Annotated in this window: 86 protein-coding genes and 2 pseudogenes (1 of these 88 cut by a window edge); 66 read left to right on the top strand and 22 right to left on the bottom strand. The window is 48.8% G+C overall.

Going from position 1 to position 115,343, the window contains the following annotated elements:
• Positions 1–132: 132 nt before the first annotated feature.
• Both ACX1C1_RS23845 and ACX1C1_RS23840 read left to right on the top strand, forming a co-directional pair.
• The gene (locus tag ACX1C1_RS23845) at positions 133–5,406 is read left to right on the top strand and encodes a CBM96 family carbohydrate-binding protein (protein ID WP_458954604.1); all 5,274 of its coding nucleotides are present in this window, start codon (positions 133–135) and stop codon (positions 5,404–5,406) included.
• A gap of 77 nt (positions 5,407–5,483) precedes the next feature.
• Positions 5,484–6,476 carry an S-layer homology domain-containing protein gene (locus tag ACX1C1_RS23840; RefSeq protein ID WP_458954603.1) on the top strand — a complete coding sequence of 331 codons (993 nt, stop codon included), beginning with the start codon at positions 5,484–5,486 and terminating at the stop codon, positions 6,474–6,476.
• On the opposite strand, the gene ACX1C1_RS23835 is transcribed toward ACX1C1_RS23840, so the two are convergent.
• A complete protein-coding gene (locus ACX1C1_RS23835; RefSeq protein ID WP_458954602.1) occupies positions 6,388–7,236 on the bottom strand; it encodes a helix-turn-helix domain-containing protein in 849 nt (282 codons plus the stop codon). The two genes, ACX1C1_RS23840 and ACX1C1_RS23835, sit on opposite strands and share 89 nt — an antisense overlap.
• A 106-nt stretch (positions 7,237–7,342) precedes the next feature.
• On the opposite strand from ACX1C1_RS23835, the gene ACX1C1_RS23830 reads away from it, so the two are divergent.
• From ACX1C1_RS23830 to ACX1C1_RS23710, 25 genes are all read left to right on the top strand, one after another.
• Positions 7,343–8,758: a sulfatase family protein gene (locus ACX1C1_RS23830; protein ID WP_458954601.1), complete on the top strand. Its 1,416-nt coding sequence runs from the start codon at positions 7,343–7,345 to the stop codon at positions 8,756–8,758.
• Positions 8,759–8,839: 81 nt separating this feature from the next.
• Entirely contained in the window at positions 8,840–9,178 is a 339-nt protein-coding gene (locus ACX1C1_RS23825) for an alpha-L-fucosidase (RefSeq protein WP_458954600.1), read from the top strand.
• Positions 9,179–9,251: 73 nt separating this feature from the next.
• A complete protein-coding gene (locus tag ACX1C1_RS23820; protein ID WP_458954599.1) occupies positions 9,252–10,220 on the top strand; it encodes an SGNH/GDSL hydrolase family protein in 969 nt (322 codons plus the stop codon).
• Positions 10,221–10,249: 29 nt separating this feature from the next.
• Entirely contained in the window at positions 10,250–11,299 is a 1,050-nt protein-coding gene (locus ACX1C1_RS23815) for a glycoside hydrolase family protein (protein ID WP_458954598.1), read from the top strand.
• A 91-nt stretch (positions 11,300–11,390) separates the two neighbouring features.
• A complete protein-coding gene (locus tag ACX1C1_RS23810; protein WP_458954597.1) occupies positions 11,391–13,187 on the top strand; it encodes a cache domain-containing sensor histidine kinase in 1,797 nt (598 codons plus the stop codon).
• Complete coding sequence (locus tag ACX1C1_RS23805; protein ID WP_458954596.1) at positions 13,159–14,745, top strand: response regulator; 1,587 nt, start codon at positions 13,159–13,161, stop codon at positions 14,743–14,745. The genes ACX1C1_RS23810 and ACX1C1_RS23805 overlap by 29 nt, the downstream gene beginning before the upstream one ends.
• A 163-nt stretch (positions 14,746–14,908) precedes the next feature.
• A complete protein-coding gene (locus ACX1C1_RS23800; RefSeq protein ID WP_458954595.1) occupies positions 14,909–16,267 on the top strand; it encodes an ABC transporter substrate-binding protein in 1,359 nt (452 codons plus the stop codon).
• A gap of 90 nt (positions 16,268–16,357) precedes the next feature.
• On the top strand, positions 16,358–17,257 hold the full coding sequence (locus ACX1C1_RS23795) for a carbohydrate ABC transporter permease (RefSeq protein ID WP_458954594.1): 900 nt from the start codon (positions 16,358–16,360) through the stop codon (positions 17,255–17,257).
• Positions 17,257–18,087: a carbohydrate ABC transporter permease gene (locus tag ACX1C1_RS23790; RefSeq protein WP_458954593.1), complete on the top strand. Its 831-nt coding sequence runs from the start codon at positions 17,257–17,259 to the stop codon at positions 18,085–18,087. Before ACX1C1_RS23795 ends, ACX1C1_RS23790 begins: the two co-directional genes overlap by 1 nt.
• 24 nt (positions 18,088–18,111) lie before the next feature.
• Positions 18,112–19,269 (top strand): glycoside hydrolase family 88 protein, encoded by a 1,158-nt coding sequence (locus tag ACX1C1_RS23785; protein WP_458954592.1) that lies wholly within the window; start codon positions 18,112–18,114, stop codon positions 19,267–19,269.
• A gap of 283 nt (positions 19,270–19,552) precedes the next feature.
• Positions 19,553–19,735 (top strand): tautomerase family protein, encoded by a 183-nt coding sequence (locus tag ACX1C1_RS23780; RefSeq protein WP_458954591.1) that lies wholly within the window; start codon positions 19,553–19,555, stop codon positions 19,733–19,735.
• 5 nt (positions 19,736–19,740) lie between these two features.
• Positions 19,741–20,649 (top strand): ABC transporter permease, encoded by a 909-nt coding sequence (locus ACX1C1_RS23775; protein ID WP_458954590.1) that lies wholly within the window; start codon positions 19,741–19,743, stop codon positions 20,647–20,649.
• Positions 20,650–20,671: 22 nt separating this feature from the next.
• Positions 20,672–21,544, top strand: coding sequence for a carbohydrate ABC transporter permease (locus ACX1C1_RS23770; RefSeq protein ID WP_458954589.1), 873 nt, complete (start codon positions 20,672–20,674; stop codon positions 21,542–21,544).
• 156 nt (positions 21,545–21,700) lie between these two features.
• Complete coding sequence (locus ACX1C1_RS23765) at positions 21,701–23,302, top strand: extracellular solute-binding protein (RefSeq protein WP_458954588.1); 1,602 nt, start codon at positions 21,701–21,703, stop codon at positions 23,300–23,302.
• A 127-nt stretch (positions 23,303–23,429) separates the two neighbouring features.
• Positions 23,430–24,473, top strand: coding sequence for a response regulator transcription factor (locus ACX1C1_RS23760; RefSeq protein ID WP_458954587.1), 1,044 nt, complete (start codon positions 23,430–23,432; stop codon positions 24,471–24,473).
• Positions 24,473–26,347: a sensor histidine kinase gene (locus ACX1C1_RS23755; RefSeq protein WP_458954586.1), complete on the top strand. Its 1,875-nt coding sequence runs from the start codon at positions 24,473–24,475 to the stop codon at positions 26,345–26,347. The genes ACX1C1_RS23760 and ACX1C1_RS23755 overlap by 1 nt, the downstream gene beginning before the upstream one ends.
• On the top strand, positions 26,337–27,104 hold the full coding sequence (locus tag ACX1C1_RS23750) for an SDR family NAD(P)-dependent oxidoreductase (RefSeq protein ID WP_458954585.1): 768 nt from the start codon (positions 26,337–26,339) through the stop codon (positions 27,102–27,104). The genes ACX1C1_RS23755 and ACX1C1_RS23750 overlap by 11 nt, the downstream gene beginning before the upstream one ends.
• Positions 27,101–29,149: a heparinase II/III family protein gene (locus ACX1C1_RS23745; RefSeq protein ID WP_458954584.1), complete on the top strand. Its 2,049-nt coding sequence runs from the start codon at positions 27,101–27,103 to the stop codon at positions 29,147–29,149. The genes ACX1C1_RS23750 and ACX1C1_RS23745 overlap by 4 nt, the downstream gene beginning before the upstream one ends.
• A complete protein-coding gene (locus ACX1C1_RS23740; protein WP_458954583.1) occupies positions 29,146–31,527 on the top strand; it encodes a DUF4962 domain-containing protein in 2,382 nt (793 codons plus the stop codon). The genes ACX1C1_RS23745 and ACX1C1_RS23740 overlap by 4 nt, the downstream gene beginning before the upstream one ends.
• Positions 31,528–31,708: 181 nt before the next feature.
• Positions 31,709–32,911 carry an alanine racemase gene (gene alr / locus ACX1C1_RS23735; RefSeq protein ID WP_458954582.1) on the top strand — a complete coding sequence of 401 codons (1,203 nt, stop codon included), beginning with the start codon at positions 31,709–31,711 and terminating at the stop codon, positions 32,909–32,911.
• A gap of 141 nt (positions 32,912–33,052) precedes the next feature.
• Positions 33,053–33,922 carry a sugar phosphate isomerase/epimerase family protein gene (locus ACX1C1_RS23730; RefSeq protein ID WP_458954581.1) on the top strand — a complete coding sequence of 290 codons (870 nt, stop codon included), beginning with the start codon at positions 33,053–33,055 and terminating at the stop codon, positions 33,920–33,922.
• Positions 33,915–34,946, top strand: a complete 1,032-nt coding sequence (locus ACX1C1_RS23725; RefSeq protein ID WP_458954580.1) for a Gfo/Idh/MocA family protein — start codon at positions 33,915–33,917, stop codon at positions 34,944–34,946. Before ACX1C1_RS23730 ends, ACX1C1_RS23725 begins: the two co-directional genes overlap by 8 nt.
• 58 nt (positions 34,947–35,004) lie before the next feature.
• On the top strand, positions 35,005–35,925 hold the full coding sequence (locus ACX1C1_RS23720) for an AraC family transcriptional regulator (RefSeq protein ID WP_458954579.1): 921 nt from the start codon (positions 35,005–35,007) through the stop codon (positions 35,923–35,925).
• Positions 35,926–35,945: 20 nt separating this feature from the next.
• On the top strand, positions 35,946–37,022 hold the full coding sequence (locus ACX1C1_RS23715; RefSeq protein WP_458954578.1) for a Gfo/Idh/MocA family protein: 1,077 nt from the start codon (positions 35,946–35,948) through the stop codon (positions 37,020–37,022).
• Positions 37,023–37,066: 44 nt separating this feature from the next.
• A complete protein-coding gene (locus ACX1C1_RS23710; RefSeq protein ID WP_458954577.1) occupies positions 37,067–37,993 on the top strand; it encodes a Gfo/Idh/MocA family protein in 927 nt (308 codons plus the stop codon).
• 113 nt (positions 37,994–38,106) lie between these two features.
• On the opposite strand, the gene ACX1C1_RS23705 is transcribed toward ACX1C1_RS23710, so the two are convergent.
• A complete protein-coding gene (locus tag ACX1C1_RS23705; protein ID WP_458954576.1) occupies positions 38,107–38,868 on the bottom strand; it encodes a hypothetical protein in 762 nt (253 codons plus the stop codon).
• Between the two features lie 219 nt (positions 38,869–39,087).
• On the opposite strand from ACX1C1_RS23705, the gene ACX1C1_RS23700 reads away from it, so the two are divergent.
• Together ACX1C1_RS23700 and ACX1C1_RS23695 are read left to right on the top strand one after the other, a co-directional pair.
• Entirely contained in the window at positions 39,088–39,867 is a 780-nt protein-coding gene (locus ACX1C1_RS23700; protein WP_458954575.1) for a glucosamine-6-phosphate deaminase, read from the top strand.
• Between the two features lie 2 nt (positions 39,868–39,869).
• On the top strand, positions 39,870–41,087 hold the full coding sequence (locus tag ACX1C1_RS23695) for an N-acetylglucosamine-6-phosphate deacetylase (protein ID WP_458954574.1): 1,218 nt from the start codon (positions 39,870–39,872) through the stop codon (positions 41,085–41,087).
• On the opposite strand, the gene ACX1C1_RS23690 is transcribed toward ACX1C1_RS23695, so the two are convergent.
• The gene (locus ACX1C1_RS23690) at positions 41,042–42,232 is read right to left on the bottom strand and encodes an ROK family protein (RefSeq protein ID WP_458954573.1); all 1,191 of its coding nucleotides are present in this window, start codon (positions 42,230–42,232) and stop codon (positions 41,042–41,044) included. The two genes, ACX1C1_RS23695 and ACX1C1_RS23690, sit on opposite strands and share 46 nt — an antisense overlap.
• A gap of 198 nt (positions 42,233–42,430) precedes the next feature.
• On the opposite strand from ACX1C1_RS23690, the gene ACX1C1_RS23685 reads away from it, so the two are divergent.
• From ACX1C1_RS23685 to ACX1C1_RS23610, 16 genes and pseudogenes are all read left to right on the top strand, one after another.
• The gene (locus tag ACX1C1_RS23685) at positions 42,431–44,089 is read left to right on the top strand and encodes a response regulator transcription factor (RefSeq protein WP_458954572.1); all 1,659 of its coding nucleotides are present in this window, start codon (positions 42,431–42,433) and stop codon (positions 44,087–44,089) included.
• Positions 44,082–45,860, top strand: coding sequence for a sensor histidine kinase (locus ACX1C1_RS23680; protein WP_458954571.1), 1,779 nt, complete (start codon positions 44,082–44,084; stop codon positions 45,858–45,860). Before ACX1C1_RS23685 ends, ACX1C1_RS23680 begins: the two co-directional genes overlap by 8 nt.
• Before the next feature lie 193 nt (positions 45,861–46,053).
• Entirely contained in the window at positions 46,054–47,151 is a 1,098-nt protein-coding gene (bglB, locus tag ACX1C1_RS23675) for a beta-galactosidase BglB (protein ID WP_458954570.1), read from the top strand.
• Between the two features lie 35 nt (positions 47,152–47,186).
• Positions 47,187–48,134 (top strand): ABC transporter permease, encoded by a 948-nt coding sequence (locus ACX1C1_RS23670; RefSeq protein ID WP_458954569.1) that lies wholly within the window; start codon positions 47,187–47,189, stop codon positions 48,132–48,134.
• Between the two features lie 42 nt (positions 48,135–48,176).
• On the top strand, positions 48,177–49,109 hold the full coding sequence (locus tag ACX1C1_RS23665; RefSeq protein ID WP_458954568.1) for a carbohydrate ABC transporter permease: 933 nt from the start codon (positions 48,177–48,179) through the stop codon (positions 49,107–49,109).
• A gap of 79 nt (positions 49,110–49,188) precedes the next feature.
• Complete coding sequence (locus ACX1C1_RS23660) at positions 49,189–50,820, top strand: extracellular solute-binding protein (RefSeq protein WP_458954567.1); 1,632 nt, start codon at positions 49,189–49,191, stop codon at positions 50,818–50,820.
• Positions 50,821–50,894: 74 nt separating this feature from the next.
• Positions 50,895–52,592, top strand: coding sequence for a hypothetical protein (locus ACX1C1_RS23655; RefSeq protein WP_458954566.1), 1,698 nt, complete (start codon positions 50,895–50,897; stop codon positions 52,590–52,592).
• Positions 52,593–52,596: 4 nt separating this feature from the next.
• On the top strand, positions 52,597–53,238 hold the full coding sequence (locus ACX1C1_RS23650; RefSeq protein ID WP_458954565.1) for a D-sedoheptulose-7-phosphate isomerase: 642 nt from the start codon (positions 52,597–52,599) through the stop codon (positions 53,236–53,238).
• On the top strand, positions 53,216–54,199 hold the full coding sequence (locus tag ACX1C1_RS23645) for an ROK family protein (RefSeq protein WP_458954564.1): 984 nt from the start codon (positions 53,216–53,218) through the stop codon (positions 54,197–54,199). Before ACX1C1_RS23650 ends, ACX1C1_RS23645 begins: the two co-directional genes overlap by 23 nt.
• The gene (locus ACX1C1_RS23640; protein ID WP_458954563.1) at positions 54,196–55,191 is read left to right on the top strand and encodes a Gfo/Idh/MocA family protein; all 996 of its coding nucleotides are present in this window, start codon (positions 54,196–54,198) and stop codon (positions 55,189–55,191) included. The genes ACX1C1_RS23645 and ACX1C1_RS23640 overlap by 4 nt, the downstream gene beginning before the upstream one ends.
• A gap of 33 nt (positions 55,192–55,224) precedes the next feature.
• Positions 55,225–57,975 carry an alpha-L-rhamnosidase gene (locus tag ACX1C1_RS23635; RefSeq protein ID WP_458957787.1) on the top strand — a complete coding sequence of 917 codons (2,751 nt, stop codon included), beginning with the start codon at positions 55,225–55,227 and terminating at the stop codon, positions 57,973–57,975.
• Between the two features lie 166 nt (positions 57,976–58,141).
• Positions 58,142–58,564, top strand: a complete 423-nt coding sequence (locus tag ACX1C1_RS23630; RefSeq protein ID WP_458954562.1) for a hypothetical protein — start codon at positions 58,142–58,144, stop codon at positions 58,562–58,564.
• A 229-nt stretch (positions 58,565–58,793) separates the two neighbouring features.
• Positions 58,794–59,951: pseudogene (locus tag ACX1C1_RS23625) on the top strand (IS110 family RNA-guided transposase).
• Positions 59,952–60,087: 136 nt separating this feature from the next.
• Positions 60,088–61,533, top strand: coding sequence for a DNRLRE domain-containing protein (locus tag ACX1C1_RS23620; protein WP_458954561.1), 1,446 nt, complete (start codon positions 60,088–60,090; stop codon positions 61,531–61,533).
• 15 nt (positions 61,534–61,548) lie between these two features.
• On the top strand, positions 61,549–61,896 hold the full coding sequence (locus ACX1C1_RS23615) for a hypothetical protein (RefSeq protein ID WP_458954560.1): 348 nt from the start codon (positions 61,549–61,551) through the stop codon (positions 61,894–61,896).
• A 65-nt stretch (positions 61,897–61,961) separates the two neighbouring features.
• Positions 61,962–62,261, top strand: a complete 300-nt coding sequence (locus tag ACX1C1_RS23610; protein ID WP_458954559.1) for a DUF7878 domain-containing protein — start codon at positions 61,962–61,964, stop codon at positions 62,259–62,261.
• Positions 62,262–62,681: 420 nt separating this feature from the next.
• Here ACX1C1_RS23610 and ACX1C1_RS23605 read toward each other — a convergent pair.
• From ACX1C1_RS23605 to ACX1C1_RS23575, 7 genes and pseudogenes are all read right to left on the bottom strand, one after another.
• Positions 62,682–62,798, bottom strand: a pseudogene (locus tag ACX1C1_RS23605) (transposase); the annotation flags it as partial.
• Positions 62,799–62,859: 61 nt separating this feature from the next.
• Entirely contained in the window at positions 62,860–63,744 is an 885-nt protein-coding gene (locus ACX1C1_RS23600; RefSeq protein ID WP_458954558.1) for a helix-turn-helix domain-containing protein, read from the bottom strand.
• 149 nt (positions 63,745–63,893) lie between these two features.
• The gene (locus tag ACX1C1_RS23595; protein WP_458954557.1) at positions 63,894–64,670 is read right to left on the bottom strand and encodes a phytanoyl-CoA dioxygenase family protein; all 777 of its coding nucleotides are present in this window, start codon (positions 64,668–64,670) and stop codon (positions 63,894–63,896) included.
• 212 nt (positions 64,671–64,882) lie between these two features.
• Positions 64,883–65,722, bottom strand: a complete 840-nt coding sequence (locus ACX1C1_RS23590) for a sugar phosphate isomerase/epimerase family protein (protein ID WP_458954556.1) — start codon at positions 65,720–65,722, stop codon at positions 64,883–64,885.
• A gap of 41 nt (positions 65,723–65,763) precedes the next feature.
• Entirely contained in the window at positions 65,764–67,107 is a 1,344-nt protein-coding gene (locus ACX1C1_RS23585; protein WP_458954555.1) for a DUF455 family protein, read from the bottom strand.
• Between the two features lie 131 nt (positions 67,108–67,238).
• The gene (locus ACX1C1_RS23580; RefSeq protein ID WP_458954554.1) at positions 67,239–68,123 is read right to left on the bottom strand and encodes a helix-turn-helix domain-containing protein; all 885 of its coding nucleotides are present in this window, start codon (positions 68,121–68,123) and stop codon (positions 67,239–67,241) included.
• Positions 68,124–68,175: 52 nt separating this feature from the next.
• Positions 68,176–69,267 carry a substrate-binding domain-containing protein gene (locus ACX1C1_RS23575; protein ID WP_458954553.1) on the bottom strand — a complete coding sequence of 364 codons (1,092 nt, stop codon included), beginning with the start codon at positions 69,265–69,267 and terminating at the stop codon, positions 68,176–68,178.
• A gap of 277 nt (positions 69,268–69,544) precedes the next feature.
• Here ACX1C1_RS23575 and ACX1C1_RS23570 point away from each other — a divergent pair, with 277 nt between their 5' ends.
• The 11 genes from ACX1C1_RS23570 to ACX1C1_RS23520 all read left to right on the top strand — a co-directional run bounded on the left by ACX1C1_RS23570 (position 69,545) and on the right by ACX1C1_RS23520 (position 89,721).
• Positions 69,545–71,161: a xylulokinase gene (locus tag ACX1C1_RS23570; protein WP_458954552.1), complete on the top strand. Its 1,617-nt coding sequence runs from the start codon at positions 69,545–69,547 to the stop codon at positions 71,159–71,161.
• A gap of 2 nt (positions 71,162–71,163) precedes the next feature.
• A complete protein-coding gene (locus ACX1C1_RS23565) occupies positions 71,164–71,859 on the top strand; it encodes an L-ribulose-5-phosphate 4-epimerase (RefSeq protein ID WP_458957786.1) in 696 nt (231 codons plus the stop codon).
• 49 nt (positions 71,860–71,908) lie between these two features.
• Entirely contained in the window at positions 71,909–73,333 is a 1,425-nt protein-coding gene (gene araA / locus ACX1C1_RS23560; protein ID WP_458954551.1) for an L-arabinose isomerase, read from the top strand.
• A 52-nt stretch (positions 73,334–73,385) separates the two neighbouring features.
• Positions 73,386–73,985 (top strand): AAA family ATPase, encoded by a 600-nt coding sequence (locus ACX1C1_RS23555; RefSeq protein WP_458957785.1) that lies wholly within the window; start codon positions 73,386–73,388, stop codon positions 73,983–73,985.
• Between the two features lie 243 nt (positions 73,986–74,228).
• Positions 74,229–76,001, top strand: coding sequence for a methyl-accepting chemotaxis protein (locus ACX1C1_RS23550; RefSeq protein WP_458954550.1), 1,773 nt, complete (start codon positions 74,229–74,231; stop codon positions 75,999–76,001).
• Between the two features lie 301 nt (positions 76,002–76,302).
• Positions 76,303–78,573, top strand: coding sequence for a helix-turn-helix domain-containing protein (locus ACX1C1_RS23545; protein WP_458954549.1), 2,271 nt, complete (start codon positions 76,303–76,305; stop codon positions 78,571–78,573).
• Positions 78,574–78,823: 250 nt separating this feature from the next.
• Positions 78,824–79,792 carry an ABC transporter permease gene (locus tag ACX1C1_RS23540; RefSeq protein ID WP_458954548.1) on the top strand — a complete coding sequence of 323 codons (969 nt, stop codon included), beginning with the start codon at positions 78,824–78,826 and terminating at the stop codon, positions 79,790–79,792.
• A 14-nt stretch (positions 79,793–79,806) separates the two neighbouring features.
• On the top strand, positions 79,807–80,706 hold the full coding sequence (locus tag ACX1C1_RS23535; protein WP_458954547.1) for a carbohydrate ABC transporter permease: 900 nt from the start codon (positions 79,807–79,809) through the stop codon (positions 80,704–80,706).
• A 53-nt stretch (positions 80,707–80,759) separates the two neighbouring features.
• Complete coding sequence (locus tag ACX1C1_RS23530; protein WP_458954546.1) at positions 80,760–82,415, top strand: type 2 periplasmic-binding domain-containing protein; 1,656 nt, start codon at positions 80,760–80,762, stop codon at positions 82,413–82,415.
• A 238-nt stretch (positions 82,416–82,653) separates the two neighbouring features.
• Positions 82,654–88,602, top strand: coding sequence for a rhamnogalacturonan lyase family protein (locus ACX1C1_RS23525; RefSeq protein WP_458957784.1), 5,949 nt, complete (start codon positions 82,654–82,656; stop codon positions 88,600–88,602).
• A 117-nt stretch (positions 88,603–88,719) separates the two neighbouring features.
• Entirely contained in the window at positions 88,720–89,721 is a 1,002-nt protein-coding gene (locus tag ACX1C1_RS23520) for an S-layer homology domain-containing protein (RefSeq protein WP_458954545.1), read from the top strand.
• 45 nt (positions 89,722–89,766) lie between these two features.
• Here the strand turns inward: ACX1C1_RS23520 and ACX1C1_RS23515 are convergent, their stop codons facing one another.
• A complete protein-coding gene (locus ACX1C1_RS23515) occupies positions 89,767–90,606 on the bottom strand; it encodes a helix-turn-helix transcriptional regulator (RefSeq protein WP_458954544.1) in 840 nt (279 codons plus the stop codon).
• A gap of 118 nt (positions 90,607–90,724) precedes the next feature.
• Between ACX1C1_RS23515 and ACX1C1_RS23510 the strand changes: the two genes are divergently transcribed.
• Both ACX1C1_RS23510 and ACX1C1_RS23505 read left to right on the top strand, forming a co-directional pair.
• Complete coding sequence (locus ACX1C1_RS23510) at positions 90,725–92,779, top strand: beta-galactosidase (protein WP_458954543.1); 2,055 nt, start codon at positions 90,725–90,727, stop codon at positions 92,777–92,779.
• 64 nt (positions 92,780–92,843) lie between these two features.
• On the top strand, positions 92,844–93,872 hold the full coding sequence (locus ACX1C1_RS23505; RefSeq protein ID WP_458954542.1) for a glycoside hydrolase family 88/105 protein: 1,029 nt from the start codon (positions 92,844–92,846) through the stop codon (positions 93,870–93,872).
• Positions 93,873–93,971: 99 nt separating this feature from the next.
• Here the strand turns inward: ACX1C1_RS23505 and ACX1C1_RS23500 are convergent, their stop codons facing one another.
• The 3 genes from ACX1C1_RS23500 to ACX1C1_RS23490 all read right to left on the bottom strand — a co-directional run bounded on the left by ACX1C1_RS23500 (position 93,972) and on the right by ACX1C1_RS23490 (position 97,188).
• A complete protein-coding gene (locus tag ACX1C1_RS23500) occupies positions 93,972–95,351 on the bottom strand; it encodes an ADP-ribosylglycohydrolase family protein (protein ID WP_458954541.1) in 1,380 nt (459 codons plus the stop codon).
• A 41-nt stretch (positions 95,352–95,392) separates the two neighbouring features.
• On the bottom strand, positions 95,393–96,295 hold the full coding sequence (locus ACX1C1_RS23495) for a helix-turn-helix domain-containing protein (RefSeq protein ID WP_458954540.1): 903 nt from the start codon (positions 96,293–96,295) through the stop codon (positions 95,393–95,395).
• Positions 96,296–96,369: 74 nt separating this feature from the next.
• A complete protein-coding gene (locus ACX1C1_RS23490; protein WP_458954539.1) occupies positions 96,370–97,188 on the bottom strand; it encodes a helix-turn-helix domain-containing protein in 819 nt (272 codons plus the stop codon).
• A 127-nt stretch (positions 97,189–97,315) separates the two neighbouring features.
• On the opposite strand from ACX1C1_RS23490, the gene ACX1C1_RS23485 reads away from it, so the two are divergent.
• Positions 97,316–99,565, top strand: a complete 2,250-nt coding sequence (locus tag ACX1C1_RS23485; RefSeq protein ID WP_458957783.1) for an FAD-dependent oxidoreductase — start codon at positions 97,316–97,318, stop codon at positions 99,563–99,565.
• A 70-nt stretch (positions 99,566–99,635) separates the two neighbouring features.
• On the opposite strand, the gene ACX1C1_RS23480 is transcribed toward ACX1C1_RS23485, so the two are convergent.
• From ACX1C1_RS23480 to ACX1C1_RS23460, 5 genes are all read right to left on the bottom strand, one after another.
• Entirely contained in the window at positions 99,636–100,658 is a 1,023-nt protein-coding gene (locus tag ACX1C1_RS23480) for an SGNH/GDSL hydrolase family protein (protein ID WP_458954538.1), read from the bottom strand.
• Positions 100,659–100,677: 19 nt separating this feature from the next.
• A complete protein-coding gene (locus tag ACX1C1_RS23475) occupies positions 100,678–101,691 on the bottom strand; it encodes a hypothetical protein (RefSeq protein ID WP_458954537.1) in 1,014 nt (337 codons plus the stop codon).
• A 103-nt stretch (positions 101,692–101,794) separates the two neighbouring features.
• Positions 101,795–102,094, bottom strand: coding sequence for a hypothetical protein (locus ACX1C1_RS23470; RefSeq protein WP_458954536.1), 300 nt, complete (start codon positions 102,092–102,094; stop codon positions 101,795–101,797).
• A gap of 90 nt (positions 102,095–102,184) precedes the next feature.
• Positions 102,185–103,018, bottom strand: a complete 834-nt coding sequence (locus tag ACX1C1_RS23465; protein WP_458954535.1) for a hypothetical protein — start codon at positions 103,016–103,018, stop codon at positions 102,185–102,187.
• A complete protein-coding gene (locus tag ACX1C1_RS23460) occupies positions 103,005–103,550 on the bottom strand; it encodes an RNA polymerase sigma factor (RefSeq protein WP_458954534.1) in 546 nt (181 codons plus the stop codon). Before ACX1C1_RS23460 ends, ACX1C1_RS23465 begins: the two co-directional genes overlap by 14 nt.
• Before the next feature lie 180 nt (positions 103,551–103,730).
• On the opposite strand from ACX1C1_RS23460, the gene ACX1C1_RS23455 reads away from it, so the two are divergent.
• The 4 genes from ACX1C1_RS23455 (at position 103,731) to ACX1C1_RS23440 (ending at position 109,007) form a co-directional block, all read left to right on the top strand.
• Positions 103,731–105,686 (top strand): ABC transporter substrate-binding protein, encoded by a 1,956-nt coding sequence (locus ACX1C1_RS23455; RefSeq protein WP_458954533.1) that lies wholly within the window; start codon positions 103,731–103,733, stop codon positions 105,684–105,686.
• A 177-nt stretch (positions 105,687–105,863) separates the two neighbouring features.
• Positions 105,864–106,778 (top strand): DMT family transporter, encoded by a 915-nt coding sequence (locus ACX1C1_RS23450; protein WP_458954532.1) that lies wholly within the window; start codon positions 105,864–105,866, stop codon positions 106,776–106,778.
• A gap of 151 nt (positions 106,779–106,929) precedes the next feature.
• A complete protein-coding gene (locus tag ACX1C1_RS23445) occupies positions 106,930–107,805 on the top strand; it encodes a nicotianamine synthase family protein (protein WP_458954531.1) in 876 nt (291 codons plus the stop codon).
• Between the two features lie 167 nt (positions 107,806–107,972).
• On the top strand, positions 107,973–109,007 hold the full coding sequence (locus ACX1C1_RS23440) for a dienelactone hydrolase family protein (RefSeq protein WP_458954530.1): 1,035 nt from the start codon (positions 107,973–107,975) through the stop codon (positions 109,005–109,007).
• A gap of 11 nt (positions 109,008–109,018) precedes the next feature.
• Here ACX1C1_RS23440 and ACX1C1_RS23435 read toward each other — a convergent pair whose 3' ends face one another.
• Positions 109,019–109,927 carry an aldo/keto reductase gene (locus ACX1C1_RS23435; protein WP_458954529.1) on the bottom strand — a complete coding sequence of 303 codons (909 nt, stop codon included), beginning with the start codon at positions 109,925–109,927 and terminating at the stop codon, positions 109,019–109,021.
• A gap of 232 nt (positions 109,928–110,159) precedes the next feature.
• On the opposite strand from ACX1C1_RS23435, the gene ACX1C1_RS23430 reads away from it, so the two are divergent.
• Together ACX1C1_RS23430 and murA are read left to right on the top strand one after the other, a co-directional pair.
• Positions 110,160–110,858, top strand: a complete 699-nt coding sequence (locus ACX1C1_RS23430; RefSeq protein WP_458954528.1) for an FHA domain-containing protein — start codon at positions 110,160–110,162, stop codon at positions 110,856–110,858.
• 17 nt (positions 110,859–110,875) lie between these two features.
• Positions 110,876–112,168 (top strand): UDP-N-acetylglucosamine 1-carboxyvinyltransferase, encoded by a 1,293-nt coding sequence (gene murA / locus ACX1C1_RS23425; protein ID WP_458954527.1) that lies wholly within the window; start codon positions 110,876–110,878, stop codon positions 112,166–112,168.
• Between the two features lie 27 nt (positions 112,169–112,195).
• Here the strand turns inward: murA and ACX1C1_RS23420 are convergent, their stop codons facing one another.
• Entirely contained in the window at positions 112,196–113,065 is an 870-nt protein-coding gene (locus ACX1C1_RS23420) for a helix-turn-helix transcriptional regulator (protein WP_458954526.1), read from the bottom strand.
• 181 nt (positions 113,066–113,246) lie between these two features.
• The gene (locus ACX1C1_RS23415) at positions 113,247–114,335 is read right to left on the bottom strand and encodes an AbrB family transcriptional regulator (protein WP_458954525.1); all 1,089 of its coding nucleotides are present in this window, start codon (positions 114,333–114,335) and stop codon (positions 113,247–113,249) included.
• Positions 114,336–114,540: 205 nt separating this feature from the next.
• Here ACX1C1_RS23415 and ACX1C1_RS23410 point away from each other — a divergent pair, with 205 nt between their 5' ends.
• Positions 114,541–115,343, top strand: the 5' portion of a protein-coding gene (locus ACX1C1_RS23410) for a methyl-accepting chemotaxis protein (protein ID WP_458954524.1). It continues 127 nt past the right edge of the window; the window shows 803 of its 930 coding nt (coding positions 1–803); its start codon is at positions 114,541–114,543; its stop codon lies beyond the right edge, outside the window.

Below are 115,343 nucleotides of genomic sequence, written 5' to 3'. Positions count from 1 at the left end.
TGATCTCGTTTATTCACGAACAAATAGGAGGTGAGGTTGATAAATTCTAATTGAAAGCGCTTGCTATACAATGTTTTGAAAAGAAGTTGTTGTTTGTAAAAAATAATGTTGGTAATCCAGGAGGGATAAAGATTGAAGAAAGTTATGGCAATCGCGCTTGCTGCGCTGTTGGTGGCCTCGACACCAAATCTGGTTACAGGAGTTCCAATAGCGCATGCTGCTGCAGAGGAGTCATTCATTCAAACCTACAAAATCTTTCCAACCGCAGACACTTATGTTCGGGATGGAGCTTACGAGAATGACAGCTATGGAGCCGAAGCCGAGCTGTTGGTCGGCAACGGACGAGAATCTTATTTGCAATTTGACTTGTCAGAGATCGACCCTGAGCAAGTGAACTTGATTTCTGCCAACCTCAATTTGTACAAAACAGATAAAAATACGAACACGATAGGCGTAAATCTGGTTCCGTCTGATAACTGGAATAATTCGATTACGTATGCAACAAAACCGGAGGTTGGCGATTCGTTAACGTCCTTGCCCGTCGGCGGACAGTTCACATTAAAGCAGCTCGACCTCCCGACAGAATCGATCGCAGCCGAAGCGAGCACGGATGGCAAGCTTTCGCTGCGATTGGAGCGAATCGGCGGACAATATCCTAGCGGCTTCGCAACATCGAGAGCCGCTGATGAATCGCAAAGACCGTACCTGGAAGTGACGGCGCTAAGCAACGAAGGGATCGTTGAGGCTGATAAGATGGAGCTCATGCAGCTGAACGGGAAGCAGGCAAAAATTGATCTGCAGCTTCCTCTGCTTGGAACATATGGCTCAACGATTTCCTGGTCTTCGGACAAACCCGACGTGTTGGAGAATTCTGGTGTCGTACATCGACCTGAGGCAGGAACCGGGAATGTTGATGTTACCTTGACGGCGAACGTACAGTATCGGAATGCCGTAAGTCAAGTGCAGCTGATCGTAACGGTGATGCAGCAAGTGTCTGCAGAAACATTGACTCTCTACCCTGAAGTCGATACGTATGTGCGCGACGGTGCAGCTTACGCCAATGTGAGTAACGGAGCATCGGATGAGATTGTCGTCGGAAACGGCAGGGAAATGTATATGAGATTCAACCTTGAGCCGTTGAGAGCTGTGAACGAAGAGATGATCATGGTAGATGCGGTACTGAATCTCTACAAGAAAGACACGAATTCGAATACGCTCGTGGTTACGGAAGTGGAGGATGACAGCTGGGATGGATCAATTACTTGGAATACCAAGCCGTCCTTCGGGGATGAAGTGGCTACCTTTAACGTTAAGGGCTCGAACGTATTTGTAAACGTTAGCTTGATCGACCAGGTTAAGGCGGAATTGAATGATGACAACGGTCAGATGTCCATTCGGTTCGAACGGTTGCCGGCCAAATATCCGAGCGGCTTCCATTCAACAAGAAGCGAGCTTGATAAGCGTCCTTACCTTCAGGTAACGGCGATGACGCACGAAGCCGTTATGGATGCGGCAGCGGAAGAAGTGTTATATAACCGCGCAACGACGGTCTACACGGATTTCGATTTGCCCACAACAGGAAAGTATGGCGCGACAATTTCGTGGAGCTCCAGCCGTCCAGACGTGATCGCCAACGACGGAACGGTAACGCGTCCGACGGACGGCGATGTACAAGTGACTTTGACAGCGACAATTAATTCCGGTTCGGCTAGCAGGGACTATCAAATGGTTTACCTCGTTCCACAAATGAAAGAGATCATACCTGCGCATCCTCAAGCTTATGTACAAGATTCAGAGAAGGGTGCTGTTCAAAACAAGATTGATACTCAGAATTGGGCGGCTCAGTCCTATCAAAAGCTGCTGTCAGAAATTGATTCGTTAGTGAATAAAACGCAAACGGATCCGGATTATGTGACATCAAGAATGTCCATGTACTGGAAGGAAGGAGAGCGTTATACACAAGGCTATCTCAAAAGCCAGATGTTTGATTATGGCGAGGGAAATGCGCCTGTGCCGACCGTTCGTTTGCCGGGTATGCGCATCTGGAACGAGTACGCGAATGTTCCTTTCGCTGATCGTCTCGAATACAGTGAAGACGGATCGATGTTAGGCGTAGAAAAAAATGTGGGAAATGCGGAGCAAGTGCTCATTCCCTACAAGGAAACCGGACATTTGATCTGGCAGAATAATGCGGAAATCCTTCAGTACGCTCAAAAAGCAGCCTTTATCTACTGGCTCACAAATGACGAGAAATACGCTAAGTTTGCAGCAGATATTTATTGGCAATGGCTGCTCGGAACGTACTACATGAATCCGCCGCTTGATCCGGAGAAGTCGCTGGGAGGCCCCGGTGGTTACGAGCCTGGCGGAATTAGCGGTTATTACGATTATGAAGTGATCCATGATTCCTTGGGTCGCGAAGCTGCGCTGACATACGACTTCCTATACGATTATCTAATCGAGCACGTCGATGAATATGTCAATGAGAATATCGCTCATGATGAAGTTGTCCTGGAGAAGGATGTCACGAAGCTGTCGGGCATTGTCTTCAAGCGGTTTATCGACATCGGTTTTGTCCGCGGCGCGAAGTCCTCGAACTGGAATGTAAATGGCTGGAACACTATTCTTCCAATCATCCTGTCGCTGGAAAGCAATGATTATTATTCGGATTTCAAAGGGAAAGAACATTATCTGCAATATTACACGACTTATTCGACCCAATATCACGACGCAGTTCCTGACATTATGAAGGATTACAATCCTGTTACCGGCTTATGGCCTGAGTCTCCGGGGTATGCGTTCGGAACGATCGCCACCATCCTGAATCATTCGCTTCCCGTTTACAAGCAAGGCGTAGATATTGTCGCCATTAATGAGATTGTAGAGAAGGCGGCAACGGCGCCATTGTCATGGCTGGATCCTCGAGGTCTCATCATTCGGCTGGGTGACGGCGGGGGCGGACTGCTGGATTATAACATCTTTGAGCAACTTGCAACCTATTACCAGTGGACTGGAAATCAAGCCAAACAGGATGAAATGACATCCATTATTCAAGCGGGCATTGAAGCGGGTTTCTATACTCGTGATAAAGGAAACTTGTACAACATTATATTCAACGTCGACGAGCTGACGCCAGCGGCAACGCTTCCTTGGAGTCGCACCGCTTATTCGGAATTTCATCGGCATGTATTGATGAAAAATTTGAATGATACGGAGAACGGTCTGATGGCGACCCTATCTGGCGGCGTAAGCGGCGGACACCTCCATGAGAACGGCCTTTCCATGCAGCTTTACGGCAAAGGATGGGCGCTTGGTCCCAATACGCATTCATATGAATCCTATTGGAGCGAAGACTATGCGATTACAAGACGCCCCGCAGGCTCCAATACGATTGTTCCCGGTTATGCCCACGGGCCTGTGACGGTAAATGCGATAGAACCTGCCCCGGCGCCAGGCGAGCTGACGAATGCAAATGCGATCTCGGATTACGTGCAATTCTCGGACTTGAGTGCCAGCGAGAAAAGACGTCAGGTGAGCATCATTCGAACGTCGCCTACGACCGGCTATTATGTGGATGTGTTCCGATCGGATCAGATTGACAACGATTACATCTACCATAATCTAGGTGATGAGATGGTCGTCATGGACGATGCGGGGCAACCGCTGGCATTAACGCCTGACGACAATTTTACGGGCTACGGCCAATATGAGTTTTTTGAAAATCCGGAAAAGATCGACTACACGGGCGATTTCAACGTGGAATGGACGATAAACCGTACCGAGCCGGATCTTAAGATGGCCATGTGGATGAAAGGGCAAGAGAACAGAACGATCTATGCAGTGGACAGCTACAAGTCCTCCAGATCTAGTTACAGCGCGCCGGAAGGTATCGGCTTTGATCCAACGCCGACCGTCATTGTCAGGCAGAATGCCAACAATGCATGGACTGCGCCGTTTGTTGCCGTATTCGAGCCGTTCGAAGGTGATAACAAGTCGATCGAACGTATCTCGGATTTCGGCACATCAGGCAATTTTGCTGGCGTTCAGGTAGAAAGCAAGCCGCTCAGCGAGGAGCTCGAGGGGCGCAAGGAATATATTCTGAGCGCTTCTGATAACGAGACCTATTCGCCGAATGACATGATCGATTTCAAGGCGATGTATGGTGTTGCTTCGATAAACGACACAGGTTTCCAGTACCTTTATCTTGGTCAAGGCCAGTTGATTCGATATGGCGACTTCGCCTTGTCGGCCGATGTGCCTGTAGCGGCAAGTCTGGAGCCGAAGGAAGAAGGTTACGTTTATTCTTCCACAGGAGCGGTTGCTGTAACATTGCCTTACGACGTAGCAGCGGATGCCGCCACTGTTAAGTTGTCTTATGAGGTGAACGGTCAGTGGACAGACGCTTCGCAAATGGTTGTGGATGAAGCAGCTCACACGATATCAGCTCTTGTGCCGGCAGGCTACGATGTGCTGCTGAGAGTGGAAGCTGAGGTAACGGAGCAGCCAGGCGAGCACTGGGCAGCGGCAACCGTAAGCGGACCTGCAACAGCCCATGCCGGTCAATCGGTGACGTTGAATGTCGGCGTCGATCAAGTTGAGCAAGGCTTCAACGCGATGGATGTCATCGTACAATATGATCCGTCCAAGCTCGAATTCGAAATGACGACTGGAGAAAACGGCGTGATGGAGCTGGCGGAAGAGGCTGTTAGCTCTACACGAGACAATTTCCACATTATCGCAACGGCCGTTAGGCCGACCGAGGGTCAAATCCGCATCATCGCAATCGGTGCTGGGGAGAACGGTCTGGTTACGAATAGCGGCGCTCTGTTTGAGCTTAACGGCAGGATTAAGGCCGATGCACCGCTTGGCCATGCATTGACCTCTCTTGCAGGGTTCGAGGTGTCTCGTGATGGAACGGCAGGGATGATCCATATAGCCGGAGCTTATCATTCGACTACAATTGGCCAGACACCGGTTAATACAGATAAGTCAGCCCTGGAGCAAGCGATCGCAACCGCGCAGGCTCTGCTGAGCAAGGCGGTAGAAGGAGACAAGATCGGTCAATACGCGGTTGGCTCCAAAGCGATTCTGCAGACAGCAATTGGGACGGCGAATGCTGTGCTGGGTAATAACTATGCGACTCAGGCGCAGGTCGATGCGGCTACAGGAGCGCTTCATGCGGCGAACCAGCAATTCCGGACGACGTTCATCAGTCTGGTTGAGGGTCAAACGCAGATCACAATTCGCGATTTGTCGATCATTGCCAAGTACTTTGGGGCAACCTCTCAGGATCCGAACTGGAACGATATCGTCAAGGCGGATCTGTTCGGCGAAGGAGAGATCAACATTCGGGTGCTTGCCGCAATTGCTCAGATGATCTTAACGGATTGGGGTATGTCGCAATAATGGAATCAAGTCATACTAAACAGGAGGCAGGAGTGTATGCTCCTTCCTCCTCCCTTATGAATGGAAGGAGTGCAGGCATGATCAAATCTAGAACATTGATATTGCTTCTGTTATCCGCTTTTCTAATCATGTCGCTATGTATACCCATGAAGCTGTTCGCGGCCAATAACCCCGTAATAAGTTTGAGTGCAACAAGCGAGGATACGGAGATTACGCTTGAAGTACAAGGAGAACAATTAAAGGATTTGTACGCTTATGAATTCAAGCTGTCTTTCGATCCGATGGTTTTACGGTTTCTTAAAGCCGATAGTCCTCTGGCTGGCTTTACGGTCGAGCCGATTGTGAAAGATGGAAGCATCTTGTTCGCTCATTCAAAGGTCGGGAAAGTAAAAGGTACCAATGGCGCGGCCATATTGGGAAGATTTACGTTTGAAGTTCTATCAGACGGTCCGCCATTACTTAAAGTGCGAGACATCAGGCTGGTTGATTCCGCACTAGAGATGGTGGAATTGCAAGGTGAGGTTGATCTGAAGTCGGCTGCGAGATTTAGTGATATATCAGGGCATTGGGCGCAAGCAACGATCTTGAAAGCGTCCGAGCAAGGCTGGATCTCAGGGTATACGGATGGTTCATTCCGCCCTCAGCAGCAGGTAACGCGAGCTGAATTTGTTGCGATGCTCGTCCGTGCCCTGCAGGTTCCATCTGCTCCTGAAACAAAGCTGGCTTTCACTGACGCGGGCAGCATTCCCCGTTGGGCGAGCGGCTATATCGCCGCGGCCGTACATGCGGGAATGATTGAAGGCTACGCTGACGGGACGTTCCGAGCGGGTCAGTATATTAATCGGGCCGAGATGACAGCGATCCTTGTTCGCTCGCAAGGTATCGTACCTAAGCCCGGTGATCAACCAACCTTTATGGACACTGTAGATATTCCGTTATGGGCGCAGCCTTATATCGCCGCTGGGGCCGAGCGCGGCTGGATCAAGGGCGTCGGTCATAATCAATTTGCTCCGCTGCGGAATGCGACACGAGCGGAAGCGGCGCATCTGATATTGGCGCTTCTTGTTTAAGTGAACGAAATTCAGATGGAGACATACCGGTTTTTTTGCGGAACATCTTGTAGAACGAAGAGGCGTCATAATAGCCTAGATGGGCTGCCATCGCCGCTATTGTCAGGTCGGTCTGTCGAAGCAGCTCCGAAGCAGCATGAATGCGCAGTTGATGCTGATATTCTGTTGGAGTCATGCCGGTGGACTCTTTAAATAAGGTTAATGCATAGTTGGGAGAACGATTGATGATTGCTGCAAGCTTATCTAGCTGAAGAGGCTCACGGAAATGTTGTACGATGTGCTGCTCTAATACAGACGCATGCTGCTGCTTGCGTCTTTGCATTGGCGGAGCTGTTAGCTCGCGTTGAAGATGACCGAGAATCTCCAATAGGACTCCCGTGCAAATTTGTTCATAATATTCTCTTCTTTCTACAAACTGCTTGTACAACAAGTAGAAGCGATCCCGAAAAAATTCAAAGGCTCGTACGCGCTGCTGGCTAGGCGCTGCATGATCGACGAGCGATAAACCGACATCTGTTGGAGCGTGAAAATATATGGCTATTTTCTGATGCAGCTGCTCCGGTGCGTTGAAGGCTTCTCGATAGGTGCCGGGAGGAATGAGCATGATATCGCCTTTGTGTGCGGTATAGATGTGTCCATCGAGCTTATAGATGAGATGACCCTCTGTTACGAGAACAATGATGTGATTATATACATGAACGCCAGGATTATGCCAATCGGGGATATGATCATCAAAATGAGCGCTAATAAACGATATCAACGAAAATACCTCCAAAAAATTTGTATTTATTAGATACCTATAATCGTAGTTTATTACATGGATAAAGTAAAACCAAATTCATTATAATCGAAGTGAGGTGATGATAATGAACAACAAAACCAAACCGAATATTTTGTTTATCATGTCGGATGATCATGCTGCACATGCTATGAGCTGTTACGGAAGCCGTATCAATAAAACACCGAATATTGACCGAATCGCGGATGAAGGGATGAGATTCGACAATTGCTTCTGTACGAACTCGATCTGCTCGCCCAGCCGTGCGGCTATTCTAACCGGGAAATATAATCATCTGAACGGTGTCAAGACGATCGATGATGCGTTGGATGGGCGCCAGATGACATTTCCCAAGCTGCTGCAGGCCGATGGTTATCAGACGGCTATGATTGGAAAGTGGCATCTCGGACATGGCGGAGATGCAGATCCGACTGGCTTCGACTATTGGACGGTCGTGCCGGGGCAGGGAGAATATCATGACCCCATGTTTATTGATGAGCAAGGAGAAAGGCGCGTTAAAGGATACGCTACGGATATCATAACGGATTTCACTTTGGATTGGCTGGACAAACGGGATAAGGATCGTCCCTTTATGGTGATGTGTCATCATAAGGCACCTCATCGCCCGTGGCAGCCGGATGAAAAGCATGCTCATCTCTATGAAGATGAGGACATCCCGGAGCCTGAAACCTTCTATGATGATTATTCGACCAGAAGCCAAGCCGCTGTCGAGGCGCGGATGCGCATCGATCGTGATCTGGATGACCAAATTGATTTGAAGGGATCGCCGCCAGAAGGCTTGTCTCCAATCGAGCAGAAGAAGTGGCGCTACCAGCGTTACATGAAGGATTATTTGCGGTGCGTAGCATCTATCGACGATAACGTAGGACGTGTATTAGACTATCTGGACCAGGAAGGTCTTGCCGAAGATACCATCGTCATCTATACGTCCGATCAAGGATTTTTCTTAGGCGATCATGGTTGGTATGACAAGCGGTTCATGTATGAAGAGTCGCTACGTATGCCGTTCGTGGTACGATACCCTCGACAAATCTCGCCGGGGTCAGTGACCAGCTTAATGGCACTTAACGTGGATTTCCCTGTTACCTTTCTTGATTATGCGGGAGTTGATATTCCTGAGGACATGCAGGGGCATAGTCTGCGTCCCGTCTTTGCCGGCGAGGAGCCGGCTGGGTGGAGAACTTCGATGTACTATCGATACTGGATGCATCTGGACGAATTCCATAATGTATATTCCCACTATGGCATCAGAACGGAGCGCTACAAGCTGATTTATTATTACGCCGAAGCATTGGGAAGCTCAGGTTCCATCGAGGAGAAGCGTCCGCCGGAGTGGGAGCTCTTCGATCTGGAGCAGGACCCTTATGAGCTGAATAACGTTTATAGCAATCCCGCTTATGCGGAGCGAGTGCCTGCTCTCAAGCAGGAAATGAGAAGGCTTCAGCTGGAGGTTCTCGATGAGCCGGTAGAAGAAGTAGGTTAATGTTCAAGACGTTCCGCTTTATACAGTGAGAGGATTGAGATGAGTGAATACAGGTCAGCATTGGTTTAACGAGGCTCGTTATTGCTTAATGTCGGTCCAAGAGCGGACGGCACGATTCCTGAGCAGTCCTCTGCTATTCTTGTGGAAGTAGGCGAATGGTTGAGCAAAAACGGAGAGTTTCTGTCGCATTCAACCAGGTCGCCGTTTACATGGAGTCTACATGGGCATTACACGACCAAAGGGAATGTCGAAACAGGCGAGAAGGTACTGTGGGAGCAGGCGAATGCCAAGCTCTATCTGCGCAATCTCCCAACTGAGATTCAAGACAAGCTATGCTTAACGATCGCCATTGAAGTAGAAGGTACTCCTAAGCCTATTCGAAAGCAGACAAGCTTCTGGATACCGGGGTACGAAGTGTAGCTGGACGTAAGTCATCGAGCGCCCCATGACCTTTTGGTTGTGGGGCAATGCTTATTTGGCGAGGAGGATAACTATGGAGAAAGTTTGGTTTAACAATTGTTTGAATATCATTGAGACTGATGAGGGCTGGTTGCCGGTTCGTTTTTCACCACATCAACTTGAGATGTTCGCGCAGCATGACATTTTTCGGATCCGATCGTTATGTACGGCTGGCATTACATTGGACTTCTATACGGATGCTTCCTTTGTACAGTTTAATTATGTCGTAAAAGAGTGGATACGAGATTATTTGGCTTTTGATATTTACATAGATGGAATCTACGTGGACCAAGTATATATGGAGCGACTCTCTAAAGGAGAGCATACCTTTCGGTATGAGCTGTCGCAACTAAACGGCAGTAATCGTGAACGCAGGATGACCATTTATTTGCCTCATAATGTACAACTAACACTCCATCCATTCGAGCTGCCACCCGAAGCGATGATTCGTCCTGCTGAGTCCTTTGAGAAGACGCTTCTTTGTCTCGGAGATTCGATCACACAGGGAATGGATGCCGTTAACCCATCCCTCAGTTACCCTTCTCTGCTTGCGCATCAATTGAACATGAGGCTGATCAACCAAGGCGTAGGCGGTCATATCTTTGATGAATCAACTATGGATCCGAATGTGCCCCTAAAGCCAGATTTGATTACGATTGCGTACGGGACCAATGATTGGAATCGCTACCAGCGACTTAATGAGCTGGAGCAGGCATGCGAAGCCTATCTTCTCAAGCTTAATGATATGTTTCCAGGTATACCTAAATTCGTTATCACTCCGATTTGGCGTGTGGATGGGGGCGAAGCGCGCCAGACGGGAACCTTTGAGGAAGTATGTACGTCGATCAGTGAGATTGCTGGCCGGATTCCGGATACAATTGTTATTAACGGTTTGGAGCTAGTGCCACATCTTCCTGCTATGTATGCCGATCTCGTGCATCCGAATAATGAAGGTTTCGCCCATATGGCGATGAACCTTGCTGCAAGAATCCGAAAAGGATGACATCCACAGAAAAGAATGGAGAATGACAAATGAATAATCCTATTTATGAAAGACTGACAGAAGCGCCTGTCAACGGCGGCTTCCGCATGGAAGGTTATTATGTATGGTGCGGCTCCGTCGTCCGGGGAGAAGATGGCAACTATCATATGTTTGCCTCGCGTTGGAGGGAAGAGCTGGGGTTTCATCCTCATTGGTTGTTTAATTCGGAAATTGTTCGCGCGGTTAGCGAGACGCCGGAAGGGCCTTATCAATTCGCAGAGGTTGTGCTGCCTCGTCGTGAACGGCATTTCTTTGATGCGTTGAATCAACATAATCCCCAAATCTACTATTGGAACAATACCTATTATTTGTTTTATATGGGCACAACCTATGGGGGACCGATTCCGGAGGCGAATAATCAGGTTCCTTCCGAGAGGGCCGCAGAGGTGTGGAATCGGAAACGAATCGGACTTGCCACGGCCACATCCGTGTTCGGTCCTTGGACGCGAAGAGAATCGCCGCTGCTAGAGCCCAGAGAGCCCGGCAATTGGGACTGCACGAATACAACTAATCCGTCCGCCGCGATCTTGCCGGATGGCACGACCTACCTTATCTATAAATCCAGGGAGTACTACGGCTCCACATTGCGATTGGGGGTTGCAAGAGCGCCGAGGCCCGAAGGGCCTTATGAACGTTTGCGGGCCGAGCCGATCTTTCAATTCGAGAATGCTGACTATCATGTAGAGGATCCGTTTCTTTGGTATGAGGGGGGCAAATTCCATTTGCTCATAAAGGACGATTTTAAAAACGATTGCGGCGGCTTGACTGGAGAATGGGGAGCGGGGGTTTATGCGACAAGCGAGGATTGTCTGGAATGGGTCATTCATCCAGAGCCAAAAGCCTATAGCCGTACAGTTCGTTGGAATGACGGCAAGGAGACGGTTCAATGCAACATGGAGAGGCCATTCTTGCTGTTTCAAGAGGGACAGCCCACACATCTGTTTACAGCTACCGGCAGCGGGGATGCGCCGTGGCAGTTCACCGCCACATGGAACATGGTTATTCCGCTAAAGAAGGACACGGCGGAATCTGCGGATTAGATCCTTGAGCTTTCTGTAAAAAAGGATTTCCTTGCTCCCATTGGATCGTTTAAGGTATAGGAGAGACTACCACAGATCGTGAGGGATGGGCATGCTCCGTGTGCAGGAATGGTGGAATAGCGTATTTTTTCGATTCTCGGCGGCATTTATTCTAGTGGGACTAATCCCGCTTATTACACTCAGCTTGTTTTCGATGCAATCGTTTACGAACCACACTCAGCAATATACGGTAAAACATTTGTCCCAGCTCATTAAATATACGAGCTACAATGTGGATAATGCGCTTAATCAGTATAGGGAAATATCCAAACTCATGTATTACAACTTTAATAATGATACGTTCGGGGGCTCGGTTGAAGCCGCCTATGGTGAGAATCCGATCGAACGCAGTCAACAGGTCCCGATCCAGGATTTGTTGAAAACGGTATTAAGAAGCGATCCGTATATCAAATCGGCGTATTTCGTTCGGCATTCGGATGGGATGCTGTTCTATGAATCGTTAATCGGAACTGCGTTCTATGAATCTCGTTTGCCTATAGACGCGTGGATGGACATGTTTGTGGAGGACGAGACGAAGCTGGCAATTTCTTTGCCGCATAAGATGGACTATTTCCAGAACGAGGGTCGTATGGTGCTGACCTTCGGAAGAACCTGGTTTGACATTTCAGCGCCAATCTCACCGGAACGCAAAGCGATAGGCGCCTTGTTTTTTGATGTAGATATCCGCGTGTTTGAAGATTTATTGAGCGAGCTTAAGCTCACGCTCCAAGAAGAGGACGAGCTGTATGTGACGGACCGGGAAAGCAACGTCTACTACAGTAATAATCCGGAACGATTGGGCACTCTGTACGAGAAACCGCTGACGACGGACCAGCATTCCATTATGTTCAACGAAACGCTGGCATCGCTGAATGGAAGTATCAATTTGAACATTTCCAAAGTAGGTCTATACGAGCATTTGATGACGATGCGCTCCGCGGTGTTCGTAGCGATGATCGTTTGTATTTGTATTATGCTCGTCATGGGCATATGGTTTTCCAGGCATTTGTCCTCTCCTATCAAAATGGTTATTCGCCAGATGATGATTGTGGAATCGGGCAATCTGGAGGTGCGTATTGACTCCTATGGGAAGGATGAAATCGGCAGATTGGCGCGCGGCTTCAATCGAATGGCCGAACGATTAAATTTGTTCATCAGGGAGGCCTATGTAGCAGAGCTTGGGCGCAAGCAAGCGGAACTGAACGCACTGAAAAGTCAGATCAGACCCCATTATTTGTACAACACGCTGGAAGTCATACGGATGAATGCCGTTCATAATGACGATCCCGAGGTGGCCGACATGATCTACTCATTGTCGAGTCAGCTGAAATATGTCATTAATTATGGAGAAGACTGGGTGCCTTTACAACGAGAGCTGGAGCATCTGCAGCATTACTTCCATATCATCAAAGTGAGCTACGAGGACAGAATTGAGTTGCTAGTGGAAGTGACTGATTTGCAGCAATTCGAGTGCCAGGTGCTGAAGCTCATCCTGCAGCCGGTTGTTGAAAATGCGGTCCAGCATGGACTTCGTCCGAAGGGCGGCAAAGGAAGCATTCAGGTCAAGCTTAACGAATCAGAGGAAGGATTGCAGATTACGATTACTGATGACGGAGTTGGAATGAACGAGCAGCGGCTGCAGGAGCTCAGGAGCATGATTATGTACGGTAAGGATAAGGATTGTGGTGTCGGCATCAAAAATGTTCACGAACGGATTCGAACGGTTTGCGGAGAGCCATATGGCCTTACGATTAATAGCGTTGAGCACATCGGCACCGAAGTTGTGCTGCTGCTTCCGGTAAAGAAGGGAGACGGATCAGATGACCATTACGATCATATTAGCGGATGACGAGCCGATTATTCTGAAAGGGCTGCGAAAGCTGATGCCGTGGGAGCAGCTTGGCATGCGCATAGCCGGAACAGCCTTTGACGGGAAGGAGCTGCTCGACTTAATCGAGACGAATCGCCCGGATATCGTCATTAGCGACATTAGTATGCCGCATATGACCGGAATTGAATTGATTCAAGAGCTGCACAGAAGAGGGGATTCCACCAAAATTATCTTTATTAGCGCCTATCAAGAATTTGCTTATGCCAAAAGCGCGATCGCTTATGGAGCGGTTGATTATTTGGTGAAACCTCTCAATAAGGATGATATGGAGCAAGCCTTACGAAAAGCAGTTGCGAGTATAAAACGTGAGGGTGAGCTGGAAGAGAGGCAAAGCAAGCTGGTTCAATTGGAGGAGCGCAGCAAAAAAGCATCTATCAAGGAATGTTTGGAGGCGCTGACAGACGGAGAGGTGCTTGGCGGAAGCGAAGGTTATGCCGCCGTCTCTCAGCTGTTCGCGGGAAAACAATTTTCACTTGGCATCGTTGCTGCCGAGGTGCCGCGAGGCGGCCGTTGGCAGGAAGGGGAGAAACGGCTTGTGGATTTTGCTGTCCAGAATATTATATCGGAGCTGCTGGATACATGGGGAGAAGGGTATGTATTTGCCAAAGAATCCAGACATGTGTATGTGGCCATCCATGAGCAATCGGCGCAGCCGGAGAAGCTTGCAGAGCAGATGAAGGAAAGTATTGCCTCTTATCTGAAGCTGGAGGTGTCCATTGGGGTTGCTGCGCTTGCAGTCAACATCGACGCCATGCAGGAAGCGTATAAGCAAGCAAAGCATGCGCTTCAGAAAACATATTTCAGGGATGATCATAGGGTCTCCATCTTTAATAACCATGAAGCATCCGCAGCCACGGTAAGCGAAGCTGAGCTGTACGAGCTGCGCGCAGAGGTAATCGACGGACTATTGGCTCATACCTGGGAAGGAGCGAGAAGCTCTATGCAGACAATGCTGGAGCGGGTAGCCAGCTACGCTTCCGGCAACCGAGCTTTAGCTGTATCGGCATGCCTTTCATTTATCCATTCCATCATACAGGAAGTCATCAAAATGGGGATTGTACTGAAGGATGGGGCATTCGAGCTGGATAAGCTCCAGGGGCAGCTAGAGCAATATAGAAGCTTTCAGGAGCTGCAAAGCGGACTTATTCAATTGTTGGAGAGTCTCTATCATCATATTAATCAGAAGGCAAGCAGCAGGGAGAAGCTGCTGATTTATCGTGTCAAAACCTATATTGATGATCATTTCGCCGAGGAGATCACGCTTGAGAGAACGTCTGCGGTTATATTCATGAACGCTTATTACTTCAGCAATTTTTTCAAGAAACATACAGGTCAAAACTTTAAGCAATATGTGACCGATATTCGGATGCGGCATGCCTTGAAGCTGCTGACCACTTCGGATTTGATGGTCTACGAAATTGCGGAGCAATGCGGCTACAATAACGCAAGGCACTTCAGCGATATGTTTAAGAAGCACATGGGCATGCTTCCACAAGAATATCGGCAGTCCAAATGACAGCTAGAGGGATCTGAATAAAGAATGAGCTTAAAAATGACGCATATGCAGCTTTAAAAACTTCATTCAATGTAAAAGCGCGAGATGATAGGATAGTATTCAGGAAGGGTTGTAACCGGTTACAACCACATTCACATTCAATCATTCTTGAGGAGGCACAACCATGTTGAAGAGAAAAACGATTTATCCACTTCTTTCCATGATTTTAGCTTCTACCGTAATGATGACAGCATGTAGCAGTAACGGAAACAATACGGAGACAACGAACACAGGAAACAACGGGGGCAAGCCAAGCAACGCGACAGTAGAAAAAACAGAAGCGCCAAAAGAAGTTAGCTTTACGATTGGTTATGCGCCTGGCGATCCTGCTGGCAGACAAGCGATGTCCGATATGATCAATAAGTTTTCAGAAGCCAATCCGCACATCAAATTGGTCGATATAACAGACACAGGCTCCGGCTCATATCTGGACTGGCTGAAGACCAAGGATGCCGTGGGTGAATATCCGGATTTGGTTGAGCTCCGGAATGTACAGGTGTTCGTTGATGCGGGACGCGTCGCTGAATTGCCTGAGGATCTTCATGACCTGTTCGATTCCTTGCCAGAGTTGGACGGCAAACGTTATGTTGCTCCAATGACCAGTACGACGCCGCTCGGCGTCATCTACAGCAAAAAGGCTTATGCAGATGCAGGGATTACGGACCTTCCCAAAACCTACGACGAGTTCCTTGAGGTTCAGGAAAAGCTGAAGGCCACTGGCATTTCACCATTCGTTGTCGGCGGCAAGGATGTATGGCATATGAATTTCTGGATTAATCGTTTCCTTATCGAATACGTCTACGCTCCTGATGCAGACTGGAATTCCAAGAAAAATGCGAAGGAAGTCAGCTTTACGGATGCTAATGTCGTACAGGCGATGACGGATTACAAGGAGTTATTCTCGAACTATGTCGACAAAGGCTGGTTGAGCACAGCGGATAATCAGACGGTATCCGTCTTGATCTCCGGAAAAGCTGCTCAGTTGTACTCCGGACCTTGGATGTTCGGACAGATTACCGAAGCAGATCCAAGCTTTGAATTTGGTTATTATGCTCTGCCTAATAAAGAGGGCAAGATTGTGACAAATGGAATGCCAAGCCTTGCAGGCTGGTCCTTATCGGCTGAAGCCTCCAAGGACGCGGATAAAGTAGATGCGATTAAGCAATTTATTCGATTCTACTTTGCGCCTGAAAATTATGGCCCTCTGCTTGAAGCTGTCAACGGACTGCCGTCCATAGCGGAGCCTATCGAGCTTGAGGTTTCGGAGCAATTCCAAGAGGTATTAAAGGTTGTGAATGATCCTGCTGTAACGAAATCGATGGGCATGCAGAACTGGTGGGGCAAAAATCAGATTCCAACGCAATTCCGCGATTATTTCTTCAAGCTGATGCAGGAAATGGTGTTGAAGGATGGCGATGTGCTGGAATACATGAAGCTTGCAGACAAGGAATATGATTCTATGGTCGAAGCCAACTCCAAGTAAAGCAGTTATTGTTTCGTGGCGGGGCAGCCTCTTGGACGAACAGAGGCAGCTCCCCGCCATCGGCTAGAGATTTAGGAGGGATGAGGAGCCATGAACGCACCACCTGTGAAAAGAAAAAAATTCAAGATGAGTTATGCGGTGTGGTTCATCTTGCCGACATTTATATTTTATACGCTATTCGTTATCGTACCGACTTCCAACTCGATTTGGCTCAGCTTTACGTCTTGGAATGGTATCAGCAACGACATTCGGTTTATCGGCTTTGATAATTTTGTTGAAATTTGGAACAGTATTCGGGTGCATAATGCGCTTAAGAATACGTTGATCATTACGATTGCACTGCTAATACTGGAGAACATCGTCGCATTAGGACTTGCGATTATTGTAGATAAAGTGAAGTGGTTCCGCAATATGTTCCGCAGTATTTTCTACTTCCCCGTTCTTATGAGCGGAATTGTCATGGGTTTTATTTGGGTCATCATCTTGAATTACAACTTCGGCGCACTTAATCAGATTTTGGATATAGTCGGATTGTCTTCATGGAAGCTGGATTGGCTTGGAGAACCGGAAGTTGCGTTGTATTCCATTATTCTTTCAACTGTATGGAAAGCATCCGGCTTCTATATGGTCATCTATCTTGCAGGCTTACAAGGCATTCCTCAGGAATTGACGGAAGCGGCAAGTATAGACGGCGCCAATGGCTGGCAGCAATTCCGGCATGTTACCTTCCCGCTGCTTGCTTCTGCTATGACCGTATGTATGATGCTTTCGTTGATTGGCTCGCTGAAAATATTTGATCAGATAGCCGTCATGACCGACGGAGGACCAGGATTTGCAACCGAGACACTGACCTACATTATCTACAAGGTAGGCTTCGGAGAATTAAGGCAAGGGTTTGGAACCGCGCTTTCTCTGGTATTGTTTATCATTACGCTTATATTCTCGCTCATTCAGATTGTGTTATTGCGGAAGAGAGAGGTGCAGTACTAATGAGAACTAAACGGCTGATGATCGATATCACTCTTTTTGCAATGGCTTTAGTGCTCGCTGTCATTTTTTTCTTCCCGATTTACTTTAATCTGTTGTCTGCGTTTAAGAGCAACGGCGAAATATTGAAGGATGCGCTCGCATTACCGAAAAAGCTGTACTTGGACAGCTTCAAATATTTGCTGACAGAGACGGGGTACCCGCGCGCCATATGGAATAGTGTGCTCCTTACCTCGGTAACAATTGGTCTGAAAATTCTAATTATTCCGATAGCGGCCTATGCCATTGAACGCTCCAATAAACGATGGACGAACGCCGTGTTTCTCTACTTTTTGTTCGGAATGATGATTCCGTTCCAGGTTTATATGCTTCCGCTCATTAAGGAGCTGAATCTGTTTGGATTGTACGGAAACCTCGGCGGTCCGATTGTGGTGTATATCGCCGGCGGCGTAGGCTTCGGCATTCTGTTGTATACAAGCTTCCTGAAGGGCGTGCCGCGTGAAATCGAAGAAGCTGCCGAGATTGACGGATGCACCAGATGGGGCATTTTCTGGAGAGTTGTATTCCCACTGCTTGGTCCGGTTACAGCAACGATGGTCGTGCTACAGGGATTGAACGTGTGGAACGATTTCCTGCTTCCAATGCTCGTGCTGAAGTCCGGTGAGCCGAAAACGATGATCGTCGAAATCTATAATTATGTTGGCGAATACGTTTCGCGTTGGGACATGATATTTGCGGGAACGACAATGTCTCTTGTTCCAGTGCTGATCGCTTTCGTATTTCTGCAGAAGTACTTCATTAAAGGTGTCGCAACGGGTTCGGTTAAGGGTTAATGTCTGAGGGGAGCTGGAGATTAGATGCTTGTACATGGAACAGATCAGGATTGGGTGCAATCGGTAATAGCAAAGCTAGTAGCCAAAATGGATGTCGTCAGCGAAAGGTCAAAATATAAAATTCCTTATACGACAACGGACGGCATTCATAACAATATGATTGAAGACAATCCTTCCGGCAATATTTCGGATGGTATAAACTTCTGGACCAACGGCTTCTGGGGAGGCATGATGTGGTTGATGCATCATGAAACCGGGCTGGACAAATATAAGGAGATCGCGAATTACTCCGAAGAAAAGCTGGATCTCTGCTTCGAGCAATATTACGGACTCCATCATGATGTAGGATTTATGTGGCTGCCAACAAGTGTAGCCAATTATCGGGTCACCAATAATCCAGAGTCAAGGAAGCGGGGCATGCATGCCGCAAATCTTCTGGCAGGACGGTACAACTTGGCGGGAGGCTTTATTCGAGCCTGGAACGATATGGAGGGGCGCGATGCCCGCGGCTGGGCGATCATCGACTGCATGTTCAATATCCCTCTGCTATACTGGGCGACCGAAGAAACGGGTGATCCAAGGTTCGAACAAATCGCAATTAGCCATGCCAATACGACGATGGAGGCATTCGTCAGACCGGACGGCTCAGTTAACCATATCGTGGAGTTTGACCCATTTCAAGGCGGGGTCGTTCGGACATACGGCGGTCAAGGCTATGAGGAGGGCTCGTCCTGGACGCGTGGTCAAAGCTGGGGGCTGTACGGCTTTATGATGAGCTACAATCATACACGCAAATCCGAATATTTGGATACGGCCAAACGTATCGCTCATTATTTCATGGCGAATATTCCGGATTCCGGTCTTGTCCCGATCGATTTTCGACAGCCGAAGGAGCCTGCCTACGAGGACTCCACCGCAGCGGCGATCGCGGCTTGCGGGATGATCGAGATTGCGAAATCGGTAGGCGAATTGGAACGAGACCTGTATCTGCAAAGCGCTATTAAATTGTTAAGAACGCTGGATCAAACACGCTGCGATTGGACAGAAGCTTCGGATGGTATCGTACGCAACGGCTCTGTCTCTTATCATGGCCCTGCACGTCACCGCGATATCATCTACGCTGATTATTATTTCATGGAAGCGATTTTCAAATTAAAGGGTGATGATTTATATCTGTGGTAAAGCTAAGGACTGATAATCCATGAAAGCTCTACGTTTGCTCGTCAAAACGTAGGGCTTTTTTTGCACCTCAAAAATCTTGTAAGAATATGCAAAGCGCCGTAAATGATGGAGGAAGCCGGTTCGCTTGTATTGGAATGAACGTCTTTGAACTGCTTTCTGTGAGCGTTTTCTTAGAAACCTAAAAAAAGTACAAGGACCTTAAAGCGACTCCATTGTTAGCGTTCTCAAAAATCAATAAGATAAAAATATTCCTTAGGATATCAGATTGAATGGAGGACAGCAAATGCCGCACATTACCATCAAAATGTATGAGGGTCGTACCGACGAGCAAAAAAATGAAATCGTTGAAGTATTTACGAATGAGCTTTCTCGTATTATTGACCGTGAACCGGAGTTTATCACGATTGAATTCAACGAAATTCCAATCGATGACAATGCGCCTGCCAACTTGAAAGCCAAGAGGTGATTAGAATGAGTCAATCTAAACTAGGTTATATGTGGAAATATAAAGCTTTATATTTCTTATCTATTCCAGGCATTATCTATTTTCTAATCTTCAAATACGTGCCGCTCTTCGGCTCCGTAATCGCATTCCAGGATTTTAACTTGTTTACCGGCGTAACGGGAAGCAAGTGGGTAGGTCTTAAGCATTTCGAGCGAATGTTCTCCCATTATGATTTTATCAACATTCTGAAGAATACACTATTGCTCGGCATGTATGATATTTTGTTTGCTTTTACAGCTCCAATTGTGCTGGCGCTCCTTCTGAACGAAGTGAGGCTCGTGCTGTACAAAAAAATTATTCAGACCGTTATGTACGCGCCCCATTTTTTATCCTGGGTAATTGTAAGCGGTATCTTCGTAGGTATTCTATCACCGGAATCTGGCGTGCTGAACGTAATGATAGGCTGGATCGGCTTCGACCCTATTTACTTCCTGGGTGATGAATCCTATATTCGCACCATTCTTGTCGGATCAGGTTTATGGCGCGATGTAGGCTGGGGTACGATCATTTATTTGGCAGCGTTGGCGGGCATTAATCCTGATCTATACGAGGCTGCTGAAATTGACGGAGCGGGCCGCTGGAAGCAGACACTCAGTATTACTATACCAGCGTTGCTGCCCGTTATTACAATATTGTTCCTGCTCAAAATCGGCGATTTCCTCGATTACGGCTTCGAACGCGTATTTGTATTCCAGAATCCGCTCAACATCCGTAACAGCGAGATCTTGGATACTTATATCTATAAGGCAGGCTTGAAGCAGCTGCAATTCAGTTATGCAACCGCGATTGGCGTGTTCAAATCGATTGTAGGATTAAGTTTATTGATGGTTGCTAACACGCTTAGTAAAAAAGCGACAGGCGAATCATTGTACTAACTTGGGAAGAGGTGTGAAGCTAATGAGACATGCCAGCGTCAGCAGGAAAGTTTTCTTGTTCTCCAACTATATCTTTTTGTCACTGCTCGGTTTAACGATGTTTCTCCCATTCATGAACGTTATTGCACAGTCGTTTAGCAGCGGCGGGGCGATCGATCGCGGCGAAGTAATGTTCTGGCCGGTCGAATTTACGACTCACTATTATCAATACGTATTTGAAGATGCTTCGATATGGCGGGCATTTTCGATCTCGGTTTACATCACAATAGTGGGTACAATTATTAATCTTGCCGCTACATCAACGTTGGCATATCCGATATCCAGGCAAGAATATGTAGGTCGGCGTTTGATTATGATTTTGATCCTGTTGACTATGATATTCAGCGCGCCGCTTATCCCGCAGTTTATTCTGATGCGTGAGCTTCATCTGACGAACACCTTGTGGGCGCTCATGCTGCCGACTGCAATCAGCGCATTTAATTTGTTCGTGCTTCGGTCCTTCTTCTCCCAATTGCCCAATGAGATTATCGATGCGGCACGCATTGACGGCTGCGGGGAAACACGGACATTATGGAGCATCGTGCTGCCATTATCCAAGCCGGCGCTGGCAACGGTTGGTATCTTCTATTCGGTTACAAACTGGAATAAGTACATGGATGCGTTGTACTATATTAATGACCGCAGCTTGTACCCGTTGCAAGTCAAGTTAAGGGAGCTGCTGATTACAGATGATCTGTCCGACACGGGCAATCTGGCGTTTGAAGTGACCTCACAGTCGGTCCAAGGCGTTCAAATGGCCGTTATTCTAGTCGCTACGCTGCCGATCATCTTATTGTATCCGTTCTTGCAGCGTTTCTTTATTAGCGGGATGCTCATTGGTTCCATTAAATCATAAGACAATGTATTGACCCTATTGACCTAAAAAAACAACAAGTCGATACAAAATCAGTCCATTGTTGCATCGGATTCGATATGACTATACTTGAGTTGAGTTTGAAAGCGCTTCACGAATACTTTTCAAACATCCAATACATGAAACGAGGGGTTAGGCATGACAAAGTTTGTGACAAGAGCCGGCGTGCTGCTGACATCATTCGCAATGCTGGTCGCATGCTCTGGCAACAACGCGGGGAATGAAGGCGGCAATGCAACACAAGCGCCAGCTGCAACAAACAACGGAGGCGAGACAGTAGATAAGCCGAAGGATCCGGTTAAATTCTCTATATCCATGAGAACGCTGAACGTGGCATATGTAGAGAAACATCCTGACATCAATGATGATAAATACGTAAAGAAGCTTGAAGAAATGACGAACTCGGATTTGGATATCCGGTTGATTCCTCATAATGAATATCAGGACAAAATGGTTCAAATGTTCGCTACTAACGACATTCCTGATGTTGTGCAAGGCAGCGGCGGTCTAAGCGGCGCAGAGCTTGCCGGCGCGGTGGCCAACGGCGTATTCCTGCCTCTGAACGATCTGTTGGAGGAGTATGGTCAAGACCTGCTGAAGTTTATACCGGAAGAAGCTTGGGCTCGTATGACGGATTCGAACACAGGCAACATTTACGGTATTCCGGAAGTATTGTCTAACCCTTCCCGCAGAGCGACTTGGATTCGTACAGATCTGCTTGAGCAGGCAGGCAAAGAAATTCCGACAACGGTAGAAGAAACGTTGGATGTGCTTCGAGCATTCAAAGAGCTGGGCGTTGAGCAGCCATTCGCAGGTCGTCAAAACTTCAAGTATGCCGATACATTCTTCGGCTCCTATGATGTATTTGGTTACTTGAATCAATTCAAGCTGTTCCCGGACGGACAAGTAAAACCCAGCTTCTTCGATACGGAGAATATGAAGAAAGCGATTCAAGTATACAAATCGATGTACGACGAAGGTTTGATCAGCAAGGAATTCGCGACGGTAGAAAGCTCGGACTTCCGCAGCAATATTACAAGCGGCAAAGTTGGCATGTGGTCGATGAATGCGAATGAACTTCCGATCTGGGGCGCACAACTAACAAACAACGTGCCTGAAGCAAAAATTGCTTTGATCCCTTCTCCAGTAGGAACAGACGGACAAGGCGGATACGCGCATTACAACCCGGTAACTCGTTCGTTCTTTATCAATGCGGCTGCGAAGGATAAAGCTGCTGATATCGTCAAATTCTTCAACTGGATGGTTAGCGAGCAAGCAGAGCTGTTCTTCAGCTACGGCATCGAAGGCGAAGATTATCAGGTTGTGAACGGCGAAGCGAAGTTCGAGGTTCCGACAGACACAGAAGGCACGGACAAGATGAGATACCTGAATTACTGGCTGTGGATGGTTCAGGACACAACATATAACAAGATGGTATCCTCCTTATCCGACAGTGGCAAACAAATGATTGATGCATTCGATAATATGCTCTCCAAAGAAGGACGCAGAGGCATCGAATTTGATCCTCGCCTGGAAGCATTAATTCAGAATCCCGACTTGAATCCGAAATCCGATGAGATGCCGCCGCTCATCCTGGAGAAAGTATTGCGCATCGTATACGGCAAGGACTCCCTTGACTCATTTGATGACGTATTAAAGGAGTACCTGTCCAAAGGCGGCAATGATATTATTAATGAAGCAACAGAAAGATACAACAGCAAAGAAAATGCGTTCCAATAATCGAAGTTTCTTTGATAGGTAAAGAATAAACCCTCTCTGGTCAGCGATATATGAACTGCGCTCATCGGAGAGGGCCCCTTTATCCCGGGCGCAGCATGTCTATTGCTGAGAGATGTGAGGTGAAGACATGTATCGTATACTTGTCGTCGAAGATGAACCAATGATTCGAAAAGGGCTGGAGAAGCTGATCTCCCAAGCATGTCAAGGCAGTGCTGAGATCGAGAGCGCTGAAAACGGAGAAGAAGCCTTAGCCCGCATAATGTCGACCCAACCCGATTTTGTATTTACAGATGTGCGAATGCCGAGAATGGACGGCTTGGAGCTATGCAGACGAATCAAAGAATCATACGAGGATATCGGTATCGTGGTCATCTCTGGCTACAGCGATTTTGAATATGCGCAAAAATGTGTGTCGTACGGTGTCAAGGAATATATCCTGAAGCCGGTGACCCGCAACGGGATAACAGAGGTCATTAAAAAGCTGTTTGCTCAAGCAAAACGAAATCAAGCCTCCGCCTTTATTTCATATGAAGAGCAAACGGGCTGGGCTGAGCAGCTGGAGAGCGCGCTTTGGCATTTGAATGTGAAGGAAAGAGACGATTCTTTGCAACGAATGAAATCATATTGCATGGAAAAGGCGGTTCATACGGCTCAGTTAGGCGAAGTGCTTAGAGAGCTGCTGACGCATATCTACAAGCTGCTGAATCAGCGAGATATATATGCCTTTGCGCTACCGCAGCCTGCAAGCGATGACAAGCATGGGAGCTCAGAAGACTGGCACCAATGGTTTGAGCATGAAATAATGACCATCGAGCAGCAAATTCGTTCGAAGCGTCGGGGTTATGTGAAGGATCCTGTCGAAGAGGTCAAACTATATATTGAGCAGAATCTGTCGAAGGAATTGTCGCTTGAGGAAGTCGCAGAGCGCCTTGGACTCAATCCGTCATACTTTAGTCAGCTTTTCAAGCAAATGACCGATGAAACGTTTGTTCAGTATCGTATAAAACGGAGGATGGAACGAGCCAAGAAGCTGCTTGCTTTGCCTCATTACAAAATAACTGATATTTCACATGAGGTGGGGTACTCGGATCATCCGTATTTTACGAAAACGTTCAAAAAGGTAACGGGCCTAACGCCATCCGAATATCGGGATATGCTGGGGATCGATTAATGAAAAAAAGTTTAGCTAATCAAATTTTTGTCTATTTCTTTGTGCTCATATTCGTTTCCATGTCTACCGTTGGCGTTTTTTCTTATATGAAGTCCGCGCAAGCGATTGATACGCAGGTTGAGAAATATTTGACCACCGTCATTAATAATGCGGCGATGCAAACGGATAGACAGCTCAGCATGTTCGAAAGAATATCGATTTCAATCCTTACTCAACAGCAAGTGAAAAAATTTCTGGATATGGATCCGGAGGACAGCTACGCCTATTACGAGTTTTCGACGAGAATTCAAAAGGACATCTTTGAGAAGATTCATATCATGTATCCCAATCAAATCAACATGATTTATATCATGGGAAATCACGGGCGCACCATCTTTGATGCCAATCAAGGATTCTCCGCTCATAGCGTGGATACGACCGAGAGGCTGGATGAGCTTCAATCAGAGACGGATGCCAATGGCCGGATCTCCATTCTGAATAGTAGTTTTCTGGAGCGTGATGAGGGACAGGTCATTACGGTTGCCAGGAAAATCAGAGGCTACTCGACCTACAATGTGAAGGGCGTTCTTGCTATCGAGTTTCACAAGGATCAATTGACCGAGCTTTGGGATCAGATGGATCTCGGCGAAGACGGTTTTTTCTTTATCCTGGATAGCCAGGGCAATGTTGTGTATTCGCCTGCGGATGATCGATTGAATGAAGCCTTGCTCACACATGTTTCCGATAGGCTCGTAGAAGGCGGGGAGCAGAGGTTTGTTGTAGAAGACGGTGTTCAGGAACGATTGATCTTGGCCCGCAAGTCGGATTATTCCGATTGGAGTATGGCAATTGCCATGCCTCTGTCTGAGCTGCGTGAGCCGATCTCTGCCATTCGAACAACGACGATTACCGTAGGCTTGCTAACCTTGGCAGTTGCGCTTGTACTTGCATTACGTTTCGGCAGTACAATTGTGCGTCCGATCAGAGTACTGATGAATGGTATGCGCGAAACAGAGAAGGGCAATTGGCAATATGTCGAGGTCAAGCCTCGAAGAGATGAAGTTGGCGCTTTAGTGCATAGCTATAATCTCATGGTCGGACGATTGGCCGAAATGATTGAACGCGTTTATGAAGCGGAGCTGAATGGGCAGAAGGCGCATCTGGAACTGAGAGAGCTTCACTTCGAACGTCATAAAGCGGAGTTTCAAGCCTTGCAGATGCAGATCAATCCTCACTTTCTCTATAACACATTAGAGACCATTAATTGCTATGCGATCGTACAGGATTCCGATGATATATCGGAGATGGTAGAAGCGCTCGCTTATATGCTTCGTTATTCGGTTCAAACGAATCTGGAAGAGAGCTCCATTGTCAGTGAGCTAAATCATGTCAGAAATTTTCTGATTATCCTGAAGCATCGAATCGGCAGGGAATTCGAGATTGATGTGGCTATTCACCCTGATTGGCTGCTAAAAGGCATGGTCAGACTGACCCTCCAACCAATTGTTGAGAATATATTCCAGCATGCATTCCCGAACGGAATAGAGTCGCATCACTATATTCGAATTGATGCGAGTCTGCAAAATGACAACATAATCGTTACGGTAGAGGACAACGGGGAGGGGATGTCCCAAAAACGATTAAATAAGCTGCGAGAAAAGCTGCAGACAAGTCGATTGTTCGAGGACGAGGATTTGAAAAGCTTGAAGAAACGCGGCGGTATCGGCATCTTGAACGTACATCGCAGACTGCAGATGGTCTATGGCGACGATTATGGCTTATCAATAGAAAGCGAACCAGGATCAGGGACCAAAGTAATGATTACGATGCCGGATTCGGATGCGAAGACGGCCAACAAAGATAGGATATGGGGAGGAAATCAAGATGAACATTGATTTGAGAGGCAAGGTTGCATTGGTAACAGGGGCAAGCGGAGGCATTGGCCGGGGCGTGGCTATCGAGCTAGCTCGTCATGGAGCTAAGGTGGCAGTCAATTATTTGAACAGCGCGCGCGGTGCCGAGGAGACGGTGGAAGCCATACAGGCTATTGGCGGAGAAGCGATTGCGATTCAAGCGGATGTGACGGATCTGAACAAAATCGATGAGCTGGTTGCTGAGGTTGAAGGCGCATTTGGTGATTCGATTAGTATTCTTGTCAATAATGCCGGTCATCTTGTACAGCGGTTATCCAACGCGGAGATGACGGATGAACTTTATACAAAGGTAATGGATGTCAATATGAAAAGCACGGTGTTTGTATCCAAAGCAGTAATCCCCGGCATGAAGAAGCTTGGTGGAGGCCGAATCGTGAATTTGACCTCTGTTGCTGCCCATAATGGCGGCGGACCAGGCGCGTCTATCTATGCAGCGAGCAAAGCTGCCGTATTGTCCTACTCAAAAGGTCTAGCTAAGGAGCTTGCTTCAGACGGTATTCTGGTCAATGCTATTTCTCCAGGCTTCATTGGCGGTACGGCCTTTCATTCGACCTTTACGCCTGATGCAGCCAGACAGGCGACCGTACAGGGTATTCCGCTTCGCCGCGAAGGAACGCCGGAGGATGTGGCAGGCGCAGTTCTATACCTTGTATCAGAGCTCTCCTCCTATGTAACGGGAGAGACGATCGAAATTAATGGCGGCATGTTCATGCGATGAGTATGACGAAGATGCAAGATCACAAGCAGGACTGGCGGCAGCAAGTCATTGATACGCTTCGAGCGGAACTCGATCAAGCATTGGAAGCGGGAGGGAGCATCCCGAAGGAGCCCGGCGGCTGGTGGCATCAATATGTATGTCCGCACCATCATACCGAGCTGCTGTATCACGAGCTGATGGAAGACAATGGCAAGTATCATTGTCCACACGGCTGCGTGATGGAGGGGGAGCCCTATCATGGAGCCTGGCTTGTCTATCGTCATCAGTCGATGGCAAGACACGCTTTGAAGGCGGCGGCAGTGTATGCCGAAACGCAGCAATTCGAATATGGAGCGTTCGGACGCGCTATTATCGTGAACTACGCCAAACAATTCCCGATCTATCCCGTTCATCCGGATGCACAGCCCTGGATGCTCAAGGGACGCGCCTTTCATCAGGCATTAACCGAAGCGATCTGGGCAACGACCTTATTAAAGGCTTACATGCTGCTGCTGGATGCCGGAATGGATTTTGGCGAGTCGGAGGCGGATATCACGTTATTCGTATCGATGCTGGGAAGCAGTATGGAGCAATATCATGAAATATTGACCATCGATCGCGCACAGCCCGAAAACAATTATACAGCTTGGCTGAATGCCGCTTTAAGCTGCATTTATGGGGTCAAGCAGGATGAGGCCAAGCTGATCACTTTGCTGGAGCAAGAGGGCGGCTTCAAGCACCATATGGAAATTGCCATTCAAGGGGATGGCTTGGAATTCGAAGGCAGCGTGTATTATCATGTGTTCGTGCTTCGCGCATATCTGATCACGGCCAGTGTGCTGGAGCGATTCGGCATGGACGGATACGCCATTCGGGCTGAAGGGAATCGGCATATTGAAGGTATGCTGGATGTTCTTGCGCAGCTGGCGGATGAGCAAGGCAGACTGCCTGCCTTCCATGATGGACCTTATGATCGATTGCCATACACGCTCGAGCTGATCGAGGTGTTCGAGCAGGGATATGCGAAATACAAGAAAACAGAATATTGGAATATTTTAGACTATTATTACGGGATGCTCGGCCATTACAAGGCAGGCAATGCCGGATTGGAAGCGCTGCTCTATCGGAAGCATGTTAGTGTTCAGGGGGAGCTTGAGCAAGTGCGCAGGAAACCATCTGTGCTGCTGGCGGACAGCGGATTCGCTGTACTCAGGCAAGCCCATAATCCCATCAGCGCGATAATCGACTTTGGTCCTCATGGGGGGGCGCATGGTCATTATGATAAGCTGAATCTCATGCTGAGCTTGAACGATCGTGCAATCTCCCCAGACAGAGGGACGGTGCCGTATGGATCACCGCTTAAGAAAGGCTGGTATCCGTCAACGGCGAGTCATAATACGGTAAGCGTGAATGGGCGCTCGCAGCAGGAGACGGCCGGGCAATGTATGGCCTTTCACGATTGTGAAGAATTCAGCTCCATCACGACTTGCTCGAACGATGCCTATACCGGCGCAACTCTCGTACGGCATGTGCTGACTAATGAAAGCTGCGTTATCGACTGGTTTCAAATTACGATGGCCGAACAAGGTCAGGTGGATTGGTGGTTTCACTTTCTAGGTCGACCGGAATTGGAAGAATGGTGCATGCTGCCGGAGCCGGAGCTCATCGGACATCAAGATGGGTACGAGCATATCCGTGCTGTGAGCAAGTGGGCTTCGAAGGGTTCTCCCCAAACGTTACGGATCGTGACCGGCGAATGTGATGCCGAAGATATTACGATAAGCGCGGCAATCATCGTCCCGGATCATGGTCAGGCTTACATCGTAGAATCGCCAGGAGTTGCCACCGATCCAAGTCAGCCTATGAAGGGACTGCTTGTTCGAACTTTAGATACACATATGGATCTGATTGCGGTATACCATGCCGGGGAAGAGAAAGTAGAGATTCGGCAAGAGACCTTGATCGGCAAGGATGGGACTGCGAATCGGAAGCTTATCGTTGAAGCAGGCGGAGCAAAGACAGGTTATGCAGTAACAGCAGAAGGAATTAGGGAGATGAGTGAATGAATACGACCAAGCTGTTCGAACCGCAAAGCGGCGTTTTATCCGTTCAGTATGAGCCTAATGACAGCAGCAAGCTGCTGGAGAATCCGCCTCGATTTACTTGGATGCCAGCAATGGCGGAAGGAGACTGTTATGCGTTGCAATATTCGAGCACGCCTGACTTTTATCCTGCCAATACCGTTACCGTTCGCAGAATCCCGTATAACTTATACACGCCATCTGCACCGCTTGAGCCTGGCACTTATTATTGGCGGTATGCGTTGGAGGCTCAGCATATGTCGTACGGCAATAAGCAAGGGGACTTGTTATGCATGGAGTCGCATGCTGCTGGAGGTAGTGACATTGAAAGCTCGGTTGGCAGCAGCTGGAGCGTTGTAAGGAGCTTCCAAGTGCCGGAGCATGTTCCGTCAACGCCTTTGCCGTCGCGAGCAGCCAGGTATGACGGCACAAGCTTGGCGCATCCTCGCTTGTGGTTGAATCCTGCGGGAGTGGAGGAGCTGCGGGCACGAATTGAAGCGGATTCTGAATATAGCGGCTGGCATGAATTTTATGAGCGCTCTGTGAAGCCTTGGATCGACAGAGAGCTTATCTCTGAGCCGGCGAGATATCCGAATAACAAGCGGGTAGCTACTCTCTGGCGGCGGATGTATATGGATTGTCAGGAGATGTTATATGCGATTCGTCATCTCAGTATTGCCGGCATTGTCCTGCAGGATGAGCTCCTGCTAGATAAAGCGAAGAAGTGGCTGTTGCATGCGGCTTCGTGGGATGTGGAAGGGACGACTTCCCGAGACTACAACGACGAATCATCGTTCCGTATTGCAGGAGCGCTTGCTTGGGGATATGACTGGTTATATGAGCAGCTGGATGAGGAAGAACGCAAAACTGTACGCGATGCATTGCTTGCCCGAGCACGACAAGTGGCCTTTCATGTCATCGAACGCTCCAGAATTCATCAAGTGCCGTTCGACAGCCATGCGGTCCGGTCGCTCTCCTCTGTGCTTGTGCCGGCTGCGATTGCACTGCTGCACGAGGAGCCGGAGGCGAGGGAGTGGCTCGATTATACGCTGGAGTATTACTCCTGCTTATATTCGCCTTGGGGCGGAGAAGACGGTGGCTGGGCCGAAGGGCCGATGTATTGGACGACGGGAATGGCTTATCTCATTGATGCGCTTAATCTTGTTCGCAACTACAGCGGCATTGACCTGTACAAGCGGCCGTTCTTTACCAAGACGGGAGACTTTCCTCTCTATTGCAACAGTCCGGATACAATCAGAGCCAGCTTTGGCGACCAGTCCTCCTTGGGCGATCGGCCGATTCTGAAAACAGGCTTCAACATTCGCCAATTTGCCGGCATTACTGGCAACGGGCTCTATCAGTGGTATTATGAGCAAACCAAGGATAATGATCCTGATCCTGACTCCAAGTTCTATAATTACGGCTGGTGGGACTTCCGCTTCGACAGCCTCATGTTCCGTCACGACTTTCCTGCCGTGGAGCCAGTGGTCCCGAGCTATGACAATATTGAGCCTGTCAAGTGGTTCCGTGATATCGGCTGGGTAGCCATGCATCATCGTATGGAAGACCCGTCGGAGCATATGATGCTGCTGGCGAAGAGCAGCCCTTATGGCTCGATCAGCCATAGCCATGGCGATCAGAACGGCTTCCTCCTTCATGCCTTCGGCGAGCCGTTAGCAATTGAAAGCGGCTATTACGTGGCGTTCGGCAGCACCATGCATCGGAATTGGCGCAGGCAGACTCGGTCTACCAATTCCTTGCTAATTGACGGAATCGGTCAATATGCCGGTACGAACAAGGTGCTGGCCAAGGAAGCTGGCGGCGTTATTGAGGAGGTACGCTCGGAGGACGGCTACGTGTATTGCAGAAGCGACGCGACGGCAGCTTATGCGGAGAATGTCGCCTACGTCAAACGCTGTACAAGAGAAATTTATTTCTTTGATCAGACCTATTATGTAATCGTTGACTATGTGGATTTGGAGCAAAAGGGCAAGACCGAATGGCTCATGCATACCTTGAATCAAATGAAGCTTCATAGAAGCGGGTTTCTCGTCAATGGGGAGAAGGCGGATATGGACGTCAGATTCGTCTACTGCTCATCTGGCGATATGTCGCTTCGCCAGCACGACGAGTTCGTCGATGTAGACCCTTCGGAATACGAGGGCTTGCCAAAGCATTGGCATCTGCACGCTGAGACGAAGGAAGCGGCGAGTCACCGGATTGTAACGCTTCTCGTCCCGATGAAGAAAGGCGAATCGAAATTCGTTTCCCACTTCATGGATGACCAAGATCACGGCGTTCATTTGTACTTCACGAATGAAGCTGGGAAAACGCGGAAAATTGAGGTTTCGAAGGCTTATTAAGATAATGACAAAGGCAAGCAGCTCGCAGGTGGAGCAGCTTGCCTTTGTTTCGTTTTATCCATGTGTAATTTTGTATATATGATCACCATATTTTCTGTCAAAGGCTGAGATAAGCCAAATCGGTTAACGACGGTAAACGTTTGTATGGATCGGTTTATTTCGGCCGTAGAGCGAGCGTTCTATGATGGAAGGAAATAAACCGGCAGGGGTAGATGAGATGGGGAAAGACTTGCAATGTGGCATCGTACAGAAGAGCGCTAATCGGTATCGTGATACATGGGCTGAAGTGAATTTGTCAGCGATCAGGCATAATATCAGCAGCGTTCGGAACGCCGTACGCAGAGATTGCCGATTGATGGCTGTAGTCAAAGCAGATGGTTACGGGCATGGCGCAATACGGGTCGCCGAGACAGCTTTGGAGTCAGGAGCAACTGATCTTGGAGTAGCTTTCTTGGAAGAAGCGCTTGTCCTGATTGAAGCGGGCATACAGGCCCCGATCCTGATCTTGGGACATACCAACGATCGTGCAGTGGAACTTGCGATTCGTCATGGAATTGCCATGACGGTTTTTAGCGAGGCGTCCATGCGAGTAATTGCAGCAACCTGCGAGCGTCTTGGCCAGAGAGCGCGCATACATCTGAAAATCGATACCGGGATGACTAGATTAGGTGTTAACTCCGCCACTCAAGCATGGCAGCTTGCCAGGATTGCGCTTGAGAATGGGGAAATCGACCTGGAAGGGATTTTTACACATTTTGCAGATGCAGATAACGAGGATGAGTCCTATACCCAGCTTCAATTCGAACGGTTTATCCATATTGTCGATGAGCTAGAGCAACGAGGGATTCATTTTCTAGTTCGTCATTGCTGTAATAGCGCTGCAACTGTTAAATATCCGGACAAACATCTGGATATGGTGCGATGGGGCATCGGGTTATACGGCTTGCTGCCAGCGGCAATGACAGCACGTTATGGTTTCGATTTCCACCAAGCGATGAGTCTTAAATCTTGTGTGTCCCAGCTCGCGTATGCTGAAAAAGGAACATCCGTCGGTTATGGAAGATCCTATCAGACAGATCGTCAAACTCTGATCGCTACTTTGCCTATCGGATATGCGGACGGCTACTCCAGAAAGTTATCGAACAACGGTGAAGTATTGTTTCAGGGGGCATCTGCTCCGGTAGTCGGACGTATTTGTATGGATCAGATGATGGTTGATGTCAGCGAGATTGAACATATTCAAGTTGGCGATACAGCCACTTTGTTCGGGAGACATGAGGGCATGTTTTTGTCCATTGAAGAGATTGCAAGCCGGGTTGGCACGATCACCTATGAGGTTGTGACCAGTATCGGGAGTAGAGTCCCTCGTTACTATATCGAATAACGATTTTCAGTTGAAATTTGCATGAAATATGTAAATGATCTTCGAAAGAAACGTCAACTTTGCGAGGCTGCCAGTTGCTATAATAATATTCAAGCACGATGGATAAAGGCAGCATGGAGCAAAGGAGTCGGAGGGGAAACGATGTCGATACTAGAAAGGCTTGGCGTTCTCTCGGATGAGGTGTCAGAACATTATGAACAGGCATTGGATTGGGCGGCTGAGCAAGGATTAACTCATATTGAGGCGCGAGTTGTAAATGGCAAGAACGTTGCTTCGCTCAGCGACGAGCAAGCAATCGAAGCAAGACAACAGGCAGAGGATCGCGGGCTATTCATCTCAGCAGTGGCATCTCCATTGTTCAAATGTGCACTTGACCTAAGCAGAACGGTTGCAGGCGGTGATACATTCGGACAAGCAGAGGAGTCGGTGGAGGAACACTTCGTCAAGCTGGAGCGTGTAATCGAAATTGCGAAGCTAATGGGTACAACGAACATTCGTATTTTCTCATTCTGGCGTGAATTGGATCCTGCGCTCCACACGGAGGAAATTGTTAGTCATCTGAAACAAGCTGCGTATATAGCCGAGCTTGCAGGCGTGAGGCTTCTCCTCGAGAATGAACCTTCATGCAACGGAGGTTTCGCCGATGAAGTGGCTGCGATCGTAAGCAAAGTACATTCACCTGCATTAAAAGCATTGTGGGATCCCGGCAACGAAGCTTACGGAGGGCGTGAGGCGTTCCCGGCAGGATATGAGGCCATCAAGGGTGGACTCGGACATGTACATTTGAAGGATGCCTATATCGGAGCGGATGGTCACTCCCGCTGCGTGCCGCTGGGATCGGGAAGTGTTCCTGTCATCGAGCAGCTCGAAGCTTTGTTGAAGGATGGTTACGATGGGCTGTTCACAATCGAAACTCATTTTGCACCTCGAGGCGGTACGGGACGCACAGGTACGAAGATGTCACTCGAAGCGCTTAAGGCGATGCTGAGTGAGGTGCGAAAGTATGCGTAAATGGAGAATAGGAATTATCGGCTGCGGTTCAGTTTCAGATTTTCATATCGAAGCGATTCGCGGCATCGATGATGCGGAGCTTGTATATGTATCGAGCCGTAATGAAGCCAAAGTGAAATCAACAGCAGAGCACGCCGGATGCGCTTGGACAACGGATTACCGGGAGCTGCTTGCGAGCAGCGAAGTGGATATTGTTGCGGTAACGACCTCCAGTGGCAGTCATGCTTCGATCGGGATGGAAGTCATTGCGGCTGGTAAACATCTCATTGTCGAGAAGCCGCTTGCGATGAATGCCCTAGATGCCGCCAATTTAGTTGCTGCTGCAGAGCAGCAAGGCGTGATGATCTCGATCATTTCGCAGAGAAGGTTCGAAGCTCAGCATCAAACCGTAAAGCGTATGCTTGAGGAAGGTAGACTTGGCAAGCTGCTGCTGATTGAAGTTTCGCTGCCTTTCTATCGAACCCAAGATTATTATGATATGGCTGATTGGAGAGGCACGATCGCCGAGGATGGCGGTGCTTTGATGAATCAGGGTATTCATAGTCTGGATTTGTTGCTATGGATGGGCGGGGAAGTACGCACGGTATTCGGCAAAATCGCGACAAAGACGCATAACATTGAAGCGGAGGATCTTGGCGTTGCGATTGTAGAATTTCAAAATGGGGCACTCGGAACCATCATGGCCTCAACAAGCATTCAGCCTGGTTTCCCTGCAAGTCTGAACTTGTATGGCGAGAAGGGGAGCATCAAGCTCGAGGGAGCAACGATTGTTCACTGGTCAGTGCCAGGTGTTGCAGAGCCCAAATGGAACCAGTCTAGCCTATATGGCGGCGTTAACGATCCGCGCAGCATTGTGGCGGATTATCATCAAAGCCAATATCTCGACATTATTACTTCTTTGGAGAATGGGGCGAAGCCGCTCGTGTCGGGCGAGGATGGCCTTCGAGCTGTTCAATTAGTTGAAGCAATCTATCGGAGCTCCAACAAAAATGAACAAGTTCATGTGACGGAAATCAAGGTATAGGCGCAAGTAGCAGCGGTTGACGAACCAAGCGCAATGGAGGAAAAGTAGGTGGATGCAGATGGATAAGAGACACGAGAATCTGGATATGGTCTGCTTTGCAAGCAAAGACCAATTGGATAAGGATTTTCCTTTCAAAATCTTACGTTATTCCAATAGTGGTTTGAAGCAGCCCATGCATTTGCATGAATATATCCAGATTGTATACGTGCTTCGTGGCGTATGTAATCATCGTATACCAGGCAAATCGCTGACGGTGAGCAAAGGGGATATATTTGTTATCGCGCCGAATGCTCCGCATAGTCTGAACGCCATTGTCGATCAGGAATTTGAAGTGGTTATCCTTGACTTCGACTTATCTATCGTAGTCGATTTGGTCAGCCCATTTTCGGAGACGCTGCATCAGTTACTGAAGTACGCGGGCAAGGAATACGCGGACTCTTCCATTTATCAACCGTGGCTGCACATTGGCAATCAGAAGCAGACCTTCGTCGAACAATTGCTGCAGGATATTCAAGATGAATTTGATCACCGCGAGGTCGGGTTTGAGCATTCGACACTATTAAATTTAGCCAAGCTGCTTATTCTCATCGACCGGGAATATCGTAAGGGCATGCGCAAGCCTCCTAAGCAGACGTCACTTATTGAACAGACGCCGATCGAGGAAGTGAAACGATTTATTAATGATAATTACAGCGGGGATATTCCGCTCGAGCAAGGTGCATTTATTGCTAATATGGCGCCTGCTTACTTCAGTCAACAGTTCAAGAAGGAAACGGGGCAGAACTTCGTCGACTTTGTGAATGAGGTGCGGATCGAACGAGCAAAGGAGCTTATTCGCCGCGATGCTCATACGATTACGGCAATCGGGTTTCAGGTAGGCTTTCATCACTTGAGCCATTTCATACGCACGTTCAAGAAACGTAGTGGCATTACCCCTACGGAATACAAAAAAATGTATGCCGGCCAACATAAACATTAACGAGAGCGAGGATGTACAACATGAGTGATCAATGCATTAAAGTCGGAATAATCGGACAAGGAAGAAGCGGTCGGTTAATTCATGGTAATCTGCTAGCTCAAATCCCGGATTACTTCAAGATCGTTGCAATTGCAGATTCAATCGAGGAACGTCAACGGAGCGCGGAACGCGATTTCAATTGTATGGCTTACGATACTTGGGAGCAGATGGTGGATGGTGAAGAACTGGATTTGGTTGTAAATGCTTCCCCGAGCCACTTGCACTTCTCGATATCCTTGGAGCTATTGAATCGCGGCATTCATGTACTATGCGAGAAGCCTCTCGCTGGCTCCGTGCAGGAGGTTGATCAATTGATCGAAGCCTCCGAACGCAGCGGCAAAGTACTTGCTATATTCCAGCAACAGCGTTATCAGCCAGCCTTTGTTCAGCTGCAGGAAGTGATCAAATCCGGTGTGCTTGGTCGCATCATACAGATCGACCTCTCGTTGAATGGTTTCGGTAGACGTTGGGATTGGCAGACACTGCAAAGCAATAATGGCGGATCGCTGATGAATACGGGTCCGCATTGCGTTGACCAGGCGCTTCAGCTGCTCGGCACCGATGAGAATCCACAAGTGCTGTGCATGATGGATCGGGTCAATACCTTTGGCGATGCAGAAGATTATGTGAAGCTGATTATGAAAAAACAAGGGCATCCCACTCTCGATGTGGAGATTTCATCCTGCTCCGCGTACCCGCATGAGCAATTCAATATCCAAGGTTCAAATGGCGGGCTACATGGCAACGCCAGTCATTTGGCGTGGAAATACTTCGTGACGGAAGAAGCGCCTCAGCAGCAGCTTATTACAGAGCCGTTAATTGATAGCAACGGGAATCCTGCCTATTGCGCGGAGAAATTGATCTGGCATGAAGCAAGCTGGGATAATATAACGCCAGAAGGCAGAAACGATATGAATCTATTAACAGAACGTGTTTATATGATGCTTTATGGCGTGATTCGGGAAGGCGCGCCGCTTGAAATTACACCGCAGCAGATTCGTCAGCAAATGTGGGTGATGGAAGAGTGCCGTCGTCAAAATCCCCAAATCTATAACTAATAGAAGAATAAATTATACCTATACAGTCGGTCAGGAGTGATCAAATGGCATCGTTGCCAACGGAGCAGAAGGAATTGAAAATATCCATTATTGGTCTAGATACTTCACACGTTGTAGCTTTCACCGAATTGTTGAATGACGATACGCATGCTCATCATGTACAGGGTGGAAAAATAGTTGCTGCTTACCCAGGCGTAGCATCACCGGATTTCGATATGAGCATCAACCGAATTGATGGATTTACCGAGAAGATTCGCGATGAATTCGGCATACAGCTGGTTTCATCGCTGGAAGAGGCAGCAGAACTAGGTGATGCGATTCTGCTGGAATCTGTTGATGGGCGTGTTCATCTGGAGCAGTTTAAGCGGATTGTGAAGTTCGGCAAGCCTGTCTTTATTGATAAGCCATTGGCCGTTCAATCTAGCGAATCAGAAGAGATCTTCAAGCTGTCAAAGGAGTATCAAGTACCAGTGATGAGCTGCTCCTCCTTACGTTACGCGGAAGCTCTGACGAAGTCGCTAGAGAATAATGGTCGTGAACAAATTATTGGAATGGATTGTTATGGTCCGATGGCTTTGCAAGAGACACAGCCAGGATTGTTCTGGTATGGCATCCACACGGTTGATATGCTGTTCTCAGCGCTCGGCAAGGGATGTGTGGAGGTGAGAAGCGTCAAAACAGAAGACCATGACTTAGTAGTTGGTACATGGGCGGATGGGCGGATCGGTACAATCCGAGGTAATCGGAGCGGCAACAATCAGTTCGGTGCCATGATACACAGAACGCAAGGCAGCGAATGGGTCAACGTAGCGTCGGGTTCCAAGCCATATTACGCGAGTTTGCTCGAAAATGTCATGGATATGTTCCAGGGAGGAGAGCCAGCGATCGATCCTGAAGAAACGCAAGAGATTATCCGCTTTATGGAAGCGGCTAACGAAAGCAGGGAGAGCGGGCTGCCCGTTCGATTGTAAGATGAAATCATAAGAAACCTTTCTTCGGAGGAATGGGCTGCTGATGACCTGTATGCCTAAGAAAGGTTTCTTTTGTTTCTGATCTGTAGGTGAATGGTAGTTGATTTGTGGGTTTAGTAATTTGCAACTGCTTTCTTAAGGAGCTTGATGTCTATGGAGTGTTCATTCACGGTTGCGGCGATTTCGATAAACGATGAGATCATTTCGGAATTACGCACAACCTGCTCAAAGGTGGATTCCAATTTGTCATTCATTTGTGTGAGCTCAGAGGCCATAATGTCAATTTTCATTTGAAGCCTGGCAATGTCGTCCTTGGTCGCCATATTGGCGATGTCGTCCTTGGTCGCCATATTGGCGATGTCGTCCTTGGTCGCCATATTGGCAATGTCGTCCTTGGTCGCCATGTTGGCGATGTCGTCCTTGGTCGCCATGTTGGCGATGTCGTCCTTGGTCGCCATGTTGGCGATGTCGTCCTTGGTCGCCATGTTGGCGATGTCGTCCTTGGTCGCCATGTTGGCGATGTCGTCCTTGGTCGCCATGTTGGCGATGTCGTCCTTGGTCGCCATGTTGGCGATGTCGTCCTTGGTCGCCATGTTGGCAATGTCGTCCTTGGTTGCCATATTGGCGATGTCGTCCTTGGTCGCCATATTGGCGATGTCGTCCTTGGTCGCCATGTTGGCGATGTCGTCCTTGGTCGCCATGTTGGCGATGTCGTCCTTGGTCGCCATGTTGGCGATGTCATCCTTGGTCGCCATGTTGGCGATGTCGTCCTTGGTCGCCATGTTGGCGATGTCATCCTTGGAAGCCGTCTGATCTAGTCTGAGCTCGATGGCATTTAGTTTCTCGAAAATCTGTTGCAGCAGAGCATCGCTCATCGTAACACTCCCTTTTCATTCTAATAAGAATGGTGAAAATTGGCGAACGTTTGTTTGTGTATATTGTACTAGATTTCGAGGGAAATGACAAATATTTGTTTTTTTCGCCAGCGCATATACGAGGTTCTACATACCTATTGCATCACCAAACAATCTCAATCATAATAATTAGTATAATATTTATATCAATTAAAAATGAACAGAAGGAACGGTGCGATTATGACCAATGATACGATACTACAATCGTTTGTTAACGAAAACCTTCAAGTAAACGTGTATGCAAATCGGAAAGCAATGGGCGAGAGAGCGGCCGAGGATGTCGCCAATCGTATGAAAGAATTGCTGCAACAAAAGGATCACATTCGTATGGTGTTCGCGGCGGCTCCGTCACAGAATGAATTCCTGCAAGCTTTAGTTCAAACATCGGGGCTCGACTGGTCGCGGGTTACTGCATTTCATATGGATGAATATATCGGGCTGCCCCATGGGGCGGAGCAAAAATTCAGCCATTTTCTCAATCAACGTTTGTTCCAATTGGTGAACCCAGGTCATGTTCATTTGATTGATGGCAGTAATGAGATAGAAGCAGAATGCGAGCGATATACTCGATTGCTGACCGAAGCTCCGATTGATATTGTTTGTCTTGGTATTGGGGAGAACGGCCATATCGCCTTTAATGATCCTCCGGTTGCCGACTTTGAGGATCCTAAGAAGATGAAATCGGTAGAGTTGGATGAAGCTTGCCGGACGCAACAAGTTAATGACGGTTGTTTCCCCGATATAGCGTCCGTACCTCTCTACGCGCTGACATTAACGATACCTGCTATGATGTCGGGCAGTTACTTGTACTGTATGGTTCCTGGACCTACGAAGAGGAATGCTGTCAGTCAGACCTTGAGAGGGGAGATTTCTACGGCTTGTCCGGCTTCCATCCTTCGAACGCATCACAATTGCACACTGTACCTGGATACGGACTCTTATGAAGGAGGAAGTGAATAGGCATGACGCAAGCGCAAGGCAGTATAACGGGCTTGCATTATAAGACAGGCAAGCCGATTAGAATCCACTTGGCTGATGGTGTCATTCAACAAATCGAGCATCTGGATAACACCGTCTCTAACGATCATTCGGAGCTGCAGACGGAGAAATGGCCTTGGATCGGACCTGGGCTTGTTGATTTGCAAATCAATGGTTACGCGGGAATTGACTTTAATCATCCCTCCATTACACAGGAGGATGTCATTACTGTCACAAGGATGCTGCGCTCTGAAGGAACAACAACTTATTATCCTACGGTGATTACGAATTCGGATTCTCATATCACGAGTATCTTACACACGATTGCATCCGCATGTGCCAGTGATGTGCTGACTTCGCGCAGTATTGCGGGCATTCATCTGGAAGGGCCCTTTATATCCCCTCATGACGGACCGCGGGGAGCGCATGACCGGACATTCGTAAAGGCGCCGGACTGGCATTTGTTCCAGCAATGGCAGCAAGCGGCTAATGGTCTAATTCAAATCATCACCTTATCGCCGGAGTGGGATAATGCACCAGCATTTATTGAACAATGCGTTGGAAGCGGCGTCATCGTATCCATTGGACATACGGCAGCAACACCGGATCAGATCAATCGTGCCGTACAAGCAGGAGCGACGCTTAGCACGCATCTGGGGAACGGGGCGCATTTGACCTTGCCGAGACACCCCAATTATATATGGGAGCAGCTCGCCGAGGATCGACTAGCGACATGTATGATCGCTGATGGCTTCCATTTGCCAGACTCATTAATGAAGGTGATGCTGCGGACAAAAGGGAAAAGGTTGTTCCTGGTCAGCGACGCGGTGTATTTGAGCGGGCTCGAGCCAGGCCATTACGATACGCATATCGGAGGGCAAGTGGTGCTGACGGAAGAGGGCAGACTACATCTTGCAAGTGAGCCGGCATTACTAGCAGGCTCCGCCCAGCTTCTTAGGGCAGGCATCCAACATTTGGCGAATGCCGATTTGTGTACAGCAGCAGACGCATGGGATATGGCGTCGATCCTTCCTGCGACCTATATGAATTTGGAAGCGGGAAGGGGTATAGCAGAGGGAGCGCCTGCCGATCTAGTCACTTTCTACTTTGGAACGGATGGAAAACTTGTCTTGAACACCGTATTCAAAGACGGACATCAAGCGAACGAGTCGAGTGAGGAGAGCTTGTTCTCCCAGTCCTGAATGATGCTGGCAGCGGCTCCGATTCCGCTGGCGAAGGGATAAAGCCCGGAGCGAATTAGTGTAACAGGCTCCGCAGTTGCCGGAATACAATGCTGATGCAGCACTCCTTCTATAACAGGGAACAAATAAGAGGAGGCTTGCATCAGTGGACCATCACAGATGATGAGCTTGGGATTAAAGAGGTTCGTCACATAACTAAGCGCTTGTCCGATGTAGCGGCCGGCTTGCTCCAATTCCATCTCGACATCCGTGTTTCCTGCAAGTAATTCGCTTAAGATCCATTCTAACGAAACATCATGAACCGACTTTCCCATTCGGCTGCTGACGCGTTCAAGCAATGCCGGAACTCCGGCTAAAGCTTCCAAGCAGCCTTGATTGCCGCAGCCGCATGGGGCCCCGCCAGGTTGAACCACGATATGCCCCAACTCGCCCGCTGCATTGGCAATGCCCCGTAAGATCGCACCGTTGACAATACTGCCGCTTTCGATCCCCTGTCCGAAGTAACAATAGACAAAATGGTCTACTCCTTGACCGGAGCCATGCCATAACTCGCCTAATGAGGCTAGTTTAATGCTGTGATCAACCCGAACAGGGACTTGCAGCCTTTCTTTAAGCATCGACAGGAAAGGTACATTTCGCCAACCGAGGTGGCTGGAGTGCATCACGATACCCGTCTCGGCCTCGATCAAACCTGGCACGCCTACAGACATCCCCAAACACCGTTCGAGCGGATAAGCCGTGAGAAATCGTCTGATCCCCTCATCCAGCTGATCTAACATGCGTTCTGGCGACGGAGAATCCAGCGGCGCGGAGAAATTCTCAATGGGCCTCGCATACAGATTGGTTACGGTCCAATGAATATGGGTCGAGGTAAGCTGTGCGCCAACCGCCCATTTGACAGTTGGATCGAAGGCGATTTGGATAGGTTTACGCCCAGCCGTGTTCGTATCCAGCTGCCCGTATTCTCGCACGAAACCAGAGACCATGAATTCATCTACGATGGAGTTAACCGTATTTTTATTGAGACCTAATTGCTTCGCAACCTCGACTCGGGTTGTGCTGCGTTTATTTTTGATTTGCTGATACACCAGCTTGCGGTTCAAATCTTTGGCTTGAGTAGGGCCTCGGCCTCTCGATTGTTCCATAACTTACTCCTTTAGCGAACGATGATCAACGGGTTCTGAATCGTTTGTACCTATGTAAAGTCCATTGTACATCAAGATCTAGAATTCGGAAATTATTGCAGCGGCGATCTAGGAAATGAGTAACCAGTCTAGTTGTCATAGAAAAACGCAATGTGCTAGAGTTTAATAAAAGGAATTCTCAGCCCAGGGGGAATGCACATGAAGAAGTCTGTTGTGGTCATTGACGATAAGCCGCTCATCCTGCAAGCGATTATTCAAACGATGGATTGGGAAGGGCTGGGCTGTACAGTCGTTGGGCAAGCTTCCGATGGAATCGAAGGTAAACAAGTGATTCTCCAGCAGAAGCCGGATATTTTAATTACGGATATCAAAATGCCTGGCTTAAGCGGGCTTGATTTGGCCGAATACATGAATACACTATTGCCAAGATCCAAGACGATTCTGATTACCGGGCATCAGGATTTCGAGTATGCGCAGCGAGCCGTTAAGTTAGGTGTATACGACTTTATCGTAAAACCTATTCATAATGACGAGCTTAACAGTATCATCAGACAAGTCGTCCAATTATTGGATAATGAGCAACGAGATTTGTTGCAGCAGACAAAGCGGGATGCGGCGCTGCATGAACTGGAGGAGCATCATCAAAGCTCCGCGGCTTCGCGCAGAATGCAGCTCATGACAGACTTAATTGGAGGAAGCAAGCAGCAGGATGACATTCTTGCGAAAGCTGCAAGCGAGCTTGCGATGGACAAGAAGTCTAACGTAATTCTGATTGTCCGCTCGAAGAGGAAAATGGCGAATGTGCCACACTTAGAAAACTCAGTGACTGATCGAATGCTCCATGGCGAATGGGGCGGCTTTGCTCAATTATTGGCGGAGCGGCATGATATTGAAATCATAGAATCGTATCGCCATGAGGATCTGGTCTTAGTCTGTTTGTATCCGAATGTTTGGTCAACCCGCGAACTGATGGGGAAGCTGAGAGGTTTCTGTTATGAATTAATAGATATGATTTCATCCAAGCATGGAAGAATATGTTCGATTGCCGTCAGCTCAAGCCGCCGTCAGCTGCAACAGCTGCGCGAAGCTTTTGTTGAAGCATCTATGCTGATGGATTCAAGTTTCTTCCGGACGGAGGAAGCGGTGTTGTTCCCGGATACGTTCGAACCTGCGGACGATGTCGGCAAACATTCGATTATCCGTGACCTCGAAGAATTCACTCGAATGTTGGAGCATGCGTCCAGCGAAGAGGTGATCGGCTATTTGGAGAAAATCCTAGAGCAAATCAAGGCATTCAGCAAAGGCAATATTCTGGTTGTAAAAAGTCTGCTCTCTGAAATATGTCTCGCTGTGGCTCGTTACTATTACCGAGTAACCGGGGACGAGTTCGGGTTTGATCGAAGCATCGATGAAATATTAGAGGATGTGTACCGGCTGCCTGACATGCAAACCGCTGCCGAATATCTGACTTCTTTTATTACGGTAGTCAAAATCAAGCTGGAAAAAGGTGATAAGTCGTATAGTCTTGTTGTGAAAAAATGTATCGATTATATTAACAACCATTATTCGGATCAATTGTCTTTAACCTCGATTGCTGACCATTTTGGACTGAGTGCCAGTTATTTGAGCAGGCTGCTTAGACGCGAGACCGGCATCAACTTTGTTGATTTGGTCGTCAAAGCTAGAATCGAAGCGGCCAAACGGTTGCTGCGCGATCCACGATACAAGGTAAATGAAGTTGGAGAGATGGTTGGCTACAAGGAGTACACTTATTTCTATCAGGTTTTCAAAAAAACGGAGGGTATTTCACCTAAGGAATACAAGAATCAGAGTAAAGAGTATTATCACAATGCGTAACATTAGAGGTTTATTCGTTGATGCTAAGATCAGGACTAAATTTCTGTTCTCTTTTGCAGTTATGATTCTGATCACCGTCCTCGTCATAAGCGGTATTAATTATTGGGTATCCGTTGGTGTGATTAAACGTAATTCGAACGAGTTTTCGCAATATTTGATCGGACAAATTGGCATAAACATAGCGAAGACCACAACAGATATCGAGGGTATGACGTTTCAACAATTTCGTAATTCCTCACTCAGCACCGTGTTAGGGCAGATCTCCGAGTCAGAGGTGAGCAACTATGCAAAAGATAAGTATATCAATGACTTTTTGACCGACTTGTTATTTCTGAAGGATTATTATCTCTCTGTCTTAATCATCGACGTAAACGACAAAGAGTATTCGATTGAACGCAAGCCCATGACGGGCTATAACGATAAAATCCTTGAGAAATCGAGTATCGCAACGATTCAAGAGAATCGGGGCAGAGCGACATGGTTCCGCGGCGACGATGATATGTTGTTCATGACGAAGGCCTTATACGATATCGAGACAAGCAAGTACGTCGGCATACTTGCGCTCAGCGTTGAAAGCAGTTACATCAGCGATATCTTAACGGATGTCCATAACCTGATGGACGGCGATATTATGATTCTGAATGAGAATAACGAACTATTCGTCAAAGGAAATCATTGGAGCGAGGCGGCACAGCACTATTTGGATCAGGACATGTATATGGTTGACTCAACGCAGCGTGATTTCGAATATGCCGGGAAGCACTTTATATCTAATATGTTGTCTACCGACTATGACAAATGGAAAATCGTCCAAATCATTGATGTCGATCACCTGACGCGCGGAACGGAGAGCATACAATATTGGACGATCAGTACGCTGATCGTGGCGCTATTATTCGCTTTCTTGATGGCTGCTCGCATATCCAAAAATATGACGGAAAATATCCGGCTGCTGCATAGAGGGATGTCCAGCTTTTCGCTTGATATGAACCATCAAGCCATCATACCGAGAAGTCGGGATGAGGTTGGTCTGCTTACCATCAAATTTAATTCAATGGCGGAGAAGATTAACGAACTCTTTAGCTCTGTTTATCGCGAGAAGCTGTTGAAGCAGAAGGCGGAGTATCGAACGCTTCAATTCGAATACAAAGCCTTACAGGCGCAAATGAATCCACATTTTCTATACAATACGCTCGAAACGATTCACAGTCTGGCGAAAATCAAAGGAGAAAACGAAATCGGAGATTTGATTTATCTCCTTGGCAAGCTGCTGCGTGAGAGTATACGCAAAAAAGGCGATCATATTACGATACAAGAGGAAATCGAGTTCATTAACGACTATTTGTCGATCCACAAAAGGATTTATGTCGACAGAATTGAGGTCGTATACGAGCTTGATGATCGTCTTGCAGACTGTCAGGTGCCTAAATTCATTCTTCAGCCGCTCGTAGAAAACGCTATTATTTATGGTATTGAAGAGAAGCCGGGCAAATCCGCCATCCACATTTCAAGCTACCAAGTGGAAGGCGATCTGTGCCTGGCAGTGACTGACAATGGCATCGGCATGGATGAAGAGACGGTCAGAAGAATACTCGACCCCGCTTGGTATGAATCACAGAATGGAACGAATAAGCACACGAACGTAGGTGTCATGAGTATTCAAAAGAGGATTCGGATCTTGTATGGAGACCAATACGGATTGACGATCACGAGTGAAATCGGAGTAGGAACGACAGTGTGTATTCGTCTTCCGGTAGACAAAACAAAGTAGGGAAAATGAGTATCACAGATCCATCAATGTATAAGTGGCTGGTGCATGAGAGTGCCGGCCTCTTTTTTGTTAAAGAACAAAAAAACGAATAAAAAGTAAAATGTGACTAATATTCAATGTATCCGTATCCGGTTAAACTTAATGAAAACGCATACAAAATTAATGGCAACAATGAAGACACGAAGCGGAGGGCGTGAGAAAACCTGTGCAGATGAGTGAGCGGCATGTGCATGAACTAATCGAGAGCGTAATCGCCGGCATGAAAAACTTGGAGATCAGCATTCAAGAGGATACCTTGGACAGCATTATCTCAATGGAGGTATGGGATTGGTCCCAAGGAGTCGGTTTATTCTCTTTATATCTCTATTACAAGGAAACTGGGAAAGATGAACTGCTGGATTATTTGACAGACTGGTTCAACAGGCAAATCGAACGAGGGCTTCCAGCAAAGAATGTCAATACGATGTGTCCGCTGTTGACGTTAAGTTATCTCTATGAAGAGACAGGAAATCAGCATTACCTGCGCATTTGCGAAGAATGGGCCAGGTACGCTGCGGAAGAGATGCCGCGAACGCCGGAATCCGGTATTACGCACACGGCAGTGGATAGCTCAAATGAAGGTGAGCTATGGGATGACACGTTGTATATGACTGTACTCTTTATGGCTCGGATGGGCGTTGTGCTTCAGAAGCCTGCCTACGTTGATGAGAGTGTCAGGCAATTTCTCGTTCATCTGAAATATTTGACGGACAGGGCCACAGGATTGTTTTTCCATGGATGGAGCTTCACAGAGAACCACCATTTCGCCAGAGCGAGATGGGGAAGAGGCAATGCATGGTATACGGCCGGCCTTGTTGACTATCTCGACATGATCGCGGTTCAACCAGGCGTAGAACAGTTTCTGATTTCGTCCCTCGAACGACAAGTGAGCACGTTAGCCGAGCTGCAGGCGCCATCCGGTATGTGGCATACGCTGCTCGATGATCCGACCTCCTATGAGGAAACCTCTGCTACAGCAGGTTTTGCTTATGGGATACTGAAAGCCGTTCGGAAAGGCTATATCCACCAACGTTACAAGGAGACAGGAATACGCGCGCTGGAAGCGGTTATCAGCAAGATTGACAAGCAAGGCAGCGTTCAGGGGGTTTCTTACGGTACCAGGATGGGGCGTACACTGGATTTCTACAAGAAGATTCCACAATGCCCGATGCCTTACGGTCAATCAATGACCTTGCTGATGCTGGCGGAGTGTTTGCACCATGTTCAACCGGCAGAGGGGATTAATAAGTAACTGTCGCTTAGACGAGGTCAGGAGGGGAGCGGTACATGAAGAGCTTTGCACCGAAACGACTCGGCACATCCGGAGCTGTCCAAGCGGCGCGTAAGGAATGGAAAAAAAATTACGCGCTCTATTTGCTTCTTATTCCGGCATTTGCCTTCTTTGTCACCTTCGCCTACATCCCCATGGGGGGATTGATCATTGCATTTAAGGATTTTAATATTTTTTCGGGCATATGGGGCAGCGATTGGGCAGGCTTAACGAACTTCCAGGAGATGTTTTCGATTCCCGAGTTTTTCCGAATCACACGCAACACGTTGCTGCTCAATTTGCTTGGCTTACTGATTTGTTTCCCGGCACCTATTATTCTAGCGTTAATCCTGAACGAGATTCGTTCCAAATATTTTAAGAAAATCTCGCAATCCATGCTTTATTTGCCCCACTTTATGTCATGGATTGTGCTCGGAGGCATCGTGTATGCGGTGTTGTCTCCGAAGTACGGGATCGTTAACGAACTGATGCGCTGGGTTGGCATGAACGAATTTTATTTTATGACAGATAAGACCTCTTGGATTATCGTGTATACGTTATCGGCAGTCTGGCAGAGCGCCGGCTGGGGGACGATTATTTATCTGGCGGCGATTACCGCAATTGATCCGTCTTTGTACGAAGCCGCTTCTATTGATGGAGCAGGTCGTCTGCGCAAAATCATTAGCGTCACCATTCCAAGCATCATGCCGACTATCATTATTTTATTCATTCTTGCTGTAGGCAATATGGTGTCGATTGGCATTGAGCAGCCGCTTGCGTTGACGAACGCAGTCGTCAGCGATGTGTCTGAGGTCATAAGCACGTATGTGTATCGAGTCGGCATCAAGCAAGGCGACTTCGCATTAACAACCGCGGTAGGTATGGTGCAATCCGTCATTAACCTGATCTTGATCATTACTGCGAATCATTTTGCAAGGAGGGCAGGCGGAGAGAGCTTATGGTAATCAGCCTGTAGGAAAGCAGCCTGTAGGAAAGGAGAGAAGCCAATGGAGATACTGGAAACGGAGCGTAACAGAAGAACAATTGTAACCAGGCGAACACGCAAACCATTACGCATCGGCGAAATCCTCTTCAATATCTTGGTTTATGGCACCTTGATCCTGTTTACCTTCGTCTGTTTGTTTCCCTTTGTTAATACCGTTGCCAATGCGTTCAGCAGCAGTAATGCGATCCAGACGGGGAAAGTCGTGTTATGGCCGGTTGAATTTCAAGTCGATTCGATGAAAATGATTTTAGCCGACCAGAGCGTCATTCGTTCGCTAATGGTCACGATTTATTTGACGGTTGTCGGAACGGCATTAAACTTGTTGTTCACTGTCATAACCGCCTATCCGTTATCGCGGCGAGACTTCAAAGGACGTTCTGTCTTTATGCGATTCATGGTTATCACGATGTTATTCAGCGGCGGCATGATCCCGTTGTTCCTTCTCGTCAAGTCGTTAAATCTGCTCAATACATTATGGGCGCTCATTCTGCCGGGACTTGTCAGCGCTTTTAACGTCATTATTATGAAGAGCTTCTTCCAGGCGATACCGGAAGAGCTTCGCGAAGCGTCCATTGTGGATGGCTGCGGCAATATGCGTTATCTGCTGCAGGTTCTGTTGCCTTTATCTGGCGCCTCACTAGCAACGATTGGATTATTTTACGCGGTGGGTCACTGGAATTCCTACTTTGGCGCAGTGCTCTACATTGACAATCAAGATCTGGCGACCTTGCAAGTGAAGCTGAGAAACATATTGCTGCTCTCGCAAATGGGCACGTCAATCGAGCAGATGACGCTGGACAGCAATTTTACGGTCGTCCAAGAGTCGCTGAAGGCAGCTGTCATTGTGGTAGCGACAGTTCCGATATTGATTGTATACCCGTTTCTTCAGAAGTACTTTGTAAAAGGCTCGTTGCTTGGTTCCGTAAAAGGTTGATGCTTGGCTCGGGCAGCTGGCAGACGCCAAACGCCCGGTTTCATAACATTATGGACGTATAAACAAGGAGGCAATGAGAATGAAAAGAAAATGGTCACGGGGATTGCTACTAAGTGTGTTAACCATCTTTGTTGCAGTATCAATCGCAGCTTGCTCTGGCAACAACAATCCGCCAACTCCGTCCGACAGCAGCAGCCCGACATCAGGGGAGCAGCCGGCGAAATTGGAGAAGGTACGCGTGTCACTTTGGGATCGCTCAAATTCGCCTAACGGACAGAAGCTCGAAGATACGGTTATCGTCAAGAAGCTGCAGGAAGAAGCCAAGAAGGAAGGGCTGGATGTCGAATATGTCATCCTGCCTCGTTCTCAGGAAAGCGAGAAAAACAATGTATGGATGGCATCAGGCGATGGACCAGACATTATTATCACATACGATATGAACGCCTTGTTCAGATGGGCGGAGCAAGGCGGCTTGTGGGAGCTCGATGAACTGCTTGAAACATACGGTCAGGATATCAAAAAGGTAGCAGGACCCGCGCTCGATGTAGCCGGCACATATAAGGGCAAGCGTTACGCCATCCCTGCTCTGCGGATGAGTACGGCTGCCGGTTCCAATATGAAGATCCGTAAGGACTGGCTGGATAAGCTGGGTATGAAGGCACCGACTACGCTTGATGAATTGTATACCGTTTTGAAAGCGTTTAAAGAGAAGGATCCAGGCGGCGTGGGCAGCGAAAACGTTGTGCCGTGGGCGCTTCCGGCGATTAACCAAGGAATGAAAGGCTTCTTCTTTGGTCCAATGTGGGGTGCAGGAATTGCGTCCGACGGTCCTCACTCAGAGATCTATATGCCAAGCGGCAATTTCACGGATGGTGTATTCCACTCCTCGTTTGTTACAGAAGAAGGCAAAGAGTATTTCCGCTTTATGAACAATTTGTACAAAGAAGGTTTGATCTCCAAGGAGTTCGTAACGGACGTAAATTCGCAGCAATACATTCAACAATATACATTAGGCACGGCAGGCTTCCTGGACTCGAATGATACACCATGGCAGCTTACGCAAGAAACGAGAAAAACGATTCCAACAGCCACATGGATCACACTTGATCCGTTTGTTAGACCCAATGGCACCCAAGCTATGACGGAAGCCAATTCGTACGGCTTGTTCAATCTTATCCCTAAGTATTCGAAAAACCCGGAAGCGGCTGTTAAATATTTGAACTTCCTGGCGAAAAACATCACGCTTGTACAAGGCGGTATCGAAGGCGTGCATTACACAGAGGAAAATGGTTTGTTTGTGCCGATAGATCCCGTCAAAAATACGGAAGAAATCATGTGGTACTTTAATGATCTAAACCTGTTGACGCAAGGCTATATGGGCAATCCAACGAAAGAGCAGCTTGTCGCGCTTAATAAAAACGAAAAGAATCCTGAAGAAATCGCCGAAATTATGGATCCGTATTACCGCTCCTTCGAGAATTACGGCAAACAGGTTCCTGTGTTCGACTCACCTCGTCCAGTATCGGAAAAAAATCTGCCCGATTTAACGAAGTTTGTTTACGAAGCCTTATCTAAAGTTATTATTGCCAAGGACTTTGATGCAGAATGGGAGAATGTCGTTTCCGGCTGGAAGCAGTATAACGGCGAGCAATATGATGCGGAAGTGACAGAAAAGCTAATTGAGATGAACTGGAAAACAACAAACGAATAAAGAACGGACAATGACGGATGGCGGGCTGCATGTGACGCCATCCGTGCTTGTCGATCCTCGGGAGGCGTATCAGGATGAATCTGCAATTGCCGGTTAATGAGCAGCTTAACGAAATCGTCCGACTTCAGGAAAGCAGATTGGCGGATGTGCTGATCGAAATAAAAGCGGAAGCAGCTTCGGGCAAGAAGCTGCGGGTGCAAGGTCAGGAGTTGGGCAGGTTGGTACTCATGCTGCCATTATACTGTCAACAAAGCTCCAGCTATTATCGGGACAAGGATCTGCTTTCGGTAATGGAGGATTTAGGTGATGCATTGCTAGGCATACAGCTTCCGAGCGGAAATGTTTCCTTATATAACTGTAATATCGACTCGCCTCCGGATACGGCGTTCACCTCTCATCTAGTAGGAACGTTATTGCAATTGGCGTTAAGAGATGCAGGGCCTGAAGCCGCGAAGGTTACCAGTAGTCTGACTACGTTTATGGAGAGAGCGATTCCTGCACTGCTGACAGGCGGTATTCATACCCCTAATCATCGCTGGGTCATGGCAGCCGCTCTTGCCAAGCTGGAGGAGCTGTTCGGCGGCAATGAATATCGGGAGCGTGCCTTCCAATTCCTTAATGAAGGTCTGGATATTACCGAATATGGCGAGTGGACGGAGAGAAGCAATTCGATCTATAACGCGATTTGCTCGTACTATCTGTATACAGTTGGATCTGTATTCGACCATAAACCATCCATGGAGGCGGCTAGTCTTACGCTGCATATGATGCGCTACATGATGCATCCAGGCGATACGATCGCGACCGAATATTCCGGCAGGCAGGACTTGGGAGCCGTCGCTTATATGGATGATCGTTATTATGTGGCTTACTATTTGCTCGCATCATACGATCAGGACTCAGATTTGGCGGGGATGGCGCAGATGGCAGAACGGACTGCGCCAAGAGGTTCGTTAGCCTTATTGCATTGGATGCTCGAGCCGGAGCGGATGAAGCTGCCACATGTCATCGCCCAGCCGAATGAGAACTATACGATTTTGTTTGGAGAAAACAATCAGGTTCGTGTGCCGAACAAGGTTCCTTATCTGGGTCCGCTCGTGAAGCATCCTCATGGTGCAGCAGTCCTGCGTCATCGCAGGGATAAGCTCAGCATTACGGTAATGGCCGGTCAGCCGGAGTGTATGTACCTGCAATATGGGAATGCCCGAATTTGCGGGATTAAGCTAGGAGTCGGATGGTTCGGAATCGGCGCAGCGGCTTTTCCAGGCATTACGAAACTAAATGAAGAACGTTATCGGATGGAAATCGAATTAGAGGGCTGTTATTTCGGACCGCTTGCGGATGAGCATACGAAACATGCGAACGGCAGTTATGTAGATTTCCCTAACCACCTTCGCGAGAAGACAAGTGTGGTGAAGATGAAAGCGGCCATTGAAGTAACGCTGCTTGATGATGGTATGGATGTGAGAGTCATTTCGAATGAAGCCAACGGGCTTTATTTGCAAGCTGTATGTATGTTCGATGAGAACGGGTCGCTCAGCGGAGACGGATTGGAGAGGACGGGACCGGCTACAAGTCGTTTATCCTACGGAAATGCCCTGTACACGAACGGCAATGACTGCATTCGAATTGAAGGGGGAGCGCATGAGCATGATGAGCTCTTGATGCGTAACGATACGCTTCATCCTAGCGCGATTCATATGATGATGAATTGGAGCACGCCTACTGACAAGGTGCTTTCATTCCGCTGCTTCACCTCGAACCATGACTAAGGTTATGGATCGCCTTACGGTTCAATACCCGGAGTTGACGAGCTGCCAAGCCGATATACATCAGGCTGTTGAGCTATTGATATCCGCGTATCAGAACGGTGGCAAGCTGCTGCTTTGCGGGAACGGGGGGAGCGCGGCAGATTGCGAGCATATTGTAGGCGAGCTGATGAAGGGCTTTCTGTATAGAAGAGAAATCCCAGGCGAGAAGCGTGATGCGCTTCTCGCTGCATTCCCGGATGAGGGGGCATATTTGGCCCAGCATCTTCAAGGCGCGCTCCCCGCCATCTCGCTTGTCAGTCATTCAGCCCTCATAAGCGCATATGCCAATGATGTGGACGCGGACATGATTTTTGCCCAGCAGGTGTATGGGTATGGTCAGCCTGGCGACGTTCTACTGGTATTAAGCACATCCGGGAATTCTCGCAATGCCATCCGCGCCATGCAGGTTGCACGGACATTCGGACTTGGAACGATTGCATTAACGGGTCGAACAGGCGGTGAGTTACTAGATTTGGCCGATGTTACGATCCGTGTGCCTTATGACAATACGATAGACATTCAAGAGAGACATCTTCCGATCTATCATGCCATTTGTACATTACTGGAGGAGGCTTTCTTCGCCAATGAGCTGCTTAGCGGGTATTGATATCGGAGGTACGAAGTGTGCCGTTAGCTTGGGACAGATCAAGGAGGATACATTAGTCGTCCTTGAGAAGCGGCAGTTCACAACACCTCGAGGCGTCGAACCAACGATTACCGGATTAATGGACGAATTGGCCGGCTTGTTAGCAGATTATCAAACAGAGAGACCGGCCGCCATAGGTATCAGCTGTGGCGGACCACTAGATAGTAGACGGGGCTTGCTCTTGTCTCCTCCGAATCTTCCAGGCTTTGATCGGGTAGATATCGTAACACCGTTTCGTGAGCGATATGGAGTTCCGGTTAAGCTGCAGAACGATGCCAATTCGGGCGCGCTGGCCGAATGGAAGTGGGGGGCAGGACGTGGGACGCGCAACATGGTGTTTTTAACCTTCGGGACGGGAATGGGAGCAGGACTTATTCTGAACGGACAATTATATACAGGGACCAACGACATGGCTGGAGAAATTGGACATATCACCATGGGAGAATTCGGACCGGCAGGCTACGGGAAGGTCGGCTCCTTCGAGGGGTTCTGCAGCGGCAGCGGGATCGCCCAGCTTGCACAAACTCATGCGCTGGCAGCCCTCCAATCAGGCAGACAACTTTCCTTTTGTGGCAGCTATGAGGAAATGAATGGAATGACGGCCGAAAAGGTAGGGATGGCCGCTCTGCATGGAGACGCGGATGCGATGGCCATTATTCGAATGGCTGGAAGACAGCTAGGCAGGGGCTTGTCCTTTATCGTAGACATTCTGAACCCCGAGAAAATCATTATAGGCAGTATCTATCATCGGCAGCGGAGTCTGCTTGAGCCCGAGGTCATGGATGTGTTAAAGCGCGAAGCCTTGGCGCATTCCTTGTCTGTATGTACAATTGTACCTTCGCAGTTGGGCGAACAAGTTGGCGATTATGCCAGTCTTACCGTTGCTTATATGGAATTAACGGAAAGGATGTCGTCAGAATGAGAGTTGGCGTTATCGGTATTGGCGTGATCGGTAAACGGCATATCAACAACCTGATCAACATAGAAGGTGTCAAGATAACGGCGGTATGCGGACGAGATGAAGAAAAAACAAAGGCAATTGCCCGCGAATTTGAAGCACAGCCTTTTACAGACTACCAAGAGCTCTTTGATCAAACCGAGCTGGATGCGGTGTTTATTTGCACGCCGCCAGGTGTACGGACGGGACCTATAGCGGAAGCGGCAGCTAGGGGCATTCCTTGCTTTATTGAGAAACCTCCTGCTAAGACGATGCAAGAAGCCGAGGAGATCGAGATGCTCCTTCGTAATAGCGGCATTATCCATTCTGTAGGCTTTATGTACCGTTACGCTGGTGCTGTGTGCAAGGCAAGAGAGCTTGTCGAGGCTTCGGGCGGTCCCGTTCCGATTGTTCGAAGCATCCATGTATGTGGTGCCGGATTGCTGCATGCTACGACGCCAAGGTGGCTATATAACAAGTCGCTGTCTGGCGGTCCGATCTTCGATCAGGCGATTCACTTGCTGGATGCTTCTCGTTACGTATCGGGCTCCAGCGGTGGAACAGTGAGCGGCATCCATGCTTTTGGCAGCAACGTGCAACGGCCTAAGAGCGATTTCTTCACAGTCGAAGAAAATTTTATCGTGAATCTGGCTTATTCATCGGGAACGATCCATACACACACCCATTCTTGGGGGATCGCGGAGTCGCAAGTAAAAATCGAGCTGCTGTCGGACGACTACCGGTTACTTGTTGACCTTACTACATTAGGGAGCAGGCTGCACGGCACGTACAAGGGGCAAGAGATCTCGTTCCATGATGCGGATGAGAATATGTATGCGGAGGAAGTGTCCGTATTTGTAGATGCGGTCAGGACAGGTGATCCTTCTGCAATTCGTTCCTCCTATGCCGATGCAGCCGTATCACTAGGGTTAGTCATTAAGGCGAGCGAATCCGCGGATTCACAGATTGTGATATAAAATACGTATTGGAATAATGGAGGAACGTGATTGATGCATCCTGTAGAGGTTCAACGACTTCGAGTGGAATATGTTGATCGCCCGTTAGGTATAGATATCGCACGGCCAAGACTGGGCTGGATCCTTCATGCAGAAGGCAGGCGTGGAGTGGAACAATCGGCTTATCAGATTCTCGCAGCAAGCTCTACAGATTTGCTTGCTGAGCATATAGGGGATTTGTGGGATACGGGAAAAATCGTGTCGGATGAATCACAGCAAATTACGTATGCGGGAACGAAGCTTGTATCCGGGCAGCGGGTGTACTGGAAGGTACGTGTATGGGACGAAGCGGACATCGCTGGTTCATGGAGCGAAATCTCGAGCTGGTCGATGGGCTTATTAAGCCGCGATGAGTGGGGGGGCTGCTGGATTGGTTTGAAGAGCGGTCTTCGACCCACAAGAGAAAAACCTAATCCTGTTGTCTATTTGAGACGGAGCGTGGAAGCGGGAAACCGAGTACGCCGCGCGGTGGTCTATTCTACAGCCCTTGGTGTATATCGGTTATACGTGAACGGGGTTAAAGCGGGCAAGGCATTATTCGCACCAGAATGGACCGATTATCATGTTCGTACGCAATATCAGACATACGACATTACCTCCATGTTGCAGGAAGGGACGAATACGTTGTCTGTCATGCTGGGACATGGCTGGTACACGGGGTATCTCGGCATGTACGGCTTCCAGAAGTACGGCATGGAGCCATCCTTCTTCCTGCAAGGTATGATCGAGTACGAGGATGGAACCATTCAGAGGGTAAGCAGCGACGAGAGCTGGCTGGCTTCGTTCGGTCCGATCACGTCCTCGGATCTGCAGATGGGAGAAACGTATGATGCAAGACTTGAGATGCCGGGCTGGCAAGGAGCTGAGTTTGATGCCGAAGGTTGGCAGTCCGTTCACCGGATGTATGATTACAGGGGCAGCCTCGTCTCACAATTGGTCCCGCCGGTAGCGGTTACGCGTGAACATCCTATATCCTCGATCAGGTCGTTGCCAGACGGCAAGCTGCTAGTGGATGTCGGTCAGAACCTGACAGGCTGGCTGCGCTTCTCTGTGCAAGAGGAGCGAGACACAACCATCACGCTTCGTTATGGAGAAGCATTAGATGCGGAAGGGCGCTTATACACGGAAAATCTCAGATTAGCGATGCAGATGGATGTCTTCATCAGTAATGGAGGAGAGTGTCGGACATATGAGTCCACATTTACATGCCACGGTTTTCAATACGTAGAAATTAGCGGGTTGACCGCACCGATCACGGTCGAACAAATCCAATGTATCGTCGTCCATTCCGACCTTCCGGAGAGTGGCATGCTTCGAACATCGGATCCACTGGTGAATAAACTCATTCACAATATCCGCTGGTCGCAACGAAACAATTATATGAGCGTCCCTACGGATTGTCCGCAACGAGACGAGAGGCATGGCTGGACCGGGGATGCGCAAATTTTTGCCCGAACTGCCGCATATAACATGGATATTTCGTCATTTATGTCGAAGTGGATGACCGATTTGTCTGATGGTCAGCAGCCCACTGGCGCCTACAGCGATTTTGCGCCTTTTGTGTTCGGTCCCAAGACGGCATACAACAATGATTTTACGTACACGCATATTGGTTCGGCAGGCTGGGCGGATGCGCCGCTGCTCATTGGCTGGATGCTATATGAGATTTATGGCGATCAAGACATATTGCATAAACATTATGCGTCCATGAAGCGCTGGATGGATTATAATGAACGACTGTACCCGCGGGGCATTCGGAGAGATGCACCGCAATATGGAGATTGGCTCTCCGTTCAGGAGCGGCCTTTCGAGGAGCTGAAGTCTGAATTCGACTGGTTGGTGTCCAACCTCTCTACCACGCCGTACGATGTGTTCTCTACGATGTATTGGGCGTACGACACGCTGCTGATGACATGTATTGCCGGGGTATTAGGACATCAGGAGGACGAGGTGTATTACCAACAACTGCATCGTAGAGTGCTTGATGCATTCGGTGAGGAATTTGTTTCGCCTGATGGCCTTATCAAAGGTGATACACAGACGGTATATGCGATGGCACTCGATTTCGGGCTCCTTGAGGATCCAGTAATTCGTCAAGCGGCAATCACGCGGCTTGTTGAGAAAATCAAGTCGAATGGCAGAATGGCGACGACCGGATTTCATGGTACCCGTTCATTGATGAGGGCGTTGTCCGATAACGGTTATGAGGAACTCGCCTTTGAACTATTGCTGCGCAAGGAATATCCATCTTGGCTGTACTCCGTTATCCAAGGCGCTTCGACCATCTGGGAGCGCTGGGACGGCTGGACGGTGGAGAAGGGCTTCCAGCGGGCGGGCATGAATTCGTTATGCCACTATGCGTTCGGTTCTGTCGGCGAGTGGTTGTATGAACATGTAGGAGGCATAAGTCGCGAACCAGATTCGAAGGGATTCCGTACTGCGCGTATCCGACCAAGGCCGCTCGGCGGGCTGCATCATGCCGATGCGGAATATGACAGCCTGTATGGTATGATCAGCAGCTCGTGGAAATTAGAGGGAGAGCAATTCGAATTAGAGGTGCGTATTCCGCCGAATTCGCAGGCCTACATTCATATCCCTGCCGCGCCTAATACATCTATATTCGAGGGAGATGTACTGGCGGCGGATGCAGAAGGGATTCGCGAAGTTGGTAGAGGCGACGGCGATACGGCCGTATTGTTGGTTAGCTCCGGCAGATATGTGTTCCGCTCCCGGATAAGGGTGTAGCCTAAAAAAGCGTGATCAGTTTATCTGATTCACGCTTTTTTTACGGCTTTCATTACCTTCAATTCCATAAACTCAAGAATGAAGTTAATATGAGAATACCTTAATATTGGTCGAGGTTAGACTTTATAACAATATCTTATGTAAAGGAAAGGACAGATTCGACACCATGACCCAGCTGAACAAACTACTCGTCCCTATGCTTATTTTTACGCTAGTCTTTGGCCTCTTTGCCGGCCCGATTGGTACCGTCTCTGCGGCTAAGCCGCTAGCGATTGCTAAAGAAGAAAAAAAGCTTGTCCCGAAGAAGCCCACTAAAGGCAACAAAATCGAAATCCCGGAGTATCGTTCCGAAAATGCCAAACACTTTATGCTCGATGATGGAACCTTCGAAATGCAGGTATCGAAGGAAAGCATACATTACCAGGATCGTAAAACCAAACAATGGCTAGATATTGACAATACCATTGTCTCCTCAGATAAAAAAGGCTTTGCATACAAAACGTTTATGGTCTGTCGTACGCAACCCGTGCATGAAAGTTTACTTTCACAGAAAACAAACATGGTTACCCCCACCGCAACCCCGTCATGAAAGGGGGGCTAGCTCGGTGCATTTCTTCCTATACTGGATGATACGACGATTGGAAACAAACACGGAGTATTTTTTGGTGGTGCAACCCCGTACAGAAAACGGTGAGTCTGCGTTCTGCGCACAACCCCATGCCGACTTCAGCTTTTTCAGCTGAAACATCGCGGACAGAAAAATGGAGTTTTCGAACGCATACACCAATCGTCCAAACATTCTATTGGAGGAGATTAGAATGGAAACCCTAGTTCCCCGTTGTGCTGGACTCGATGTCCACCGTGAAACGATTGTCGCTTGCATCTTGACAGGCGAGGCAGACGAAGCGCCGCAGGTACAAACACGTACGTTTCCGACCATGACTCGCAACTTGTTTGACTTGATGAAGTGGTTGGAGGAGGAAGGTGTAACGCACATTGCGATGGAGAGCACCGGCATCTATTGGAAGCCGGTCTACAACATCATGGAGGGCTACTTCGACATTACACTTGCCAATGCTCAGCGTATCAAAAATGTCCCTGGACGCAAGACCGACGTGAACGATGCAGAATGGATCGCCAAGCTCCTGCGTGTCGGGCTGATCGAAAAAAGCTTCGTTCCCTCCGAGGATATTCGAGAGCTGCGGGACTTGACACGCTTGCGCAAAAAAACGGGTCGCTAACCTCTCCGCTGAGAAGAACCGCATCCAAAAGGTGCTGGAGACCTCTAACATCAAGCTAGGAACCGTCATTTCGGATGTATTCGGTGTATCCGGCCGAAACCTATTGGAGCGCCTCGTGGAGCAAGGCTATGTCGATGCGAATGACATCGAGCAGCGGGTTCGAGGAAACGTTAAAAACAACGTGTCCCGCGTGGCCGAATCGCTATATGGCACCTTGAACACCCATCAAATCATGATGATTCGCAATTGCTGGGAGCACATCACGTTTCTAGAGCAGTCCATTGCGAATCTGGATCAGGAAATAGCGGCTCATTTGGTGCCTTACCAAGAAGCGCAAGTGCTGATCCAAACCGTGCCGGGTGTCAGCGCGATTACGGCTGCTGCCGTCATTGCAGAAATTGGGGTGGACATGGACCAATTCCCGACGGCCGAGCAAGTGACCTCTTGGGCAGGCGTCGCACCGGGCAACCATGAGAGTGCAGGTAAAAAAAAAGTACGCGAACGCGAAAGGGAAATCCTCATATAAAAACGGCGTTATGCGAAGCCGCTTGGGCGGCGGCAAAGTCTAGAAAAAGCCCGCTCGCAATCGGATTTTGGAAAATGGCTGCTCGACGTGGACATAAAAAGGCGATTATTGCACTGGCCCGCAAGCTGCTCACGATCATCTATACGATCTTGAAGACGAAAACCCCTTATATTGAGGGCGGGCCGCAAACGAATCAATCTGTAGCTTAACAGTGTAACCAAACCTTGAACATTTCATACCCTCGGACATAAATAATGATGTCCCGGGCATCCTGTTGCCATTTTTAAGCATCTGTTCATGAAGATGCATCATTTCAAGGCAAATTCGTCGCATGAGCGGTATGTCGTGCGTAAAACTCTTTCACAGAAAAACAAAGCAAATAAGTTTGACGTAAACTTCTCCAATAAAATCAATGAAGGAACGAACGTATCCTTCGAAATTGATGACTCTTCTATCTCCTTTAAACCACATCAAAGCAACAGTAACAACGAGAAAAACAATGGTAAGACCGCCCCCGCCGTCTTAGCTAATGTGGCGGCAAGCGTCGAAGCGCAAAAAGTATCCTACAAGGATGCGTTTCCGAATACAGAGATTAATTACACAGTCGGTGCTAATAAGCTGAAGGAAGATATCGTTCTATCGTCGGTCGATGCGCCAACGTCCTATTCCTTCCTGCTGGACCTTACCAATCTGAAGTATGAAGCACAAAAGGATGGCTCTATTAAATTCACGCACGCAGATTCTGGTGAATTCGCTTTTATATTCTCGAAGCCCTATATGTTCGAGGATGGCGAGCAGCCGGATATTTCCGAAGCTGTCACGCAAACCATTCGCCAAGAAGGCGATCAACTGATTCTCGACATTGTAGCGGATGCGGAATGGATCCAGGATCCGGAGCGTAAATTTCCGATTACAATTGATCCAACCATTGAAACGGATCTTCATTTCTTTAAGGACACCTATGTAAGCAGTTCCAATCCAACAACCAAAACCTACTATTTGGACACACATGTATATGCAGGAACAAATACAACTCATGGACAAATGGAGGGGTATGTCGTCTTCCCTCTGCCTGCTTTGCCTGAAGGAGCACGAATTGTTACAGACGTTCCTGCGAATCCTTCTACAATTGAGCTCTATAATTTCAAAGGAACAAGTAATACGACCGTTGATGTCTATCCCATCACGTCTTGGTGGGCTGAGAACAATGTAACATGGAACACGAAGCCTCAAAAAGGCACGAAAACGACTTCTGCCCTTGTAGCAGGTTCCGGATGGAAGACGTTCGACATTACGCCGCTAATTGCGGACTGGTATTCAGGCAAGACGCCAAATAACGGCGTGGCATTCGCAGCAAACCCTACATCCGCACCTGAAGTCGGATTTACGTCCAGCAATCATACGGTCAAAGAATATCATCCCAAGCTCAACATTTATTATACAGTTGATCCGGATGGCACAAGCGATTTCTGGACGTATACGGATGACGAAGTCATGCCATTTAAAGGCAACTTGAATTTCACGACAGTCGATGTCGAAACGGACGGGCGCGGGTATGGCGCAGCGGTATCCCGGACTTACAATAGCCGTCAGTGGACGGCAAACGGTGTATTCGGGTCCGGTAGGCTATCCAATCTCGACATGCGGCTTTGGGATCTGTCTGGCTCCGTCGTCTTCCTGGACGAATCGGGCAATCGATATCACTTCATGCACAACAATAACGATACGTACACGCCTGTAGCAGGGGTTTATTTGTCCCTGAATCGCGCATCACCAGGTCGAATCAGGTAACGGAGGTGCTACTATTTGAGACTCATCGGAAGTCACAGAGAAGAAGAAATTCGCAAGCAACTAACTGTATCCAATCAACATCTTTTTTCTAGTGAAGAACGAAAGAAATTACTCCAAACTATTCTATTTAATTTTCCTGAATTGACAACAGCCTATATTGTCGACTGGATCCCAGAGCAGGAAGAGGATATATTCTTTGTCCTAATAAATAGTGATGTAATTGCTGAGGTTGAACTCCATCGAATTAATAAGGATGAAGAAGCCTTAGTAAAAACTCACTCAGTAAAAGATTATTTGAAGTTATCACCTAAGAGCAGAAAGCTAATTGTATTGGTCGCATTAGATTTAGTAAAAAATAATTAAGTTATTTGGGCCCGACGGTTTTAAGCTGTTCGGGTCCACTTTGAGTCTGTAAAATATTCTGTGTAGTGCGGCCGGGCAAGGTCGCACTACACAAAATACTTGACAGACCCAAACAATTTAAAAATGGGGATGTTAGGAATTTTCATTTCATCAGTGTTTCGTTTGAAGAGGCTCCTCTCATCCAATTCTTAATACTAGATGAAAAGAGATTGAAGATTCAATCTGTATGGCAAATATTTGAATCAACAATCACTTTTAATGTTGTAGAGATTATTCGAATAAGTGATGAATTCATTAACAAACTTCAAGACGATATCTCTTTTATGTACGGTATTAACATTGAAGATTATTTAGAGGATAGATAATTTTACTGATCAAAGTATGTTTGAAAATGCGAGATTAAGGTACAGTCGCTGAATTGGTGACTGTACCATTTTTTAAAATCTAAACGGGCTCCCGCGCCATTCGGATGACCAATCCGTCCGGGTGGGAGAGTATCACTAGAACAGATGAAAAAGTACTATTTTATGGAAACAAATCCTTCTCAGCTGTTGGGTATATCAAAACGGAAAACGTCAGCTCATCGGCTGTCATTCTGGTGCATGCCTATGACGCATCGGGTAATTGGCTCGGTCAAGTTGCTTTTCCATCCGTTACCGGTACAAAGGACTGGACTCGCATTACAGCGGTTGTGAACAGTTCTGCGCCTGGATATCCTGTGTTGACATCCCATTGGCATAAATCGAAATGATCTGGCTCTCCATGCCGGAGACGTCGTTCTGATGCTACTTGACGATTTGCGGTTCAAAGTCGCCTTCGCGATCACGAGGCGTTCGAACCTTGATGTCACCCATCTCCGTCATTACCATCTTGGCAGGCATTTTGCTGTTGCGGCTGTTGCTCGTTTTCTTATTCTTTGTATCAAGAGGTTTGGATTAATCTTTAAGGTATATCATAGTCTTTTTATTTGGATTGTTTGCGATATTGACCAGGAGGCAGACCAGAATAAGCTTTAAATTGTTGATTGAAAAAGCTTAAGTCATCGAACCCGACCTCTTGTGCGATTTGTGATATTTTATCCTGGGATTCGGCAAGCCTGTCTTGTGCCGCCTTAATCCGAATTTCATTCCGATATTCGATAAAGGTATGACCTTGATATTCTTTGAATTTGGCTGAGAAGGCGGATTGGCTCATGCCGCACATCCGGCTGACCTGCATAAGACTGAGCGGCTGATTGTAGTGCTGCGCGATGTAATCGGCGATACGACGTATCCTAAGCTCATCCGAATCGGCGGCAAGCATCGGCTCCCGTGTTATATGTTCATAGCAGCGGCTCAGGAAAACCAAGATTTCGATCAGCTTTGTTTTACACAAAATATGATATCCCAATTTTTTTTCTTTGTATTCTAGCATCAGTCGATTGATTTGGGATTTCATTTCGATTTGCTCGCCGCTTTGGAGCTTGAGATGGCTCTGGAATCGGACCGAGTTTCGTAGAAAAGGCTCCACGTAATAGAACTGAATGAATGGCTCGACGACGCCTAGCAGCTCCAGCTCCGCCTTGAGTAGCGAGGGCTGAAATAAGAGGTTATACACGAGCAGTGAAGAATCAGAAGGACAGCGATAGCTGTGGATCTGATCAGGCTCAATGATAAACACGTCGCCTTCTCCAATCGCATGCTCCGTGCCATTGTAGCTATGGTAGCCCTTACCTTCGGCAATGTAGGCCATTTCCACAAAATCGTGGTAATGAGGCTCAATGAGCTCGGAGGGTTGAATGCGATAGGCGACAGCATGGAATGGGAAATCATCGCTATCCAGAAACTGAGCAGCTTCTAATCTCAACATCGGGTTTCCTCCTTTTCTATCATTGTACCGCATTGGATAGAGAGGAAATAGAACGAAAATAGTTTCATTCGCATAAAAAAGAGGCCGATCTCTAATCGATCGAGCCTCTGTTTGCTGACTGGCAGTAGAGCAAGGAAGAGTGGAGCCGATTAGACGGATGCAAGGAGCGGGAACGTGCCGCCAATTATTGGGCCATCCTTCTCTAAGCCGTGCCCGTCCGTTACGAGATGAGCTTTGCCGTTAAAGGTGGTTCCGTCAGGCATATAAATAATGGCAAGGACGCGGCGAGGCTTATCCGTCTTGTTCGCATGCGCATAGTGGAAGGTCAGTCCGTTATGGAAGGTGCAGCTGCCTGCCTTGAGTGGGACTTTGACAGGACGGGTTGTTGCAACCGCCGTACCTTTGACATATTCGTAAATATCCTGAGGATCTGTCAGATTAATAGGATCCAGCTTGCCGATCTTATGCGACCCCGGCACGAACATCATGCAGCCATTCTCCTCGTCTACGTCATCAAGTGGAATCCAGACCGACAAAGCGCCGCTTTCATTCATCGGCCAATAAGGGAAGTCCTGATGCCAAGGCGTTTCTTTGGAGTCATTCGGCATCTTCCACAACCCGTGATCATGGAAGAGGCGTATGCCGCTGGCTCCGCTTAGCTCCAGCGCCAGCTGGGCTAGCTTCTTATGTGCAGAATAACGAGCCACGCCAAGATGATCTCTCCATACATTGACCTTTTGATTCAGCACGCGATAGTAGCCGCTATCCTTCTTTGAGGTCGCTTTCGAATGTCCATCCTCAGCAGACATAGCCTCTGTCAAATAGCTTGTCAATTCGCTTACTTCTTCGGAGGTCAGCACGTTATCAAATTGAACAAAACCATGTTCTGCATAAAAATCCTTTTTGAACTGGGTCATCGCGTTCATAAGGTGATCGTCCTTTCTAATCCCAAAGTGGTTTGTTGCTTTGTTGCTTATGTGTTCATTTTATTAAATGCAAGCGCTTTTTTCTTGGTTGATCTTACGAACAAAGTGGTGGATTTTACAAGAAAATGGCTGGCAAGGATGGCATGCTAAGGACCTGACCCAACTAAAAAGAAACGCCTTGTTCCCAATTGGAAACAAAGCGCTAACTGAAACTATATGGTGTTGATCGCGGTGCTTTGACTCGCTTGCTGGATCCACTGAAGGGCTCGGTCGCGTCCCCAATTACAAACCTCCCACAAATCGGCAAGGGGCTGGCGAGTATAGGGGAGCGTGTGCATATATCCTGGCGGACCATACTCTGGTGTGAAGGTAAATACAGATGCTCCGGCGTGGCTTCTATGCGCATAAATCTGCTTCCACCATGCCTCATGGGCTTGAACATCAGCCGCATATTCGGGTGCCCTTGGATCCGGTACTTGCGGTCCGTGCACAAAGCCGACTCGGCCGTGTACATGGAGCGTGCGGGACAAGGCTAGTTCTACATCCTCGGCATAATGCGAGAGATGGGATTCTGTCACGCATACCCAGTGACTGAAATCGGCGCTTAGCTTCAATTCGGGGTATGCCCGCAGAAGCTTGGCGGTCGTCCAAGGCGTGAACATACACCTGCTGCGATGAGTCTCATGAGCAACGGGAAGCCCCACGCTGCTTTCGGATTCCAATACCTGTTCGAACAATCGCAATTGTTCTTGCTCCTCCATACTGTCTCGGCCTGTATGGCAGTTGACGAGCAGGGGACCATATTCGGCTGCCCGTGAGAGACGTTCATGGAAGGAAAACGCATGAGGGGCTGCTTCATGGTTGCCTTCTGTTATCATTTGTGCAATGTAGTGTAGTTGATATTGATCAATCAGTTTGCGAAATTCGCTAGGAGAAACGGAGAGCGGGATCGGACCTTCTACGGCGTTATATCCTTGTTGCGCGATAGCTTCAACTTTTTCTTCCAAGGTGCCGCTCATTCCCCAGAGCGCTTTGCCCATGATCGTTTCCATTCGAGGACCCTCCATCAATAGGATGATTATTTAATTGATTTCTAGTACCGTTCGTATTCAAGATCCATGGTGGCGAAACCGCAGAACTCCGGAAAGCTGTTAACCGCGCTCGTGATTTCTTCTTGCGAATATCCCATTTTTTTGAGATGAAGCTCTTTGGCCCGCTCGGCAACAGAGGCTGCGGTTACAAAGTCATCGATTTGCTCGAACAATTTGGCGCTCCACTTTTTGCCAAAGTTCACATGCAGCCGCTCATCGGCGATATCATATTCGGACTGTAAGGCGGACAAATGATCGCCGAAGCCCTTAAAGGCATCAATCGATTTACGTTTCTTGATAAAAGAGCAGGGCTCCATAACCATCGTTAAGGCCGAATAAAATTCAGGGAACGTTCGCTCTAAATTGTCAGGTGTGAGCGCGCTGGAGGGATGCCAAGAAAAATCTTCGGTCCGATAGCCCATCTGCAGGAGGCGACGAACCCCCATTTGGCTGTGCCGGGCTTCATCCCAGGTGTGACGAGCGATGTCATAATAAAAGTCCATCGGCATTTTTTGAACGCCGTAGTACAAATAAGTCAGGCTTTCTGTTGCGGACATCTCGCTGGCATTAATGAACACCATGTGCTTGACGCTGTCATACGTCGGTGAGCTTGGATCAAACATCGCGCTTTTGTACTTGTTCAAGTCTACGTGAGGATATTTGATGTCATGGGCAGGTACTGCCGGAACGGGACCTTGCGGCGGATACTTCAGTCTGTCCGTCCATTCTTCGATATCTTGGTTGACGAACAGATTGTTCCACAATTGATCGATATAACGAGTCCAGCTCGTGAAGCGGGCTCGATTGTCCGGTTGATCCGAATACGCAAATCTAACGTGCGCATCTCCCCAAGCGCATAACACATGATGATCCGTTTCGATAAACCGAAGCACATCATGAGTCGGCGCGTCCAGAATCGGATCAAGCGCATCTGCCAGGCGATGGTAGTGGGCATAAAGTTTGGTTACCAAACTGCGATAAGCAGCCGCGAATTCAGCGAAAGCCGGCGCGAGTGCGGCACTATCGAATACTTCGGATATCCGCTCAGGCGTCCAGGAACGATCGTTAATAGAACCGCCAGGAAGCTCCGCAATTCGGGTTTCCAGTCTCTTCATATGTTCGGTATGAAGGTATCCCATACGAACAAGCTCGCCCTTCCAATCCCAGCTTGGCGCACCGGATACCCATCCGAAGCACATACGCGACAGCTCAAATTCGATCCAAAAACATTCCTTTAGCATATTGGCCGCATCGACAGGACGAACGAGAGAGCCGGTGGGGTTGTTCTCATTATCCAAAAATTGAAGGTCATTCACATCTACGATAATTTTCTTATCTATTGACAAGTCAACCACCTCATTTGATTGTGATATCTTTACTGTAAAGGAAGTGGAGTGGAAACGCTTGCTTGCTATTCTACGATGATTGGAGAATCCTCTACAATGTGATGGATGTCCAATCCGTTTGATAGATACGTTCAGGAACGCAATTGAGTACGGAAGTGGCTTGGCGTAAAGCCCGTTATCTCCTTAAAACAACGGCTGAAATGCGCTGAATCCCTGAAGCCAAGCGTGATGGCGATAGAGGTCATAGGTTCATCGCTTTCATGTAATAACGTTTTGGCTCGATTGATTCGCTGCAGCATCTGATACTGATGCGGAGAATAGTCGGTATGCTGCTTGAACAGCTTGTGCAGATAGGATCGTGATAGATGAAACCGCGTGGCCATATCCTCCGTGGATAATGGTTCGGCGAGATGATTGGAGATATAATCGGCTACTTTATTCATGAGAAGCTGATGCGGCATAGAGAGTGGAGGGAGCAGTGAGGCTTGTCGCGACTTTCGGTCCAGCAGTACAAATAGTTCAATAAGACGAGCACGAACCAAATATTCGAAGTGAGGTTTTTTCTGTTCGAGCTCCCTCTCTAATGTCCGCAACAAATACAAGACGGCCTCGGCTTCTTCCCGAATGCCAAGCAGCAGCTGAATCGATTCTGTCTTGTGGTTAGGGAACCAAGTCGCAATCGTGTCATGTATCATCGGTGCTTGATCGGCCAGCGTCGCTAGATAGTTCTCATCGATGATCAGAATGACACGCAAAAATTCGGATGTTTGTGTCGTTTGGATAAGGTGGTATGCCTGAGGGCGAATAATGGTCAGCTTGCCGGGAACAAACTCGTATTCGGTATTCTCGACACGCGCTACACCGACGGAGGAAAGGGAGAAATGAAATTCATAGCCGTTATGGGCATGCATGGACTCCATTTTCTCTATTTCTCGTTTGGTTTGGCAGACGACTGGGAAGTCGGATAACGATTGATTGAAGTTCACGTCGATAAATCGATTAAGCTCGTTACTCATCTTCGGCAGCCCCCCGCATGAATCCTGTTCATTTAAACCTAGATAATCAAACTTACTCCACTTCCATCTGCTTGACCGTTTCTCCCTTGATCAAGACAGGCTGATAATAGTTGTTAGCAGGCAAATCACGTTTGCCTTGTAAAGTTTTGATGATCCAATCGGCTGCGTCGCTGCCCATCTGCTCTTGTGGATGCGTCAAGGTTGTGAGCTGGATATTCGCGTTCTGAGCCATGTACGAATTGTCTTGCCCAATGATGGAGAGCTCGTCCGGAATCGAGATACCAAGCCTCTTGCAGGCATGCACCGCTTCAAGCCCCACCTCGTCGTTGTAGCAGACCAGCGCTGTTATTCCATCCCGATTATCGGTCAGGAATTGTGCTAGGTTTGCGGATAGCGCCGGCTTGGTCGCTGTATCGAAGGAGAGGACATGTTCGGGTTCAAACCGAAGCTTGGCTTCCCCTAACGCCTTAATATATCCTTTCATACGATATTTGCCTTGCAAATCATCCATCTTGGCAATGAGGCCAATTCCTGTGTGACCTTTGGCGATGAGCTCTTGGGTCGCTAGATAGCTGGACTTGACGTCATCCAGACAGAAGAAAGGCACATCCAGCTCTTCGTAATAAGCATTAATCATGACGAACGGAACCTCTTGCTCCTTAAACGACAGGTAATAAGCGATATTGGGATTATAAACATTGCTTCTGGTTGGTTCGACGATCAGTCCATCCACGCCATAAGACAACATCATCTCCAGCGCTTTTTTTTCTTGCGCGATATCGTTATTGGTGCTTGCGAGCAGCAAGGAATAATTATCTTCATTTAAACGTCTTTCGATGCCGCGAATAATGGAAGGAAAGATGTAATCGGAGATATAGGTCGTAATGACGCCGATGATTCTGGGGGTGGCATGGCCTCCCGATCTAGAACGGTATTGACTGCTGACATACGTCCCCGAACCTTTTTCGCTGCGCAGAAAACCTTCGTTCGACAACTCCAGAATTGCCTTGCGAACGGTCTGCCTGCTGACGCCATAGTCCTCCTGCAAAGCGGATTCCGTAGGGATTTGTTCTCCGGCCTTATAGGCTCCTGAGAGAATATCGCTTTTGATCTCATCTATGATGACCTGATACTTTGGTTTCACATGGTTCACTTCTTTCATCATAATCCATAAAGTTGTACGTACATATAATAGCATGTACATGGCGTAATGGGAATGATAGGAGGGCATATCGACGCTTATGACGGTATAACTAATTAAAATTATTGACAGATGTACGTACAAAAAATATACTTAGGCTGTCTGAACAGGTAAGCGTCTTCTTTCGGCTTTTTCAGTTAGGCCAGCTTGGAAGAGGTAACATACGGATTGGCAACGGATTAGGTTTATGACCGCGAATAAAGATGGGAGTGAAGTAACCATGAGTCAAGCGAACATAAAGGAAGCGATCAGCAAGGGTGAGACATCACTCGGCATCGAGCTTGGATCGACGAGGATCAAAGCGGTGTTGATTAATCGGCGGTTCGAGACCATCGCGTCCGGCAGCTACGAGTGGGAAAATAAATTGAAGGATGGGTATTGGACCTATGACCAGGAAGAAATCCTCTCGGGACTTCAGGTCGCTTATCGCGAGCTGAAACAAGATGTGGAACAAACGTATGGCGTTGCGCTCCGATCTGTAGGTTCGATCGGTTTCTCCGCCATGATGCACGGTTATCTGGCTTTCGATCGGGACGGACAGCTGCTAGTGCCATTCCGGACATGGCGCAACTCGACAACCGGTCAAGCCGCAAGAGAGCTTACGGACTTATTCCAATTTAATATCCCCGAGCGCTGGAGTATCGCGCATTTGTATCAAGCGATCTTGAATGAGGAGCAACATGTCCCGCAATTGGATTTTGTCACAACATTATCAGGTTATATCCACTATCTGATGACCGGTCGCAAAGCGATCGGTATCGGGGATGCATCCGGGATGTTCCCGATTAATGAGGCAACACATCAGTACCATCAGTCCATGGTGAATCAATTTAATCAACGGATCGCGGATAGAAATTATCCATGGAGTCTCGAAGAGCTGCTGCCCGAGGTGTGTGTTGCCGGCGAGGATGCAGGTCGGTTGACGGAGGCCGGCGCGCTCATCCTCGACCCTGCAGGAGATCTGCAGGCTGGTATTCCAATTTGCCCGCCAGAGGGTGATGCCGGAACGGGTATGGTAGCAACCAACAGCGTGAAGAAGCGGACGGGCAACATTTCTGTCGGGACATCCGTATTCGCCATGATCGTGCTTGAGAAGGAGCTGTCGCAGGTTTATCCGGAGATCGATATGGTGACAACGCCGGATGGAAGTCCCGTCGGCATGGCGCATGCCAACAATTGCTCCAGCGATCTCAACGCCTGGATCGGATTGTTCCGTGAGTTCTCCGAAGCTATGGGCTATGGCGTAGATTCCGGAAAATTGTTCAGCGTATTATTCAACAAAGCGCTTGAGGCGGATCCGGACGGCGGAGGACTGCTCAGCTATGGATATCTTTCCGGCGAGAATTTAACTGGAATGGAGCAAGGCCGGCCGCTGTTCGTTCGATCGCCGGAGAGCCGATTTAATCTGGCTAATTTCATGCGGACACATCTCTTTGCGGCATTTGGCGCGATGAAGCTCGGTATGGACATCCTTACTGAAAAGGAGGATGTAGCGATCGATAGCATTCTGGCGCATGGCGGTCTGTTCAAGACTCCGATCGTGGGGCAGAAAATCGTAGCCGCCGCGTTGAATGTTCCGATATCGGTTATGTCCACGGCCGGCGAAGGCGGGGCATGGGGCATGGCGCTGCTGGCTTCCTTCTTGATCAACAAGGAGCAAGGCGAGAGCTTGGATCGTTTCCTCAGCCAAAAGGTGTTCCACGCGATCGAAGGATCGGAGATTTCGCCAGATCCAGCCGACGTCAAGGGCTTTGAAGTCTTTATGGAACGTTACAAGGCTGGGATCGCGATTGAGCAGGCTGCTGTTGATCATCTGCTAGAGAACGGGAGGCGTTAATGTTGTTGGAGCAACTGAAAGAAGAGGTTTATGAAGCGAATCTGGATTTGCCCAAGCACGGTCTCGTTAAATTTACCTGGGGCAATGCCAGCGCGATCGATCGAGAAAGCGGACTGTTCGTCATTAAGCCAAGCGGCGTCAGCTACGAGAAGATGAAGCCAAGCGACATGGTCGTGGTTGATCTGGACGGACGCGTGGTGGAAGGACATATGAGACCTTCCTCCGATACGGCGACGCATGCAGTGTTATACAAACATTATCCGCAAATCGGCGGTATCGTGCATACTCACTCTACATGGGCGACCATCTGGGCGCAAGCGGGGCTGGATGTGCCGGTAATGGGAACGACGCATGCGGATACCTTCTACGGTTCAGTGCCTTGCGCACGTTTCTTGAATCAAGCTGAGGTCGATCGTGGTTACGAGGCGGAGACGGGGCATGTCATTATCGAAACGTTCGAGAATCGAGGACTGGATGTGATGGCGATCCCGGCCGTGCTGCTTCAGGGACATGCGCCCTTCACCTGGGGGAAAGACGTGCAATCAGCGGTCGTGAACAGTGTTGTGCTGGAGGAAGTATGCAAGATGAACTTATACGCGCGTCAACTCAATCATTTTGCCAAAGAGCTGCCGCAAGGAATATTGGATAAACATTATCTGAGAAAACACGGAAGAGACGCTTATTACGGCCAAAAATAAAGTAATGTTTTGCTCTTACACAAAAAAAGAATAGAAGAGGATGAATATCATGACAATTACAGCAGCCAAACAGTTCTGGTTCGTCGTTGGTTCGCAACATCTATATGGAGAAGAAGCGCTGGCTGAAGTAAAGGCCCATGCGCAAACGATGACCGATGCGCTCAATAACAGCGGCTTGCTGCCTTATCCGCTTGTGTTGCAGGATCTGGCCGTTAGCCCGGACAAAATTACCAGCATCATGAAGGAAGTCAACTATCGCGACGAGGTAGCTGGCGTGATTACATGGATGCATACGTTCTCTCCTGCTAAGATGTGGATTCGCGGCACGAAATTGCTGCAGAAGCCGCTGCTCCACTTGGCAACACAATACAATGAAAGCATCCCGTGGGCTACAATCGACATGGACTTCATGAACTTGAACCAAGCTGCGCACGGCGACCGCGAATACGGCTTTATTAATGCACGATTGAAGAAACAAAATAAAATCGTCGTTGGGTACTGGGAACGTCCGGAAGTGCAACGTCAATTAGCAGATTGGATGGACGTTGCCGTTGCCTACAACGAAAGCTTTGCCATTAAAGTGGCTCGTTTCGGTGACAACATGCGCAATGTAGGCGTAACGGATGGAGATAAGGTCGAAGCGCAAATTCAATTCGGCTGGACTGTGGACTATTATGGGATCGGCGATCTCGTACAATACGTAAACGCCGTCAGCGAGCAGGAAGTTAACGACATGATGGGACAATATGCCGAGCTATATGAGTTCGATTATGGAACGAACAGCAAGGAAGCGTGGGAAGCAAGCGTACGCGTACAAGCAGGTTATGAAATAGCAATCAAACGGTTCCTGGACGAGAAGGGCTATAATGCGTTCACGACGAACTTCGAAGACTTGCACGGCATGAAGCAGCTTCCTGGTCTAGCCGTTCAACGCCTAATGGCGCAAGGCTACGGTTTTGCAGGCGAAGGGGACTGGAAGACTGCAGCGCTGGATCGGCTAATGAAGGTCATGAGCCGCAATCAGAATACGGGCTTTATGGAGGATTACACGTACGAGATGGCATCAGGTCAAGAAGCTATCTTGCAATCACATATGCTTGAGGTGGATCCGTCCTTGGCGAGCAATCAGCCCAAAATTATCGTTTCGCCGCTCGGAATCGGCGACCGCGAAGACCCTGCGCGTCTCGTATTCGACGGCAAAGCAGGCGATGGTGTAGTCGTATCGATGGCCGACTTCGGAACCCATTACAAGCTGCTCATCAACGAGGTCGTAGCGTTCGAGCCTTCCGTTCCGGCTCCTAACCTGCCAGTTGCTCGTGTATTATGGACGGTCAAGCCGAACTTCCAAGATGGCGTGAAAGCCTGGATCGAGAACGGCGGCGGTCATCATACCGTTGTATCCTTGAATTTGACAACAGACCAAATCGTAACCTATGCTAAGCTTGTCGATTTGGATTATGTCGTCATTAAATAAACCATTCATGGACCTCATCTGCGGTTAGGATGGTTGAAGGAGCGTGGAGCATATAGGTAAGCTTGTATTTTTTCTGGGCGGAGCAGGAGCTGGGAAGACGACTCTAGCGAAAGCGCTGGCAAGAAGAAGTCATGCGGCTTTATTGGATATGGATACGCTGCTAAGGCCTGCTGCCGAGATGATCATGAAGCTATCCGGATTAGACCCGAACGACCGAGACTCTGCCATGTACAAGTCCAGGTGCCGGGATCTCGGTTATCGGTTGACGATGGACGCGGCAATGGAGAACATTGAGCTTGGAACGGATGTATATGTGATCGGTCCGTTCACCCAAGAGACGGCGAATCCGTTCTGGCTTGAAGATGAACTATCGCGGATAGGTGCTTCATCCAGCAATGTGGAAGTTAAGGTTATTATTGTGACGCTCCCTCACAATACGAAGTACCGGGATCGGATTGAGCAGAGGGGATCGGCACTCGACGCTTGGAAGCTCGAACATTGGGATACCTTCAGCAAATCGCTCCAGCCTCGTGACGTACAATGGCCCATTCCGAAATCATCGATTCTCTATTTCGATAATGCTGGGGAATTGTCGGCGGATAAGTTGACTCTGGTGGAACAATTTATTGCACAGGAAGCCCCCAATGATTAGCATGAACGATTGAATTCAAGCATGAACAGGAAGCTTCTCTGAAAGATCGCATATGCAGCGATCCGACAGTGGAGCTTCTTTTTTATTGGAAAATCGAACAATATTAACAAAGCTGTAACAATTTTAACCAGCTTCCATCCTTCAAACATTATAATGTCAGGTATAATGAACTAAAAAAATGGATCATTTTGCCTGTTTTTAGTCTCGGCAGATGAGTCGAAAGTCTTTTGGAGGAGCATAACTATGCATAAAGCTGGCAATCCTGTGACACGAGCATTGAATTGGACCATTCGCAAGAAGCTGTTATTGTTCTGCATGTGTTTGCTGTTGATACCGAACCTCATACTCTCCATCGATAGTTATTCCGTTGCGAAAGAAGAGTCGGACACGTTAATTCGCAAAAATCTAGAAAACAGTGTCGAGTTAATGATTCAAAACATGGCCATATACAATGAGATGGTCGTTGATGGGCAGCTAACGCTGGAGGAAGCGCAAGAAGACATAAAAGACGCCATGTTAGGAAGTAAAGCGGCAGATGGAACGAGACCTATCAACAAGGCAATCGATCTTGGGGCGAACGGTTATTACTACGTCATTAGCGCAACAGGAGATTTGATCGCACATCCAAGACTGGAAGGACAGAATATTTGGGACAGTAAAACATCCGATGGCTACTATTATATACAGGATGTAATCAAACAGGGGTTAACGGGCGGTGGATTTACTTATTATGATTGGCCGCTCCCGAACAGTGATAAAGAAGCGCTCAAAATAACCTATGCAATGCAATTGCCGGAATGGGAGTGGATCGTGGTTGCGGGATCCTATTATCGCGACTATGACGAGGGGCAGTCACGCATGCTGTATTCCATGTTGACGACTCTTGTCATTTGTATAGTTGCCGGCGCGATTGGCGTGTGGCTATTCTCTAATCATATATCGAAGCCGATCAAACGCATTGCGGTCGTGGCGCGTCGCGTGGCGGCAGGCGATCTATCCGCGGATGAACTTGTGGTTAGAAACAGAGATGAGATTGGGGAGCTGGCAAGCGACTTCAATATCATGAGCAGCAACATAAACGGATTAGTAAGGCAAGTCGTGCACAATGCCGAGCATGTTTCGACGGCTTCACATGCGCTGCAGTCGTCCATTGATGAGACGACGCAGGCGTCCAAACAAATCGCGGAATCCACGCAAAACATTACTACGGGGATTGAGATGCAAGCTGTCAGTACGCATCAAAGCTCGAATGCAATGGAAAATATGGCGCGCGGAATCGGACAGATTGCGGAAACCTCTTCGATGGCGCATGAATCATCGCTTCGCTCCAAGCATGATGCCGAGCAAGGGTTTGCCGTTATTCAGGGATCCATCCAGAAGATGGAGACCGTCCAAGGTTCGATGCAGGAATTATCAGCAGTGATGGAAACATTAAACGATCGTTCTGCGCAGATTGGAAGTATTGTAACCACGATCGCGGAGATCGCATCCCAGACCGGCTTATTATCGCTTAATGCATCTATCGAAGCTGCGCGTGCAGGCGAACACGGAAGGGGGTTCGCGGTTGTTGCCCTCGAGGTCAAGAAGTTGGCTGAGCTGTCCCGCGTTTCTTCCACGCAGATACAGGAGTTGATCCAGCAAGTCCAATCCGATATTGCAGTAGCAGCAGTATCAACAGATACAGGGTTGCTTGAAGTCCGGGAAGGGATGGACGCTGTCTCGGATAGCGGACGCACCTTTGCCCATATCGTAGAGGCATCGCAACAAATCGTGGAGCAAATTCAGGAGGTCTCTGCCGCCGCAGAGGAGATGTCGGCAAGCACGGAGCAAATTTATGCCTCGCTGCAAGAGCTGGAGCGGGTGGCAGGAAGGTCGGCGGCAAGCTCGGAGACGATATCGGCGGCAACAGAGGAGCAGATCGCCACGATGGAGGAGATTGCTCATTCTTCGAAATCGCTGAACGAAATGGCTGTAGAGCTTAGAATTGCTGCACATCGGTTCCGAATTAGAGATTAATATAAGTGGTACAGGAAGGCATCCTACACAGAGGGGGAGCGAGAGAATCTATCATTTCTCTCGACTCCCTTCTCCTGCGTTACGATCAATACGGAGCACCAAATACATCACTAAGCTTCCAGAACATAACAGTATTCTTATATGATTTTGCACAAATCTTATATTGTCCTAAGGAGATTATCCCTAGTAAGATGAAGATAGTATGTTCTTTGAATGTGTACAAGAAGCGGGCCTATCCCAAAAGATCCGCGTTTATGTAAGCGTTTACGTTAAATAATATATTTCATGGGGGGGAGTTTATATGAAACGTACACCTATGATGCTGCAGCTTATTGTCATTATGATTGTCGTCTTAGCGGTGCCGACGGCAATCTTGACCTGGTACAGCGGCGAGCAAATTTTACGAAATTCCGAGGAGGCGATTGCGCAATCGTCGCTCGCAGAACTAAATGCCAGCCGCAAACTAAATGAAAATACGTTGAATAATGTCACACAGAACACGGTACGATTAACAGCCACACACATCTTTGACCGGATACGCCCATACGAGACGTTTAGCGAGCTTCAATCAAGCTTCAGTACGATTAGCAATGCGAGATCCGTGTTAGTGCAATTACTTAATTTGAATCGGATCGATGATCAGGTCCATTCCTCCTTCTTTTATCTGGATGATTCGGATTATGTGGTGTCGACCGAAAAAGGGATCATGGAGCTTCGACAGTTCGAGACTATCGACTGGATGGCGGATGCTCTCGAAGGGCATAGGGGCATTAGCGGGGTATGGTACCCTCGCAAGCTCGAATCGGGGGAGTCTGTTATTTCGTATGTCCTGCCGCTTAATCGATTGTCCACAACGACACGAGGGACGGTTGTTGTTAATTTAAAAGAAAGTCGGATTGAAAGCGTATTCCGGTCGTCAGGCGCGGATCAAAGAGGGTATATGCTTTTAAGCTCGAGTGGCACCATTATTTCTCACAAGGACAAAAACATGTTGCTTCAGAATGTTTCGGATTCGCCTGAAATACGGGATATGTTGAATCAAGAAGCGAAGGAAGGGTATTTGATTCGTGAAAGCGACGGGGAACGCGTGCTCTACACGTGGTCGAAGTCGAGCCAATTCGAATGGATCAACGTAAGTATGAATTCGGTTAACGAGTTGATGGCGAGCTCTCATGCCATGCAGCGAAATATTATGCTGTTGACCGCAATCATCCTTGTTGCGGGTACCGTCATCTCCGTATTCGTTGCGACCTGGGTTTCCAAGCCGGCGAGAGAACTGGTTCGGATCATGCGCTCACGCGATAATTTGAGGTTCAAAGGGAAAAATGAGCTTGCTTATCTCGACGCGGCTTTCAAGCGGATGCGTGAAGAGGAAGAGGGACTTAATCACTTGCTGCATATTCGTGAGCAGGATGCTCGCAGCTTGGCCGTACATCATCTGATTCGCGGCGAATATTCGACGCAGGCAGCAGAGATGTTCCCAGCGCCTAATTTCCTTGTAGCTGTGGTCTCCATTGACGGCTACCGGCATTATGTAGGCGACACGAATCCGGAAACACGAAGCTATCATCGGTATTTGCTCATCTCGCAGTGTGAAGGTTTGTTCGAGAATTGGATGCAGGCACGCATGGTGTATCAGGGGGATGGAAACTTTGTCATCATCATTAACTACGGCACGTCGGAGCAGAATGGCGCAGGCGCCGCTATTCATGATGCACTAGCGGAAACTAGAGACACGGCGGCAAAGCTGTTAGACCACTCTGTAACCATTGGCGTAAGCAGTCCGGCCGATGAGAGCCATGGCGTAGCGGATCGTGTAGTCGAAGCGATGGAAGCGATCAAACAACGGATGATCGAAGGAAGCGGCAAGATTCATTATTGGAAGGACGAGAACGGACGAGACAAAAAGTATGTTTTCCCGGCTAACAGCGAACGGCGTATGCTCAACTTCCTCGACAATGGCGATTTGGATAGCATTTCGAAGGAGCTGCGTGCAATCAGCGAGGAGCTCCGTACGGCCGAATATGTCTCTTACGATAATATTTTGTTTGTTTACCATCAGCTGGCTGGAATTACTATTAAACATTTAAGGGAAAACAACGTCAGCACGGCCCGGATCTTTGCGGGAAGAGGCAATATTTATGCCGCGTTATCTACCATTGACACATTAGATGAGCTTGAGCAGTATATGTTCGAATTTACCCGCGATATTGTTCAGTACATGGCCCGAACGACCGGAGAAAGCAATCAATATGGTGAGCGGATTATAAGCTACCTGAATGAACATTATCGCGAAGAAATCGTATTCCAGGAGATGGCGAAGGAGATCGGGATCAGTTATTCGTATATGCGCAAGATCGTGTTCGAAATGACGGGTAAAAGTTTGATCGATTATTTGAATCATCTCCGCATCGAGAAGGCGAAGGAGCTGCTTACGGAGTCAAACCTCTCAATTATGCAGATTGCAGCCGAGGTCGGCTACTACAATGTGCAGAGCTTTAACCGGTTTTTCCGCAAGTTCGAGGGCATGCCGCCGAGCAGCTACAAATCTGCGAAATCCCGAACATCGTAAGCTGGAACGTGGGCTGTCGCTAGAGGCTGTGTAAGCCGATGGCGGCAGCTTTACTTTTGCTACTAGCGTTCAGAAATGATAATAACGTCCCCATAAAGCCCAGTAATAGCAAGGAAAAGATCAAAAATGAAGGGTGATGATCAATCTTCATGATTTACCGCTCCAAAATGTAAGCGCTATGATTAGGGCATCCCGAAGATGTTCGACTTGAAAGCAACGGGAAACGTGAAGACAAAAAGGAGGTGAGACTTTGAAAGCTGCGGAAGTTGCAAAAGCCGGAAGTGAGGGAGTTCCACAACTACATAAAAACCGAAATCGAGGAATCGCTCATTTTATTCGCCGGGATTGGCAGCTTTATGCGTTGCTGCTCATTCCATTGTCATTCGTCCTGTTATTCAAGTACGCGCCGATGTCGGGACTGATGCTTGCCTTCAAAGAATACAAAATCGCAAGAGGGTTCTGGGGAAGCGAATGGGTCGGCTTTGAGGTGTTCCAGGAGCTATTCGCCAAACCGGACTTTATCAGGGCGGTACGTAACACGCTGCTGCTTAACGTGCTTGATCTCTTGTTCAGCTTCACGATGCCGATCGTGCTCGCGCTATTGATCAATGAGGTCAAAGGAACCTTCTTCAAGCGTGTGAATCAGACGCTGCTTTACCTGCCGCATTTTCTATCATGGGTCATTATCGGAGCTATCGCCTATCAACTGTTAGGTCAGGGCAGCGGGATGATCAACAATCTATTCGAGCAATTAGGGTGGAATCGCGTACCGTTCCTTCAGGAGGATACCCATTGGTTGTTCAGCTATCTTGCCATTGGCGTGTGGCAGAGCATGGGCTGGGGGACGATTATTTACCTGGCGGCCATCACGGGGGTCAATCCCGAATTGTATGAAGCGGCAACGGTCGATGGAGCAGGCAGATGGCGCAAAATGTGGAACGTGACGATTCCTTCGATCCGCATGACGATTGTAACATTGTTAATTCTAAGTTTGGGCAACGTAATGGGCGGTTCATTCGAACGGATATTGGCATTAGCCAACAAAGCGACGACAGAATTTACGACGACGATTCCCGTGCTTGTATTCCGATGGGGGATCGAAGGCGGCGACTTTAGCCGGGCGACCGCACTCGGATTATTCCAAGCGGTTATCGGACTTATTCTGGTCCTTCTCGCCGATCGGATTGCCAAGAAGCTGGGAGAAGACGGATTGATCTAGAAAGGAGGCGAGCCATGAAATCACTCGATAGAACGATATCGGCATCCCGCAGGCCGCGCCTGGACATCTGGGAATTGCTTATCCGCTGCGTCTTGGTACTCGCATCGCTGGCTTGTTTGCTGCCGTTTGTCCATGTCGTTGCCAAATCGCTTAGCGACGATGCTTACGTCATTGCACAGAAGGTATTCCTGCTTCCGCAAGGCTTTACTCTTGAGGCGTACAGCAAGATATTCGCAGATGCAAGTATTCTCCGGTCGTTGTATGTAAGCGTTATCGTGACTGTGTTATTTACGATTATCGGGATGATCGTTACGATTTGCGCGGCTTACCCGCTGTCGCGGCCACAGCTGAAAGGACGCGCGGTGCTGACCTTTATCTGCGTATTCACCTTGTATTTCGGCGGGGGCATTATTCCCGATTACATGCTGATCAACAGTTTAGGCATGCTGGATACGATTTGGTCACTCGTATTGCCTCTATCGTTTAGTGCATTTAATCTATTAATTCTAAGGAGTTCTATTGCGAGCGGCATCCCGATTAGTCTGGAGGAATCAGCGCGTATAGACGGAGCGAGTCATTTCCGGATTCTGATTAGCGTCGTTCTGCCGCTCTCCAAGCCGATTCTGGCTACACTATCGTTGTTCTACGCTGTAGGCCGTTGGAACGCCTATCAAGACGCTTTGTTTTATATCAAACAAAACGTCGATCTGAGGCCGCTGCAGCTGAAGCTGTATTATCTGGTCGTGCAGGCAAGCGAAAGCTTCCAGCTTGAGGCGACGACTGTGCAGCTTAGCAACCCGGAGGTGCTGAAGGCTTCGGTTGTCGTGTTCGCCACGCTGCCGATTGTCTGCATCTACCCGTTCATTCAGAAATATTTTGTTCAAGGCGTCATGCTGGGGTCCGTCAAAGGATAACTCGATCGTCCTCGGCATTGCTTATTAAACCAAAACCAAATGGGGGAATTACGATGAGCAAAAAAAGAGTCGTCGCTGTATTAATGACAGTTATGATGAGTACGGGTCTGGTGGCAGCATGTTCGAGCAATAACAACGAACCAGCGGCAACAAACAAACCTTCTTCGACTGCGAGCAGCACGAATGCGGGATCAGGCGAACAAGCAGCAGAAGGTTTCCCCGATTATTCCAAAGGGTTCCCGGAGAAGGTCAACCTCGATATCCCGGTGTATGAGCGTGCGTTCGAAGGCTGGAATGTAACGGATAATTATTACACGCGATGGGTTCAGAAGGAATTCGGAGACAAATACAACATTAACGTCAAATTTGTGCCAATTACGCGTAATAACGAAGTAACGGATTTCGAGCAGCTATTGGCTGCGCATAAGGCGCCTGAGATCATCTTCCATTATGACATGCCGCAAGCGCTCGCTTATTACGGAGAAGATGTGATGCAGGAGCTGAATTGGGAAGAGATCGCGAACTACGCGCCTACCTACTGGGCCAACATGGGTGATACCGTGCAAAAATATGGCGTTGTCGATGGCAAAAACACGTTTATTTTCGCCGCGCGTCCGGATACTGACAACTTTGTCTCTTTGATCCGCAAGGACTGGGTAGAGCAGGTCGGGATGAAGATCGAAGATCTGACCTCGCTTGAGAAGTACAATGAAATGCTTGTGAAATGGAAAGAAGCCGGACTTGGCGTTCTGGGCGGAGCATTGACCCGCAACAACTACAACTACAGCTACGCATTCCGCGAGTGGCCGGTCGATCCGAAATACCGCGCGTTATATTCCGATCTTGCGATCGCGGATTTGACGACAAAGGATACCGAGGGCTGGCTGCGCAACCTGAACTATCAATTCAATAACGGAATTATCGATAAGGAATTTTATCTGCGTGATGACGACAACAAAGTTAAATCCGAATTTGTAGCAGGCAGAACAGGCACATATTCCATGTACCTTGCCAGCAATACCGATGTGTTCGAAGCTACGCTCAAAAACAATCCCGATGCCGAGTTCGCCGTCGTGCCGCCAGGCGCAGGCGTACCGGAAGGGCTGAAGCCGCAGGGACGCGCATACTGGCCATTCGGTTTCATCATGGGGATCAACTACGAATCGACGCCGGAGGAACGTGCTGCTGTATGGATGTATCTGGATTGGATGAGCCAGCCGGAGAACCTCTTCGTCTTCCAGAACGGTGTCGAAGGACAGAACTATACGCTTGATGCGGATGGACTGCCGGTGAAAACGGCTGATTTCAAAGGTGAATCGGTACTTTCCCAAAACAATAACAAAGATTATTGGGGACTTGTGACTGAATCGGCCGTATATGCAACGCCTGAGCTGACGCTTAAAGCCAATATGCGCAATTGGGCGCCTGCCGGTTATGAGTATCTGGCCGAAGACTTGATCAAATATCGGAACGAAACGACTGAATTCCGTACACCGGATGCACTCTTCAGTGTTGTGTTAGAGAAAGTGAATGAATATAAGGCAGACCTGAACGCGCTCTTCCAGGAGCTATACCTGGATATCGTACTCGCACCAGAAGCCGAATTTGATGCCAAATATGAAGCAGCTAAGAAACGATTCCTAGAAGCAGGATACCAAGAAGTATTGGATGAAAAACAAAAAGCGATCGACGCGGGTCAGTTCAGATAATTGCAGACAACATAGACATAAGACGGAGCCCCTGTATGACAGGGGCTTTGGCTTTGCTCTTGACAGGAGAGAATTCCCGATCCCATATTGGAATCAAGCGAATTGAAATAACAGTATTTATGATACGAAATGTATCATTTCTGTCGGCTAAAATGGGCAAACAACAAGATGATTGATGACATAGCGAGAGGGTTTTATTGAACTACATCTTAAAGGAGGATGATGAGAAGTGGTGAATCTGGTCAAATCCCGCAAGAAATCGTTTTGTGCTTTTTTGATGTCGCTGGTGATGGTATGCTCGATTGCCTCATGGCCTGCTGGGGTTCATGCGGAGGCGTCAAGCGGAGCGGTAGCAAGACAAGGGGAGTACTTAGATCGTGGATTGGTAGCGGTATTGGTGGATGGCGGCGTCTATCTGAGTTGGCGTTATTTGAACTCGGATGCGGAAGAAATCGCTTTCAATGTGTACAAAAACGGATATAAGGTCAATGCGGCTCCAATCACAGACTCGACTAACTACGTGGATACGACGGGGGCTGACAGCTCTCAGTATCAAATTTCCACCGTACTAGCGGGCAAAGAAGAGATGCTGCCGGATCTGGCTTCGGTGTGGCATAACAATTATTTGCCGATACCGCTGGATAAACCGGCCGACGGGCGTACAAAGGACGGAGGACATTATTCGTACATAGCGAGCGATGCTTCTGTCGCAGACGTGGACGGTGACGGCGAATACGAGATCGTGTTTCTCTGGAATCCGAGCAATGCAAAGGATAATTCGCAAGCCGGTTATACCGGCAATGTCTATATCGACGCGATCGAAATGGATGGCAGCAAGTTATGGCGGATCGACCTCGGCGTTAATATTCGGGCAGGCGCGCATTATTCGCCCTTTATGGTCTATGACCTGGACGGCAACGGCAAGGCCGAGGTTGTGGTCAAGACGGCCGACGGCACCAAGGACGGTCAAGGCGGAGTCATTGGCGACGGAACCAAGGATTATCGCAACGATGGCGGATATATCTTGACCGGTCCCGAATATTTGACGCTGTTTGATGGGGAAACCGGGCAAGAGGTATCCACTGTCGCTTATGATCCACAACGTGGAGACGTCAGCGCATGGGGCGATGGATACGGCAATCGAGTGGATCGATTCCTGGCTGCGGTCGCCTATCTGGATGGCGAGACGCCAAGCGTCATCATGACGCGCGGCTATTATACACGTACCGTACTCGCTGCATATGACTATGTCGGCGGTGAGCTGGTAAAACGTTGGACGTTCGACTCGAGTATTGCAGGGAGTCAATATGAAGCGCAAGGGAATCACGGTTTAAGTGTGCTTGATGTGGATTCCGACTGCAAGGATGAAATCATCTTTGGTGCGCTGGTCATTGACGATGACGGAACGGTCTTGTACAGCACAGGCCTTGGACATGGCGACGCCATGCATGCCGGCAAGCTGGATCCGACTCGTGATGGATACCAGATTGTCAGCGTTCATGAGCATACGAACTCCCCTTATGGCATTGAGATGCGCGATGGCGCAACAGGCGACATTATTTGGGGTCAATATACGGGCAAGGACACGGGGCGCGGCATGTCAGCCGATATCGATCCGACGTATCCGGGTTACGAATCATGGGGCTCGGGCATCGTAGATGGTCTCGCGGTTCCCGAAACAAACGGGTATGCAGCTAACGGAGAGGTCATTTATGAGCCCAGCGAAACGCCTAAAAGTGTGAACTCCGCCATTTGGTGGGATGGTGACCTTCAGCGCGAGTTATTCGACCATCAATGGGATAATGCCTCGGCTAAAGGAATTCCACTCGTCTATAAATGGGATTACGAGAACAAAAAGTTGAACGAAATATTTAGAGCGACAGGCGCTCTGACAAACAACCATACCAAAGGAAATCCGGCGCTGCAAGCGGATGTGCTGGGAGATTGGCGCGAGGAGCTGCTGCTGCGAAGCGAGGACAGCACGGAATACAGATTATACACGACAACCATTCCGACAGCTTACCGAATCACAACGTTAATGCAGGATCCTGTATATCGTTTAGGCATAGCTTGGCAGAATGTCGGATATAACCAGCCCCCGCATACAAGCTTCTACCTTGGAAGCGAAGCCACGTCGTTCCCGAGGGCAAATCTTGCCCTTACAGGAGGCAGTGAGACGCTGGAGATGGTTCGCCATTTCGATTTTGGCACAGCAACCTCGCCGAATACGACCTCCGTTCAGGATACAGTCTACTCGGAAGTGACGGGATACGGCTTCGAGCAGACGAGCGGCATCACAGTGGGCGAGGATATTGTTTCCTTACCGGAGCAAACAAAGTTCGCCGTTAATCTGCCTAATGCCAACTATAAAGTAACGCTGAAGCTTGGTTCCAATTCGCATGATTCGAATATAGGTGTCAAATCCGAATTCGTGCAGAAGCTTGCCGTCACGAATGTGCAAGCGGGCACACCGCTGCAGTATGCATACGACATTGCGCTGGTAGACGGACAGCTCGAGTTTATATTCTCCGGTACGGCGATTGACGTACAAGAGATAATAATTGAACGATATCCGGATGCGGCGCCTGGCACAGGGGCGACGATCTATATGGCCGGAGACTCTACGATGCAATCGTACAGCGCAGCTCAAGCTCCGCAGGAAGGCTGGGGTCAGCAATTCGGCCAATACTTCTCGGACGGCGTCGTTGTGCAGAACCATTCGATCGGCGGCAGAAGCAGCAAGTCCTTTATGGTCGATGGCCGATTGGATACGGTTTTGCGTCAGATCAAACCTGGCGACTACTTCTTTATTTCATTCGGTCACAATGATGCGAGCGCTGGCATACCGGATCGGTACGCTTCGCCGGAAGACTACAAAACGTATCTGGCTCGTTATGTGAACGGAGCTAGACAGCGAGGCGCAACGCCTGTGCTGCTTACTCCGGTAGGACGCCGCGACTTTAATTTGATCACGCAAGAATTTAATGTCAGCTTCCCTGATTATGTGAACGCAAGCAAGCAGGTTGCTGAAGAGCTGGGCGTACAATTAATCGATCTAAGCGCGTTAAGTATCGCCCATTATAACGAAATCGGATTGGCAGCATCAGAGAAGGTATTCTTGTACGCTTATCCGGGCCAATATCCGAAATATCCTAGCGGGATAAACGACAACACACATTTCAGCGCCTATGGCGCAAATGTGATTGCCGGCTTGGTCGCAGGCGCGTTGAAAGAGATGGAACTTGACTTGGCGCCGCTGGTGATTGATCCGAATATTGAGGAGCCGGAACCGGAACCGGAGAATCCGATCTACGAAGAAAACTTCGAAGGTGATGCGGCAGCCTATCAATATGCCATGGTCAACGCAACAGGAATTGGCGGACAGATGGCGGGGACGGTTGTCGAGCAGAGCGGCAATAAAGTATTGTCCGTTACAGGCTCCGGGTCGGGTCATCGGGCCAAAGTGTTCCGCTTGTTCGATGCGGTGGGCGGCGATATCGTCAATGTGAATTTCAACTGGCACTCCGGCAATGTAGGGGCTTCGCCTTCGGAAGGACATTTGACACTGCAAGACAGCAACGAGAATCTTATTCTCACCCTATATACGACTAGCGGTACCAATACGCCGATCGGTTATTTCGCCGGACACTATCCAGCAGATTATGGAACGGGCAATTCGGCTATTCCTGCCGGAGGTGCGTTCACGACGATCGCCAAGAATCAGTGGGTAAATGTGGATGCCGATATTAACTTTGCGGAGAAAACCATCGATTTGACGTTGACTAGTTTGGCTGACGGCAGTGTTACACAAACCATCGAGAACATTCCGATGAGCGCCGGAACCGCTTATGCGGACAACGTAAGAGCGATGCGCTTCCTGGGTACAAGAAAGGGAGGCGGCGGCACGCTGCTCTGGACTACTCAGATCGACAATGTGCGGATTGAAGGGGAGACGCTGCCGCCGGTTGCTGGCGACCAGACCGAGCTTGCTGCGCTGCATAACGAGATCTTGGAGCTGGATTTGAGTGGTTATTCGAACGAGTCCGTTGCCGTACTAAATAAAGCAATGGAAGCCGCTGAGGCAATGATCGGTACGCCTGCAACACAAGCGCAAGTCGACCATACGTTTAACATGCTGAAGGTTGCAAGAGACTCGTTGACGAGTGAGCCGCCGGTCGCGATTACCGATTACCGATTCGATTTCGGCTCTGGTGAAGCGGCTGAAGGATACATCAAGGTAGATGCTTCACGCGCGTATGTAGAGGGCAATGGGTATGGATTCGTCGATACGGCTTTGATCGAGGATGTTAACCGTGCGAACGGCAACGCGCTCACGGGGGATTTTGTCCGAATCAACGGCACCTCGTTCCTGGCAGAGCTTCCGCCAGCCAATTACCGCGTAACGATGAGCGTTGGCGATTCGTTGGAGGCAACGAACATCAGCGTGACGACAGAACAGATGGCGAAGGTAGCAGCCGCCACTGTTCCGGCGGGGGAAATTGGGGAGATTTCGTTTGATATCGCGCTAATCGATGGCGTATTCGATTTCGAGTTCTCGGGTAATACACCGAAGCTTAATGCGTTGAAGCTGGAGCGATTGCAAGGCAACGGCGTCGCAGATCAACCAGTCATCTATCTAGCAAGTGATTCTACTGTCGCGAATTATGCGGAAGGTTATCGTCCACAAGCGGGATGGGGCGAGACGTTAGGCGGCTTCTTCGATCTGGATGAAGTCAGCATCGATAATCGGGCAGTCGGCGGGTTAAGCAGCAAAACCTTCTTGACTGGCGGTTATCTAAACGATCTTCTGCTGGATGTGCATGTAGGGGATTATCTCTTCATGCAGTGGTCTCATAATGACTCTACACCGTCTCGACCAGAACGTTATCTAACGCCGGAGCAGTTCAAGGTATATCTGGAAACCTATATCGATGGCGCGGTGCAGCGCGGAGCGATACCCGTATTAGTAACGCCGGTCAACCGCCGCGACTTCACGGGCGATGTGCTGAACAAGAGCTTCCCGGAATATGTGACGGCAATGAAGGAAGTGGCGCAAGAGACCAATACGCTGTTGATTGATCTGAACCAGGCCAGCTGGGAAGTCTTCCAAGAGCTTGGACCTGAAGGAACCAAATCCATTTTCTTGTGGGTTGACGGCAAAGAAGACAATACACACTTGCAGATGAACGGTGCGATTAAGACAGCCGAGCTTGTTGCAAGAATTGTCAAAGGATTAAATATCCCATTGTCCGCCGCTGTTACCTTGGACGATACAGAGGTTCCGCCGGGCGATCAATGGGCAACAGCGGCATTGTCCGGTCCTGCAAGCACGTATGCAGGTCAAGCGGTTGAGCTGACTGTAGGTGTATCTACAGTTGCACAAGGCTTCACGGCGATGGATGTTGTTCTGCAGTATGATCCATCGAAGATGTCATTCGAGACGAACGTCTTGGAAGGCGGCGGAGTCGAGCTTGCGGAAAACGCGATCGTAACCAAACATGCCGGGCTGCATGTCATTGCATCGGCCGTACGTCCCGCCGAAGGGCAAATTCGCGTCATTCTGATCAGCGGGGGTGAAGCGCAATCGGTTGTAGATAGCGGTGCGTTGTTTGCCCTGAATGGCAGAGTCAAGGAAGATGCGCCTAATGGCAATGTTTTGTCATCCGTAACAAAATTCGAAGTGTCACGCGACGGGCTTGCCGGAATCGTGAACATCGGGGAGGCTTACCATACGATCAACATTGGTCAAGCGCCGCCGATCGACTCGGATAAGACGGCACTAATCGCAGCTATCGCTGCCGCACAGGCGAAGCTGGCTCAAGCACAAGAAGGCGTAAAAATCGGACAATTCGAGATAGGCTCCAAAGCTGCGCTGCAAGCAGCCATTAACGCGTCAACGGCTGTTCGTACGAACGAATGGGCGACGCAGGCGCAAGTTGATGCATCGACGGCAGCGCTTAACAATGCTATCCAGCTATTCCAGAGTAAATTTATTAGTCTGGTGGATGGTCAAACGCAAATTACGATCCGGGATCTGTCGATCATTGCGAAGTATTTTGGCATGACATCCCAGGATCCGCGCTGGAACGAAATCGCCAAAGCCGATCTATTAGATGATGGTCAGATCAATATTCGCGTGTTGGCCGCGGTTGCTCGCATGATTATGTCGGACTGGTCTGTGCAATAGGAGGTAGAGCAGGAAGTAGAGCTGGAAGTAGCGCAGGAGGGGGAGGACATTCTTCCTCCTTCTATTCTCTGTTTAGCAAGAACATAACATGCAAGAATGACGGAAGGAAGATGCGAATTGGCAGTTTTCAATAGACAAGTGAAGATTGTGCTAAGCATGCTGCTAATCATGTCGTTGTGGTTGCCAGGCTCAATTCTGGCAAATGACGTTCCCGCCTTTAGCATGAAAGCTTTGAATTTAGGAGGCAAATTGGTTGTTGAAGTGAAAGGACATCAATTATCGGACGTATATGCCTTCCAGTTTAATCTGGATTATGACGAAAGTACGCTGAAGTTTATCGAGGCGAGTAGTCCAATTTCCGGTTTCACGGTGGATCCCGTTGCCAAGAATGGGAGCGTGTTATTCGCGCATTCGAAAGTCGGGAATACGAAGGGGACGAAGGGGGACGCCGTGCTTGCGACGTTTACGTTCGAGAGGCAGTCAACGACTACTTCCTTGTTGGATTTGCATTCGATTAAATGGGTGAATTCCGAGCTGGACATGGTCGAACTTGGCACAAAGGTCGTATTGTCATCCGCTTATGTACAATATACGGATATTGCCGGACATTGGGCTGAAGCTTCGATTCTAAAGGCGAGCGAGCAGGGTTGGATTACAGGCTACGAAGATGGAACGTTTCGTCCGCAGCGGCAAGTGACGCGCGCTGAGTTCGTCGCGATGCTCGTGCGCGCGCTGGACTTGCCGATTCCTTCGCCGCCGCAACCGTCCTTCGCCGATCATGGGAGCATTCCTCAATGGGCAATCGGTTACGCGGCAGCAGCTAAGGAAGCTGGGCTGGTCGAAGGGTATGCCGACGGGAATTTCCAGGGGAACAAGCCGATCTCTCGCACGGAGATGGCGGTATTGATCGTTAGAGCGGAAGGTGTCAAGCCGCGCCTAGGCGGCCTGCTCCAGTTTGTCGATACGGAACAGATTCCAGCCTGGGCCCGCCCGTATATTGCTGAAGCAGTCGAGCGAGGCTGGGTTAAAGGTGTCGGAGGTAATCGGTTTGCACCGTTAGCTCAGGCTACTAGGGCTGAGTCGGCCCATCTCATTCTGACGATCCTCACAGAGGAGTAACATTCTCCTGCAACATGAGTCCTGCTGCATGAGTCCTGCATGCGTTCAGGAAACCTCGCCTGTACCGAACAGCTTTCGATACGTCTCCGGCGTCATGCCTTCCTTACGGCGGAAAGTGGCGACGAAGTGGCTGGGATCCCGGAAGCCGACGGCTTCTCCGATCTGACGGACGGTCCAATCTGGTCGGGAAGGCAGCCATTCCTTTGCTTTGCGTATTCGTAACCCAATCAAATAGGCGTACGCTGTCTGACCGAACAACTCGCGAAATTTTTCGTTTAGCTGACGTTCGCCAATGTCGAGCAAGGAGGCCATCTCTGCAAGACCGATACCGGGATCCGAGAACTCGGTTTCCAGCCATTCCAGCAGGATCTGTACGCGCTCCAGCCGTTTGGAGATGGAGGGACGGTTATCAATTCGAGCTTCCGTCTGCAGCAATGTCAGGAAGCGGTACAAATCGGAGGAAAACTGCCAACCCGACGGGTCTCCTCCTGACTCGGCGAGCGAGAGCATGTCCTCCAAGAGGCTTGGGAGCTGATCATTGCCGGCTTCCAATTGGAAACGTTCTGCTTTGCCCCATCCGAAGGACTGGACAAAGTTCGCTGCCATGCTGCCGTGGAATGTAATAAATCCCGTATACCATGAGCCGTTTTTGGCTTCGTATCGATGAGGAACTCCCGGATAGAAGAAGACACCGGTATGCGGGGTCATTCTCCAGGTTTGATCGCCGAAGGACAATTCGCCTTCTCCGTCAAGCGTCTGGAGCCAGTGAAAGTATGGATAGCCGTTCGGTCGATCGATCGCTTCTTGCTCCGTATTCGTTCCGATCGATTCAATCTGCAGCGGCAGCAGCTCTGCGGGGGTAGCAGGAACGATGCGACGTTTCATCTTGATCCTCCGTTTTCTTATATGCCAAATCAATTTTATTATATAGGATCGGGCAACAGGAAGACATACAATAAAGATATAATTTGCAGTTTTATCATACAACTTGAGGAGTGACAAGATGATCAGCGCGAAAAAGCCGAAAATTTGGTACGGTGGCGACTATAACCCCGATCAGTGGGAGAAGGAAGTATGGGACGAGGATTTGCGTATGTTCAAGCTGGCGGGCATCGACGTCGCAACGCTCAATGTTTTCGCATGGGCGAAAAATCAGCCGAACGAGGACACCTACGACTTCGGCTGGCTCGACGAGATGATGGACAAGCTCCACGCGGATGGAATCGGCGTGTGTTTGGCTACTAGCACAGCTGCGCATCCCGCCTGGATGGCGCGCAAATACCCGGATGTGCTTCAAGTCGACTTCAACGGCCAGAAACGGAAGTTCGGCGGGCGCCATAATTCATGCCCGAACAGTCCGACCTTCCGCAAGTATTCGGTCCGCATGGCAGAGAAGCTAGCGGAACGCTACAAGGATCATCCCGCGCTTCTCATATGGCATATCAACAATGAATATGGCGGTGCCGGCAACTGCTACTGCGACAATTGTGAACGTGCTTTCCGCGAGTGGGTCAAAGCTCGTTATGGAACGCTGGAGGCGGTCAACCGTGCTTGGAACGCAGGTTTCTGGGGTCATACCTTCCACGATTGGGATGATATTGTATTGCCGAGCGGACTTAGCGAGGAGTGGGCAGGGGCCAACGGTCGTACGGAAACGAACTTCCAAGGGATCTCGCTCGATTATATCCGCTTCCACTCGGACAGCTTGCTCGAATGCTACAAGCTGGAATACGAAGCAGTCAAAACATATACGCCTGAGGTTCCTGTCACCACAAATTTGATGGGGGCATTCAAGAAGCTAGATTATCACAAATGGGCCAGACATATGGACGTTGTATCATGGGATAACTACCCTCGTTTCGACACGCCGCATAGCTACACAGGCATGATGCACGATTTGATGCGCGGATTGAAGGACGGCCAGCCGTTTATGCTGATGGAGCAAACGCCGAGCCAGCAGAATTGGCAGCCCTATAATTCATTGAAACGTCCCGGCGTTATGCGCTTGTGGAGCTATCAAGCAGTGGCGAGAGGCGCCGATACGGTATTGTTCTTCCAACTGCGTAGATCGGCTGGCGCTTGCGAGAAATATCATGGAGCCGTTATCGAGCATGTCGGTCACGAGAACACGCGCGTCTTCCGTGAATGCGCCCAGCTCGGCATGGAGCTAGGTAAGCTTGGCGATACGCTTCTCGATGCCCGTGTGGAGGCCAAAGTCGCAATTCTTTTCGACTGGGAGAATTGGTGGGCCGTCGAGATGTCAAGCGGCCCAACCATCGCGCTGAAATACGTGGATGAAGCGCACAAATTCTACGATGCGTTATACCGGCAGGGCATCGCGGCGGATGTGGTCAGCGTGAATGCGGACTTAAGCGGCTATGATCTCGTGATCGCGCCGGTTATGTATATGGTGAAACAAGGACTCGCAGAGAAGTTGGAAGGTTATGTGCATAATGGCGGCACGTTGATATCTACATTCTTTAGCGGCATCGTCGACGAAAGCGATCGTGTGAAGCTGGGCGGTTACCCTGGCGAGCTGAGAAAGCTGCTTGGCATATGGGCAGAGGAGATTGATGCTTTGTTGCCGAGCCAGCGCAATCGAATGGTTCCGACGGGAGAATCAAGCGGCTATCGATCCGAATACGAATGCGGCATGCTCTGCGACTTGATCCATACCGAAGGTGCAGCAGTGAAAGCCGTGTATGGCGATGACTTCTATCGCGGCATGCCAGCGCTTACGGTTAACTCGTTCGGGGCGGGAGAGGCTTGGTATTTGGCGACTAGCCCGGAAGCTGCTTTCCTTCAGGATTGGTTGGCAGAGGTATGTGCAGCCAAAGGGATAGAGCCCATTATTGCCAATGCGCCGGAAGGCGTTGAGACGACTGTGCGCTCGAAGGACGGCAAATCCTATTTGTTTGTGCTCAATCATAATGCCGAAGCTGTTTCGGTTGAGCTTGGAGATCGTTCAGGTGTCGAGTTATTGTCGGGTGAGGTTATCGCAGGCGGTGGCATTGAGATCGCTGGACGGGACGTACGGATTATTGAACTGCAATCCTGATATAAGAAATACATGTGCGTAGATTGATGATGGTACGGATCAGAAAGAAGAAGGGATGGAAGAGATGAAGCTGAACGCTAAACAAACGGAGTTGAAGGAAGCAGCAGGACGAGTTGCGGAGTATACATTCGGCATGGATTTGACATGGGATTGGCCGGGAGGCGTGGCCTATTATGGCGTGAGCCGAGCATACGAGGTAACGGGGGAACAAATGTATCTGGACCGCATGGTGGCGTGGGTCGACGAATATATCGAAGCGGGTCTCCCGGTGTGGACAGTCAACTCTTGTGCGATTGGGCATATGCTGCTGACCTTATACGAGCAGACGAAGGATGATCGGTACAAGGAGCTTATCTTTAGCAAGCTGGATTATTTGGAGAACAAAGCGCTGCGTTTCGGCGATGGCGTGCTGCAGCATACCGTGTCGGCCAATAATGATTTTCCCGAGCAATGTTGGGCGGATACGTTGTTTATGGCGGCATACTTCATGCTGCGGGCGGGCATCGTATTGGATCGCAAACCTCTCGTGGAAGATGCGCTGCATCAATTCTATTGGCATATCAATTACTTGCAGGACGAAGACGACGGTTTGTGGTACCACGGCTACAATCATATCTCCAAGGATCACATGTCCGGCATGTATTGGGCGAGAGCGAATGCATGGGCGGCGTACACGATGTCGCGAGCGGCCAAGATTCTTCCGGAAGCTTACTTGTATCCGCCAATGATGCATATATGGAGCGCGTTGCGCGACCAACTGGCGGCCATCAAGGTGCTGCAAAAGGAAGATGGGCTCTGGGGCACCGTGCTCGATTATCCAGAAGCATATGGCGAGGTATCGGCAACGGCCGGCATTGCCGCCGCCATGCTAACGCAAGGCAATCCGCTGCACGGCAAATATGTGCAAAAGGCGCTTGACGGGGTGCTGAACAATATCTCAGGCAACGGACGCGTGCGAAACGTTTCTGGCGGCACTGCGGTCATGAACGATCTCGAAGGTTACCTCGGCATCGACCGGAAGTGGGCGCAGGGGTGGGGGCAAGGACTTACGCTGGCGTTGCTCGCTTCCGCAATGGAACGAGTGCAAGAGTAAAGGTAACGAAGGAAGTCGGAAGCAGCGACCAAACAAAGAGGCCCATGCGCTTACGCATGGGCCTCTTTGTTCGATTCATATAGGACGAGTCTACGAGCGTTAACCATTCAGCTTACGGAACACTTGATAAGAACGCTCGGCACATTGGGATATCGCGATCGGGTGGAAATCGGATATTTCCGAATACAACGTGTCACGTAGAGGAGCCGTCCAGTGCTGGGGCAATCGCTGCGCGCCCCATGATGCCCCCATGATGGAACCGACTGTTGCACCGTTGCAGTCCGTATCCCATCCGCCCAGGACAGAAGTGGCGATTGCCGTCTCGAAGTCTCCTTTGGCAAATATAATCGAAGCTGCAACGAGTGCGGCATTGTTATTGGTGTGCACGGGATTATAATGGCCGAAAGCGCTCCATAACTCTTCGATCAGCGCTTCTTGCGTTTGAGCCCGTCGGGCGATTTCGATGGCTTGTTCGACATCTCGGGATAATCTGCAACGACTTGGAATCTCGCTAAGACCGATACGGACAATCGTCTCGGGATCACTTTCGACGAAGGCTGCTGCAATCATCGCCGCACACAACATTTCCCCGTAGATCCCGTTTTTTACATGGGAGAACGAAGCATCACGCCATGCAAGATCGGCTGCGCGTTCAGGATTACCCGCCGCGCCGTAAGCCAGTCCGTCTGCGCGAATCTGAGCGCCAATCCATTCGCGGTAAGGATTGAGATAGGTGCGAACCCACTCTATACGCTGAGCCCAATCGTCCGGTCGCTGCCCCTTCTGATGGGAGGTGACTTGAGCGAAATTGAGATATGCCTGCGTTTCGGCTGTGCAGACTTGGCGATAAGGCAGACGAGCATGCCACAGCTTGCCGATATCCCACGAATCGAAGTCATATCCATGTTCCTCGAGCAGGATCAAACCTAATACCGTATAACGAATATCATCATCGGTTTCCATAAATTTGATCTGTTCTTTCGTGCTTCTATAGCCTCCTGTTGCAAGCTTCAGCCCATGGGTGTCGGCCGCAGTGGAGTGTTGTGGCGCGTAATCGGCAATCGGCCAGGCATTGGCGCCTTCCATCCAAAGCTTCACATTTTTCCATCCGGGATTTTCTTCGGTCCCGCTCATGAATGGCCACACTTCAAAGGGCTTCCCAAGTGCGCAGCCGATACTGCGGCCCAGCCATGCGCCATAAAATTTATCGCGCCATTGCTCATCCGTGAATTCGGCATTCAGTTGTCGCGGTCCCGCTGGACGCAAGGCTCGAATGCCTGCGAGATCGGAGGGCTCGTCAAACGGGAAATCCGGACTGATTTCTAGCTGCATCAATTCGTTATATATACGCATTAATTGTGTTTCATCCTGTTCCGCTGCGCGTACACGCTCTGCAAAGCCGGCAACCTCACAGCCCTCTTCGCGTCTCTGCACAACCTCTTTTTCTACCAATTCGAATAGATTAGTCCAACCAGCCATGATAGAACCCTCCGATGCTTTCGAATGACTACTTGGCTTTATTATATAAAAGGGGGAGATCCCTCTCTACTCAATTCTTGAGGGATACTCTCAAGTATTGCGTGGATCGCATATTTCTGGCGATAGTCCAACGGTGACAACCCCGTTATATGTTTGAATTGTCTGAAGAAGGAGGCAACGCTCTGGAATCCGCTTTCTAATCCTACTTCCGTAACGTTGATATCGGATTGCAGCAATAGTCGCTTGGCTTCGTTGACTCGTAGTTCAAGCAAGATATCCTTGTAGCCGCGGCCAAGTTCTTGTTGAAACAGGCGGCTGGCCTGCGAAGGGCTGACATGGAGCGTGGCGGCGACATCGGAGAGCTCCATAGGCTCGCGAAATCGGGTATGCATCCATTCCAATGCGGGGCGCATACGGCTGAAGGAGCGAGTCAGTTTGTTCCATTGCGGTGTGGCAATGCCACTAGCATAGTGACGGAGCAACAACACGCATATTTCCAGCAGCGTGCTTTTGGCCATACTTTGATAACTGGCGTCTCGTTTCTCCAATTCGGCACTCATTTTGTGAATTAATGCGCCAAGCAATGGGGCAAGGGATGAGTCCGCAGGTATGTGGTTGTTGAAGTGATCGGAGCGGTAGGAGAATGGGAGTAGCAGCGCTTCGTCTTCGGCGAGCAGCAACCTGGGATCGAAGTTAATAAAGATGAATGTACTCGGCTCGATCTCATCTGCTTGAGCGATATGCAGTTCCAGATTGTTGACGATAAACACATCGCCGCATTGCACCGCATATTTTTTTTCTCCGTAATAAAACAATCCGCGACCAGCTATACATAATCCGATCTCCAGACTGTTGTGGTAGTGAAGAGGTTTAAGCGTACTGCTCGGCGTCCAGCAGAAGGCATTGATAGGTATCGAATGATCATAAGAAATGGTCAGCCTCATCGTCCATCACCTCGCAATGTGTATATCTCTGAATGTGTTCGCAGTCAAGCGCGTACCCAGTACCGGACATCACATTACAACCTGTGCAGCTTCCGGTAGACGGTGGGGCTCATCTTCATTTTTTTCGAGAATAATCTGCTGAGATAAAAGCCGCTTTCGTATCCGCATGCCGCCGCGATCTCATCAAGCGTTCCATCGGTCTCCAGCAATAAACGGTTGGCTTTCTGCAGCCGCAATGAGGTCAAATAATGGCTTGGCGTCTGACCGAAGGCGGCATGGAATTTCCGGGTAAATTGTACGGGGCTCCAGCCCTTGGATGCGGAGAAGCAGGAAAGTTGGAGCGGGCCAAATGCATGCTCGCGAATCCAATCCGCCGCCGCTTGCAGCTCTGGATCGATTGGCGTGGCGTTTCGTTTGCCGTCTACATCCAGGTTACTTGGCAGCCAGCACTGTTTCCACAGGTCGGCAAAATAATGTTTGGTAATCGCGAGACTCCTTGCGTCGCTTATATAATCGGATAGCCGGCTCAGTGCATCATACGCTTGAGTAAGCCTGATACCATCCCGAACGGAGACTTTGCATGGCATGGAGGATGCTACGCTTTGATGTGTGAGATCGCAGGGGGAACAATCCGCGTTTACCCATCGAAACGTATAAAAGTAGAAGGAGACTGGCTCGACCACTTCTCTGAAAAATGGAGTATGCGGTGGGCAGATGACGAGATCGCCCCGCATAGCCACGCCTTCGGTATTATGAATCCGAAATCGAAACTGTCCATCAGTGACAGCGAACATAACCCAGTTCTCGTACTGATCCTCGGCTAATAGAAAAGCATCCTTGCGATGCCAGTACATGTTCGAGATTGGATAGGGATCGATGGTCAAGAAATCCATGGCAACTCGTCCACCTTTGAAATTTTGTGCATGCCTCATTAAAGTTTGTGTATGTGAAAAGTATAGACTTTCGATTAAGATTTGGCTATAGAAATCCAATATCATGGAAGCAGATGAGGTGATCCCTGTGCGACAAGAGACGATACATTCGGATATTACAGTTGTAGGCGGCGGATTGGCAGGTGTTAACGCGGCGGTAGCGGCAGCGAGGCTGGGACGTACCGTATCGCTGATCCAGAACAGACCGGTGTTAGGCGGCAATTCGAGCAGCGAAGTCAGGGTTTGGGTTTGCGGCGCAACTTCGCATGGCATGCAGCGTTTCTCGCGGGAGACTGGCATTATGGGCGAATTGTTTGTGGAGAATCAGTTCCGTAACCCTGAGGGAAATCCCTATTTTTGGGATCTGGTTGTGCTGGAAGCCGTGAAAGCGGAGCCGAATATCCAATTATTCCTGAACACGGACGTACATGAGGTAGGGGCTAGCGGGGATGCTAACGATCGGCATATTGATTCTGTAACGGGATGGATGATGGGCTCCGAGCGGCGAATCACGTTCAAGAGCGAGATCTTCCTGGATTGTACGGGAGACGGGCTCGTCGGATTCCTCGCAGGTGCGAAGTACCGGCTGGGACGGGAAGCGCGGGACGAATATGATGAGGTCTGGGCGCCTGAGGCTGCAGACGAAATTACGCTTGGCAGCACGATTCTATTCTACAGTAAGGACGCCGGTCATCCTGTGAAATATGTAGCGCCGAGCTTCGCCAAAGATATTACGCAAACGTCGATTCCGATGAAACGTGTCATTCGCAGCGGTGATTCCGGTTGCCATTACTGGTGGATTGAGTTCGGCGGTGAGCTGGATACGGTTCATGATAACGAAGCCATCCGGGACGAATTGTGGTCGGTTATTTATGGGATTTGGGACTATATCAAAAACTCGGGTCAATTCGATTCGGAGAATATGACGCTGGAGTGGGTCGGATCCGTGCCGGGTAAGCGGGAGTTCCGCCGATTCGTTGGGGATTATGTGCTGAGCCAGAACGATATCATGAATCAAGAAGAGTTCCATGATCGCATCGCATTCGGAGGATGGTCGATCGACCTGCATCCGCCACAAGGCATGTATTCGGCTGAAAAAGGATCCAAACATCTCTATATGAAAGGGAATTATCATATCCCATATCGATCCTTGTATTCGAAAAACGTCTCCAATTTGATGTTTGCCGGACGTAATATCAGCGCAACGCATGTCGCATTCGGAACGACAAGGGTCATGGCAACTTGCGCCATTATTGGCGAAGCAGCAGGCACTGGAGCGGCGCTTGCCGTCCAATACGGAACAACTCCGCGCGGAGTCTACGAGCAGCATCTGGATCAGCTGCATCAAACATTGCTCAAACAAGATGCTTCGGTTATCGGCATTCGTAATGACGATTCAGCCGACGTAGCGCGCTTAGCCGCTGTACAGGCTTCCAGCACATTGACTCAGCTTGCGGTTGAACATTACAATGGGCAGCGTCCGCTGCAGCAGGATAATGGTTTGTTAATTCCGGTCGATCCCGAGCTTGCGGTAATAGAACTGCTGATTGATGCTTCCGCGGACACCAGCCTGCAATTGGAATTGTGGAGTACGGACCGTAAACAAAATTATGTACCGCAAAACCTCGAAGTCAGAGGGGAAACGGCTGTATCAGCCGGCGAGAAGCAATGGGTGAAGGTGTCGCTTGCTTGGAAGCCTGATGAAGCACAGAATGCAATGATTGTGATCAAAGCCAACCCGCTTGTAACCTTGTACATGACGGATCGATATCAGTTTGGCGTATTGGTGTTTAAGAACGTATCTGGCGATGAGCCGATCTACATGGATGGGTACCATGATCTGATTAGCCAATGGCAAACGGGAGGCGGGTCGCGCAGGTCGGTGACCTTCCGGAGCTGGCCTGAGACCCAGGCGTATGCCCCAGAGAAAATTCTCGACGGTTATATACGGCCATTTGGCGGCCCTCATCTATGGAGCTCGGACGAAATAACGGCAGGCGAGGAAGTTTATCTGCAGCTGGACTGGAATGACCGACCGGTCTCGATAAGAGAAGTGCAGCTTACGTTCAACGATGATGTCAATGAGGATCTAATTAATCTGCATCATCACAGAACGCCGTTTGAAACGATCCCTGAGCTGGTTCGGGATTACAGGCTGGAAGCAAACGTAAATGGAGAATGGCTGGTCTTACATCAGGAACGCGGCAATCGTAAGCGTAAACGCGTGCATCGGTTGAACACGGTAGTGGAAGGTGCAACGAGCTTGCGTCTAGTGATAGAAGCCACGAACGGGGCGTTGCATGCACAGATAACCGAGATCAGAGTGTACGAACAATAATACAACCAAAGAAGCTGACGCCGATGGAAGAGCGGCGTCAGCTTCTTTGGTTTGCAATACAGGATTTCTGTTAATAAACGTATTGTTTCTTGAGCATTAGCGTGAAGGCTTTGCTATAAATCCAATGTCCGTAATCGTTCGGATGGTTGATGTTATTGAGCAGCAAGCTCTCATGCGTCTTGCCCGCGGCAAGCTCGGCGGTCCAGAGAGCATGAGCATCGGCCACTCCAATTCCGTATTCATCACCCAGACGGCGAATAACGTCGGCGTACTGAGCGATATCGCCGCTTGTATGCTGCCAATTCGGATTGGGCTCGCATGGCGTGACAAGAATCAGATCGGAATCGCCGGCATGACGAATCGTATCGATCATGAACCGAAGATTATCCTCGAAGTTTTCAAGAGTCGTTGTATTACCGTCAGCCTGTTTATTCTGATCGTTCATCCCGTAACCAATGGATATCAAATCTGGAAGTAGAGGAACAATGTCGTGTTCGACCCGGCTCGCGCCGCCGCTCGTATCCTCACCGCCGATTGCTTTGTTCACGATTCGAATACGTCCGGCGGGATATAGGTCGAGCAGGGAGTTCGCGAATCGGCCGAAGTAAGCCAGGCTCTCTTCGCTGGCTTCTCCACCTGTGCTGATGCTGTCTCCATAGACAACATAGACGGCTTCTTCTCCAGCTTTCAGCTTGTTGACGAGACGTTTTAACAAACCTGATTGTTCGATATCTTCGGATGTTAAATCGAAGTCATCCATCATCATCTCCGACAAATAATCCAAGTAGACCGTAAAAGCTTGGTTACTGTAATCAACATATTGATTATGATCGAACTCGCATGCTCCGTACATCGGATGAAGCGTGCCATCAGGAATTCGACTGTCGTTCGTGCGGCGGATCGTACCTTGCTCGTAGTCAATGATATAGTCCGAACCTTCCACGTAATGGATCGTATCTGGGATCGTGTCTGCGAGGTCGTTTCTCGAACAATTTCGCATAACAGTAGATTCGCCCATTACAGGGAGGTAGCGCAGTGGCAATGCCTCTTCTTTCATCAATACAAATGATTCCGCTAGCTGCTTGGTTGTCATCGCGGCTGATCACTCCTCATCATTGGGATGCTCCAGATTCCTTCTCCGAAGACCACTCTAGCACGATGCCCAGGAAAAATTCGGATTTGTCCATAATGATGCGCCATGCTTGCTCTGCATCCTCTGCCTTCATCCTGTGCGTAATAAGTGGTTTCGTTTGCAGCCAGCCATCTCGAATACCGATTAACGTGTCGTCCATCCGTTCCTTGGTCCACCCGGAAGGGCTGTGCAAGGTGATCTCTTGCGCACGCAGCTCCTGGATATCAACGGTTCCCTCATTGCCGAGGAAACCAGCCGATACCAGGTGACTATTCAGTTTCATTGCGGGCCTCAGTTCGCGAAATGTATCCATGGCACCAACTGTGTCGACGACGACCGCGATGTCCGAGCGATTACCAATCCAGTCCGCTAGATCATGTTCTTTCAAATTAAATGTACGAATCGTGGAAGGGAGTAAAGCTAATCTACGATCATGTTTACCTAATACGGTTACGTTCGCTCCTCTGTGAGCAAGCGTCTGAGCGGCCCATTGGCCAACCATGCCGTCACCGATGACGACAGCAATATCGCCAGATTCAACTGCAGGCCGTAAGCCGCAATTGTAGCCGACTTGGGTGAGGACAAGTCCGCTGTATGCAATCGGGTCTGCATCTGCGGGCAGCTTCCATACTTGGCTGGCAGGCGTGATCGAGGGGTTGATGTGACCGCCATAATCAAACTTCATCCCGTTAACCATGCTAATCGAAGCGAAAACTAGGTCACCGGGCGAAAGCTCGGTAACTTGTTCGCCGACGCTTCTAACGATGCCAACCTTCTGATAACCAGCCACTTGCGGGAATGGCAACTCATCCCCCGGACGAGTGACTTGTTCACCGGAAATTCTCTCCCCGAACAGGAAGGAGGATTCAGTGCCATTGCTGATCCAAGAATACGCCAAATCGATGACGACATCTTCGGGTCCCGGATCGGGGACATCGACTTCCATAAAACTAACCTGTCTCATGCCTGTAAAAACGACGGCTTCTGCTCGCATGTTATCTCTCCTTAGTAGCAGCGACAATAGGGTGCCGCATAGACCTAAGTGTATAACAATGAAAGTAGTCTGTATTTGCAATTTATTCGCTATTTGTTCCAACCTAACGATGAATCAGATGACTCAGAATGGCTCGCAGTTCTCCATCATGCGCATCGTTATCATGTTCTTCGCCCTTGAGTTCTATTTTGGTAATATCCAGCTTGTAGGGGGTATTGCCCTCGACCGAGTGGAAAATCAATTCACGCTCATTCTCGAGCTCAACGCGATAACCCAGCTCTTCGAATGACTGGATGAAGTCAGCGATAGTTGGCGTTTCGCCGTCAGGCACCATTGTGAGGGTACGATATTCCTTGGCTTGCCCGTCTTGAATATATTTGAAGAAAAATAAACATTCGCGCATACGGTTTTTTCCTTCCTCATTTAAAGTTGTTGGTATCTTCCTTTATTCTAAAGGATGAGGAAGGAGAGAACAGTGATTTTCTTCACTGCTTTAATGGTTTAAGTAGGTATCGTTCGTAATAATCTCGCCGCTTTCGTTCAGGCTCGCCACGTTGAAGATTGTTTGGTCCTGTGGAAGTGCTGCGAACCAATACGTATATCCATCCTCGGCATCTATTAGCGTGGCTTGATGCTGCTGCATCTGTTCATCGTATATTCGGATCTCGGTGATAGCAGGATCGACGACCATGCCGCAGAACAAAGGAATCGTGTCCATTTTGAACCATCCTGTTAGCAAATGATTTTCAAAACCATCATCTTGATTATTGTTGATCATAACATCTCCATTTAGTTTGAGTGTAAAGGAATACGATACTCCTTGACTGCTGTCCCATTTGGCTCCATCCCATTCTACATAATCGACTCTAAGCTTAATGGACTGGAAGTTAGATTCTTCGGTTATGGCTTTTGAGAAAATGAGCTCTGCATTGTATTGAATTTCCTTGGTATACAACACCTCATGATCGAAACCATAATATTTTTGATCCAAGTATATCTTCCACTCAGGTTTACTAAGGGTTTCCTTGAATGCGATTGGGTTTGATTCCCCCGGAGGTAAAGGATCGTTAGCAACGGGTCCTGCAGAAGTATGATCGCTATATAATGAAAGGCTGTTCTGATCTGATTTGTACATATAGAACATAAATCCAAGCACTGCAATCATTGCCGTGCTAATGAAGATTAGACGTCTCGGAATAAGGCGTGATCGATTCGGAGATTTGGTCGCCTGAGAGTAGATCCTGCGCGCTAATTGCTCGTTAAACATGTTTTGTTTGAGCGGATTGGCTTGTAGCTCCTCATACCAATCAGGATTAGATGAGTTCATAGATTTGATCCTCCTTTAATAATTTGCTCATTCGTTTACGCGCTGTGAATAGTCTGGATTTCACCGTGCCTTCCGGAATCTGCAGCACATGGGCAATCTCTTGAAGCGTTAGCTGATATTTGGCATGCAGCACAAGAACTTCCCGTAATTTGGTTGGCAAGTCAAAGACATATCTCCAAACTTGATTTGAGGCCTCTTGCTCTAGAAAGGATTGTTCAGCAGAATGCTGATAATCCCTGGTATGCTCTGTATTCATGAGCAGAACCTTACGGAAAAAGGCTGTGTTCCGGTAGTTGTAACTGATATTGCGCGTAATGCGGAATAACCAAGTCTTCACCGAGGCCTCTCCTCGAAATGAGGCGACATGGCGGTACACTTGAATGAATACATCCTGCGTAATATCGTCTGCCATATGCCGATTCTTTGTAATCGAGAAGGCAAAATTCCACACCTCCTGTCCATAAGCGGACATGAGAGATTCCAAGGTCAAGGAATCCATGGATGTCAAATGGTTTAAATATTGCGTATCCAACGCCGATCACCTCGTTATATAGACAAAGTATAGCGTGAAAGGGTTCATTTTTGGCAAAATATTCTGGTAATGTGAGAAGTCCTCCCATGTATGGGTCTATAGATTCCAACTTTACGATGAGAACTATTATCATTTATAATGAGATATATTCATTAGATGTTCGATTAGAAGGGAACCGCCATGAACATGAACATTGATGCGCATATCTGGGCTTGGAATGTATCCTCTATTAAATTGACGGACATTCGATATAAGGAGTTAGATTTTGGCGAAGCGCTGCAGCAGTACAGGCTGCCTGCCAATGCTTTTTTGTATGTGCGCAAAGGGAAAGCGAAGGTAAGACTTGGTGGCCAACTGCATATGGCGGACAAAAACTTCGTGCTGCATAGCGGATCAGGCGACACGCTGGATATTTGGCCCGAGGAGTCATTTGCGTATTATCTTATTTTGTATCAAGCGTCTTTATTGCTGCCTCCTTCCCAATACGTTGAGAAACGGCTGTATGACATTAATCCGTTCCGGAGCACGTTCTCATTAATTGCAGGCAAGCCCTTGCTGGTAAATGAATTAGTGGCAAGCATGCACATGGATTGGCTAATTGCGGCACCGCTGGAGCAGTTTCGTGCGCGAGGACTGTTCTATCAATTTGTCCATGAGCTGTACGCCCAAATGAAACGCGAAGGGATACAGACGTCAAATCCAGACTTGCTCGAACAAGTGCTTCGATATATGCATGATTGCTACAAGGAGCCGCTTTCGCTCGAGAACATTGCAGAACGGTTCGGTTGTAGTGTTAGTTATTTAGTTAAGCTGTTCAAAAAGAGGCTTGGCGAAAGCCCTATTCGTTATTTGAATGCCATAAGGATGGAGACCGCTGCAAAGCTGTTAGTAGAGTCTGAAGCTTCCTTTCAGGACATCTCTGAATTTGTTGGGATTCAGGATGCACATACCTTAAGTCGAAGCTTCAGAAAGTATTACGGGATGGGACCATCGCAGTTTAAGCATTCTTATCCAACCGTTCCTTCTATATCAGAATTGCCCGGTAGACGTACGAGAATTGCCCTTGTTGAGAAAGATAGTCGATGCTACAGTGTGAATATTAGTGAAAAACATTCTCATTGGCAGAGATCAGGGGGTAATTTTGTGTATCATGCTAGGAAATCGGCATCCATGACGACAGCCGCATTATTGTTATGTGTTGTATTATTGCTCGGAGCATGTTCAGCAGGGGGGAACAATTCGACTGGAGGGAACGGAGCCCCATCAAGTAATGTAAGTGAACAGGTAGAAAAAACCACAAGAACGTATCAGGACGGCAAAGGGGTTGTTACAATTCCCGCAGAGCCGAAACGTATAGTCGATTTAACAGGAAGCTATATCGGAAATTTGCTTAAGCTTGGTATTAAACCAGTTGGCGTAACTTCGGATGCCTTGGAGAATCCTTATCACGAAGGGATGTTAGGGGAGACTGTCGATATTGGGGACGGGACAAATCTTGAAGCGCTGCTTGAAGTAAATCCGGATTTGATTATTGCTTTTGATTATATTGATGCAGCGTATTACGAGAAGCTGAAAGAGATTGCTCCGGTCGTCCGATTCTCATATGGTAAGGATTCGCCAGCGGAGCTGTTCTTGAAATATGGAGAAGTTACGGGTAAGGATCAGGAAGCCGCGGCTTGGTTCGAGCAATGGAATGCGAAACTCGCAGAGGTCAAGCCGAAAATTGCCGAGGTGGTTGGAGATAAGAAGGTATCGATTCTGCAACCGTATGCGAAAGGTATTTATGTATGGGGCAATAAAGGCGGCAGAGGCGGCGAGATCTTGTACAATGACCTTGGCCTAAAAGCACCGGAACCGATTCAATCAACATTGATCGAAGGTAACGAGTTTAACGGCGACATTTCGCTCGAGAAGATCAATGAGTATGCCGGTGACTTTATCTTCACAAGTAATTGGGGCGGAGATGACGGTGATCCAGATGTGTTGTATGGAAGCAACTTATGGAAAAGTCTCCCTGCAGTGAAAAGTAACCAAGTATATTTCATTGATCAAAAGGCTGCCTACTATAGTGATGCAATATCCTTGGATAAACATCTTGCGTTCATTATGGAAAGTTTCTTGGGCAAACAGCCCTAATTATGTTGAATAAACCATACAATAGGTGAATGGAAGAAGCCGCTGATCGAAATAGATCGCGGCTTCTTTGTCTGTGAGATTGCCAAATATATCTATTGCCATCCGGTACATATCCTACTACAATGAATCGTTGACTACTAAACTAATTTATGATTTTTGGGCAGGAGAAATAAAAGGATGCAAGAGAAAACCGTTTTTCTTAAATTATGGGCTGTCTCCATTATGTGGGGCGGCAATTATGTAGCAAGTGCTTATATGCTGCGAGAGTTCTCGCCGATTTTTCTGTCGTTCGCGCGATTAGTCGTCATGTCGTTATTCTTGATTTCGATAGCGATGATCAACAAATCGATGCGTCTTCCAACCAAACGTGAGTGGAGCTTGCTCTTGATGGCAGGTATTACCGGCACATTGATCAATCAACTATTCTATTTCACTGGCTTGCAGGAGTCTACTGCGGGGAATGCCGCGCTTATCATCGCGCTTTCGCCGATCGCAACGACGTTATTGTCGAAGATCTTCCTTAAAGAGAGCATAACTGGACAAAAGCTGACAGGTGCGATCGTTGCGCTCATCGGCGTCGTCTGTATCGTGTTGTATAGCGGCAAGGACCTTGGCATCTCGCATGGAGATATTTATTTGCTAATCGCGATGTTAGGTATGTCCGTCAGCCTGCTGTTTATTCGTAAGCTGACAGCCGCAATGAGCTCGTATGAGATTACCATCTATTCTACGATTATCGGTACGATTCTCATGTTCCCAGCCGTTGCGGTAGAAGCTGCAAGCGGCGGTATCCAAGCGAGTCATCAAGTCCTTACTTGGGCGCTGCTTATAGGAGTGGCGGTGATTGGTCAAGGATTGGCGGGTTTTTGGTGGAATTCGGGGATTGCGATTGCAGGGGCGTCCATAAGCGCTATGTTTATGAATATACCGCCCTTTATCGCCATCATCGTAAGTTATTTCGTATTAGGCGATCCTATAACAGTTGCACAGCTTGGTGGCGGTGCGCTCATACTGGCAGGTGTCGCGATCACGAATATGAAGCGGCGTGTGGTGCAGAAGCCAGATAGCGGACTCGGTGTAAAAGGGGTTTAGGAGCATGTCGCTGCTGCAACCCAATAGGTGCTTTGTCGTCGTTAAGATCCTGCAAGTCCTCCAATCATAGATTGCTCCAGTTCGTCTACATCCCTCTTTGGCTGAATATAGTTGAATATGGGAAGCGGGTGCGAATGAAGGAGTTGGGGACATGGATAGCAATGGCAGTGGATCAATTACCCTTGATAACAGCACTTTAAGACGTATATTAGTTGAAGATTTTATCGCGCTCGTGCGAGAAACCAATGAGATATTGGAACAAGAGTCGGATCTATCTCCCGCGAATCGCAGGGTTGCGGATAACGTTAGACGGTTGACTCAGCGACTGCGTAACCGATTTATGCCTGAAGATATTCAGGCTGTGCTTGGAAATGAATATATGAAAACGAATCAACGGCATTTGCGCGAGAAGTTATCTGTTGCTGAGTTTTTAACCGAACTTGATGATGCCAAACAAATCTGCGAACGGCCGGATCCAGTGCTAAACATCGTTACGGAATGGCCGAGTTGGCGCATATACCTCTCTTTGGTATGCAAAGAGTTATTCGCGCTGCAGCAATTCAAGCGGCATGGTGCTGATGGAGCCGCATCGCCCATTGTATTTGTAGGCAGCGGGCCGTTGCCGTTAAGTGCTATTATTTTGCACCAATTCGGGCATGTAGAGGTTGTCTGTCTAGAAATGGATATGGATGCGTATGCCACATCATGCCGCTTATTGCAGCGCATGGGATTGCAGGACACCGTAAAAGTGGTGCACATCAACGGGGCCGAGTTCGATTATAGCGCGTATGACCGGATCTTTATTGCGAGTCTAGTACGTAATAAGCTTGCCGTTCTCCATCAGATTTGCCGAACTTCTCATAACCCTTTAGTGGCTGTGCGAACTGCTGAAGGGATGAAACAAATCATGTATGAGGCGATCGATGAATCAGAGCTTCTCCAGCACGGATGGAGCGTCCAAGCGCGGACATCGCCGGATGAAGATTTGGTCATTAATTCGACGTTGTTTCTGGAGCGTGCGACGTAATTTAACCAAAATGGAAAATATCAATGGAGAAGCTGCATGAGAGGGGCTTCTCTCTTTTGTTTGTTTAAATAATGAAAGAAGATAGATTCATATTACATTACGCAAGAAATATCGCGTTGAATCAACTATACTGTTAGGTAAATACATACAAATGGGGGAACAAAGGTATGGAGCTGAAGGCGTATTTGAACTCCTTGACGGAGCGAGCGGCCAAAGAGCGTGGACGAAATCGGGAGGGAGTCCCGGTGAGTCAGCGTGCGTCGAAGCTCCGGGATACGTTTCGTAGTCTGCTAGGTAAATTCCCGGATTTGCGCGGAGAAGCAACGTTCCCTAAGCAACTTGAAAGCGAAGAATGTGACGGTTATAGAAGGGAACGAATAGAGATCGACACGCTGGAAGGGCTCCGTCTTGCCATGTATGTGTTGATACCGAATAACTCTCAGGCGCATGCTGCGCCGGCAATTATTGCCTGTCACGGTCATGGATACGGAAGCCGCGAAATCGTGGGACTTGAACCGGATGGGATCGATCGCGCCGGCGATCCGGGACTGCACAAGGATTTTGCGGTGGAGCTGGCGAGAGCGGGTTTTATTGTTGCGGCTCCTGAGCTGATCGGATTCGGGGATCGACGTTTGGATGAGGACAAGCAGCGCGGTCCCAAGCAGAACTCTTGCAGCTTGCTGGCAGCGCATCTACTCATGGCCGGGCGGACGGTTGCGGGTTTGCGCGTTCACGAAACGATGAGGGTTGTCGATTATTTGCAACAACGTCCCGATGTGGATTCGGATCGTATTGGCATCATGGGAATTTCGGGAGGCGGACTGGTTGCAGGCTTTACTGCGGCGTTGGATGAGCGCATTACATGTGCGGTCGTAAGCGGATATGCAAGCTTGTTCGAGGATAGTATTCTCACTCGCAGTCATTGTCTGGATAACTATATTCCTGGTCTGCTGCTAGAGGCCGAGATGCCTGAGCTTCTTTCCTTAATTGCGCCGCGCGGTTTGTTCTTGGAATCAGGGATTGAGGACCGCGTGTTTCCACGTGATCCTGCTGTCCAAGCATTCGCGGAGCTTCAGCATATCTACGCATCAGCAGGTGTCCCGGAGTCCGTTCAAATGGATTATTTTGAAGGCGGGCATGAGATTCATGGAGCACCTGCGTATGAGTGGCTGAAAACGCAGCTTATGCAGTCTTCATCATGATCGTTATATCGTTAGATATGATCCTTATACACATTAGCAGTCGTAACAGCCCGTAATGACTCAATCTCATCGTTAGCGAGCGGTGTTACAGATGCGGCGGATACATTGCGGACTACTTGCTCCACACTGCTGGCGCCGGTTAATACAACGCTGACGGAGGGATCGTTTAACACATATTGAATAGCCGTCTGTTCTAACGTCCGGTCGTTGCGCATCAGCTTAGTCAACTGCTTGAACACCTCGGTAAGCTCCTCAGGCGAATACTGCAAGTAGCCGCGTACCGCTTTGAGACGGCCCTTATCTGTCAGGATACCCCCTGCGAGCGGTCCGCGCGCGATAAGACCGATGTTGTTCTCCCGCAGCAAGGGAAGCGTGGTTTGTTCCGGGCGTCGATCAAGCAGGCTATACTGGCTCATAAGGCTGACAATGCCGGAGGAGCGGGCATATTCTCTTATGACGTTAGGGCGGATGGAGGAAATGCCGTAATGACGAATCACGCCTTCAGCTTTTAATTCCTCGAATGCCTCGATTGTTTCGTCAATTGGATCATCGATCGTACCTCCATGTAATTGATAGAGATCGATGTAATCTGTACCAAGTCTACGCAGGCTGTCTTTGACTGCCGATCGGATATAGGCCTTGGAGGGGTCCCAGCTCCAGCCCTCCTTGCCCGCGATCCTGCGGTTGCCGACCTTGGTAGCAATGATTACGTCTTGCCTACGTCCTTTCGTCGCTTTGCCGACGAGCTCCTCATTACGACCGGAGTCGTATAGATCTGCCGTGTCCAGGAAGTTGATGCCAAGCTCTAGTGCTTGATTTATGATAGCAACTGCTTGGTCTTCTTCGGTGCCGATCGACATGCAACCAAGTCCAATCTCACTTACATGCAGATCTGAATGTCCCAGCTGATGTTGTTTCATCTCTCGTTTCCTCCTATGAGCTATTCCTGATATGAGATCAGTTGATGGCTCGCATCTATCACTTTTATCAGTCAGTATGGTGGATGGAGGACGAGATTGCAACATATAAGCACGTTCATCACAAGACGTCGTGACCGAAATGTGAGCAATCTGTCAGTGTGCGGAGCTTTTCTTCTGATGCCCATTGCGTTAGGATCTAAGGAGAGGTTACGAAACGAATGGAGAGATCAATATGGATAACTTTGCGTGCCTATATGTGATTCGAGGTGAGCCGTTTCCTTCCGGTACCTGTGTAAATCTGAACAGCGCCGAGACGATGATTGGCAGAGTATCGCATCAATTGACGCCGGATGTCGCATTTACGAACGCGTTTGTGTCTCGGCAGCACTTTGTCATTCGCAAGGAAAAGGGACAGGCCGTCTTATACGACATGGGCAGTCTTCATGGAACCGAGATCAACGGCGAACGAGTGAAGCCGCATCGTCCATACGTATTAAATAATCTTGATATTATCAAGCTCGCCAAAGGTATGACCGTCCTGCATTTCTCTTATTTGGACGCTGACCAGACGCTGGATATCGAGCCGTTAAGTATTACAAGAAGGCTGCAGACCGTGGAGCTGGCACTGAGTATTCACTGGGAGAAACGAGAATGCGTGGTGGACGGCAAACGAATTCCGATGTCCGAGAAGGAATACCTGCTAATCCGTTTGCTGCATGACAATGCAAATAGGCTAGTTCCTCTCGATGTGATCAAGTCCAGCGTATGGCCGGAGCGCAGCATGGAAGATTTCGGCGTGCCGAATGTGTCTGTCGATGAGTTGAACACACTGATCTACCGGCTGAGGAAGAAGTTCGGCAAGGATACGTTTATGATTAGCGCCGTGCGAGGAAGCGGGTATGTTCTTGAATCTGAACTGAAATCGTCTTGACGAAAGTAGGAATGTGCATGAAATATATTCAAACAACTAATTCCGGTCCCCTTCATGGGACCGTTCATATACCTGGATCCAAAAACAGCGCTCTTGCCATACTCGCCGCAGCTTGTCTGGCGGATGATGTGGTCAAGCTGGAAGGCATTCCACCGATCGAAGACGTAAAGGTTATCGCGAGCATCAGCCGCGAGATTGGCGCGGAATTCAAGCATGAGAACGGGAGCATTGTCATAGATCCCCGCTGGATTCATCACGGATCCATCTCGCATACGAAATCATCGAGTTATCGGGCTTCTTATTATTATGCAGGAGCCTTGTTGTCCAAATTCGGCAAAGTTTCGATCGGTTATCCAGGAGGCGACGACTTCGTCTCCAGACCGATTGATCAACATATCAAGGCGTTCCAAGCTCTTGGCGCACAGGTTCGGTTTCACAAAGAGTATTATGAGGTAGAGGCAGCAGAGCTTACAGGGGGTAACATCTACTTCGACATGGTGACCTCCGGCGCAACCATTAACGCGATGCTGGCGGCGACGCGGGCGAAGGGCAGGACCGTATTGCATAATGCGGCAAGGGATCCTGAAGTGGTAGATACAGCGACCTTTCTGAACAGACTCGGCGCCCAAATTTACGGAGCGGGAACCGATCGTATCCGAATCGATGGCGTACCATATCTGAATGGCGGTACACACGCGATTATTCCCGATCGGTTAATTGCAGGCGCGTTCCTGATGGCGGCCGGCCTGCGAGGCGGGCAGGTTACCGTAATGGACGTTATTCCCGAACATCTCGGATCTTGTCTTGCAAAGCTTGAGGAAATTGGCCTGGAGATAGATTGCGGAGAGCATCACATTACGGCCTACGGGACCGGCATGCTGCGTGCGACGCGGGTACGGACAGGGATGTATCCCGGGTTTGCGACCGATCTGCAACAGCCGATGACTGCACTTCTTCTGCAAGCCAGGGGCAAAAGCATCATTACGGATCGTGTCTATCCGGAGCGATTCGCGCATGCGGCACAGCTTAGACGGCTAGGTGCAGAAATAGAGATGCGCCGAGACAGCGCCTTTATTCGCGGCGGCATGCCGCTTAGCGGCGGCTGGGTACATGCGACTGATGTACGAGCCGGCACATGTCTCATTATGGCTGGACTCACTGCAGAGGGCCGAACGCAAATTACAGGTGTCGAGCATATTGAGCGTGGATATGGTGATGTAATCGAGAGCTTCCGAAGTATCGGAGCGAACATTACGATGTGCGAAATGGAGCCGGGAGAGCTCAGTGATGTGCAGCGATTAGGCAGCTAATGGCTAATGAAGTTCACGGTTAGCTGATTATGCCCGTCCCAAACGGACGCTGCGGTATTGCCCCGGCGTCATTCCGGTCTCCTTGCGGAATAATCGAATGAAGTAATTGGCGCTGTCGAAGCCAAGACGTTCGCCTACTTCCCCGACGGTTAGCTCCGCGTTCTCTAGCAGCGTTAACGCCATCCGAATCCGGAGATCGTGCATGTATTGCAGAGGACTCATGCCAGTATGTTTTTTGAGGCACCTGGCGATGTAGTCGAACCGATAATGGAGCGAGCCTTCCATATGCTTCGCATCAAAGGGCTCGGTCATATGCTGCTGCAAGTAGTCAATCGCGGCATCACAGAGCCTTCGGGAGCGGGATGTATATCTTGTCTGGGCGGCTTGTTGCAGCCGCACGAGTAATTCGGCTAATTCAGCTTGCAAAGGCAATGAATTCGACGCGATCGGCTGTCGATGGAGCTCTACCATTCGGTCCAAGATCGGTACGATGTCGGGCTGGTGAAAGTCGGCATGTTTCGGCAAATACATCACTTGCGGCTGCGGCGTCAAATCCTTATCCGTCCCTCGGACGTAAGAAAACGTCCACGGGATACTGCTGCTGTCCATCGTTCTAACGGGAGCATCATGGACGAAATGTACCCAATAAATATCCGTGGTTTCATCACAAGGACGATGTCCGATGTGATGCCTCCCAGGCTCGAGGATCAGGAATTGTCCGGCGTTTATGTCGTAGGCAATGCCATCTTCGGTCATATACAGGGTGCCTTGATTAACAAACAATAGGTCGTATACCTCAAATGTCCGCTCCAAGTGCTGCTGACCAGGTGACCAATAGGCATGACCAACCGTTGTCAGCTGCGGCAAAGGGGGGATGGTCAGCTCCAAACAATTCATGAACACACCAGCTCCTTTAGATGTTTAAGATATCGGTTTCATTGTATCATGTCCTCTACTCATATTGGTAGAAAATGTGCTATTTGCTGTAAATAACACACGCAAACAACATGCGCAAACATCAAAAAGCCTGACGAACCTCAAGTCGTCAGGCTTATTTGGTGTTTGCGGGTTACGAAATTCAATGGGGCTGTCGTTTGTTATACCTATCGATGACCACCTTCAGCAGCGGCAATACGATAAAGAACATAAATAATAAACGAAAAAGCTGATAGACCACAACAATGGAAATGTCCGCATCGATCTCATGCGCGATAAGGCTCATCTGGTCCATACCGCCCGGTGCCAAGCTTAACACGGCAGTCGAAAGGGACATTGGGTCGTTGTTCGAGAGTATCCAGCTTTGCGCGAACGTCCCGATGACGAGGAGCAGGCTGGATGCAAGAGCCAGCGAGAGGGTACGAATCCGATTGGTGAATTCCGACGGCTTAAGCAGCAGTCCCAGATACGCGCCAATACAAATTTGCGCGCCGATCAGAATGATTGGCGGAAGCTCTGGTCCCGTCATACCGGAAATTTGGAGCACCGCGGTCCCGAATAGCGGTCCTAATAGTGGAGCCGTCGGGAGCTTCAACCGTTGCGCGATCCAGGCGCACAGCATGCAGACTGCCGCAAATATCAGATAGTCCGTCACGGATCCCCAGCCGCCAGCAGGTTCTGCAACACCAATCATGGATTGGACCACGTTATGATGGGTTTCACCAATAACGGGGCTGAATAACAGCAGCGGCACCGTAACGATGATGGTCATTAACCGCATGACTTGCATGACCGTTACGACGGTCACATTGACGCCTTTTGTCTCCTCGGCCAGCATCACGACCTGATTCAAGCCGCCGGGTACGGTTCCCATAAGCATGGTCATAAAGCCGGCTTTGGTGAGCCGGTTCATCACGACTGCAAGCGCAATACTCAATACCACTAGAATGACGGTCAGCAGCAGCATCGTAGGCAAATGACGGGCGATCTCGCTAAGGGCGGCTGCGGTAAAGGATAATCCCATTGTGTACGCGACGATGATCAATCCCGTGTTTTGCAATGACTTGGACCATAGAAAGAGATGTTGCCAACGGGTGGATCCCATCAATACAAACGACATCGGGCCGAGAACCCACGGAAGCGGAATATGCAAGATAGAGAAAACGGCACCGCCAATAATCGAAATGAAGAAAGTAAGCAGTAACTTTTGATAGTTTTTTGATAAATTCATGATAGTTGTCCTCGTTATTATAGATTATTCTTCATTTTTATAATTATTTGAATCATTTTATCATAAATGAACGTAAACTTTTGTGGAATAAATATTTTTATGAGTTGGTGTATTGTATGTAGAAAATGAGTCATGTATATTGGATGCAGATAGAAATTCATCTAAATTTTATCACATTACAGATTGTGGATTGGAAGGGAATTTGGTGGGAATAAACAAAGGAATTCGTTCCATTACATCCCAGGTATTGGACGAGAAAGCTGTACTTGCTTCGTTGGAAAGTTCACTAGCGATGATTCAATTCGACACGACTGGCAAAGTTTTATGGGCCAATGACAATTTCGCGAAAGCGATGGAATATGATCCTCAGGAGATGCCGGGTCTCATGCATCGGCAATTTTGTTCTGATCGTCTAGTTAACAGCGACGCTTATGCTCGGATGTGGGAGGATCTGCGCAGCGGCAAGCCGTTTCAGGAAAAGATTGAGCGATTAACGAAGCACAAGCAGACTAGATGGCTCGAAGCATCCTATATGCCAATTCTACATGAGGATGGCCATGTTGTTGCCATCATGAAGGTGGCTACCGATATTACGAAACGCGAGGAAGCGGCAACCGGACTTGCCGAGGAGCTTCGTCAAATGGCAGAGGTCTTGTTGAAACGGGCTTCTCAGGGAATAGAGAGCGGGGGGCTTATCGCGGATGCGATCACCTCATCGGCAGATGCGTTCGAAACGAACATGAATATGCTCAAGCAGCTGGACGAGAAGGCAAATACGCTGCAACAGACCATAAGAATCGTTCGTGAAGTTGCGGATCAGACTAATTTACTCGCACTTAATGCAGCTATTGAGGCGGCACATGCCGGCGAATATGGTCGCGGCTTCGGTGTTGTTGCGAGCGAGGTCAAGAAATTAGCGGGACAAGCGGCAGATGCCGCGGCTGAAATTCGGAACAGTCTGAACGAGATTGTGGCGCAGGCAGCAGAGGTTGGCAGGGGCGCTCATAC

It is taken from the genome of Paenibacillus sp. strain BS8-2 (genome assembly GCF_054483835.1).
Note: the sequence above shows the minus strand (reverse complement) of the source record. Positions and strands in the feature narration are given on the sequence as shown.

What these genes read in the sequence shown, in the direction of transcription:
- ACX1C1_RS23840 (WP_458954603.1), top strand. Translation starts at nt 5,484, where the DNA reads ATGATCAAATCTAGAACATTGATATTGCTTCTGTTATCCGCTTTTCTA.
- ACX1C1_RS23830 (WP_458954601.1), top strand. Translation starts at nt 7,343, where the DNA reads ATGAACAACAAAACCAAACCGAATATTTTGTTTATCATGTCGGATGAT.
- ACX1C1_RS23820 (WP_458954599.1), top strand. Translation starts at nt 9,252, where the DNA reads ATGGAGAAAGTTTGGTTTAACAATTGTTTGAATATCATTGAGACTGAT.
- ACX1C1_RS23815 (WP_458954598.1), top strand. Translation starts at nt 10,250, where the DNA reads ATGAATAATCCTATTTATGAAAGACTGACAGAAGCGCCTGTCAACGGC.
- ACX1C1_RS23810 (WP_458954597.1), top strand. Translation starts at nt 11,391, where the DNA reads ATGCTCCGTGTGCAGGAATGGTGGAATAGCGTATTTTTTCGATTCTCG.
- ACX1C1_RS23805 (WP_458954596.1), top strand. Translation starts at nt 13,159, where the DNA reads ATGACCATTACGATCATATTAGCGGATGACGAGCCGATTATTCTGAAA.
- ACX1C1_RS23800 (WP_458954595.1), top strand. Translation starts at nt 14,909, where the DNA reads ATGTTGAAGAGAAAAACGATTTATCCACTTCTTTCCATGATTTTAGCT.
- ACX1C1_RS23795 (WP_458954594.1), top strand. Translation starts at nt 16,358, where the DNA reads ATGAACGCACCACCTGTGAAAAGAAAAAAATTCAAGATGAGTTATGCG.
- ACX1C1_RS23790 (WP_458954593.1), top strand. Translation starts at nt 17,257, where the DNA reads ATGAGAACTAAACGGCTGATGATCGATATCACTCTTTTTGCAATGGCT.
- ACX1C1_RS23785 (WP_458954592.1), top strand. Translation starts at nt 18,112, where the DNA reads ATGCTTGTACATGGAACAGATCAGGATTGGGTGCAATCGGTAATAGCA.
- ACX1C1_RS23780 (WP_458954591.1), top strand. Translation starts at nt 19,553, where the DNA reads ATGCCGCACATTACCATCAAAATGTATGAGGGTCGTACCGACGAGCAA.
- ACX1C1_RS23775 (WP_458954590.1), top strand. Translation starts at nt 19,741, where the DNA reads ATGAGTCAATCTAAACTAGGTTATATGTGGAAATATAAAGCTTTATAT.
- ACX1C1_RS23770 (WP_458954589.1), top strand. Translation starts at nt 20,672, where the DNA reads ATGAGACATGCCAGCGTCAGCAGGAAAGTTTTCTTGTTCTCCAACTAT.
- ACX1C1_RS23765 (WP_458954588.1), top strand. Translation starts at nt 21,701, where the DNA reads ATGACAAAGTTTGTGACAAGAGCCGGCGTGCTGCTGACATCATTCGCA.
- ACX1C1_RS23760 (WP_458954587.1), top strand. Translation starts at nt 23,430, where the DNA reads ATGTATCGTATACTTGTCGTCGAAGATGAACCAATGATTCGAAAAGGG.
- ACX1C1_RS23755 (WP_458954586.1), top strand. Translation starts at nt 24,473, where the DNA reads ATGAAAAAAAGTTTAGCTAATCAAATTTTTGTCTATTTCTTTGTGCTC.
- ACX1C1_RS23750 (WP_458954585.1), top strand. Translation starts at nt 26,337, where the DNA reads ATGAACATTGATTTGAGAGGCAAGGTTGCATTGGTAACAGGGGCAAGC.
- ACX1C1_RS23745 (WP_458954584.1), top strand. Translation starts at nt 27,101, where the DNA reads ATGAGTATGACGAAGATGCAAGATCACAAGCAGGACTGGCGGCAGCAA.
- ACX1C1_RS23740 (WP_458954583.1), top strand. Translation starts at nt 29,146, where the DNA reads ATGAATACGACCAAGCTGTTCGAACCGCAAAGCGGCGTTTTATCCGTT.
- alr (WP_458954582.1), top strand. Translation starts at nt 31,709, where the DNA reads ATGATGGAAGGAAATAAACCGGCAGGGGTAGATGAGATGGGGAAAGAC.
- ACX1C1_RS23730 (WP_458954581.1), top strand. Translation starts at nt 33,053, where the DNA reads ATGTCGATACTAGAAAGGCTTGGCGTTCTCTCGGATGAGGTGTCAGAA.
- ACX1C1_RS23725 (WP_458954580.1), top strand. Translation starts at nt 33,915, where the DNA reads ATGCGTAAATGGAGAATAGGAATTATCGGCTGCGGTTCAGTTTCAGAT.
- ACX1C1_RS23720 (WP_458954579.1), top strand. Translation starts at nt 35,005, where the DNA reads ATGGATAAGAGACACGAGAATCTGGATATGGTCTGCTTTGCAAGCAAA.
- ACX1C1_RS23715 (WP_458954578.1), top strand. Translation starts at nt 35,946, where the DNA reads ATGAGTGATCAATGCATTAAAGTCGGAATAATCGGACAAGGAAGAAGC.
- ACX1C1_RS23710 (WP_458954577.1), top strand. Translation starts at nt 37,067, where the DNA reads ATGGCATCGTTGCCAACGGAGCAGAAGGAATTGAAAATATCCATTATT.
- ACX1C1_RS23705 (WP_458954576.1), bottom strand. Translation starts at nt 38,868, where the DNA reads ATGAGCGATGCTCTGCTGCAACAGATTTTCGAGAAACTAAATGCCATC.
- ACX1C1_RS23700 (WP_458954575.1), top strand. Translation starts at nt 39,088, where the DNA reads ATGACCAATGATACGATACTACAATCGTTTGTTAACGAAAACCTTCAA.
- ACX1C1_RS23695 (WP_458954574.1), top strand. Translation starts at nt 39,870, where the DNA reads ATGACGCAAGCGCAAGGCAGTATAACGGGCTTGCATTATAAGACAGGC.
- ACX1C1_RS23690 (WP_458954573.1), bottom strand. Translation starts at nt 42,232, where the DNA reads ATGGAACAATCGAGAGGCCGAGGCCCTACTCAAGCCAAAGATTTGAAC.
- ACX1C1_RS23685 (WP_458954572.1), top strand. Translation starts at nt 42,431, where the DNA reads ATGAAGAAGTCTGTTGTGGTCATTGACGATAAGCCGCTCATCCTGCAA.
- ACX1C1_RS23680 (WP_458954571.1), top strand. Translation starts at nt 44,082, where the DNA reads ATGCGTAACATTAGAGGTTTATTCGTTGATGCTAAGATCAGGACTAAA.
- ACX1C1_RS23670 (WP_458954569.1), top strand. Translation starts at nt 47,187, where the DNA reads ATGAAGAGCTTTGCACCGAAACGACTCGGCACATCCGGAGCTGTCCAA.
- ACX1C1_RS23665 (WP_458954568.1), top strand. Translation starts at nt 48,177, where the DNA reads ATGGAGATACTGGAAACGGAGCGTAACAGAAGAACAATTGTAACCAGG.
- ACX1C1_RS23660 (WP_458954567.1), top strand. Translation starts at nt 49,189, where the DNA reads ATGAAAAGAAAATGGTCACGGGGATTGCTACTAAGTGTGTTAACCATC.
- ACX1C1_RS23655 (WP_458954566.1), top strand. Translation starts at nt 50,895, where the DNA reads ATGAATCTGCAATTGCCGGTTAATGAGCAGCTTAACGAAATCGTCCGA.
- ACX1C1_RS23650 (WP_458954565.1), top strand. Translation starts at nt 52,597, where the DNA reads ATGGATCGCCTTACGGTTCAATACCCGGAGTTGACGAGCTGCCAAGCC.
- ACX1C1_RS23645 (WP_458954564.1), top strand. Translation starts at nt 53,216, where the DNA reads ATGAGCTGCTTAGCGGGTATTGATATCGGAGGTACGAAGTGTGCCGTT.
- ACX1C1_RS23640 (WP_458954563.1), top strand. Translation starts at nt 54,196, where the DNA reads ATGAGAGTTGGCGTTATCGGTATTGGCGTGATCGGTAAACGGCATATC.
- ACX1C1_RS23635 (WP_458957787.1), top strand. Translation starts at nt 55,225, where the DNA reads ATGCATCCTGTAGAGGTTCAACGACTTCGAGTGGAATATGTTGATCGC.
- ACX1C1_RS23630 (WP_458954562.1), top strand. Translation starts at nt 58,142, where the DNA reads ATGACCCAGCTGAACAAACTACTCGTCCCTATGCTTATTTTTACGCTA.
- ACX1C1_RS23600 (WP_458954558.1), bottom strand. Translation starts at nt 63,744, where the DNA reads ATGTTGAGATTAGAAGCTGCTCAGTTTCTGGATAGCGATGATTTCCCA.
- ACX1C1_RS23595 (WP_458954557.1), bottom strand. Translation starts at nt 64,670, where the DNA reads ATGAACGCGATGACCCAGTTCAAAAAGGATTTTTATGCAGAACATGGT.
- ACX1C1_RS23590 (WP_458954556.1), bottom strand. Translation starts at nt 65,722, where the DNA reads ATGGAAACGATCATGGGCAAAGCGCTCTGGGGAATGAGCGGCACCTTG.
- ACX1C1_RS23580 (WP_458954554.1), bottom strand. Translation starts at nt 68,123, where the DNA reads ATGAGTAACGAGCTTAATCGATTTATCGACGTGAACTTCAATCAATCG.
- ACX1C1_RS23570 (WP_458954552.1), top strand. Translation starts at nt 69,545, where the DNA reads ATGAGTCAAGCGAACATAAAGGAAGCGATCAGCAAGGGTGAGACATCA.
- araA (WP_458954551.1), top strand. Translation starts at nt 71,909, where the DNA reads ATGACAATTACAGCAGCCAAACAGTTCTGGTTCGTCGTTGGTTCGCAA.
- ACX1C1_RS23550 (WP_458954550.1), top strand. Translation starts at nt 74,229, where the DNA reads ATGCATAAAGCTGGCAATCCTGTGACACGAGCATTGAATTGGACCATT.
- ACX1C1_RS23545 (WP_458954549.1), top strand. Translation starts at nt 76,303, where the DNA reads ATGAAACGTACACCTATGATGCTGCAGCTTATTGTCATTATGATTGTC.
- ACX1C1_RS23535 (WP_458954547.1), top strand. Translation starts at nt 79,807, where the DNA reads ATGAAATCACTCGATAGAACGATATCGGCATCCCGCAGGCCGCGCCTG.
- ACX1C1_RS23530 (WP_458954546.1), top strand. Translation starts at nt 80,760, where the DNA reads ATGAGCAAAAAAAGAGTCGTCGCTGTATTAATGACAGTTATGATGAGT.
- ACX1C1_RS23515 (WP_458954544.1), bottom strand. Translation starts at nt 90,606, where the DNA reads ATGAAACGTCGCATCGTTCCTGCTACCCCCGCAGAGCTGCTGCCGCTG.
- ACX1C1_RS23510 (WP_458954543.1), top strand. Translation starts at nt 90,725, where the DNA reads ATGATCAGCGCGAAAAAGCCGAAAATTTGGTACGGTGGCGACTATAAC.
- ACX1C1_RS23505 (WP_458954542.1), top strand. Translation starts at nt 92,844, where the DNA reads ATGAAGCTGAACGCTAAACAAACGGAGTTGAAGGAAGCAGCAGGACGA.
- ACX1C1_RS23500 (WP_458954541.1), bottom strand. Translation starts at nt 95,351, where the DNA reads ATGGCTGGTTGGACTAATCTATTCGAATTGGTAGAAAAAGAGGTTGTG.
- ACX1C1_RS23495 (WP_458954540.1), bottom strand. Translation starts at nt 96,295, where the DNA reads ATGAGGCTGACCATTTCTTATGATCATTCGATACCTATCAATGCCTTC.
- ACX1C1_RS23490 (WP_458954539.1), bottom strand. Translation starts at nt 97,188, where the DNA reads ATGGATTTCTTGACCATCGATCCCTATCCAATCTCGAACATGTACTGG.
- ACX1C1_RS23480 (WP_458954538.1), bottom strand. Translation starts at nt 100,658, where the DNA reads ATGACAACCAAGCAGCTAGCGGAATCATTTGTATTGATGAAAGAAGAG.
- ACX1C1_RS23475 (WP_458954537.1), bottom strand. Translation starts at nt 101,691, where the DNA reads ATGCGAGCAGAAGCCGTCGTTTTTACAGGCATGAGACAGGTTAGTTTT.
- ACX1C1_RS23470 (WP_458954536.1), bottom strand. Translation starts at nt 102,094, where the DNA reads ATGCGCGAATGTTTATTTTTCTTCAAATATATTCAAGACGGGCAAGCC.
- ACX1C1_RS23465 (WP_458954535.1), bottom strand. Translation starts at nt 103,018, where the DNA reads ATGAACTCATCTAATCCTGATTGGTATGAGGAGCTACAAGCCAATCCG.
- ACX1C1_RS23455 (WP_458954533.1), top strand. Translation starts at nt 103,731, where the DNA reads ATGAACATGAACATTGATGCGCATATCTGGGCTTGGAATGTATCCTCT.
- ACX1C1_RS23450 (WP_458954532.1), top strand. Translation starts at nt 105,864, where the DNA reads ATGCAAGAGAAAACCGTTTTTCTTAAATTATGGGCTGTCTCCATTATG.
- ACX1C1_RS23445 (WP_458954531.1), top strand. Translation starts at nt 106,930, where the DNA reads ATGGATAGCAATGGCAGTGGATCAATTACCCTTGATAACAGCACTTTA.
- ACX1C1_RS23440 (WP_458954530.1), top strand. Translation starts at nt 107,973, where the DNA reads ATGGAGCTGAAGGCGTATTTGAACTCCTTGACGGAGCGAGCGGCCAAA.
- ACX1C1_RS23435 (WP_458954529.1), bottom strand. Translation starts at nt 109,927, where the DNA reads ATGAAACAACATCAGCTGGGACATTCAGATCTGCATGTAAGTGAGATT.
- ACX1C1_RS23430 (WP_458954528.1), top strand. Translation starts at nt 110,160, where the DNA reads ATGGATAACTTTGCGTGCCTATATGTGATTCGAGGTGAGCCGTTTCCT.
- murA (WP_458954527.1), top strand. Translation starts at nt 110,876, where the DNA reads ATGAAATATATTCAAACAACTAATTCCGGTCCCCTTCATGGGACCGTT.
- ACX1C1_RS23420 (WP_458954526.1), bottom strand. Translation starts at nt 113,065, where the DNA reads ATGAATTGTTTGGAGCTGACCATCCCCCCTTTGCCGCAGCTGACAACG.
- ACX1C1_RS23415 (WP_458954525.1), bottom strand. Translation starts at nt 114,335, where the DNA reads ATGAATTTATCAAAAAACTATCAAAAGTTACTGCTTACTTTCTTCATT.